Origin of the sequence: Pseudarthrobacter sp. YAF2, assembly GCF_052113345.1 — a bacterium.
In the GTDB taxonomy this organism is placed as follows: Bacteria; Actinomycetota; Actinomycetes; order Actinomycetales; family Micrococcaceae; genus Arthrobacter.
The window spans coordinates 55,602-166,248 of sequence record NZ_JBFRDA010000004.1 but is presented as its reverse complement, the minus strand read 5'-3'; the positions used below and the strand labels follow the sequence as shown (position 1 = coordinate 166,248).

The window sequence follows — 110,647 nt, the reverse complement described above, 5'->3', positions numbered from 1 at the left end:
ATCTCCCTCGGTGTCAGCAGCGTTGACCGATCGCGGGCCTTCTATGTCGACGGCCTGGGCTGGCCAGTCCACCGCGAGGTGGCCGGGGAGGTGCTGTTCATCCAGGTGAACCACGGCCTGGTGCTCTCCCTCTGGGACGCCCGGCAGATGCAGGCGGAAGCAGGCGTCAGTCCGTCGGACGGCGTTCCCTGTATCACCCTGAGCCACAACCTGGGAAGCGCGGGGGACGTGGACCGGGTCATGGAAGAGGCCGCGGCTGCGGGCGCCGTCATCATCGCCGAACCCGTCACGCAGCCCTGGGGCGGCTATACGGGGTACTTCGCGGACCCTGACGGCTTCCGCTGGGAAGTGGCGTACAACCCCACGTGGACCGTGGACGACGCCGGCACGGTCACCGTGTGATGGCCGTCCGCACCCTAGGCGGGGCTGCTAGAACAGGGCCTCCACCGGGCGGATCAAGTCCGGTCCGTTGTTGCGGACGTTGCCCACTTCCTTGCCCACGGACTCCACGTGCCAGTCGGCGGCAGCATCTTTGACCCCGGACCGCACCAGGTCCACAAGGGCAGCGGCGTCGTCAGCCTGCGGGTCCAGCCAGGCCTCCATGGTGGCTTTGTCCATGGGCAGCGGGACGCGGTCGTGCAGCTCTGTCAGCTTTCCGAAGATCGTTGATTCAGTCCCGGGCGGTGGCGTGTCAGCCGTGAGGATGGAGGTGGACAGCAGCCAGCGCCCCGGTTCCCCTTCAGGAATCGACGGGTCCTTCCACCACTCATACAGGCCGGCGAAAACCAGCCCGTGGTCCTTCCCCGGGTGCACGTAATAGGGCTGCTTGGACTTGCCGGGGCCTTGCTTCCATTCGTAGTAACCGTCGGCGGGGACGGCACAGCGCCGCGACTGCACTGCCTTCCTGAACGCCGGCTTCTCCAGCACGGATTCGCTCCGGGCATTGATCATCCGCGATCCGATTCCGGGATCCTTGGCCCAGGAAGGGACCAGGCCCCACCGGGCCACATGCAACTGGCGCACCTGCCTGGCCCCTGCAGAGTCATCATCCACCAGCCTCTCCAGGACGATGGGGACGGCGTCGGTGGGTGCAACATTCCACGACGGCGGAATGCTCACCTCATCCTCCAGCTCGGCGTCGAACTCGGCCAGGAGGTCCCCCACGGCGCGTGCCATTACGTAGCGTCCACACATGGCACCAGCATGCCACCGGCGCCACATACTGTCATCCAGGCGCCCCGCAGCCCCTCAAAGCCCGGGAATACCGGCGGCCGCGCTACCGTTGACCGTAAGGAACCTTTCAAGCGACGTTTAGGAGATCCGCGTGGACTTCACTCCCGAATCCGGCACCATCACCATGTTTTCCACCACTTGGTGCGGCTATTGCAACCGGCTGAAGAAGCAGTTGGACGCGAAGGGCATCGGCTACACGGAAATTAACATCGAAGAAGTTGACGGCACTGCCGAACTCGTGGAGCAACTGAACGGCGGCAACCGTACTGTGCCTACCGTCCTGTTTCCGGACGGCTCCGCTGCCACCAACCCGTCGGCTGCCGAGGTCCAGAGCAGGCTCGCTGCCTAAGCGGCCGGAGACCTCCGGCTTCGCGCCGAAGAACTGATGCGGGTCACGCCCCCAGGCTGCTGAAGGAAGCAGTTTCCAGGGTGGCGTGGCCCGCATACGTTTCCAGGAGGGCCCGCTCCACGGCCGCCACATCCAGCCCGGGCACCAGATCGTTGGCGGCTCCGGCCGTGGCCGGGTTCCAGTCGAGGCCGAGGGCGGCGTAGCTGTCCGTGAGTACCTTCCGGATCGGGGCGGAATCCTCCACCACAATCACTGAGCTGAAGAGCCAGCCACCGGAAACCACCCGCTGGGCAGTGCCCACCAGTTTCACCCGGCGGGAGCTGTCCGCCGCATCGGTTCCGTGCACACTGAACTCGCCGGGGCAGTATTCGCCGGGGATTTCCCCTACCGCAGCCTGGACCCCGACGTTCCGCAGGGCTTGTGCAAAGAGTTCACCGAAGTAGCCGAACCGGGCTTTGGACCCGGCAACGGCGTCGGCGTCCGGTTCGATGTGGTCCACCACCAGGGTGCCCTGGTGGTAGGCGGCGGCGCGTCCCCCTGCCCTCCGGACCAAGGGTTCGAAGCCGTTGTCCAGGCAGGCCCGCGCGGCCGCCTCGAATCCGGGCAGCCGGGTGTCACGCTGCCCGAACGCGACGGTGGGGGCGGGCCGGTACAAGCGAAGGGTGGGGCCGAGGCTGCCGGCCCTGGCCCTGGCCAGCAGCTCCAGGCCGAATTCGAGGTCCCGTTCCGCGCCGAGGGATACGTCCTGCCGCACCACGCTCAATGTGCGGGCTTGGGTACCGGTGTGGTGCATTGTTGCTGAACTCCCTGGGGTCGGTGGCGGCCGGCGGACAGGCCTCCATTAGGTTACGCCCGACGACGGCAGGGGCCTTAACGGCTCCGGCGCCCCGCCCAGAGGGCGTGCAGCAGCGGAACGGATGAGGCGATCATCAGGACGTTGCCGAAGAGCAGGTCGTCGGCGCGGACGATGGCGCCCGCGATCAGCAGCGCACCGAAGACCAGGGCCGAGCCAGAGCGCCGGGCAGCCCTTTCCAGCCGGGCTGCCTGCCGTTCGAGCCGCGGGACGGCGACCTCGAGCGACCCCTCCTCGAGCCGGCCGGCCAGGGAGTCCAGCCTGCCGGGCAGGCGGAAGGCGGTGCCGGCGGCGTCGAGGGCCTGCCGGGCAACGTCCTGGACCACATTGCCGCGCTCGGTCCGCAGCAGTTGCGCCGCGTAGGGTTCCACGGAGTCCCAGAGGTTGAAGCGTTCATCCAGGGCGCTGCACACGCCTGAGGTCAGCGACATGGCGCGGATGATCAACAGGAAATTCTCCGGCAGCTGGAATGGCAGCGAGCGGACCACGTCACCGAACTCCACTGCAAAGTCGCGGAACTCGCGGGGGTCCACCTCGCGGAGTTCGGCAAAGCCCATGCCGCCGAAGCGGGCAAAAAGCTGGGTCATCGCCCGCTCCAGTCCCGCGCTGTCCGCCGACGGCATCAGGACGCCGACGTCGTTGATCGCCGCCACAAGTCCCTTGCCATCACGGGCGGCTGCGGCGATCAGGAGCTTGCGCAGGCCGCTGCGCGTGGAGGCCGTGACCTCGCCCATCATGCCGAAATCGATGAATGTCAGCTTCCAGCCGGCTTCCCCCGCGCCTGCACGGACCGGGGTGACGAAGATGTTTCCCGGATGCGGGTCCGCATGGAAGAACCCGTTGGTGAACAGTTGGTCGAACATGACGGCCGCAAAGACCGGGGCAACCGAGGCGGGATCGATGCCGGCGGCTCGAAGCGCGCCCGCATCAGTGATTTTGATGGCCGTGACGTCCTCGAGGGTGAGCACTCGGCGGGTGGTCCGCTCCCAGACCACCTCGGGTACCGCCACCCTGTCATCGCCGGCAAAGTCTGCGGCGAAGCGTTCGGCGTTGACGGCCTCGTGCAGGTAGTCGATCTCCTGCAGGCTGATTGCCGCGAATTCCTCCACGAGGGCCGGCATGTCCGCACGGCGGGAGACAAGCCGGACATGGCTAAGCCAGCCGGCTACCTTGCGCAGGGCGGTGAGGTCGACGTCGACGATCGCCCCGATGCCCGGGCGCTGCACTTTCAGGACCACGGCGTCGAGTCCGGTATCTTCGGCGTCCATGGGGTTCAGGCGTGCGCGGTGGGCCTGGCCCAGGGAAGCGGCCGCAATCGCCGATTCGTCCACGGTGTCGAAGACCTGGCCCACGGGGGCGCCCAGTTCCTGTGCTGCCAGGGCGGCGATGCGCGGGAACGCCACCGGCGGGACCTCGTCCTGAAGCCCTTCGAGTTCCTTGGTGATTTCCGGCGGGAGGACGTCGAGCCGGGACGACAGGAACTGTCCCACCTTGATCATCAGGCCGCCGAGATCGATGGCCAGGTCGTGGAACCGCCGTGCGAAGTGCTGCATCCTGCGGGATCGCGTCCGCGCGGAGATCCGGCTCAACCCCACCCTGGGCAGGAGCAGTTCGAACCACCACGTGGTGGCGAGGTGCCAGGCGGCGAAGCGGAGGATCCGCCGGTACCGGCCGCGGTGTTCGCGAACGTGGCTTGCCGGGTCGGCCCGGTCCCGGACGGTCAACGCCACCCGCGTCAGTCCTGGGCGAGGATGGCGTAGAGCCGCCGGCGGGCCTCGGCCAGCACCGCCACTGCCTGCTGTACCTGGTCCGGTGAACCGGTGCGGCCCACCTGCGCTGCGGCCTGGGCCAGGTCGATCCCCGCCTTCGGAAGGGATGCGAAGCCGGTTCCGGAGTTGGGTGCCGCCGGGTCCCATGGCGCAGCACCGTGGTGGTCCGCCGCCTCTTCGCGGCCGGCGTCGGTCAGTGAGTAGATTTTCCGGCCGTTGGATTCCTCGGCCCTGATGGATCCTTCATCGGCCAGCAGCTGCAAGGTGGGGTAGACCGAGCCCGCGCTCGGCTTCCAACTGCCGCCGCTGCGCTCCTCAATTTCGCGGATGATCTGGTAGCCGTGCATGGGCCGCTCTGCGAGCAGGGCAATAACCGCCGCCCGGACCTCGCCTTTTCCGGCCCGGGTCCCAGCCCGTTTCTCGAACCGGGAGCGAAACTCCTCGACCATCTGCCACATTCCGTCCAGGTTGTTCCCGCCGAAACCGCCTGCAGGGTTTGAACCACGCATGATGCACTCCTTCGTCAATCGCGAACGATATACAACGATACTCAGCGATACATTGAGGCACCATAGGTGCGCGGACTGCCTTCCGGACAGGAAGGACTTCCGCGAACTCAGGTCCTGCGCAGTGTAAGGATCTGTTCTGCCCGGCCGAAAGGGCCCTGCCGGTCGTGCAGCACCGTGGACGTGAGGCCGATGCCGTCGGCGCCAAAGGAGACCGCGTTATCCAGCCCCAGCCACTCCCCCTGCGGCCGGCGGTACATGTGGATCTGCAGGTCCAGGTTGGGAAAGGCATAGCTGTCCTTGCCCGGCGGGACCCTGGCAGCGATGCCGTTGGCGGTGTCCACCATTCCCATCAACCGCGCCAGGTCCCCGCTGTCGGCGCGGTCAGTCAGGGGGTGCCCGGTGCGGAGCCACACTTTCCCGGCCCCGGGGCGGTGCCCCTCGGCCACCCGCATCTCAAGGGAACGAATGTAGCCTCCCGGCCAGACTGCGGAGCCGTCATAGGGCTTGCATTCGTCCGGACCGGGTATTGCCACATCCTCCACCGCTGCTATCGCACCGGTATCGCTGGTCAGCATGCGCCACGCCGTGGCGCGGATAGCCGTCCGGCCGCCGGCAACCAGCTCGGCCTGTACCAGTTCAATGGTCCGGCCGGCCCGCAGGGTGCTGGTGTCGATCCGGAAGTCGCCCCCGGGGATCAGCCCAAGGATCTCGTAGCTGATCCGGGCCATCCGCATGTCGTGGCGCGGCTGGTGCCGTTCCAGGAGGTCGGCCATCAGGCCCGATGCCGGGGCCATGTGCTGCTCATGGGCGTTCCAGGCGCCCTGGGCATGGATGGTTGAACGGAACCGGCCCCCGCCGAGTTCCTGGTAGTAGAAGTTGCCCTCGGCGAGTTCGGGCAGGTCTGCAGTCAAAGCGGGCCCCTTACGCAAAATTCAGTGAATTGCCACTAACTCTATCGCCCGTCACCGCGCCGCAACGCGGACGGCAACGAAATGTTGGCGGGTACGACAGCCAAGCGGACTACACTCAGGAACTGGTCCTGTCGGCAACCCTCAAAAGAGGTGTTTCATGCGCATCATCAGCTACAACCTCCGCAAGCACGCTGCAAGCGGCGAACTTCTCGCCCTGGCACGGAATCACGACGTCGATGCGCTGTGCCTCCAGGAGGTGGACTCCAGCGACCTCCCCGAAACCCTGGGCCCCCTCCATCTGGCGGATGCCACCAAGGGGAACAGGCTGGGACTGGCTATCTACTACCGGACCAGCAGGTTCACGGCGCTGGATACGCAGTCCTTCGCGTTGAAGAAGTCCATGCACGACAGGGTCCTTGCCCCGGCCCATGAGCGGCTGATCGGCACGCGGGTCATGGACAACGAAACCGGCCACGAACTGGTTATCGGTTCGTTCCACGCCGCGCCCCTGACGGCGTCGAACTCGCTGCGGCGCAAGCAGATCCACGCAGCCCACGCCGAACTGCTGAGCATGGGCAAGGGCCTGATGACGCTGATGGTGGGCGACTTCAACTATCCGTTCTTCACCAAGAACCTGGATATGCACATGAAGAACTCCGGGTACGCGCTGTCCTTGAGCAACCGGCGCACCTACACCCGGTACAAGGTGTTCAAGGGCCATTTCGACTTCGCCACGTCCCTGGGCCTGGATATCGCCGGCGTGGAAACCCTTCCGCGCGGCAATTCAGACCATCTGCCCATCCTGGTGACCGCCGAGTACGGCGAGGGCTACTAGGACCGGCGGGCCCGGCTGCCGCCTACCTGGATTCGCCGGCGTCCAACCGCGCCAGCAGGTCCGGCCACGCCGCCGCGAAACCCGGGTGCAGCTCCATGCCGTGGACTTCGGCCACCGGAATCCACAGCAGGGCAATGCTTTCCGGATCGCTGATCACCGGCTCAAAGGGTTCCCGGACACGGACCACCACGGTGGTGTAGGACCAGTAGCCATGGTCCAGCACGGAGGTAAAGAGCACTTCCACGTGCCCGCGCGGAACGGAAGCCTCCTCATAGGCCTCCCGGAGCGCGCCGTCGACCGGCTCTTCGCCCTCATGCAGGGCCCCGCCGGGCAAGCCCCATGTTCCGCCGTTGTGGCTCCACACGGCACGGTGCTGCAGGAGGACTCCCCTGGTGGGATCCCAGGCCAGGACGCCGGCAGCCCCGAACCTGCCCCAGAACCGGCCGCGGTCACCTTCCACCCAGGCATCGCCGGGATCGCGGGGGCCGGTCCGCGGCGGCGGTGTGGACGACAGGCTGGAGGGCGGGAAATGATCCATTGCCCCAGTTTGACAGGTGAAGCGGCGGGGCGTCAGGTGCCCTGCCCGTGCTCGACGGCGAAATCACCGCCAGGATACATGACCGTTTCGTGGCCGTCGTCGAACCGGACCAGGTAGGGCGGGCCGCCGCCCGGACCGCGCACCTCCAGGACCACCCCGTGCCGGTCCGCGGACCCCACGTTCCTGCCGCGCACCACGATCCGGTCCCCTTGGGCTGCCTCCATGGCAATCACCTCCACGCCCCCAGAGTACGACGCGGGGACGCGCCGGAACAGGGCCGCATGGCAGGATTCCGGTATGCCGTTGAACCTCCTCCTGCTCGCCGATACCCATATACCCAAACGCGCCGGGGACCTGCCGGAACAGGTGTGGTCCGCCGTCGAAAACGCCGACGTGGTGTTCCACGCCGGCGATTGGGTGGAGGCTGCCCTGCTGGACGAATTCGAACGCCGGAGCAAGCGGCTGCTGGCCGTCCATGGCAATAACGACGGCCCGGAACTGCGCCGGCGCCTGCCCGAAACGGCGACTGCCACCCTGGACGGAGTCCGCTTTGCGATGGTCCACGAGACCGGCCAGGCCAATGGACGCGAACTTCGGTGCGAAGCGCTGTACCCCGACGCCGATGTCCTGGTGTTCGGCCACAGCCATATCCCCTGGGACACGGTGTCTCCGGGCGGGCTTCGGCTGCTGAACCCCGGATCCCCCACGGACCGGCGGCGCCAGCCGGCCTGCACCTACATGGAGGCGGTGCTCGACCCCGGCCGCCTTGCCGAGGTCAGGCTGGTGAAAGTCCAGCGGTGACGCGCTTGGCAGGCCGGCTTCGATTGCCTAGGGTGGAACAATAAGCAAGCTTAGTTTTTGTCGAATGCCCTTCCGCAATGACAGGCTGCTTCATAGCCCGGGCAACCGAACAGCCCGCTTCCCGCGCGAACAGGAGGACCACCATGACTGACCAGTACACCTTCCGCAACCCCGTGACCGCCTACGAAAAGATCTCCCCACCCAAGCAGCACCAGCCTGAGCCGGGCCTTGACGCAGAGCTTGAGCCGAGGGCCGACCTGGGCGAGGAAACCTACCGCGGCACGGGCCGGCTGGAAGGCCGCCGGGCCATCGTCACCGGCGCCGACTCCGGCATCGGTGCCGCAACGGCCATCGCCTTTGCAAGGGAAGGCGCCGACGTCGTGCTTTCCTACCTGCCCCAGGAAGAGGAAGACGCCTCGCGCATCGCCGGGATCATTGAGGCAGCAGGCCGCAAGGCGGTCAAGGTGCCGGGCGACCTCAAGGACTCCGCAGCGTGCCGCGAACTGGTGGACACGGCGGTGGCCGTGCTGGGCGGGGTGGACCTCCTGGTCAACAACGCAGGAAAACAGGTTGCCCAAGAGGACCTGCAGGACATTTCCGACGAGCAGTTCGACCACACGCTGAAGACCAACGTCTACGCCATGTTCTGGGTGACCAAGACTGCCGTTCCACATATGCCTGCCGGGTCCACCATCATCAACACCACGTCCATCCAGGCCTACAACCCGTCGCCAACCCTGGTGGACTACGCCACCACCAAGGCCAGCATCAACAACTTCACCAAGGGGCTCGCGCAACAGCTTGCGCCCAAGGGCATCCGGGTGAATGCGGTGGCACCGGGGCCCATCTGGACCCCGCTGCAGGTGAGCAGCGGCCAGCCCAAGGAGGCGCTGCCCGAGTTCGGCCAGTCCACTCCCCTGGGCCGCGCCGGCCAGCCCGCTGAGCTGGCCCCCGCTTACGTCTTCCTGGCTTCACCCGAGTCAAGCTACGTGGTGGGCGAAACGCTGAACGTCAACGGCGGCAGCCCCACGCCCTAGCATCCTTCCACGGCCCCCGGCGGGTGGCCTGTTATTCTGCCGCGTCCTGGCCGGCCAGCAAGTCATCGGTGGCGGTGTCGGGTTCGCCATCGAAGTATTGGGCCAGGACCGTCTTGAACACTGTTTCTCCGGGCGCGGCCCGGAGAAACAGTGTCATGGACGAGCGGAGCTTTTGCGCATCGATTCCGCCAAGGATGTCCGACGCCGAACGGCCGGCATGGGTGGTCAAAGCCAGGGCGCACTCGAGCAGCCTTGGACCCAGCACGTGGTGGTCCAGGTAGACGCGGGCTTCAGCCAATGATGAGATGGCGTATTTGCGGGATGTGGCGCTCTGCCCCAGCCCGGCAATCTGGGGAAAAATGAACCACATCCAGTGGCCGGTCTTATTGCCGAGCTGCAGCTCGGCCAGCGCGTGCCCGTAGGTGCCGCCGCTTTCTTGGGCGGTGAGAAATCGTTCCAGGTCAAAAGGTTCACTCATGGGGATCTCCTTGTGGGGTGCGGTTCACGGCGTCAACTCTTTTTCCAGTTGGCCTGCTGCCGTTTGGAGCCGGGCCTCCGGGTCTTCGCGCCATCGCGCCAGGACGGCGGAGGCCCGCTGGCGCTCGCGGTGGCCCAGGCCTGCCAGCAGGGGCACCAGGACGTCAGAAACCAGGGGCTCGGCCAGGTCGGCCGCCTGGGCTGAGCGAAGGAAGCCCTCCAGCCTGGTCAGGTCCGAGTGCCGCAGCAACCGCACGTTCGTTTGCAGCAGCACGACGGCGGCCAGGCGGCGTTCGAAGACCGGCAGTGAGCCGGGTTTCGGCTGGCCCCACAGGGCGGAGGCCAGCATTACCGTGGTGTCGTGGCCCATGTCCTTGAACTTCCGGAGGGCATCGCGGACGGTGCCGCGGACTGCACCGATCGAAGACCCGTAGGAGGCCAGCACCCCGCCCAGCCGGTTGGCCACCTCGTCGGCCCGGTACCAGGCTCCCTCGTTCCGGAGGGTCCGGTCGATGAAGTCAGCGGCCGCAGCGACGTCGGTCATTTCGGTCATCGCCCCCGCCCCGCGGACGCATGCCGGATGCAAAAGGGGGTCCACGGCCGTGCTTCGAGCCTGCCGTCCGCGATGGGCTCGCCGCAGACGGCACAGATGCCGTAGGTACCGTTGGCCAGGCGGGCCAGGGCTGCCTCCACCTGGTCCAGCCCGGCTGAGCTTTGCTTCAACAGTGCCGAGGCTTGCGAGAGTTCGAAGGCGATCGTGGCGCCTTCGGGATCGTGTTCGTCGTCGACGTTGGAGTTCTGGCGCGCCGAGTTGGCCGCGTCGATATCGGCCCGCAGCGCCGGCAACAGTGCCAGCCGCCGGGCCCGCTCGTCTTCGAGCAGCATCCTGAACCGTTCGAAATCCGGCATGCGAAAAGCCTAGCGCCTCAATCAGTACCAGTTCAGGGCTACCGAATGGCTCCAGGCGCCGCACGGGGAGCCGTAGCGGTCGCTGATGTAGCCGAGCCCCCAGTCGATCTGCGTCCGGTAGCTGGTCAGCCAGTCGCTTCCGGCGCTGGCGTACTTTCCGGGCGGCAGCGCCTGGGCGATGCCGTAAGCACCGGAGGAGGCGTTGGTGGCGGTGGTCAGCCAGCCGGATTCTTTGGTCCACAGCTGGGACAGGCACTGGAACTGGTCCGGGCCCCAGCCGAAGTAACCCAGGCGCCCGGAGGCATAGGCCTTGGCACCGGCCGGATCATTGACGGCACCGCCGGGGACGGAAGGAACGACGACGGGCGGCGGGCTTGGCACGGCCGGCTGCGGCGGACTGCCGGGAACCGGGACGGCCGGCGGGGCCGGGTTTGCCGCGTTGCCGGCCGGAGCGGCGGGCGCGGGTTTGGGCTGCCGGGCTGCGGCCGCGGCTGCCTGCGCTGCGGCTTCGGCCTGCTGGCGGGCCTGTTCCGCAGCAGCGGCGCGCTTGGCTTCCTGGGCTGCTTCATAGGCAGCCAGCGCCGCCTGGCCCTGGCGGTACTCTCCTTCGAGGGCCGCCGTCGTTCCCTTCAGCGAGGCCAGCTGGGCAGTCAGCTCGCTGCTGTGTTGCTGTTCGTCACTGACCTGCCGGGCGAGTGTGTCCTGGGCGGAGCGGGCCGCGTCCAGTTTGGTTTTTGCTTCCCCGGACAGGCGTTCGCGTTCACTGCGGGCCGCCTTTTCCTGCTCCGCCAGCGAAGCGGCAACCTTGCCGGCGGCCGCCGCTTTGTCCACCAGTGCCGCCGTTTTGTCGCCCACGAGCTGGACGAGGTTGAGCCCCTGGACGCTGTTTTTCTCCAGGGCATCCAGGGCCACGAAGAACCCGGCATTGGTCCCGCCCGTCTTATACGACTGGACGGCAAGGGCGCCGATTTCCTTGCGATACTTGGCCAGTTCGTCGCTGGCGCGGGCGGCCTGGGCGGACAATGCATCCACCCGCGTTGATGCCGCCTGCAGCTCGGCGTCGGCTGCGGCATAGTCCGCGGCCGCCCGGACGGCGGCGTCACCGGCCGCCTCCGATTGGGTCTGGAGACCGCTCAGCAGCCCGTTGATGGTGGTGATCTCCGCCGCTTTCGCCGCTTCAGAAGACTGCGCCTGCTGCACGTCGGCCCAGGACGGGTATCCACCTGGCGGCGGCGGCTCGTCCGCGGAGGCAGGCAGCACCGTCGTCGCGGCCACCGCGATAGCGAGCAATCCCCCCATCAGCGGGGACTTGGGCATGGTCACGAACAGGCGCATAGTCCCGAAGCATACCGGCGACACGCCGGGGCGGAAAGGCGGCCGTGCCCGCTTTGTTACCCTGAGAGGCCGCCACCCGGTCAACCTCGGGCTAATGCCGGGCGATGCGCCATATCCAATCGTTTGCAGAATACGAGAGACAAAGCTCGTATGTTATCTAAACGTGACAATTGCGGTGTCGGCGGGTTATGGTCTTCTGGTGTCCCTCCCAAAACGGGACATTCCCATCAGTTTGCCGAGCCCTGCCGCTGATCACGGGATTCAACCGCTTTCATGCTGGCAGGGACGGGGGAACCAAGTTTCCACGACCTTTTGAGGTCTTGGGGTTAAGTCGAACAGCTCCTCCGCCCACTGCGGAGAGGTGTTCGGCCGGGTATCTCCAACCCGAACCCGACAGCTCACCCCGCAGGCATGGGAGAGGCGATCTATCGTGTCAAAAAATCTCACCACTGCCCGCCACCGCGCGACTCCGGCCCGCTCCATTGCGCTCGAGGGCCTCGCCGTGACCGCCAAGTCGCAGGCCCGTTCGCTGGGCCGTCCGGCACTCGCGGTTGCGGCCGCGTCCGGCATTGCCTTCGGGGTCGGCGCCCCGGCCCACGCGGGCGTGACTGGCGCGGACACTACTGACCAAACTACTGTCCAGGCCGCCGCAGCGCCGGCAGCTGCTCCGGCCGCCGCGGCAACAACCGTGCACACCGTCGTTTCCGGGGATACGCTCGGTGCGATTTCGGCAGCGTACGGGGTCAGCCTGAACAACGTCCTGGCTGCCAACGGCCTGGGCCTGTCGTCCATCATCTACCCCGGCGACCAGATCCAGATTCCCGGTGCAGGCTACGTGGCAGCACCTGCTCAAGCCCCTGCAGCGGCGCCAGTCCAGGCGGCAGCCGCCACCGCACCTGCGAACACCGGCATGAACATGTCCTACGCTTCCGTTACTCCGGTGGCTTCCACCACTGGCACCGGGACCGGGGCCGCCATCCTGTCCTCCGCCTACAGCCAGATCGGTGTGAGCCAGGACTGCACTGCCATGGTCGAGAAGGCCCTGCGCTCGGTTGGCAAGAGTGTCGGCGATCTGGCCCCCACCCAGTTCTTCCAGTACGGCAGCGTGGTCGGCAGCCCGGCACCCGGCGACCTGATCATCACCTCGGGCCACGTGGGCGTATACGCCGGCAACGGCCAGGTTGTGAGCGGCGGCGTCAACGGGTACACCACGCAGGTGCACTCCATCAGCTGGCTCAGCGGCTACTCAGTGGTCCGCGTAGCCTAGGCCTTCGCGCAGCGAAGCAGGCTTCTCACAGGAGGGCGGCAGCCGGGTTTTCCGGCTGCCGCCCTCCTGTCGTCCTGCTGCTGGCCTCATTCCGTGGCGGATCAGGTCCCGCAAAAGGTCATGTAGGCGCCGAAGTCCTCCGGGGCGCCTTCCGTATAGCGCTCCAGCCCGGTCCGCTCGGTAAAGGGATCGGTGACGGCCTCGAGCAGGCGGTGCAGCGGGGCCAAGTCTCCTTCCGTGCCGGCAGCGAGGGCTTCCTCTACCAGGTGGTTCCGCGGAATGTACGCCGGGTTCACACTGTCCATCAGCCCCGCATCGGGTTGCAGTGCCAGCCACCGCTCCGCCCAAGCGTCGAAGGCGGCCAAGTCCAGCACCATCCCGCGCACGGGCCGCAGGTCGCCGCGGGCGGCCCGGCCAAGGTTTCGGAAGAACAGCGTGTAATCCACCGGGCCGTCCTTGAGGATGGCGACCGCGTCATCGACAACGCCGGACGCGGCGTCGTCGCTTCCGTTGCCGCCGGCAAGGCCCAGTTTGGTTTTCATGCCGCCCGTCCACGCCTCGCTGTACTGTCCACGGAATCCGCCGAGCACCTCCACCGCGGGAGCAACGGCCTTCTCCTGGTCCTCGTCGATGAGCGGGAGCATCGCCTCGGCAAGACGGGCAAGGTTCCATTCAGCAAGGACCGGCTGGTTGGCGTAGGCGTAGCGTCCGCTGACGTCGATGGAACTGTAGACGGCCGCGGGATTGAAGGCGTCCAGGAAAGCGCACGGGCCGTAGTCGATGGTTTCCCCCGAGATGGTCATGTTGTCCGTATTCATGACCCCGTGCACGAATCCCACCAGCATCCACCGGGCCACCAGCCCGGCCTGTGCCGAGACGACGGACGAGAACAGTGCCAGGTAGGGGTTTGGGGCTTCGGCGGCGTGCGGATAGTGCCTGCTGATGGCGTGGTCCGCCAGCCGTTTCAGGAGGTCCATGTTTTCCGTGGCCCGCGCGTATTGGAAGCTGCCGACCCGCAGGTGGCTGCTTGCCACCCGCGCCAGGACAGCACCGGGGAGCATGCCCTCGCGCCGGACCTGCCGCCCCGTTGCCACCACGGCGAGCGAGCGGGTGGTGGGTATTCCCAAGGCGTGCATGGCCTCGCTGACAAGGTACTCGCGCAGCATGGGCCCGACGACGGCCCTGCCGTCCCCGGCGCGGGCGAAGGGGGTGCGCCCCGAGCCTTTGAGATGGACGTCCAGCAGGCGGCCGGTGCGGTCCGTAACCTCCCCCAGCAGGAGCGCGCGTCCGTCGCCGAGCAGTGGCGAGTACCCGCCGAACTGGTGACCGGCGTATGCCTGCGCCACCGGGGTGGCGCCGGCGGGAACGTGGTTGCCCACAAGGAGGCGCACCCCTTCAGGACTGCGAAGGTAGTGCGGGTCAAGGCCCAGGTCTTCTGCGAGCCTTTGGTTCAGGACCAGGAGTTCAGGACTGGGCGCTTCTTCGGCCTGCCAGGGAACCGCGAGTTCCGCCAGTTCACGGGCGAAGCGGCCGTCTAAGGTGACCGTGGATTCAGCTGCTGCCGTCATGGGTTAACCCTATCGCCGTGGTGCCGCCTGGCGCCCGCCGCGCGTCTTTCCGCCTGCGGGGAACGGCAATCGCCTGCAAATCCCGGGCTGCGATGACCACGGTTTCCGGGGCCCGGGCCTGCGCCTGTTCGGCGAGCAGGGAGACGTCATCGCCATACCGTGAAGAGAAGTGGGTCAGCACAAGAATCCGGGCCCTCCCGGACGCTGCCAGTTCACCGGCCTGCCCGGCGGTTAGGTGCAGGTACTGCCGGGCCAGCCCGCCGTCGTCGTCACTGAACGTTGACTCGGTGACCAGCAGGTCAGCGCCCTCCGCCAATTCTTCGGCGCCCGGACAGGGCGCAGTGTCCATGATGAACGCGAAGCGCTGCCCGGGCCTGGGAACGCTCATCGCCTCAAGCGCGGCCGAACCGACGCTGCCCTCGCGCAGCAGCCGGCCCACATCAGGCCCTTCGATTCCCGCTGCCCGCAGCCGGTCCGGCACGAAGGTGCGGCCGTCAGGTTCGGTGAGCCGGTAGCCATACGTCTCGAGGCGGTGCCTGAGGGGCCGGATTTCGAGGCCGTCCGCAATAGGCCCGGCGCCGGAGTGCGGGTGAAGCCTCAAGTCGACGCCGGGCGAACTCACGCTCACCAGCGCCCGGACCACTTGCTCACCGGACGCCGGGTAATGCAGGTGAACGGGATGCCCGACGCCGTCCAGGGCGATCCGGGACAGGACCCCGGGCAGTCCAAAACAGTGGTCCCCGTGCACGTGCGTGAGGCAGATCCGGGTGACACGGCTTGCGGCGACTCCGGCGTGGATCATCTGGCGCTGGGTGCCTTCGCCGGGATCGAACAGCAGGCCTTCGCCGTCCCACCGAAGGAAATAGCCGTTATGGTTCCGGGTCCGGGTGGGAACCTGGGACGCGGTGCCCAGCACCACGAGTTCACGCACTGCCGTCATCTGCGCCCGCGCCGTGCAGCCCCTTGGCGTAGGCGGCCTGGCCGGCGTGCTGGAGGCAATCCCCAAGGATACTGACCAGCCGCACCCCAAGGGTTACCGGCGGATCCCAGCGCTTGTCCACCACACGGTCCAGATCCGGGTCGTCCAGGCCGTCGAGGACCTTGGCAGTCTGGCGGTGGACGGCTTCGTAGTACTCCAGCAGGAGTTCACGGGGGGCCATGACGGCATCCACCTGCCCGCTGGAGTGGCCGTAGCCCGTGTCATTGTCCGCCAGTGACAGGCCAAAGCGGGATACAAAGCCTTCCGACGTCCAGACCTGCTCCAACCCCCAAGCGGCAGCGACCTGCGCATCCTCCACCCGGCCCAGGTGCCACACCAGCCAGGCAATTGAATTGCCACGACCGGAAGGACGGTGCTGGAGGTGTTCCCCATCGAGCCCGTCGAGCACCTGCCGGACCAGGCCCGGGAGGCGGCCAAAGGCCTCGAGCAGCAGTTCTTTGGATTGCATTGCTACTCCCCGGTTGAAGCTTCGTCCTGCAGCAAGGGATCCTCCTGCCAGCGGTCGGGATTGTTCTCGGCAGCTCCGGGGTAGTTATCCGGTTCTCCCTTTACCGGGTCCAACTCCAGGGACGGCCCCGCGCCGGGAGTCTGGTCGAGAAGTATGTCTTCTTCCTGCACAACTTTCAGTTCATTGTCGGGAACATTCTGTTCAGTCATGATGATGCCTTTCTCGTTGACCGCGGCGGACAATAGTAAGCGTACTGAGTAACCGTGGCGCCTGTGAACAGCCGGCACATCCAACACCCACGCCTGTTACGGCTTTCAGCGGCCGTGGGGTACAAGGTAACTAAAGGTGCACCATGTCGTGGGCCGAAGCCTGACGGCAAACAAGGAGAACCCATGGAACGCAATGTATCCCCGGACGGACACGGGGCAGAACCGTCCCGGCAGCAATCCTTCGCTGGGCGGATGTCAGGGCTGTGGATTGACAGCTTGGGCCGGGCCAGCATCCGGGCAGTCCAGACGCTGTCGCTGCTGGCGCTTGCCTGGGTGGTGGTGGTGGCCGCCACCCGGGTTCCGCTGGTCACCATCCCGGTCCTGGTGGCCTTGATCCTGGCCTCGGCAATGGCTCCTGCCGTGCGGTGGCTCGCCGCCCGGGGGTTCCCCCGGGCCCTTGCAGTGCTGTCTTCCTTCCTGGTGATCATCGCCGTGGCTGCCGGAGTGGTGGGCGGCATCATTGCGCTGGTCCGGCAGCAGGCTTCGGTGCTGGCAGCCCGGGCCGAGGCGGGGATTGGCCAGCTGCAGCAATTCATCACCACCGGACCCGTCGCGCTGACCACGGCTCAGATTGACGCGGCCCGCAGCGAATTCCAGAAGTTCCTCGCCGGGGGAACCCTGGGAGCCGATGCGCTGACCGGGCTCAGGACTGCCGGGGAGATTGCCGCCGGCACGGTCCTGACGGCTGTCATCCTGTTCTTCTTCCTCAAGGACGGCGAGAAAATCCGGATGTTCGTTATCGGGTTCCTCCCCGGGAACCACCAAGGAAAGGCACATCTGGCGGCAGAGCGCAGCCTCCTGGTGCTCGGCGGCTACGTCCGGGGCACCCTGGTCATTGCCGCGATCGACGCAGTCCTGGTCCTGGTGGGGCTGCTGATCCTCCGGGTCCCGCTGGCCGTCCCGCTGGCAGCTGTGGTCTTCCTGGGCGGGTTCATTCCGATCATCGGCGCAACCACCGCCGGCAGCCTCGCCGTGCTGGTTGCCCTCGTGGAAAACGGACCGGTTCCCGCACTCATCGTGCTGATCATCCTCGTGGCCGCCAACCAGTTCGAACACCACATCCTCCAGCCTGTCTTCATGGGCCGCGTCCTGCGGATCCACGGGCTGGTCATCATCCTGGCGCTCACGGCCGGGGCAACCTTGGCCGGGGTGGTCGGGGCCCTGCTCGCCGTCCCGCTGGCCGCCGTCGGGTGGACCATCTACCGGACCGTCGCCGAACGCGAGGCAACAGCGGGGGAACCGCCCACTCCGTCCGGGCCCGCGACTTAATGCTCCCGGCGCGCCTGCTTCGGTGACTTTCGGCCCTAGAGTGCCGATGGGGCGGGGGCCAGTCTTGAAGGGCAGGAAGACCCTTCACGACAAGCAGGAAGTGCGGCCATGTCATCCCAGAAACCCATCGCCGTGGGCACCAACGATTCAGCACAAAGCCAGGCCGCTGTCTTGTGGGCAGCCCGCCGTGCCCATCGCGCCAACCTGCCACTGGTGATCGTCCACGTGGTCGATGACCGATGGATCGCCGAACCATACCCCTGGTTCGGAACCCTCCAGCAGGCCGGCGAGGAACTCCTCAAGACCGCCGCCGGACGCCTCGAAGGGTCCGTGCCGGTCACCCCCGCCACGGAAATGCTCACCGGAAGCGTGGGCGGGTCCTTGGCCAAATACTCCAAGAAGACCTCCATGATGGTCATCGGCTCCGGAAGCGGGCACCTTGGCGGCGCCCTGGCCGACCGCGCACTCCAGGTTGCCACCGCCGCCAAAGTTCCGGTCGCCGTCATCGGTACCCAGGACCTTGAAGGCAGGACCGGTGTGGTGGTTGGCGTGGACGGATCCGCGGAATCGACCCAGGCCGTGGCATTCGCTGCGGCCGAAGCAGACCGCAACGGTGATGAACTCACGGTCGTCTACGCCGTCAATGTTCCGGACCCGGTCATCGATGCCGGCCTGACACCCGCCGCCCTCGCAGACCTCATCGTCGACGAAGAACGCATCGTCCTCTCCGAGACCGTTGCCGGGCTCAAGGAAGACTACCCGGACCTGACGGTGCACCAGCGACTTGTATCCGACCGCGGCCCGGTGGACGCCCTCGTGGACGCCGCCGCAGGTGCCCGCCTCCTGGTCGTGGGCAGCCGCGGGCGGGGCGCCTTCAAACGCCTGCTGCTGGGTTCAACCGCCCATGGCGTGCTGAAGCATCTTCCGTGCCCCACGATCATCACCCGGACCCAGGCCGTGAAGGACACCATCTAGCCGCAGAGCCCGCAGGCCGTCTTCCCAACCCGTCCATTTCCCCACCCGGAAGGTCCGGCGCCATGAAAAAACCCGCCGCAATCATCATGCTGATCCTTGGGATCCTGTTGACACTCCCGGGCCTTGCGGCGCTGGCGGGAGGCGCCGTCGCTTCCGCCGTGGGGTCGATCCAGGGAGACGGATACCTCACCTCCGGTACGTCACGCTTTTCCGTGAACTCATTCGCCCTGACCTCCCCCCGCACCGACACCATGGGCCAGGAAGTGCCCGGCCGGCTTCCCTTTGACATTGGCAGGGTGCGGCTGCGGGCTGAATCCGTGACACCCGGCAAAGCCGTCTTCATCGGCATCGGCCCGCAAGCCGACGTCGAAAAATACCTTGCCGGCGTACACCACTCCGAACTCCTCAACGTCTACCAGCGGCCTTTCCGGGCCGATTACCGCGACGTTCCCGGGAACAGTCCTGCCGCACCGCCGGCAGACCAAGGCATCTGGAGCGCCTCGGTGTCAGGCTCCGGCGAGCAGGAGCTCACGTGGAACCTGGCCCCAGGGACCTGGGAAATCGTGGTGATGAACGCTGACGCTTCATCCGGCGTGGACGTCCAGCTCCAGGCAGGCTTCCACTCAGACCTCTTCCGTCCGGCAGCCACTGGCCTGCTGGTGGCCGGGATCATCGCCCTGCTGATCGGGATACCCCTGATCATTTTCGGCGCGGCTGGACTTGGCCGGCATTCCGTACCCCCGAGGGGTGGTCCGGAAACGGGCGCTCCGGCGACTGCCGGCCCGGCGATGGCCATGGCCGGGCCCGGCTACCCGGCCGGACCGGCCCAGCCTGGAGGCCCGGCACAATCGGGGGCACTTGCCGCGCCCCAACCCGTCGCGCCGGTACCGGTTCCGCCCACAGGCTACCCGGCGAGGCTCGTCGGCGACCTTGACCCGGGACTTTCGCGCTGGTTGTGGCTGGTCAAGTGGTTCCTGGCGATTCCGCACTTCATCCTGCTTTTCTTCCTCTGGTTCGCCTTCGTGATCACCACGATCGTGGCCGGATTCGCCATCCTGTTCACCGGCCGGTACCCGCGGGCACTGTTCGACTTCAACGTCGGCGTGATGCGGTGGAACTGGCGGGTGGCCTTCTACGCCTACGCCGCCGTCGGCACCGATCTCTACCCGCCCTTCACGCTGAGGCGCACCAACTATCCTGCCGACTTCGAGGTGGACTACCCCGAGCGGCTGTCGCGCGGCCTGGTCCTGGTGAAATGGTGGCTCCTGGCCATCCCGCACCTCCTCCTGGTGGCGGCGTTCGCGGGAACCACAGGAACCGTGTGGAGGTGGCAGGCAGAAGACAACGTCATCGGCAGCACCTACGAACGCGGGTCGGGCCTGTCCCTTCTGGGTCTGCTGGTGTTGATTGCGGCGGTCATCCTGTTGTTCACCGGCCGCTACCAGCGCCCGCTGTTCGACCTCATCCTCGGCGTGGACCGCTGGATCTACCGCGTCCTGGTGTACACCTCACTGATGCGGGACGAATACCCGCCCTTCCGGCTTGACCAAGGCGCCGGCGAGCCCGCGCTGGCCCCGGCCACTCCCCCGGCAGGTCTTCCACCCGTCGGGGCCGGGCCGCCGCCGGCGGTTGGGCCGTAGGCGATGGGCCGGCGCCGGTTGGGCCGGCCCAGTGACCTTCGCCCCTACCTCCCGGTCCCGGGGAAAGACGATGATGGGCGTGACCGTACGGGTCCGATGAGGGAGCAGACATGAGCGTTGCCGGGGCACCAATAGCCAGCATTGTGGTGGGCGTCGATGGATCTGAGGCGTCCGTGGAGGCCCTCCGGCAGGCCCAACGGATGGCCGTTCCCTTGGGCGCCAAGGTCCAGGCAGTAGCTTGCTGGGACTACCCCCAGGTGTATACCGGCTACGTGATGATGGGCGTGGAGGGCTTCGAGGAAGGCGCCAAAGCAGTCCTGGACGAGGCGGTGAGGCAGGCCTTCGGCACCGAAACGCCGTCGAACATCACCTCCACCCTGGTCCGGAGCCATCCGCGGGAGGCGCTGATCGATGCCAGCCGCGACGCCGACATGATCGTGGTGGGGCGCCGCGGGCACGGCGGATTCGGCGGCTTGCTGCTGGGCTCGGTGAGCTCCGCCGTCATCGCGCATGCCCATTGCCCGGTCCTGGTGGTGCACACCCCGGAGACCGGCTCCGGCGGTTCCCAGGCCTCCTGAACTGACGGCACCAAAGAACATCAGCGTCCGGGGCAGGTGACGGGCAAGTGCCGGCGAGTGAAGTACGACGACGGGCGCTCGCCCTGGCGATCGCCGGCGCCTTGGTGGTCCTCGCCGTCGTCCTGGTCCTCTTTCGCCCGGCGCCGGCTGGCAGTCCGCCGGCGGCGCCCCCTGCGGCCCCCTCGGCAGCACCGCCCTCCGCCCAGCCCACCCAGTCCGCGTCCGCAAGCGTGGATGCTTCCCACGGCACGACGCCGCCGGCTGAAACGGACACGCCGGAAGCGGGCGAAGTCCCGGTGGAACCGCCGGTCACGGTGCCCTCGGACGCCGGGCCCGCGCCTTCCGATGTACCCGCGGAACCGGCCGCACCGGAGGAACCACCCGCTCCCCCTCCGCCGGCGCCGTTTCCCGAATCCCTTCGCGGCCAGGACCTGACTGTCGTTCCAGGGGCCGGCCGCAGCGTAGCACTCACCTTCGATGCCGGAGCCAACGCTGCCGGACTGCCAAAGATCCTGTCCACCCTCGCCGCCAAGGGCATTGCCGGCACCTTCTTCCTGACCGGCAACTGGGCCGCCAACAATCCGCAGGGAGTGGCGCAGATTGCCGCGGCCGGGCACCGGGTGGCAAACCATTCCATGACGCATCCCGGGTTTACCGGACTGACTGACGACGCGATCGTCCAACAGGTGCGTGGTGCCGAACAGACCATCCTGGCGGAAGGAGCAGACCCCAGGCCCCTGTTCCGGTTCCCTTATGGCGAACGCGACGCGCGGACCATCGCGGCCGTCAACTCCCTGGGCTATGTGGCCGTTCGCTGGACCGTGGACACACTGGGCTGGAAGGGCACCAGTGGGGGTGCCAGCGTCCAGGCGGTGGTTGATCGCGTCCAAGCGGGACAGCAGCCCGGGGAAATCGTCCTCATGCACATCGGTTCGAACCCCGACGACGGCACCACGCTCGATGCCGATGCTTTGCCACAGGTCATCGACCGGCTCAGGGCTGCAGGGTACGGTTTCATCACCCTCGATGCCGTGCTGGGGCGATAAGCGTCCGGCCGCGGTCCTGGCCAATGCCCTGATCGGTTTCATCCAGGAGGTACGGGCCGGTGCCTGCCTGGATGGCCGCCGCCGGAACAGGACCAATGGCTCTGCCTCCTGCCCCCGAGGAATCCAATACTGGAAGGGAAGGCGGCCGGCTGGCGGCGGCTTTCAGTGAATCGGAGGTCGGGGAAGTGTACGGCTGGAACGACGGCATGGGCCTGTGGGGCTATGTCCTGATGAGCATCAGCATGGTGGTGGTCTGGGGAGCGATCGTCACCGGCATTGTCCTGCTGGCCCGCTCCTTGCGGGCGCCCTCCCCGCATCATCCACAGCCTCCTGCTCCGCGGATGGCGGAGGACCTGCTCGCAGAGCGTTTCGCCCGCGGGGAGATCGATGTTGCGGAGTACCAGAACAGGCTGGCCGTCCTGCGCGGCCAGCCGGGCAGCTGAGCCAATGTCTCCGGCAGGAAACGGACATCGGGAGCCTACTGTGCCACTCTCCGAATTCGAGAAAAGGGAACTCGAACGGATCGGCCAGGGCCTGGAACAGGATGACCCCAGGCTCGCCGTCCTGCTCGACCACGACGCCTTCGCCATCTCCCGCCGGACCAGTTTCAGGCGCGCATTGATACTTTTCGCGGTGGGGGTCTGCATCCTCCTGCTTGGCTTGGTGGTCCACGCCCCCGCCCTTGGGATTGCCGGCTTCACGGTGATGAACGGCGCCGGCTACTGGGCCCTCAAAGACCTGCACTGGACCCCGCGCAAGCCCGCCCCGAACGCAACCCGGGTGGAAGGCACCACCAGCGAATAGGACGGGCGACGGCGGCAGGCCGGGTTGGGTGAGCCAAGCCGGGTCAGTACTTCAGGGCAGTGCCCCTGCATCGGTCCGGGATACTTCCGCCGCGGCCCCTGACTCCGCGGCGTGGACCACCAGGACCGGGCAGTGTGCGTGGCTGGCAAGGATTGAACTCACCGAGCCCAGGACAAAACCACCGTGACCCCGCCTTCCCACGATCAGGAGGGACGCTGTCCGGCTCGCGTCCAGGAGCACTGGACCGGGCTTCCCGCGCACTATCCGGGAGTGCACAGCGGGCGGCTGTTGCCCGAATGCGTCCTGAATCGCCTGGCCAAGGATCTGCTCGGCGGCGTACTTGAATCCTTCGATGCCGACCGCCAGGTAGACCCCATAGCCGGCAGGGACATCCCAGCACGCCCACGCCTCAACTGGAGCGCCCATGGGTTCCGCCAACGCCCGCGCCACCCGCAACGCGGCGACGGATGCTTCGGAGCCATCCACCCCCACGATGATCCTTGGGCGCCGTGCGGCGGCTGCCGCCGGCGCTTCGTTCCCTACAGTCGCCACATTCCCTCCTGTTGCCATCTGACCAAGCGTGGACCGGAACCGGGTGCCGGGAACAGGGCCAAAAGTCATGGCGGATGAAACCGCGGCACCGTCCCGACGGTGCACCGGGTGGTGGCCGGACCCGCGCGGCGGACTTTGGTCCCTTCCGGCTACGCCCTTTGCAGGTAACAATGGGGTGGGGCCGCTCCGGGGAGTGGCCCGCACAGGTCTGGTTTGGTCCTGAAAACGTTTGGGAGCGTTGGGTGCACATGCATGAAACTGCGAGCAGTGAAGCAACCGGTTCTTCCGGGCCAGTCCGCGTGTTCATCCTTGATGACCATGAACTTGTCCGGCAGGGCCTGAAGGACCTGCTTGAGGGCGAGGGTTTCGTAGTGGTTGGCGAAAGCGGGTCGGCTGCCGAAGCCACGCGCCGCATTCCGGCCCTGCACCCCGATATCGCAGTCCTGGACGGGCGGCTGCCCGACGGCACGGGAATTGAAGTGTGCAGGGATGTCAGGTCCCTCGATCCACGGCTGCGCTGCCTGATCCTCACCAGTTACGACGACGAGCAGGCCCTTCGCGGAGCCGTCCTGGCCGGCGCGTCCGGGTACATTTTGAAGCAGATCAGGAGCGATGACCTCCTGGCCGGCATCCGGAGGGCCGCGGCGGGTGAGTCACTGTTCGAACCGGGCGTGGAACAGCGCATCATCGCTGGCCTTTCCACCGCACCCACGGACCCCCGCCTGGACGGCCTGAGTACCCAGGAGAAAAAGGTCCTGGCCCTGATCGGCCAGGGGCTGACCAACAGGCAGATTGGCGATGAACTGTTCCTGGCTGAAAAGACGGTCAAGAACTATGTCTCGTCCATCCTGGCCAAGCTGGGTTTTGAGCGCCGGACGCAGGCTGCCGTCTATGTCACCCGGAATACCACGGAGAGCACCTGAGCGGGTCCGAGCAACAGGATGCAGCGCTGCCGGTGCAGCGCCGCACTCAGGACAGGGGCGCGGACCACGTCACGGACGTGCCTTCGCCCGGGACGCTGTGGATGTCACACCGGCCGCCAAGGAGCCCGGCGCGGTAGCGCATGTTGGCAAGGCCGCTCTCTTGGGCAGGATCGCTGAAGCCGTGACCGTTGTCATCGATGCACAGCTGCACCTCGTCGCCGTCCACGGTAAGGCTGACCTGGATCTCCCCGGCACCGGAATGCCGTAAGGCGTTGCTGAGCGCTTCCGAGAGCACCGGCAGCACTTGGGCAGCAACACCTTCGTTGACCAAATCCACCGGACCGTCCAGGGATACCTTGGGGATCAGGCCGTAGCTGCGTGAACTTTCCCGGACAACGCGCAGGATCCGGCCGGTGAGGGGCTCCCGGTCCACGTCCGCGGTGCGAAGCGAGTAAATGGTGTCCCGCAGCTTGCGGATGGTGTCATCGAGTTCCTTGGTTACCGCGGCGATTCGGTCATGGGCCACGGGGTCCATGGTGAAGCGCCGCAGGCTCTGAATGCTCAGGCCGGCAGCAAACAACCTCTGGATGACGAGATCGTGCAGGTCGCGGGCAATCCGTTCCCGATCCGTCAGGAGCAGGTCCTGCTCGCGCAGGGCGCTCACGCGCGCCAGGTCCAGTGCCAGGCCGATCCTGCTCCCAAAGATGGCACTGGATTCGGCTTCGGCCTGGGTAAATGCGGCAGCTCCGCGGGCACGGGCCAGCATAAGCACCCCGTTGTCACTGTTGCCATGCCCCAGCCGGCACACCAGGACAGGTCCCAGTTTCTCCGCCATCCCGTGGTCAAAGACCTGCCGCGGGTCCGCAGCCACGAAAGATTGGCCGCTTTCGACGACGGCCGACGCCGCGCTGGAGACCAGGAGTTCCTGCCCCGCCTGGAGGCCCTGCACGCCAAGGCACGTACGGCAGCGGAGCACGCCGTCTCCGGCCGGGACGCCGATCACGGCCAGCGCGGAACCGGATACCTTGAGCGCGGTTTCGGCGACAATATCCAGGCTTTCCGCAACCCCGGCACGGGGCGTCATGATCAGCCGGCTGCTCAGTTCCATGCCCGCCTCCAGCCATTTCTGCCGGCGGCCGCTGTCTTCAAAGAGGCGGGCGTTCTGGATGGCGACTCCGGCCGCTGCCGCCAGGGCAACCGCGAGGTCTTCGTCCTCTTGGGTGAAATCAACCCCGCCCTGCTTTTCGGTCAGGTACAGGTTTCCGAATACCTCGTCCCGGACGCGGACCGGCACTCCCAGGAATGTCCGCATCGGCGGATGGTTGGCTGGAAAACCCGATGCAATGGGATGCTTGCCGAGGTCATGGAGCCGCAGCGGCTTCGGTTCGCGGATCAGCAGCCCGAGGACACCATGCCCTGTGGGCAGGTCGCCGATGGAACGGATGCCGGTTTCATCAATTCCCACAGTGATGAAGTGGCTCAGCCGGCGGTCTTCTCCGATGACGCCCAGCGCTCCGTACCCGGCACCGACCAGGGCGCAGGCAGACCTCACCAGCCGGTCCAGGACGGCTTCAAGGCTCAAGTCCTCGGCGACGGCAATGACGGCAGCCAGCAGGCCGTTGATCCGCTCCCGGGTATCGAGCAGTTCGTCGCCCCGGGCCGTGAAATCCCTCAGCAGGTCTTCCATCTGGTCCCGCCGTGGAGAGCGCCCCGGCTGCTCAGTGTTCACGTCCCACCTCCGGCGGCAAAAGCCTGCCTGGCAGCGGGCCCGTAGCGCGAATCAAGTGTTCGAAGACATCCTCTGGGAGTAGTCTAGGGGTCCGCGTCAACGGCAGGCATCCGCCGTGCGCGGCAGTAGTCCGGCTCACTGTTGTCCGCCGTTCTGCACCAGCGGGACCTTTTCCCCTACCGGCAGAATGCTCACGGTCCTAGGCTACGGCCATGGATACAGCAGGGGCAGAACCGGAAATCAAGGAACTCGGCGTCCACGATTGTTGGAAACTCCTTCACTCCACGTCCGTTTGCAGGATCGCGTTCACAGACGGCGACTCAGTTGAGAACTTTCCCATGAACTTTGTCACCACCAACGGGACCCTGCTGATGCGTACGGGTGAGGCAACGAAACTTTCCTCCTTCGACGGCAAGGCGGTGGCCGTTGAAGCGGACGGCATGAACCAGTACGGAACCATCGCCTGGAGCGTCATCCTCAAGGGGCACGCCACCGTCGTTTCGGATGCGGAGGAGACCCAGGACGCCATGGATGCCGGACTCTCACCCTGGCAACCGGGCCAGAAGAACACCCTGATCCGGGTCACGCCGCAGGACATCAGCGGGCGGAGGTTCGTCATCGCGGCGCCAACGCACTGGTGGCCGCCGCGGGAGCCCGCAACGGAGTGAAGAGCGCGCTGGAAAGAACTCGCTTTTTGTTTCCCGCCCAATTCAACTGCCCCACTACACCCCGAAGGATGGCCCCCCGTGGCACCTGCCAAGCCAATCGCCGTCGGCATCACCAACACGCCGGCATCCGGCGCCGCACTGATGTGGGCCGCCGCACGGGCCGACAGGCTCAAGTCTCCCCTAGCCGTAGTCAACGTGGTGGACGACAGGTGGACGGCCTCCGAAGTGCTGCCCTACTTTGAGGTCCTGCGCGAATCAGGCCTGGGCCTGTTGAAGGAAGCCGGCGGGAAAGTCAGCGCCGCCTACCCGGGCCTGAAAGTTTCGCTCCAGCTCCTCGAAGGAGGAGTGGGTTCAGCGTTGGGAGCGTACTCAAAAGACGTTGCCATGCTTGTCCTTGGCACCAGCGGCCACGCGCGCGGCGCACTGACAGACCGTGCCCTCCAGGCCGCTGCCACGGCGGAATGCCCGGTTGCGGTCATCGGCGAAGGACAGGAGGCGGGCCGCGGCATCTTCGTTGGCGTGGACGGATCCGAGGAATCCACGCAGGCGGTGGCGTATGCGGCCGCCGAGGCTGACGTCCTTGGGGAGGAGCTGACGGTCCTCTACGCCTTCACCGGTCCCCACCGTTGGGTCGCAGCAGGGCTGCCCTCCAGCAGTTTTGCCACCCACGTGCTCGAAGAGGAACAGACTGTCCTCGCGGAAACGGAGGCCGGCCTGCGGCAGGACTACCCCGACCTGACCGTGCACACGGTGATGGAAACCGTCGTCGAGCCGGCGGATGCCCTGGCGAAGGCTGCCTCCGGGGCACGCCTGCTGGTGCTGGGCAGCCGTGGCAAGGGAGGCTTCGAGCGGTTGCTGCTGGGATCCACGGCGCACGCGGTGCTGGCGCAGCCCCCGTGCCCCACTGTGATCACGCGGACACACAAACCGCAGCACGACGATTGACGCTGCCCGCTTGGTGGAGCACGCCATGCCGGCAGCCGGGGAGGCCGGGGCATCGGGCCCCGACGTGGACGTGCGCCGCGCCCGGAACGGGCTGACCACCGCTGAGGTCCTGGAGCGGACCGCTGCCGGCAGGATCAACAGCGTGCCCACGGCCACCAGCCGAACTGTCCGGGCGATCGTCCAGGCGAACGTATTTACGCTCTTCAACGCCGTGGTGGGTGGCTGTTTCATCCTGCTGTTCGTCCTGGGCCAGTGGCGTGACGCGCTGTTTGGATTGTCGGCCATCAGCAACTCGTTGATCGGCATTGTCCAGGAGTACCGTGCAAAACGTTCCCTCGACCAGCTGGCCATTACGCAAGCCGCGACCAACACTGTGATCCGGAACGGCGCACGGGAACGGATTCCGTCGGATGGCCTGGTCCCGGACGACCTCGTGGTGCTGAGCGGCGGCGACCAGGTCACGGCTGACTTGTTACTGCTGGGCGGAACCTCACTTGAGGTGGACGAATCCTTGCTGACCGGCGAATCCGAGCCGGTTGCGAAGGCTGACGGCGCGGTGCTGCTCTCCGGGTCGCTGATCCTGGCCGGCAGTGGCCGGGCTGCCGTGCTCCGGGTTGGGCCGGACACGTTCGCCTACCGTTTGGCGGCTGAGGCGCGCCGGTTCTCGCTGGTCACGTCGGAAATCCGCAGGGGCCTGGGGAAGGTCTTCGTCGTGATCACGTGGTTGCTGCTGCCCACCGCGTTGTTGCTGATGAACGCCCAGATGCAGGACCGGGGCGGCTGGACAGGTGCCTTCAGTTCAGGACGGTGGATCCCCGCGGTGGTGGGGGCAGTGGCCGGGATCATGGCTATGATTCCGCTCGGGCTGCTCCTGATGACCAGCGTGGCCTTCGCCGTTGGCGGCCTCCGTCTGGCACGCCAGCAGGTCCTGATCCAGGAACTGGCGGCCGTGGAAGTACTGGCAAGGGTGGATGTCCTGTGCCTCGATAAGACGGGCACGCTGTCCTCGGGCTCCATGGTGTTCGACGCCGTCCATGAGCACGGCGGCCTCCCGGAGGCCCGGTGGCGGCCGGTCCTGGAATGGTTTGGGGGCCAGGCGGAGGGCGGCAGCACCGCCGCGGCGATCGGCGCGGCCTTTCCCGTGGCGGCCCCGACTCCGCAACTGGGCGCCATACCCTTTTCCTCCGCCCGAAAATGGAGTTCGGTCACCTTGGGGCCGGAGTCCGGCGCCGCCGGAACATGGATCCTCGGCGCGCCGGACGCTGTCCTCGGAGACTCCCCGGGTTGCGTGGAGGCGCACCGGGAAGCCGCGGCACTGGCCTCCACCGGCCTGCGGACGCTCGCACTGGCTTACCTGCCGGGCGCGCTGCCGCCCGACACAGCAGAGACCGGGCTGCCCCCTGCGCTGGCGCCGGTGCTGCTGATGACTTTCCGCGAGAGCATCCGTGCCGATGCGGCCGAAACACTGGACTACTTCCGCCGGCAAGGCGTGACCGTCAAGATCATCTCCGGTGACGATCCAAGGACGGTGGCGGCCCTGGCACGCGGAGTTGGCTTTGGAAACGGGGTTGCGTACGACTCCCGCCACCTTCCCGAAGATCCCGCCCTGCTGGAAGAAACGGTGGAAGCCCACAGCCTCTTTGGCAGCGTCACGCCGTCCCAGAAGCGTGACCTGGTCCGGGCTTTGAAGCGGCGGGGGCACACGGTGGCCATGACCGGAGACGGCGTGAACGACGTCCTGGCGCTGAAGGAGGCGGACCTCGGCATCGCGATGGACTCGGCCTCGCCGGCAACCAAGGCGGTGGCCCGGCTGGTTCTCCTGGACGGGCGCTTCGAAAGACTGCCCGCAGTGGTGGACGAGGGCCGCCGGGCCATCAGCAACATCGAGCGGGTTTCCTTGGTATTCCTCAGCAAGACCGTCTACGCCACTGTCATCTCCGTGGTGTGCGGCATCCTGGTGTTGGCTTTTCCCTTCCTGCCACGGCAACTGTCCGCACTGGACGGCTTGACCATCGGACTGCCGGCCTTCTTCCTCGCACTGCAACCGGGCGGCGAGCGCTATGCTCCCGGGTTCCTCCGGCGTTCCCTCTCCTTCGCCGTGCCGGCAGGCGTCTGCGCGGCCGTCTGTGTGTTGGCCGTCAGCGCCTTCGCCCAATGGTTTGGCGGGCACACCCGGGAGAACGCGCAGTCAGCATCCACGGTAACCCTGGGCATGTTGGCAGCATGGATCCTGGTGATGGCGTCGCGGCCGCTCAACGGCACAAAGATCCTGATCCTTGCGGGAATGTACGCAGGCCTGGTCCTGTTGTTCAGCGTCCCCGTGACACGTCACTTCTTTCGGGTGGATTGGCCTCCGCCGGCCCTGCTTGGACTCGCTGTTGGAGTGGGCCTGGCAGGTTGCGTGGCCATCGAAGTGGTGGGCCGGTTCACCCGGCACGGGCCGGCCCGTGCCGGGTGAACCGGGCTGGGACCTTTGACTCTGGATCCTGTTCCGCTGAAAGGGGATGGTGGAATTACCGGGCCATGCGATGATCCGGCTTCCACTTGAGCAGGAGGCAGTAATGACTGACCTGATGAAATGGTTCGATTCCCGGCGCTCACCCCTGGACGTCATCGAGCGGCTCTTTGAAGGGGACATGGGGACTTCCGCCATCCGGGTTGAGGAAATGGTGGACGGCAATACGCTCGTTGTACGGGCTGAGCTGCCCGGCATCGACCCGGAGAAGGACGTGGACGTCACCGTTGCCGATGGTGTGCTGTCCATCAAGGCGCAGCGGGAGGAAAAGAAGGAACACAAGGACAAGGACGGTTACCGGTCGGAGTTCCGGTACGGGTCCTTCGTCCGGCGTATTCCGCTCCCCGGCGGCGTCCAGCAGGCGGACGTCACCGCCGCCTACAAGGATGGCGTCCTGGAGGTCCGTGCCCCGATGCCTGACCAGGGGCTGGAAGCCGGCGCGTCGAAGATTCCCATCACCAGGGGCTGAGGAGCGCAAGGAGTACGACGCCGGTGCCTGGCCCCCGCGGGGACCAGGCACTTTTGTGTCTAGCGGGCTTAGGACGCCTTGCCGGCCGCAGCTTCCGCTGCGGAAATGACCGGAATGGTCTTGACGTAGGTGTCCGGATTCAATGAGATGGAATCGATCCCCTGCCTGACCAGGAATTCCGCGAGGTCCGGATGGTTGCTTGGCCCCTGCCCGCAGATGCCGATCTTGATGCCGGCAGCGTGGGCTTTGCTGATGGCTTCTGCGATCAGCGCCGTGACGGCGGGGTCGCGTTCGTCGAACAGGCCGGCAAGCTCCTCAGAGTCTCGGTCCACTCCGAGCACCAGTTGGGTGAGATCGTTGGAACCGATGGAGAAGCCGTCAAACCGCTTCGCGAATTCGTCTGCCAGGACCACGTTGGACGGGATCTCGCACATCATGTAAAGATGCAGGCCGTCAGCGCCGCGGACCAGGCCGTTCTCAGCCATTGCCTCGATAACCTGGTCCGCTTCCCCTACGGTGCGGCAGAAGGGGACCATGACGATGACGTTGCGGAATCCCGCCTGCTCCCGGACCCGTTTGAGGGCCTGGCACTCCAGGGCGAACCCTTCCCGGTAGTGGCTGCTGTAGTAGCGGGAGGCGCCGCGGAAGCCGATCATGGGGTTTTCCTCCGGACGTTCAAAGAACCTGCCGCCCACCAGATGGCTGTATTCGTTGCTCTTGAAATCGCTGAGCCGGACGATCACCGGTTTGGGATGGAACGGAGCGGCAATCTTGGCGATCCCCGTGGCCAGCACGTCCACAAAGTACTCTTTGGGATCGTCGTAGCCGCTGGTGAGCTGCCTGATGAGGTCCGCTTCCTGGGGGTCAGTTACCTTCTCGGGGTGGACCAATGCCATGGGGTGGACCCGGATCAGGCTGTTGATGATGAACTCCATCCGGGCCAGTCCCACCCCTGCTGCGGGCAGCCGCCACCATTTGAACGCGGCGGCCGGGCTGGCGATGTTGATCATCACAGCCGTGCGGGTGGCGGGAAGGCCCGCCATGTCCACATCCTCCACTGAGTAATCGAGCAGTCCTTCATAGACGCGCCCCTCCTCCCCTTCGGCGCAGGACAAGGTGACCGGGGCGCCGTCGGACAATATCTCCGTTGCGTTGCGCGTTCCGACGACGGCGGGCACGCCAAGCTCACGGCTGACGATCGCGGCGTGGCTGGTGGTCCCGCCGTGGTCGGTGATGATGCCGGCGGCGCGCTTCATCACCGGGACCCAGTCGGGGTCGGTCATCCGGGTGACAAGTACGGAACCGTCAACGAAGGACTCGATGTCCTTCGCGTCGCGGATCACGCACGCCGCACCCTTGGCGATGGCATCACCGATCGCGGCCCCGGTTGCCAGGACCGGGCCGGGATGCAGGAGGTGGTAGGTCCGGAAGGTGGACGTGCTTCTGCGGGCCTGGACCGTTTCCGGCCGTGCCTGCACCATGAAGAGGTCACCGGTCACCCCGTCCTTTGCCCACTCCATGTCCATCGGGCGGCCGTAATGCTTTTCGACGGCGGCGGCCCACCGGGCGAGGAGGACGATTTCCGGATCACCCAGTACCAGCGAGCGCCGCTCGCGTTCGCTGGTATCAACGGTCCGGGTCCGTGCATCGCCGCCCTGGCTGTAAACCATCTTGCGCTCCTTGGCGCCCACTGCCCGTTCGATTACCGGGCTGAACTGCGGGTCGGCCAGCAGCGGCTTGAACACCTGGTATTTGTCCGGATTGATGGTGCCCTGGACCACCGTCTCCCCAAGCCCCCAGGCGGCGCTGATGACCACAACGCCGGGAAAGCCGGACTCGGTGTCAATCGAGAACATCACTCCGGAGGCGCCAATGTCGGAACGGACCATCCTCTGGACTCCCACGGACAGGGCGACGTCCAGGTGGTCGTAGCCCTTCATTTCCCGGTAGCTAATGGCACGGTCGGTGAACAACGATGCGTAGCAGCGCCTGCAGGCGTCAAGGACGCCGCGTTCGCCTGCCACGTTCAGGAAGGTCTCCTGCTGGCCCGCGAAGCTGGCGTCCGGCAGGTCCTCGGCCGTGGCGCTGCTGCGGACGGCCACCGGCACCTGGGCCTGGCCCGTGCGGCGGCACAGATCTCGGTAATGCTCCTGGATGTCTGCGGCGATCGCGTCAGGAAAACTCGCCTGCAGGAAAAGTTCGCGGATCGCTGCCCCTGCCTGTCGAAGTGTTGCCCTCCCGGCACGATGGTCATCCATGTGCTTCCGGATCCTGGGCTCCAGGTCATTGGCCGCCACGAAGCTGCGGTAGGCCGCGGCAGTGGTGGCGAACGCCTCGGGAACCCTGACCCCTGACGATTGCAGGGAACGGCTCAGCTCTCCCAGGGATGCGTTCTTGCCGCCAACCGACGGGATGTCTGCGATCCCGGTGTCTTCGATCCACGTGACATTAACGACGCTGGCCGGGACGGCTTCTGTGGGGGCACTCATGGCTCGATTCTGGCCTCAGCCCGGCAGGGCAGGCAGAGTCTTTGGTCCCGGGCGCCTGCACCGCTTTGGGGACAGGTACTCACGCCACGGAAGGCCCCTGGGCCGGCCGCCGGCGGTTCCGGACAGCCTTGTGGATCCAGTCCGCCGCCAGGACAGCAGGGGCGGCGAGGAGTGCAAGGACAACTCCCATGGGTGTGGGTGGGGCCTGGCCCAGCACTGTCGCAACATACGGCAGGTAAAGACATGCTGCCAGGATGGCCAGTTCAGCCAGCACGGCCCACACCAGCAGCCTGTTCGTTCCCCAGCCCAGCTTCCACGGCGGCACCGTGGCGCTCCGGCAGGCAAAGGCGTTGGCGAGCTGCCCCAGGACCACTGCCATGAACGCGGCACCGGAAGCGGCCGCCAGGAGTCCCGGCGCGGGCGGCTGTCCCCGGGTCCAGCCGCCGGCCGCGAGGACAGCCGCGAATACCGCCATTTCCGTAACGGCTTCCACCGGCCCCAGGATGCAGAAGACCCGTACGATCAGCCGCCGGTCCATGAGGTGCCGGCGTTCGGGCGGACGGGCAAGGACGCGTTTGCCGGGCGCCTCCGCTCCGAGCGCGAGAGCCGGCAACAGGTCCGTTCCAATGTCCAGGGCAAGGATCTGGAGCACCCCCAATGCCAGCGGAAACTGGCCGCCGGAAAGCGCCCAGATGACGAAGGGGGTCAATTCCGCCACGTTGTCGGTCAGGTGGTAGGTGAGGAAGCGGTGGATATTGGCGTACGTGGCGCGGCCCTGCTCAATGGCCGCGACGATGGTGCCGAAGTGGTCGTCAAGGAGCACCAGGTCCGCCGCTTCGCGTGCCACATCGGTCCCGCTAAGCCCCATGGCCACGCCGATATCGGCTTCGCGGAGGGCAGGGCCGTCGTTCACGCCGTCGCCGGTCATGGCCACCACGTGCCCGCGGGACTGCAACGCCCGGGCAACGCGGAGCTTCTGCTCCGGCGATACCCTGCTGACCACCACTCCGTCCCGGTCCAGGAGTGCCCCCAGCAGTTGGTCGTCCCCGGGCAGGTCCGAGCCCTCAAGTACACATTCGGGCGATCCGATCAGGCCGATCTGGCGGGCAATCGCTGCCGCGGTTCCCGGGTGGTCACCGGTAATCATGGCGATCTTCAGGCCGGCCCGTCGCGCTGTGCCGATCACATCCGCCACATCGGGGCGGGGCGGATCCTGGAGGCCGATCAGGCCGAGGAGTTCCAGCCCGGTTTCAAGTTCTGCCGGCGTGCCGGACTGCCATGTTTCCGGCACTCCCCCGAGCCTCCGCCCCGCCACGGCAATGACGCGCAGGCCACGTGACGCCATCACCTCCACGTGTTCCTTGACCGGCGCGGGCACGGAGCGGCACACCGGGAGCACGGTTTCGGGGGCGCCCTTACAGAACAGGTCCGGTCCAAGAATGGCGGATTCCCTGCGCCGCACCGGGTCAAACGGCAACCGGCGCGCAGGGGCATCGCCGGACCCGGTTCCCGTCAGCCTGCGGGCCAGGACGTCCAGGGCAGCTTCCATCGGATCACCTTGGGCGCGCCATTGCCCGTCGTGCAGCTCCGCCCGGCCCTGTGAAGCCGTCCGTGCTGCGAGCGCAGCGGCCGCCGCTTTGTCCACTCCGCGCCCCTGCACGTCGGCGTCGGGGGCGTAGCCTTCGCCCGTCACGTGGACGGAGCCGTCCGAGGTGAAGACCTCGACGGCGTTCATCCGGTTCTGGGTCAGGGTGCCGGTTTTGTCAGTGCAAATGAATGTTGTGGACCCGAGGGTTTCGACTGCTTCGAGGTTGCGCACCAGTCCGTTGCGTGCAGCCATCCGTTGCGCGCCCATGGCAAGGGAGAGGGTCACGGTGGGCAGGAGCCCTTCCGGTACCAGTGCCACGGCAACGCCAATGGCGAACAGGAACGAATCGCGCCATTGAAAGCCGACCAGCAGAGATGCCAGGAAGAAGACGGCCGCGATTCCCAGCGCCATCGCCGCGGTGACCCGGACGATCCGGCGCAGTTCCAGGGACAGAGGCGTCGGGGGCGAAACCGCTTTGCTGGTGAGGTCGGCGATTCCGGCCAGCCTGGTGTCGGCGCCCGTCGCGGTCACAGTGGCCTCCCCGTAGCCGTTGACCAGGAAGGTACCGCCCCACACCTGGTCGCTCACCGCTTTTGGGACCGGTTCGCTTTCGCCGGTCAACATCGATTCATCCACCGCACACGCCGAGGCCGTCACGAGGACCATGTCGGCGGGGAGCCGGTCTCCGGCAGCGAGCAGCACCACGTCTTCGACCACCAGCGCGCTGGCGTGGACCTTCCGCACCTTCCCGTCGCGGCGGACCATGACGTCGGCCGGCAGCAGGGCGCGCAGCTTCTCTGCAGCGTGCTGGGCGCGTTCCTGCTGGATATGCGCGAACACGCCGTTGACGATGACGACGACGACGATCGCCACCGCCAATTGCGGCATGTCCGCGATGAAGGCCAGCCCGGCGGCGCACCACAGCATGAGGGCGAAGAAGTGCGTCATCTCGCCCCAGAGCTTCCGCCACTGTGGCACGGGTTTTTCCGTGGGAAGCTGGTTGGGGCCGGCCGCTTTCAGGAGTTGCGCGGCCCTTTCAGACGTCAGGCCCTCCGCGGTCCTCACACGGCGTCCGCCTCCTGGCCCACCAGGAGCACCGGGCAGGCGGAATGGGCTGCGCATGCTTTGGTGACGGAGCCCATGGAAGACTTAAGGAGGCCACCCTCTCCATGCCTTCCCACCACCAGCATCTGCGCCCGCCGGCTTTCCTCCACCAGCACCTTCGCCGGAGGCCCGAACTTGACGGTCACATCGACGTTTTCCGGCCGCTCCCCCGAAAAAGCACGGCCCAGGGCGTCCTCCACCAGGCGCTCGGCGGCATCCTGAAGCCTCGCGGTGAACTGCCGGTCCGCCCCTTCAAGCCGCGACGTCACCAGGTAGTCCGGCATCCCGACGCATGTGATGACCTCAAGCCGGGTCCCCAGGCGGGCTGCCAGCTTCCCGGCAAACCGCAGCGCGGCGGAGGAAAATTCGGAACCGTCCACGCCCACGATGACGGGCTTGGCAACTGTTTCTGCGTTCATACCACCACGTTCCCGGCCGGTGCTTTCGGTGGGAAGGGCCAAAAGTCATGCAGGCGGGTGGACCCCATCGCCGGCAGGCGAACGGCGCCTGGAGCCTGCCGTGCGCGTCGGGTCAGCACCATGGAGGGCGCGCAGGCCGTTCAGGATGGTGGCCAGGTCCACCAACTCCTGCAACAGGGCACCGGCCACGGCGGGAATGTATCCCGTCATGGCGATGGCCATCAGCACGAGGCTGAGCCCGATGCCCGTCCAGATGCTCACCAGGGCCACAGCCACCGTCCGTTTGCCGATGGCGACAGCCTGGGCCACCTTGGACAGGTCATCGAGCATGATCACCACGTCCGCGGATTCACTGGCCGCCGTGGCGCCCTTGGCGCCCATGGCTATGCCTACCTCGGCGGCGGCCAGGACGGGGGCATCGTTGACGCCATCTCCGACCATGATGACCGGGCGTTCCCGGATGGCGGCCACCGTGTTGACTTTGTCCTCCGGAAGGCATTCGGCCTGCACGCGGCCGATTCCCGCTTCCTCGGCAATGTGCGCAGCGGTAGCCTGGGCGTCCCCGGTCAACAGCATGGTGTTCCGAACTCCCAGGGAGTTCAGCTGTGCCAGGGTATACAGGGCGTTGCGGCGCAACGGATCCTTCATGATCAGCGCACCGGCGTACTCGCCGTCCACGGCCACGTGAATGGCCAGCTGGCCGCTGTGGATCGGTGTTTCACGGAATCCGGTTGACACACTGCTGACCAGGCCTGCTTTGCCCACCACCACGCGCCGGCCACCGCAGACAGCTTCCACCCCGTGGGTGGCGGTCTCGGCCGCCTGTTGTACCGGCAGGAGCACCAGGTTGGCGGACCGTGCCGCCTCGATCACCGAGCCTGCCAGGACATGCGAGGAGTACTGCTCAGCCGAGGCAGCCAGCTGCAGGATCCTTTGGCTGCCCAGGGCCCCACCCTTGCCCGCCGCCACCCGTACCTCGTCAAGGACGGGACGCCCGGAGGTGAGGGTTCCGGTCTTGTCGAAAACCGCTGTCTGCGCCTTCGCGAGTTGCTCGAGCGTCCGGGTGTTCTTGATAATGATGCCCTTGTGCGCGGCCTGGCTGGTACCGGCCAGGAAGGCCACCGGCGCCGCGATCAGGAGCGGGCAGGGCGTGGCCACCACCAGGACCTGTGCGAATCGGAGAGCCTCACCTGACAGGAGCCAGGCCGTGGCGGCCATGGCCAGGGCCAGGAGGGTGAAGGGAACGGCGTACCGGTCGGCGAGCCTGACCACCGGGGCCCGGCTGTTCGAGGCCTCTTCGACCAAGGCGATGATGCGGCTGTACTGGGAGTCGGCCGCGGTGGCCGATGCCCGCATGCGGATGGCTGCCACACCGTTCACCGAGCCGCTGAGCAGCACCTGCCCCCGGGCGTGCTCCACGGGCAGGCTCTCGCCCGTCAGCGACGATTCGTCAAGGCTTGCCGTTTCGGACAGAAGCGTGCCGTCCACCGGCACCAGCTCGGAGGGGCGGACCATCAGCACGTCCCCTGGCACCACCTCGCCGATCGGGGTATCTGCGAGCACGGCACCGGCTCCCTCGCGATGCGCGAAGCGGGGTGCCCGGTCCAGCAGGGACCGCAGTTCCCGGGCGGCACGTCCCTGGGCAAAGTTCTCAAGCGCCTCCCCGCCGGTAAGCATGAGGATGACCACCAGGGCAGCCACGTATTCGCCCACCGCCACGGTGCTGGCGATGGCCATCAACGCCAGGAGGTCGATCCCCCAGCGCCCCTCCCGCAGGGCACGGACCATCCCGCCGGAACGCAACACCACGATCACGGCAGCGTAGGCGGAAGCGATGATGCGGACCTGCATTTCCAAGCCGGATTGCAGCAGCACCAGCGTGGCCACCAGCACCAGGCATGTCAGCGCGACGACGGGGTACCGCTTGGTGAAGCGCCACGCCTTCTCCACGCGGGACGTGGCAGGCCCCTCGGCGTCAACGCCCTCGAGGCGCCCGCCGGATGCCACCGGCGGGGCGGCCTGCTTCCTCATTCAGGACACTTCGGTGCTTTGTGCCCGTGGTGATCACGCATAGAGCCGAAACTACCGGGCCGACACCGCCAGGGCTAGGGCATTTGTACCCCGGGCCATGGCTTGCACAGCGTTTAGAGTCCTATGGCCCTGTCACGCCGCCAGGTTCGCGGCAAGGCTGTTGGCATGAACGGAACTGGGCAGGAGCCACGAAAGATCCACGTCACCGAGCAAGCTGTCGCCGTGGTCCGCGAACGCGTCCCAATGGACGCCCTGACAGGCTTTTTTGGCCGTGCCTTCGGTGCCGTGATGGCGGCGGTCCAGATGCAGGGCGCCAGCCCGGCAGGCCCGCCGTTCGCGCTTTACCACGGCATGCCTGGTGAATCCGTCGACGTCGAAGCGGGTTTTCCCATCGCAGGAAACTTTCACGGAACAGGCGAGGTGGCCAACGGGACGCTTCCGGACACTGATGCCTTCGAGGCCATTCACAGCGGCCCGTATGACACCCTGGGCGCCACCTACGACGCCATCCGGCAGCGTATGGAGGAAGACGGCGCCACTCCTGCCGGGATGATGTGGGAGTACTACCTGAGCGATCCGGAGAAGCAGCCGGATCCGGCCACGTGGCAGACCAAGGTGGTCTGGCCCGTTGCCTAACCGCCCGTGCCTAGCCCGGGCGGGTGCCGGCCATCAACCCCGGGCGCGGCTGAAGGTCAGGTCCCAGGGCTGCGTGCCGTGACCGGTTTCGGACCATCCGTCGCGGGCGATATCCCGGCGCAGTTGGCTGAGGCTGGCCTGCAGGCCCGGAGCCCACTCTTCTTCGGGAGGCGTCCGGTTCAGCGGCGGCCCGGGGAACGTGTCGCTGACGTACAGCCGGCGGCCGTCACCGGACTTGCCCACGAACCGGAACTGCGTGCTCCCATACTGTGAGCCGAGCGTGTAGAGGATGCGGGCCCACCACGTGCGGGATGCCGCGTCCTCCAACTCGACCCGGAGCTCTTCGGTATGTACGGGGTCCTCACCCATGCTGTCCTCCTCCATGCCGTCCATCGGTATTTTTGTGTTGTCAGGCCTGCAGTCTTCCAAGGACCGCCGCCGCGGAACAGGGCATTTGGTACCTGGATGCGGCAACCCACGGAATGTCAGGCGGCCGGGCCGAATGGCACTGTCCCTGCCGGCGTCCCGAGGGCAGAGTCCGGGTATGAACAGGCCCCTGACATGACAGGTCCGCAGCCAGGCTCACGGCAAGTTGCCGCAGCACGTGGCGCCATGGCGGACCCCGGCAACCGGCACGGCTGGCAGCGCCTCTACGTTTTGGCGGGCGCGTCGTCGATCTTGTTCGTGCTCCTGCTTATTATTGCCCTGGTGCTCGATTTCCTGGCTCCTCCGCCGGTCCACGGCGGAGCCGCCACCCTTGAGTTCATCGCAGCCAACAAGGCCAACTACGTGGCCGAGCAGATTCTGTGGATCCTGCCAAATATCCTGCCGGTGCTTGTTTTTGCTGCCCTCTTCGCAGCCCTGTCGGTCTTCGACAAGAGCCTGGCCCTGGTGGCCCTGATATTCGGCGCCCTGCCGTGGGCACTGTTGCTGGCGGTACCGGTCACCAGCCGGGGCTCCCTGAACCTGGTCTACCTCAGCGACCGTTTCGTGGCCGCCGGATCGGACGAAGAACGCAGGGCCTATTCGATTGCCGCAGAGGCGATCATCGCCGAGAACAACACCCCCGCCATCGCCGGTGTCCTGTCCGCCTTCGGAATCTTCTTGATGGGATTGGCCATGCTCAAGGGAACAGCCGTATTTCCGCGGTACCTGCCCTGGCTTGGCATTGCCACGGGCGGACTGGGGGTGGCCAGCGAAATTCTCCGCCACGCCGCGCCGGGATTCTACTGGGGTTACGGGGTCTTGCTGTGGGCCTGGTTCATCGCCGCGGGGATCGCACTGATCCGGTTGCCGCACCGTGCTGCCAGGCAACCGGAACCGGTGATCAAGGACCTTGGGCCCTAAACTCCGGCGAGGTCCTCTGGGATGGTGGTCTGGGCCGGAAGCACCACGCTGGGGTTGTGCATCCGCGGCGGATGGGCCGGATACCGGCCATCGCAGCCCGACCGAGGCAGGATTCCTGAGGAGCACAAGGCCTATGGCAGGTACGTTCGAACTGTTTGCAGATGAAGATTCCCGGATCCGGTTCCGGCTTGTGATGCCGGATGGGCACGTCCTGGCCGTCTCCGGACCATTCACCGACAAGCATGCGGCGGCCGCGGCCATCGAAGAGGTCAGGGAATGTGCAGGGACGGGACTGATCCGCGATGTGGTTCCGCCACCGGCCGGAATGGTTCTTGCTTCCGTACCGCACCCCCGGCACGCAATCCGGCGCGGAATTGGCCGGCTCGGTTCCGTCGGCGTCGCGTAGGACCTGCCGTCCGTCACCCCGGGCGCTAGAAGCTTGATGAACTGCCCGACCCGGAGAAACTCCCGCCGCTGCTGCCGTACCCGGTGGTGCTGCCGCCGCCTCTTGCCGAGTTGACGCTGCCGACCCCGGTGGTGAAACCGGAGTTGAAGGTGGCGACGGAAAAGAATTGGTAAGTGGGATAGCACGTGCCCAGGATGCTCGGTTCGTACTTACGCTCGCCGCGGCGGGTGAGGCCTTCATGGGCCGCGTCCATCTGCTCCCCCATCAAACGCGCCTCGTGATCGTTCCGGGCAAACCCCTGGATGACCGTTTCGGCGTGCTTCTCCAACAGCTCCGAGAGCCGGGAACGCGCCGCGTAGAGCCGGTCCAGGGCCTCTTCCGGCGTGATCGCCTTGTCCGCAAGATCGGCGGTCCAGCGTTCGATCTCACGCAGGCTTTCGTCCCGGAAGGACCGCAGGGCCGCCGCGCTGGCGGAATCGCCCTGCCCGTGGCGCTTGGCCAGGAGCTGCTCCAGCCCGGCCAGGTCCGTGCGGAACGGTGCAAGCTGCCGGTCCCAGGCCGTGGGCCAGGTGGCGGCACGGTTCAGCAGGGCGTTGCTGTCCGCAATGACGTCATCCAAGGCATCCAGCCGGGCCGCATTGTCGGCGAACTCGCGGGCAAGGTTGAGACTCTTCCGCCGGCTCAGCGCCCGCCGCGGGAGCGCATGCACCTGGTTGGACAACTCTGTGGTGGCTGCATAGCGGCTCAGGAAGCTGCGGTGCTTCTCCAGGACCTGGCTGCCATAGCGCGACGAGTCGGGAATGGTGCCCGCGTTCAGTTCCGTGACCTCCAGGTCCATGCTGACGTTGGAGTAGCTGCGGTCCCCCCGTTCAATCTGTTTGCGGCACCTGGCCCGGGTCACGCCGCGGACTGTCAGCCACGCGGCTGCGCCCAACGCCGCCAGCCCGCCCGTTACCCATGCTGTGATCAGGAACCCGGCGGACCGGTACCAGGGCTGGTTGATGAGCTCGGCGGCACGGCGGATGCCGGCCACGGTTCCGTCGGTCCATTGAGCGTCCCGGAACAGGTCCTTCGACGCGTCCTGGATGTCGCTGCGCTGCTCCAACGACACTTTCCGGTCCTCCCCCATGTACGTGCCCACGTGGCGGCCCACCGGATCGAGCGCGAAAATGAATAACCCGTCCGCCCATTTCTGCCCGTCAGGACTGATCCATTCAGGGTGCCTGGACCGGGCGAACGAAAGGACCGTTTCGTTGAGGTTGTCCGCAGCGGTTCCGTTGTAGGTGAAAACTGCCACGCGGGTGGGTTCGTAGAACTGGATGCGTTCGACGGCGGGCACCAGTGTGTTCCGGTCGAGCACCCCGGCGGTGTCCTCCACCACGACGGCCACGGGCGCAACGGCGGCGCTCGCGGCCGGAAGCCCCATCAGGGCGGCACCCAGCGCGAACATGATCACACCAATCCGGTTGGCCAGAGTGCCCATATCCCTCTCCTCACTGCCTGGAATCAGGATGGAACCAAGGCGGAGCCGGCCAAAGGGCCAAAGGTCCCGCCGGCGGAGGCCGGCCGCCCGGAAGGAGCGTCCTCCCGGCCGCCGGCCGGACCGCCGCCTAAGCTGGTCTGGTGACCCCTGTACCCTCTCCCGGCCCGCTGGACGTCGTCGTTCATTCAGGGCCGGCGGACTGGTGGGTCATCCTTGCCGGCCTCGGGCCCTTGGCCGTCCTCATCGCGGCCCTCCTGGCCTTCTACATAAACTGGCGAACGTTGAAGCAGCGAACCGCCGCGGACAAGACATCCCTGGAACAAAAACGTGAAGCGGACGCCAACGCCTTGCAGCAAAAGACCGAGGCGGACAGCCGGGCCGAATGGTGGCGCCGGACCCAGTGGGCCCTGGACAGGGCCTTGGATCCGGATGAAGGAACAAAGGCGCTGGGGCTGGCGACCTTGGAAGTGCTGGCCCGGAGCGACCTCGCGCGCACCGAGGAGCTCGAATTGTTCGATATTGCCTGGAAGAGTGTGTCCGGGGACGAAAATGGGGACGACGTTGAGACCGACACGGACTCCGGGCAGGAGATGGCCGTCGTGGACGGCCACGCCATCTTGGGCGAGAATAGAACGACGGATCAAGACAGTACCAAGGAGGTTGGACCATGAGCGCAGCGTCGCCTGAACACCGTTACGTCCACACCCCACGGAGCACCGCTGCTGCATCCGGCAAGAAGAAAGTAACCCCTGCCGAGCACCGCGTCCAGGTCGCGGCGGCCAGGCTCCGGGTCACTCTCGATGAACGGCTTGGGCGCGAAACACCCGCCAAAACCAAGGCGCTGGCCAAGGAACCGATCTAAATCCCGCTGGACGGTTGGGGCCGGCGACGAGCGCCCGGGTCAGGTGAACGGTGGCTGCAGTAATACTCGCCGTGGACGCGGACGCCCTGCACCGCCGGGACTACCGTGCCGCCGTCGAGCATGTTGCGGAGTCCGGCAGGTTCGTGGACCGCTGGCGCCTCGATTCCCGGCCGGGCACGGGCCCGGGAACGGAAGCCTGGCTGGTGCTGCGCGGCAGCAGCACCCAGGGCAATGGCCTGCTGGGCCACGGGCTGGTGCTGTCCGAGCCGTACCAGGTCCCCGCAGCCGGCGATGTCGCTGACACCGGCTGGTTCATCACCGTGGTTTTCGACTCCCTGCTGCCCGTTGGCGAACAGACGGGCCCCGGCGTCTTTGAGTCAGCCATTCCGGGCGGACTCCCCGACGGCGCGGCCGGAGGGTCCCTGATGGCGGTGCCGCCGTCGTCCGAGCCCGTTCTTCGCAGGCTGTGGCGTGACCACGGTCCGGCGACGACGGATCCGGACGAGCTGCCCGGCGGGACCTTTCCGCCGGATGCCGTGCGCCAGGTCCAGGTGAACCGTTACGAGCGGGACCCGGACGCGCGACGGAGCTGCGTGGCCTTCCATGGCACCTCCTGCGCGGCGTGCGGCTTTTCTTTTGAGGCAACCTACGGCGGGGCCGGCACCGCAATGATCGCCGTGCACCATCTGGTTCCGCCGGAGCTGCTCGGCAACGGATATCAGCTTGACCCCGTTGCCGATCTCGTTCCGCTGTGCCGGAACTGCCACGCCATGGCGCACAGTGAGAACCCGCCGCTGACTGTTGCTGAACTGCGCACCATGGTCTCCGCCTCCGGCCACATGTTGGGCCACGTGGTCAGTACTTCCGAGCTCCAAGCGCAGGCGGATGCGCGGCGGATCCTCGAGGGCGGCCCGGCGTAGGGTTCGCAGGACTATGTTGGGACCATGGCGGTGCCTGGCCGGAGTTTCAGGGGCGTGAGCGGTATTGGCCGGTTCAGCACATGGGTGAACGGACGGGCGGGCGCTGCCCTGCTGATTTGGGGGATCCGCAGTGGCCGGATGGTTCGTGTACCGCCGGGACGGCAGCGGTTCGTCAATTACCGTTTCCGCTTCACGCGCCGGGAGTCAGCCCGCGACATCTACGGGCTGATGCAGAATGTTCCCCAGGCAATCAGGCCCGCATCGGGGTGTACCGGGGTGGCCACAGCCCCTGCGAAACGTCACCGCACGAGTTCAGCCGCGATCTGCTGGCACTTTATGCCAAGTCGGAAGAGGGGTAATTCCACGGTTTTCGGCGGAGGATGCCATGAAGGCCTTGACCAACGCAAAACGTTTTGCATATAGTGATGCAGGCAACATACAAAACGTTTTGCAAAGGAATGAAGTCAATGGTGACCAAGGTAAACATCCGGGACGTGGCAAAAGCCGCCGGCGTCTCCGTGACCACCGTGTCCCATGCCCTGAGCGAAACACACAGCTCACGGGTCAACGCCCGCACTGTGGAGCACATCAAAGCGGTCGCCGGTGACCTCGGCTACGCCCCCAACCGGCTGGCCAGCGGACTGCGCAACCAGCGCTCCCAGATCCTCGGCCTGGTCAGCGATGAGATCACCACCACGCCCTTTGCCGGTGCCATGATCCAGGGTGCCCAGGATGCCGCCTCCGAGCACGGGCACCTGCTGATGGTGGTCAACTCCGGCCTGGACAATGAACTCGAACGCCAGGAAATCCGGGCCCTGCGGCAGCATCAGGTGGATGGGGTCATCTACGCCAGGATGTTCCACCAGTTGGTACCCGTACCCGGGGAGCTCAACGGCTTGCCTACCGTCGTGTTGGATGCTGCTACGGACGATCCCCGGTTGTCCTCCGTGGTGCCGGACGAATTCGGCGCCGGCCAGTCTGCCGCTCAACTCCTGGTGGCGGCAGGCCACCGCAGGGTCGCCATGATCAACAACGAGGACGACATTCCGGCGGCCCACGGGCGGCTTGCAGGCTTCCGCGCAGGCCTGGTCCGTTCAGGACTGGAATTGCCGGAAGAAAGCCTCGTAGCCGCATATCCGAGCGCAGCCGGAGGGCGGGAGGCCGCACTGCAGCTGTTATCCCGCAAGGAACGGCCCACCGCGCTGTTCTGCTTCAGTGACCAGATGGCCATGGGCGCCTACCAGGCGGCCGGCCACCTGGGCCTCAAAGTACCGCAGGAGCTCTCAATCGTCGGGGTGGACAACCTCGAACTCATCGCGGATGCCCTCTGGCCGGGGCTGTCCACCGTGGCACTCCCGCACTACGAAATGGGCCGGTGGGCCGTCCTCAAACTTCTCAGTGAACTCGAGGACCCGGACGCCGCCCGCATCCAGCAGAAGATCACCTGCCCACTCGTTGAGCGGGAATCTGTGGCTCCCCCACAGGCGTAAGCCAACCGGAGACTGAGCCAGGTCCGTGACTACGGATCTGGTCCCTCAGTAAACCCACTAAAAAGGGGAACGCAGCCGTTGCAGCGGCCGCGTTCCCGGCAGGACCCCACCAATCCCTCCACTGTGTCCCAGCAGAAAGACTGACCCATGAACAAGACGCTCACCAAGGTCCTCGCGACCAGCATAGCCGCCGCCGCACTCACTGCCACCCTCGCCGGCTGCGGCAAGGGCAGTTCTTCGTCCACAACCGAAGGCCCCAAAGAGATCACCATGTGGACCCACGCCGCCGGAAACCCGGCGGAACTGGCGGCGACGCAGTCGATCGTGGACTCCTATAACAAAAGCAGCGGGGCGAAGGCACATATCAAGGTGCAGGCTTTCCCGCAGGAGTCCTACAACGATTCCGTTGTTGGAGCCGCATCGGCCGGAAACCTTCCTTGCATTGTGGACATCGACGGTCCCAACGTCCCCAACTGGGCCTGGGCCGGCTACCTGAAGCCGCTCCAACTGACCGCGGACCTTTCCAAGAACCTCCCCAGCACCGTTGCCAAATGGCAGGGCGAGACCTACGCGGTTGGGTACGGCGACGTCGCTTTGTCCATGTTTGCCCGCAAATCCGATCTCGCTGCGGCGGGCGTCCGCGTCGCCACCATTGAAAAGCCGTGGACGAAGGACGAGTTCCAGGACGCACTGACCAAACTCAAGGCGCTGGGTAAATGGGATTACCCCTTGGACATGGGTACTGCCGGAACGGGCGAGTGGCTGCCCTATGCGTACTCGCCGTTCCTGCAGTCCTTCGGCGGAGACTTGATCAACCGCAAGGATTATCAGTCGGCGGATGGAGCCCTGAATGGTGACAAGGCTGTCGAATGGGCCAAGTGGTTCCGCGGGCTGGCGGATCAGGGCTTCATGGCAACGAAGAGCGGGAAAGATTCCACGCAGGACTTCCTGAACAACAAGAGCGGCATCCTTTACACCGGTTCCTGGGCAGGGGACAAGACCCGGGAGGCCCTGGGAGATGATCTGGCGGTCATGCCCAGCGTGGACCTGGGCAACGGTCCCAAGATCGGCGGCGCTTCCTGGCAGTGGGGCGTCACCAGCGGCTGCAGCAATACCGATGCCGCGATGGACTACCTGTCCTATTCCCTCAAGCCGGAAAACGTGGCTTCCGTCATCAAGGCAACGGGAGGCATCCCTGCCACAAATGAAGCTGCTGCTCTGATTCCCGCGTTCGCCGAAGGTGGCCCCAACCGGGTCTTCATGGAATTCTCCCGCAACTACGCCGTAATGCGGCCGGAGACCCCCGCGTACCCCTTCATCGCCACCGAATTCGGCAAGGCAACCCAGGACATCCTTGCAGGAGCGGACGCGCAGGGTGCGCTGGACAAGGCAGCCAAAGCGATTGACGCCAACATCAAGTCCAACGGCGGCTACCAGAAATAGCCAGAGATCCGGGGGGTCGACGACGCCGGCACGTGCCGCCGTCGTCGAACCCCCGGTCCTGTCAAGGAGACTCCCATGACCCTCAGCCCGCTTCCCACCCGTCCGCCCGCGGCCTATCCGGCTGCAGCAAAGCAAAGCAACGCTGCCACCCGGAACCGCCCCCGCCCCGGTTTCCTCCGCGAACAGCTCAGCGGCTGGGGCATGATCGCCCCGGCAGCAATACTGCTGCTGTTGTTCGTGTTCCTGCCGGCGATCCTGGGCTTCGGCTTGGCCTTCACCAACGCCCGCCTGATCTCCCCCCGGCCTGTGGAGTTTGTAGGGACAGACAACTTTGTCCGGCTCTTCACCGACCCCACGTTCTGGCGTGCCCTGCTGAACGTGACCTACTTCGCGGTGGTCGTGGTGCCGGTGCAGTCCGCCCTTGCCCTGGCAATGGCACTGCTGATCAACAAGAAATTCCGCGGCGTGAACTTCTTCCGAACCATCTACTTCCTGCCTGTGGTCACTTCAATGGTGGTGGTGTCACTGCTCTGGATGTTCATGTACCGCCGTGAAGGCCTGATCAACGATCTGCTCGCCACGTTCAGCTTCGGGCTCATCCAGGGTGCCGACTGGCTCAACGACCCCGCTACCGCCATGCCCGCCATCATCGCCCTGTCCATCTGGCAGGCAGCGGGGTTCCACATGATCATATGGCTGGCCGGACTTCAGAGCATTTCCGGTGAACTGTACGAAGCAGCGCAGCTGGACGGTGCCAGCCGCTGGCACCAGTTCCGCTATGTGACCTGGCCGGGCCTGAAGCACACCCGCAGCCTGGTCCTGGTCACCATCACCATCCAGGCGCTGGGACTCTTTGACCAGGTCAGCGTTATGACCCAGGGCGGCCCGCTGGACTCCACCACCACCATCATCTACGAGGCAGTCCGGTCCGGATTCAAGCAGCAGGAAACCTCCTACGCCTCGGCCATCTCGCTCGTATTCTTCGTCCTGGTGCTGCTGATTTCCGCAGTGCAGCGCTACCTGACCCGAGAGAAGGACTGACATGTTGCCGACCCTCACTCCCGCGAAGCTGGGGAGCTTCGGAACCATGGCTGTGCGCATCCTGTTCGCCGCCGTTGCAGTCTTCCCCATCGTGTTCATGCTGGTGTCCTCCCTCAAGCCGGACCAGCAGATTTTCGGTGACATGTCCTCGGTGGCGGCCTTCCTGCCAATCGGGAACATTTCACTGGACAACTACGCCGCAGTCTTCGACCGTGTCCCCGCCGCCCGGTTCCTGATCAACTCCATCGGGGTTTCCGCCGTGACGGTGGTGCTGGGCATCTTCATCAACAGCCTGTGCGCATTCGCGCTCTCCCGCATGGAGGTCCGTGGCAAACGGATCGTCTTCACCGCGATCCTGGCCACCCTGATTGTTCCGTTCCAGACCCTGGCCCTGCCCCTGGTGTGGTGGGTCAACCAGCTTCCCTACTTCGAGCTGAACGGCTTCAGCCTCGAGATCTCCAAGGGCTGGCTGGACACCTACCAGGTCCAGATCATCCCCTTCATCGCCAACGCCTTCTCCATCTACCTGTTCCACCAGTACTTCGAGTCCATTCCCAAGGAGCTGGACGAGGCGGCCCGCATCGACGGCGCCGGCTGGTTCAAGATCTACCGCCAGGTGGTGATGCCGCTGGCCGGTCCGGCGACGGCCACGGTGGCGATCCTGACCTTCCTGCCGGCCTGGAACTCCTACCTTTGGCCGCTCATGGTGGTCCAGTCAGAGGAGCTCCGTCCGGTGATGATCGGCATCCAGTACTTCTTCCAGCTGAATGTCTCGTGGGGCGAGGTGATGGCCTACGCGTCACTCATCACCGTTCCGGTGGTGGTGCTCTTCATCGCCTTCCAGCGTTCGTTCGTCAACAGCATCGCCTCCAGCGGGGTGAAGGGCTGAGCATGAAGACATTGACGACGGCGGCAGGAACCACACCCGCTGCGATCAGCGATCCTTACCGCCCCGCCTTCCACTACACGTCCGAACGGAACTGGCTCAACGACCCCAACGGGCTGGTCTACCTTAACGGCACCTACCACCTCTTCTACCAGCACAATCCTTTCGGCCCGGACTGGGGCAACATGTCCTGGGGCCACGCCACCTCAGAGGACCTGCTGAACTGGGACGAGCAACCGGTGGCAATTGCGTGCGACGAGCACGAGGCGATCTTTTCCGGGTCGGCCGTGTTCGACGAATTCAACACCAGCGGCTTCGGCACGGCCATCAATCCCCCGCTCGTGGCCATCTACACCAGCGCCTATTCGGATGCCAGCCCGCTGGCCGGCCGCCAGGCGCAGTCCCTCGCCTACAGCCTGGACGAGGGCATGACATGGACCAAGTACCAGGGGAATCCCGTACTGGACCGCGCCTCGGCGGACTTCCGGGACCCCAAAGTCTTCTGGTACGACGGCGGCGCCGGCAGATACTGGGTGATGGTCGCCGTCGAGGCGGTGCACCGCCAGGTTGTCCTCTATAAGTCAGCAGATCTCAGATCCTGGGATTTTCTGAGCACCTTCGGGCCCGCCAACGCCACCGGCGGGGTCTGGGAGTGCCCGGACCTGTTCGAGCTCACGGTGGACGGCGATCCGGAGGACAGCCACTGGGTCCTCATCGTGAACATCAGCCCCGGCGGCATCGCGGGCGGCTCAGCCGGGCAGTACTTCCTCGGAACGTTCGACGGCGTGGCGTTCCGGTCGAAATCGACCGTCACCGAGGGCCTCCAGGCCGATGCGTCGCGCATGCGCGAGTACGGCTGGCTGGACTGGGGCCGCGACTACTACGCCGCCGTTTCCTTCAACAATGTGCCGGACGGCCGCCGGATCATGATCGGCTGGATGAACAACTGGGACTACGCCGGCTCTACTCCCACCGGCGGCTGGCGCAGTTCGATGTCACTGCCTCGGGAAGTCCGGCTCACCCGCGTGGACGGGCAGGTTCTGCTGCGGCAGAAGGCCATTGATCCGTTCGCCGGGCCGGAAGACGGGGGCTTCCGGCTCGGGGCACGGGCCCTGGCCCCGGGCGTCACGGATCTCCCCGTGACGGCAGCTGTGGCCCGGATCGACCTTGAGTTTTCGCCGGGCCCGGCAGCCGGCGTGGGGCTGGTGCTGCGGGCCGGAGAGGCTGAACGGATGCTCATCCGCTACGACACGACGGACGGAATGCTGAGGCTGGACCGGAGGGAGTCGGGGCACGTCGGTTTCCACGAGGCTTTCCCGTCGGTGGAATCCGTAGCCGTGCCGTTGCAGGACGGACGACTCCGCCTGCGCATCTACCTGGACCGGTGTTCTGTGGAGGTCTTCGCCCAGGACGGACTGGCCACCATCACGGACCTGGTGTTTGCCGCCGAGGCGAGCACGGCCATGGCGATCTTCGCTGACGGCGCGGGCGCGCACCTCGTGGCGCTCGACGTCGTTGGATACTGATCCTGCCGGGCCCCGGGCAGTCCTACCGGATGCCGGCGGCACGCAGGGTGCGGGCCAGTTCGCCCGCCGCTGAGTGCAGGGTCTCTACGGTCTTTTCGATGACGTCGTCGGTGGCAAGTTCAACCGGCATGGAGCAGCTGATCGCATCGGTACCTGGGATGCGGTAAGGGACCACCACGCTGACGCAGCACAGCCCTACGGTGTTCTGCTCCCACTCCACGGAGTGCCCGGTCTTCCTGAACTCGGCCAGCTCTGCCTGCAGCGCCGCAAAGTCGGCAACGGTGTTGGGCGTCAGCGGGGCGTAAGGTCCCGTACCTATCCGTTGCCGAACCTCTTCGTCGGTATATTCGGAGAGGATGGCCTTGCCCAGGGCTGTCACCTGGGCCGGCAGCTTGCGGCCCACCCGGGAGGAAAGCCGGCGGCGGTCCACCGCCTGCCGGGTGGCCAGGTAGATGACATCGGAACGGTCCAGGCGGGCGTAGTGGGTGGTGAAGGTCGTCGCGTTGCGGACTTTTTCCAGGACGCCGGGGACGTGTCCCATCACAGGATCCCGGTCCAGGTAGGCGGTGCCGCACAGCAATGCATGCGTGCCGATCCGGTAAGCGCCCTCGGGGGTCTGCTCGATCCAGTTGAGCTCCAGAAGCGTCAACAGGAGCCAGTGCAGGCTGGAGCGGGGATATCCCGTCAATTTGAAGATTTCGGCTGTGGTCAGGGGTTGTGGAGCTGCGGCGACGAGTTCGAGGATCGCGATGGTCCGTTCCGCGGACTTCACGAGCTTTACGTCGCCGCCGGGTGCTTCCCCGCGAGCACTCTCCTGTACCTCGAGTGATGCCATTAGTACTCCCCCGTTCGCCACAATCCCAGCGCACCGCCTGTCATTTGGCGGCCAGGTGCGGGTAGTTGTCTATTCCCAGCTTATGGTCACTCCCGGCCCAGGCACCGCCAAGAAGCGCGGCCCATTCGTCCGCGGTCGCGGTGTCAACCTCGCCGGCAAATGCCTCTGCGTTGTCGCGTGGCTCGAATCCGATCGCGCGCCCGGCTTCAAGGTTCGCCCAGCCACGGGTGTTGGCTGATACCGCCCACACCACGTGGTGACCCGGCGCGCCTGCATCGCTGAGGGCCGCCTGGACCAGGCGGAAGGAATCCGCCGGGGAGAGCCAGGAGCCAAGGGTCCGCAGGTTTCCCGGCCGTTCACCCCCGGTCCCGATCCGTGCGCTCACCACCTTCATGCCGAACTTGTCCGCGTACAGGCTGCCCAGTGCTTCCACGGCGGCTTTGCTGACGCCGTAGTAGGTATCAGGGCGTGGCGGCAGCACAGCATCCGCAGCCGCGGCACCCGTAGGGTGGAATCCCACAGCGTGCGTGGAGCTGGCCAGGAGGACGCGTTCGACGCCGTTGCGGCGGGCCGCTTCGAGCGTCACCTGGGTGCCCGTGATGTTGGTGGACACAAGGTCCTCCCACGCTTTCTCGCGGTGCAGGCCGCCCAGGTGCACAACGCCGGCGACGCCGGCCAGGGCGGCGTTCATGAAGTCAGGGTCCGTTACCGAACCCACGTGCAACGACTCGTTCGCACGGAGTTCCGGAGCTTCCGTCAGGTCCAGCAACCGCACCGTGTAGCCGGCGTCCGCCAGGTAAGGCCGCAGCAGCGTGGCCATCATGCCTGCCCCTCCGGTAACGGCGATGAGGGGGTTCGGTGGTGCGGCCAAGTTTCCTCCAGTGGTTGACAGCCTGTGACCGTAATCATACTCTCGTGAAGTACGTTTCACATAGTAACAGTCATTTATATATGTAAAAAGGGAGAATCAAAGTGGATTCGAAGTTCAAGTCCCGCTCTCGGGCGGCACTGGCGCTGTCCATGGCTTCGGCCGCCTTGCTGACCGGCTGCGGCAGCGGCTCTTCGGCACCGGCGGCGAAAGATGATGGACAGCCCATCGAGGTGTGGGCGCGCGCCGGAACCGATGCCGCCACCACGTACTCCGCGCTGTTCAAGGAGTTCACAGCCAAGACTGGTGTGCAGGTCAACTTCCAGGGCGTCCCGGACCTGGACCAGCAGCTCCAAACCAGGGCAGCGTCCAAGAAACTGCCGGATCTGGTCATCAATGACTCAGCAGCCCTGGGCAATTACACCTCACAGGGGTACCTGCAGAAGATCGATAAGTCCTCCGTGGCGGGCAACGACGCGATACCGGACTCCCTGTGGAAGGAGACCCAGGGCCTGGACGGATCCACGTACGGCGTTCCGTTCTCCCGCCAGACCATGGTGACCATGATCCGCAAGGACTGGCGCGAAAAGCTGGGCCTGCCCGTTCCCAAAACGCAGGAGGACCTGGCGAAACTCGCCACCGCATTCGCCACGCAGGATCCGGACGGCAACGGCCAGGCCGACACCTACGGCATGACCGTTCCCGGATCCACGGAACGCGGCTACTTCGGCTGGTGGGCCTCCTCCTACCTCTGGCAGGACGGCGGGACGTACCTCAAGGACGACGGCAACGGGAAATATTCAGCCTCCGCATCCGACGCCCAGGCGGGCGTCACCTGGATCAAGCAGCAGTTCTGCACCCCCGGCAACACCCAGCCCGGTGCCCTCACAGCAGCCACCAGCGCCGCAACCCCCTTCTTCCAGACCGGTAAAACAGGCATCATCCTGACCGGTCCCTACAACTTCTCCTCTTTCGACGCTTCGCTCGGCAAGGACAAGTACGAAGTGATCGAGACCCCCAAGGGCAGCAAGGACAACACCGTCCTGGCGGAAGGCGAAAACATCTACGTCACGGCCACCAACGGCAAGAAGGACCAGACCAAGCAGGTCATTGACTTCCTCGTTTCAGCAGAGGGGCAGAAGGCAGGAATGACCGCCGGCAAGCAGCCGATCGTCCGGGTGCCGGTGAACTCCGGCGTCGACGCCGCCGCCGTCTACAACGACCCGCGCTGGGCCGTGGTCCAGGACGCTTTGAAGAACTCTTCGAAGTCGTTCCCGTCCGCCATCAACTTCGTTCCGATCAAGCAGGCCGCGGCGGAAGCGCTGAACAAGATCGCCTCCGATTGCGCGGCGGACAATGTGGCATCCGGGCTCAAGGACCTTGACACCGCCATTAACAACGAACTGACAAGCCAGAACGCAAAGTCATGACCACTGCCCCAACCAAACCAGCGCGGTCGTTGACCCGGGGTCCGGATACTGGTCAGGAGCCGGCGCGCAGGAAGCGCCGCAACGGCAAGCAACTCCTCGCAATCTGGCTCTTTCTGGTGCCGGCGGCCGTCCTGGGCCTGTACTTCAAGTTCATCCCCATGCTCGAGGGCATCCGGCTGAGCTTCTTCAAGGTCCAGCCGTTCCTGGGCGACGTGTTTGTCGGCCTGGACAACTACATCAGCGTGCTGACGGATGCCCGGTTCATGGAAGCCCTGGGCCACACGGTGGTTCTCGGTGTGACCCAGACGCTGGGGGCACTGGTGGTGGGGTTCGCTTTGGCCCTGCTGCTGGAAGGCCAGGCACGGTCGCTGTGGATCCTGCGCACCACCATCTTCCTTCCCGTCGTCACGGCCCTGGCCGTCGTCGGCGAAATCTGGCGGATCCTCTACTTCCCCACCGCTGACGGACCGCTGAACAGCATCCTGGGCTGGCTGGGACTCGGTCCCCTGCAATTCCTCAACGGCACGGACACGGCACTGTGGTCCATCGCCGTCGTCGGCATCTGGAGCGGAGCGCCCTACAACATGGTGATCATCCTGGCCGGCCTCACCGGCGTGGACCGTTCCCTCTACGAATCGGCGGGGGTGGATGGAGCCACCATCTGGCAGCGGCTGCGGTACATCACCCTGCCCGCCCTGCGCCCGTCGCTGGTGATTGTCCTGACCCTGGCCGCCATCCGCAGCCTTCGCAGCTTCACGGAGGTGTACGTGCTCACCGGCGGCGGTCCCGCCGGATCCACCGAAGTCTGGATGACCCGCATGTACTCACTCGGGTTCCAGCGCAATGACATCGGTGTGGCATCGGCAGCCGCCGTCCTCCTGCTGGTGGTCACCCTCCTGCTGACCCTCGGTACCCAGCTTCTTGGCAAAAGGAAGGCCGCACGATGACCGACACCGCTTCCCGCCCGCAGGCACGCACAGCGAAACCATCCGCGGGCGCGCGATTCGACACCGCCCTTGGCTGGTCTCCCCGGGTCGGCCCGAACATGATCCTCCGCATCCTGCTCTGCGTGCTCGTCTTCTGCATTTTTGCGCTGCCCTTCGTGGCCATCATTTCCGGAGCGTTCGACCGGAATTCGAGCCCCACGGACATATCGCTGCTGCCCAAGAGCTTCACGCTCCGGAACTTTGAAGCCGCCACGCAGCAGGGGCTGTGGGGCTACCTGCTGAACTCCCTGGTGGTGGCCGGCGGCGGCCTCCTGCTCCAGATGATGGTGTCGGTGTTCGCCGCCTACAGCCTGAGCCGGAAGAAGTTCCGGGGACAGGCGCTGGTCCTGCTGCTGGTCCTGATGACCATGATGCTGCCGGAAGAGATCATCGGCATTCCGCTGTCCTTGGTCCTTGGAGATTTGCCGCTGCTGGGAATCAGCCTGCGCGGCTCCGTCCTGGCCGTCATCCTCCCGGTCGGCATCTGGGGTTTCTCCATCTTCATCATGAGTGAATTCATGAAGGAGATCCCCGGCGAGATCGAGGAAGCCGCCCGGCTGGACGGGGTGGGCGAATTCCGGATGCTGTTCACCATCATCCTCCCGCTCTGCAAACCCGCCCTCGGCGTCATCGGGATCTTCGGCTTCATGATGGTCTGGGACCAGTACCTGCTGCCACTCATCGCAGCAAACGACCCCAGCGACTACACCCTGACCGTTGCCCTCTCGGTGCTCCGCAATGACACCACGGTGGGACCAGGAGTGCTGCTGGCCGGCGCCCTGATGGCCATGATTCCGAGCCTCCTGGTGTACCTCTTCCTGCAACGCTCTATGATCCGCGGCATCACCTCGGGCGCCACCAAGGGGTAGGGCGACCCCTCTCCCCCGCCCATTCCACGAAAGAAGTTCAATGAAAACCAGCACCACCATCCATGCCGCGTCCATGCCCACTTCGGCAGACCTCATCATCACGGACATCACCATCACCCCCATCGCGTTCCCGGACCCGCCGCTGCTGAACGCCGTCGGAGTCCACGAACCCCTGGTCCACCGGGTGGTCATCGAGGTCCGGACAGCCAACGGCCTGCTGGGACTGGGCGAATGCGCCGGCGGCCGCAGCAGGCTCGACAACCTGGCAGCGGGGGCCAACGCCATCAAAGGTGTGAATGTCTTCGAGACCACCCGGATGGAACAGTTGATCAACCAGGCCCTCGACCCGTCTCTGTCAGCGTTCGAACGCGCCGCCGTCTTCTCCGCCTTCGAGGTTGCCGCACTGGACATCCAAGGGCACGCTACCGGGCGGACTGTCAGTGAACTGCTGGGCGGCACCGTCCGCAGCGAAGTTCCTTTCAGCGCCTACCTGTTCTATAAGTGGGCCGAGCATCCGGCAATGGACGGCAAGCCCGCCATCACAGATGAGTGGGGCGAGGCGCTCGACCCTGCGGGCATTGTCCGGCAGGCGCAAAAAATGATCGGCGAGTACGGGTTCAAGTCCATCAAGCTCAAGGGCGGAGTCTTCCCGCCGGCGGAGGAAATCAAGGCCATCAGGGCGCTCCGCGAAGCATTCCCGGACATGCCGCTCCGGCTCGACCCCAACACCGCATGGACCGTGGAAACCTCCCAATGGGTGGCCCGGGAAACCGAAGGCCTGCTGGAGTACCTGGAGGATCCGACGCCGGGCCTTGAGGGGATGGGCCAGGTGGCCGCTGTGGCCACCATGCCCCTGGCCACGAACATGTGCGTTGTTGCTTTCGAGCACATCAGGCGCAGCGTGGAACTGGATTCGGTCCAGGTCATCCTCGGTGATCACCACTATTGGGGCGGCCTGCGCCACACCCGGGAACTGGGGGCCATTTGTGAAACCTTCGGAATAGGATTGTCCATGCACTCCAACTCCCACCTGGGCATCAGCCTTGCCGCCATGGTGCACGTGGCCGCAGCCACCCCGGCCCTCACTTACGCCTGCGACACCCACTATCCCTGGAACGGGCACAATGATGTGGTTAAGCCCGGCACCCTGCGCTTTGTGGACGGCAGCGTCCGCGTCCCCACAGGCACGGGATTGGGGGTGGAGCTGGACCGGGAAAAACTCGCCGAACTGCACCAGCAATACCTCGATGCCCGGATGACGGCCCGGGATGACACCGGCTACATGCAGCGCTTCGTCCCCGGGTTCACTGCGGACCTCCCCCGGTGGTAGGGCCGCAGGTCACCGGGTACCTCTATCCCTGGGATGTGCTCGGTGACCGCGAGGCCGTTGAGTGGATAAAGGACAGCGGGGTGGACCGCGTGGCGCTTGCGGCGGCCTACCATTCGGTGCGCGCCGGCACGCCGCGGCACCCCGACCGCCGCGTGGTTGATGCCGGATCCGCGGCGCTCTACGTGCCCGCCGGTGATGCTTTCACCGGCCAGCCCCTCGTTCCCGGCAGTGCGTGGGACTGGACGGGGACGGAGAACGCGTTCGGTGAGGCCGCCGCGGCGCTACAGGCAGCCAACCTCCCGGTGGACGCATGGGCCGTCCTGACCCACTCGAGCGCGGCCGGCGGCAACAACCCCGGCATGTGCGTACGCAACGCGTTCGGCGAGGTGTACAGCTACGCGTTGTGCCCCTCGCACCCCGCGGTCCGCGGGTACGCCGCCGGGATCGTGGCGCGGGTCCTCGCGGCCGGGCAACCCGACGGGCTCATCCTGGAAGCCGTAGGCCCGCTGGGCTTCAGCCATCAGAACCGGCACGAAAAGACGGAGGGCGCCGAGTACTCACCGTGGGTGCAGGCGCTGCTATCGCTGTGTTTCTGCGCGGCGTGCAAGGCTGCCTACGAGGCGCGCGGGCTGCCGGCCGCCGCACAGCAGGACCGGGTGCGCGCCGAGGTGGTGCAATCAGGGGATCCGGAACTCACCGTGGCCACGGCGTCAAACGCAGGGGATTTCCTTCCCCTGCTGGAGGTTCGCTGGGACGCCACAGCGGCGCTGCTGGATCAGTGCCTGGCAGCCGTCGAAGCTTCCGGCTCCAGTCCCCGCGTATCCCTGCACGCGTCGCCGGATCCCTGGAACGCGGGACCGTTCGTGCCGGTGGAGTCGCTGCGCAGGAGCCGGTTGTGGAGGCAGCTTGGTGACGTCACCGCCGTCGTACCGTGCTGGGGCAGCCCGAGCGACGGCGCGCTGACGCTCCAAGCCATGTCAGCCGCCGGTGTGCGCGCAGGTGCGTACGTTTTGGCGTTGCCGCCAAAGCCGTCCGACGGCGGCGGGCTGGCAAGCGAGTGGGGCGCGCTTCACGCGGCGGGCGCCGACGAGCTGCATGTCTATCATTTGGGACTTGCCTCCAGCAGGCGGCTTTCGGCGATTTCGCAGGCACTTACAATTTTGCGTTAAGGGGCCGTTCAGCGCGGGGCACCAGGCCCGGGCGCGGGCTTAGTTCGCCGGCCCGGCGGGGCTGTGACCGGCTTGGGCCTGGTCAAGGGCCGTGAGCAGGCCGTCACCGTCTTCGACGTCGTAGAAGGCCACCGTTTGCCCGAGCCCAAGGCTGAAGAAATCCAGCCCGGTGTTCTGGTACATGCCAAACAGCCCCGAGAGGCCTTGGGAACCGAAAGTCACGCTGACATGCCGTCCATCCCGGGACCGGTCGACTTTGGTGGGCACGCCGACCGGAGAATCGGCGACGGACCTCTCACCCGTGCAGACGATTGCCCGGCGGGTAGTGAGCGCGTATACGGTAGCGAGTTTCCGCCGCTTCTTGAAGATGAACCGGCCGAAGATGAAATAGAGGCCCACCAGGACGAACGGAATGCCCCAGAGAACAAAGAAAGGCTGCCTCACCGTCGAGACCGCCATGATCTCCCAAAAGACCGCGAAGCCGCCCCACATAATGCTGAACGGCACAAGCAATGCATCGGCACCGGTAAAACGCACACGGGGATTCGGCTGACCAACCCACAGCAACTGTTCGCCGTGCCGGAGGAGGGGCAGAATCCTGGACCGTGGATCATTCATGCACCGAAGTCTCGCACCGGCATGTATGGAAGCGATGTCCTGAGTCGGTTCTTGAGCTAAATTTGCGTGGAACGTGGGCGGTCGTTTGGGTTTCGCTCCTACCGTAGAGACCAAGATCCTGCCGACGCGGCAGGGCCTTGGCACCAGGGACAGGACCGGCGGCCAGTGCAACCAGGAGACCATGGGTGCCGCCCCCCAAACGCCGCCGGTCCATCCACCTCCACCTTGCGTGCTGGTTGCTTTCACCGGTGGCCGCGATCACCATGGAAGCGTGCGAACGAAAGGCTTCTGGCGCCGGCCGGCTTTGCCCCTCTGCCTGCTGGCCTCTCTGGCCGGAACGGCCGGGTGTTCCTATGACTACCCGGATACGGCACATACCCCGGGCACCGGAGCTGACGGCACGGCCACAGCCCTGCCCGCGAAATCCGCGGCGCCACCCGCTGACCCCCTGGTCCTTGAGCGTGAGGTCAGAAACTACCAGGATTTGGACGGGCTCCTAAAAGCTGTCCCGGGAGACGTCCTCCTGTTTCAAGAGGGGCCGTTGGACGGGCCTGCCAGGGGTTTTGGCACCACGGAACAGGTAGACGCAGCCGGCGAGTACACCGTCACTGCGGCCTGCATCGGTGCTCCCAACGCCAGGATCTTCATCCGCCAGGAGAATCCCACGGTCACGCTCTGGCCTGTCGAGCTCACGGTGGACTGCCCAGGGTCCGCGTCACAGGTCATCACACTTCAACAAGGCTATGTTTCCGCGCACCTGTCATTGCCTGCACCCGCAGATGCGCCCTGGACCGGGGCGGTGGGCGGAGTGCGGGTGACCGGCTGAGGCTGCCTGCCTGCTGCCGGCGTGCGCTCACCGGACTGCCACGTCCCGCCAGACAGCCATCCGGCCCAAGGCTGCGGCGAGGCCTACCGTTGCCCAGAGACCAAGGGCACCGATTGTCCAGCCGAAGCCGAGCATGGATCCCAGCGCCCAGAAGCCCAGTGTCGGCACGATGAAGAACGCGGCAACATGGATCCATTGGTTGCGGATGGGTCTGAGTAAATACCCAAGGATCCAGGCCAGCGGGACGCCTGTGACCAGGGCGATGCCGTACCCGTACATCAGGACCATGAGGGCGAGGTCGAGCAGGAACCCCTGCGAGGTCGCCGCCAATACGATATACAGGCCGACCAGCCACAGCGTCGTCGCAATGGCCCAGCCCTTGAAGAGCGCCCGGCCGGTAAGGATCACGCCCCGCCGGATCAGAATGTCGCCGTCCGGAGTACCCTCGCCCAGGGCGCCGTGCGTCATGGCACGTGCCCATCAGCGTGATGCCCGGTCATTTGGCGGCGAGTTCGTTGCGGCGGAAGGTGCCGGCGATGGAGAGCTTGCGCCCGTATTCGATGGACCCGTATCTGAACAGGTGGACGGCCAACCGAAGGATCAGAGTCCCGACGACGAATAGTTCGACGACGACGATGGTCGCCTCAACAGGGTTGAGAGTGCCGAAGCCGTTGCGAAGCAGTGCGGTAACCGGAGCGGTCAGCGGGAAGTAGGTGAAGATCTGCACGATCAGCGCCCCCGGGTTGGAGATGATCAGGCTGATCGTATAGAAGGGGATGAACATCATTGCCACGAGCGGGCCGAAGACGGTTCCAGCTTCCTTGGCGGTCGGCATGATCGCCCCGATCGCCACCAGGACTCCGGTGAAGACGGTGAATCCGCCCAGCGTGAGAAGTGCCCCGGCGATTATGGGGCCGGGTTCGAAGACCAGGGAGGACAGATCAACCTGGGGCAAGGCAAGGCGGTCCCGGAAGAACAAGTAAGCGAGTCCGACCGGCGCCAGGAACACGAGGATCTGGACGAGCCCCACGGCGAACAGCGAGATGATCTTGCCTGTTATCAGGGTGGTTGGATTCAGGGTGGTCAGGATCATTTCGGTGACGCGGTTTTCCTTCTCCTCCAGGGTGGAGTTCAGCATCTGGTTTGAAAGAAGGATCATCGAAATGTAGAAGATGACCAGGAACAACAGCGGCGGGATGATTCCGCCGACGCCGGCGGCGGCGCTGCCGCCCTTGAAGGTTTCGGAGTCGACCTTGACGGCTCCAGTCAGTGCCGCCGTCAGCTGGGGAGAGCCGACCTGGCTCTGGGCTGAGACGGTAAGGAGCTGCCTGGCCACGGCCTGGTATTTGTCGTTCTCGAACATGCCTTTGTCGGCGCCGTAGACCTTCACCGACTCCTTGGCGGGATCGGCCGGGTAGGCGAAGTACGCCTCAGAGGTGCCGGCCTTCACGGCGGCGATCGCCGCCGCCGGATCGCTGGTTATCGTCCCGCCGGCCAGCTTGGCGGCGGAAGGGGCGATGATTCCGGAGGCGTCGGTGTAGGTGAACGCGAACCTGGCGCTCTTCTGCGCGGCCGCAGTGTCCTTTGTACTGGCGTTGGACGCGTACACGAGGGCGAAGATGAGCACGAGGATGACCGGAAGCGCCAGGGTTGCGATCACGAAGCCCCGTTTCTTGATGGTCCGGAAGAACTCGAACGAGATGACAGTGCCGAGGTTGTGCTGTCCCATTGCCATGTCAGCCTTCCGTCAGTTCATGCTGTTCGCCGTAGACCTGGATGAAGATTTCATCCAGGGAAATCCTCGCCGGGGTAAAGGAACGGACGCCGGCGCCTGCTTCCACGAGTGCGCGCAGGACTTTCTCCTCCGTCGCCCCGGGCCGCGGCGAGAGCTCCGCCCGGCCGTCCTCATCCGATACGACGTCGAAAAGCCCCGACGCGGGCAGGGAACCGTCGTGGGTGACCCGGTAGACGGTGCCACCGAACTCCTCCTGGACCTCTTCCACCGTCCCGTAGGCGCGGGAGACCCCGTCCTTGAGCAGGATGACGCGGTCGCAGAGCCGCTCGACTTCCTCCATCTGGTGGGTGACCATGATGACGGTTGCCCCGGCCCGCTTGTGTTCTTCGATAATGTCCATCAGGAGGCGCCGGTTGACAGGGTCAAAGCCCTTGGTGGGCTCGTCAAGGATCAGCAGCCCCGGGTTGTTCATGATGGTTACCCCGAGCTGGACTTTCTGCTGCTGGCCGCTGGAGAGTTTGTCCAGGCGGGTCCTGGCTTTGCCGGCAAGACCGACCCGTTCCAGGTAGTCCTCGGACCAGGACCGGGCTGCGGTCTTGGACAATCCTTTGAGCCGGCCGAAGTAAACCATCACATCCAGGACATGTTCTTTCTTGTACAGCCCGCGTTCCTCGGGCAGGTATCCGAGGCTGGCCCCGTCCCGGGGCTCGAAGACCTTACCGCCGATGTGCAACGTCCCGGCCGTGGGCCGGTAGATACCCAGGAGCGCCCGCAGCGTGGTGGTTTTCCCGGACCCGTTGCTCCCAAGGAATCCGAATGTCTCTCCGGCGTGGACATCAAAGGACAGGTCACGGATAACCGTGGTGTCCCCGAAGTCCATTCGGAAATCCTGAATGTGTACCAGCGGCTCCTGCGCCCTGTCCCCCGATGTCATGATCTCAGCGTATCCGTTGGCGATCCCGTCGTACCGGGTAACCATGTCACGATCCATTGCCTGAGGAGTCAAAGAGACGGACGGGTCGGAAATCGGGTACTACAGTGGATGCATGGCTCCCAGCCGCCACCCGCTCGACGACCTGCGCGAAACAATCGGCCACCTGGCCGATCAGCTCAAGCTGCCCGGTTCGGAGCGCGTCGACGACCTCGTCGGCGATCTCATCGGCGCGAGGCCCGGGCCGGCCCGGCCGCTGTACGAAGTGCAGGCCGAGCTCGACGCGCTGGTGGGACTGGAGACCGTGAAGGAACAGGTGCGGGCACTCGTCGCACTGCTCCAGGTCCAGGCCCGCCGCAAGGCGCACGGCCTGCCGGAGGTGGCCACATCACAACATCTTGTGTTCCTCGGAAACCCGGGCACGGGCAAGACCACCGTGGCCCGGCTCCTGGCCGAGATGTACCGCGCGGTCGGCCTACTCCAGAAAGGCCACCTGGTCGAGGTTGACCGTTCGGGTCTTGTGGGACAGTACGTTGGCCAGACCGCCATCAAGACGGACCGGGTGATCCGGCGCGCCTTGGATGGCGTCCTGTTCATCGACGAGGCCTACGCGCTGGCCCCGGAGGACGGTCGGATGGACTTCGGCTCCGAGGCGATCGAAGTCCTGCTCAAGCGGATGGAGGACCACCGCCACCGCCTGGTGGTGATCGTGGCCGGGTACCCGCGGCTGATGGAGTCCTTCCTGCTTTCGAATCCTGGACTGCGCTCCCGGTTCGCCCGCGAGATCACGTTCCCCGACTACTCCGTGGACGCACTCCAGACGATCTTCAACCAGATGCTGGCGCAACACGAGTACACCCTGGAGCCGGGTGCTGACCAGATGCTGCGCCGCATCCTCACGGGGCTCCACGCGGGCGAGGACTCCGGCAACGCACGATTCGTCCGCACGCTGTTCGAGCAGGCACTCAACCGCCAGGCGCTTCGGCTGTCGCTCGACGAGGAACAAAGCCTCGACGCGCTCGACCGCGAGGCCGTCATGACTCTCACTGTGGACGACATCGCCGGGGCCGCGCGGGCCTTGGGCGAGGAGCCGGAACCAGAACCGGCGCCGGAGCCAGAGCCGGAGCAGCCACGCTGGTGGCGCTGGCTGGCCTGACGGGGTCTTGCTCGCTACCGCTCGCAGCCGACATTCGAGCGCTGACAGGCGCTCCAGGGGATGGGGTCCAAGATCTTCACGGCCACTGCGGTCTGGGACTGCCCGCTCGACAAAGGCTGCGGGCACCACACGCGGCTACACTAGGCGAGGTAAGGACGGATTGGGGGATCCGCGGCGGGCTCGCGCCCGCTGGCCCGCTGGTCGGTCGCAGCCAGCGAAACCAAGGGAACGACCCGTGACCTTCTTCCAGGACTACGCAATACCAGCGCCCCCTCCCCGCCCACGAACTCCGCAGTTCACGCCCCCTCCATGGATTGCGCCGCCTCGGTACGAGCTGCCAGCCGTCGTTCCAATGAGCCGGTTCATATTTAAATCGCCGGCCTTGGTAATGGCCCTTGAAACCGCCAAGGTCTTCTCCACCGGATGCGTCTTTGAAATCTCCTGGATGCTCCGCCGCTCTGACCAGGATGACCGGCGATGGTCAGAGTTGAACCTTGCCTTCCACCGCCCGGCGCCTCACATGCATGAAGGGGACATCTCGGCCGGTTCCGTGCTCCTATTTGGAATGCAGTTCGCGGACGGCACCAAAGCCAGCACGTCATCCCTCGCGATGTACGGGAGGTCCACGCCAATCGACCACGAACCTGAAGGGCCGGTCTTTGACTTCCGTCCGATGGGAGGCAATGGCGGGGAAGACGATATGTCGGCAACCGGAAGGCTGTGGCTATGGCCGCTGCCGCCGGCCGGTGACCTGCGACTGGTCGCCCAATGGACGGACATGGGCATGAGCGAAAGCAGCATCGTCCTCGACGGCTCCCGGCTGCGGGAAGCTGCCGCGGGCGCCCAGAAGTACTGGGAACAGGAGGGATGATGGCACTCGACAGCCTGGTCCTGACCGTCGTCTTCGCGGCGGTGTTCTTCTACGTCCTCTACGGCGTCATCCGCGCCGCCGTCCGTGACGGCATCCTCCAAGCCGACGAACGACGGCAGAAGGCCCGTGGAACGGTGGGCAGCGGCGGAAGCGGCACGTAAACGCCCGGGGCAACACGCTTTCGCTGCAGGCGTTGCCCTTGGCTGCACAAACACATGACCCCGCACGCCTCAGCATGCGGGGTCATTCGTACTAGTCCAAAGGCTTGGTCAGCCCTTCGGAAGACAGACCTAGAAGTCCCAGTCCTCGTCTTCCGTGTTGACGGCCTTGCCGATCACATACGACGAACCCGAGCCCGAGAAGAAATCGTGGTTCTCGTCAGCGTTCGGAGACAGCGCCGAGAGGATGGCCGGGTTCACATCGGTCACGGATGCCGGGAACATCGCCTCGTAGCCCAGGTTCATCAGGGCCTTGTTGGCGTTGTAGTGCAGGAACTTCTTGACGTCCTCGGCCAGGCCGACACCGTCGTACAGGTCGTGCGTGTACTGGACCTCGTTCTCGTACAGCTCGAACAGCAGCTCGAACGTGTAGTCCTTGATCTCCTGGCGCTTCTCCTCGGAAACCTTCTCCAGGCCCTTCTGGAACTTGTAGCCGATGTAGTAGCCGTGCACGGCCTCATCGCGGATGATCAGGCGGATCAGGTCAGCTGTGTTCGTCAGCTTGGCCCGGGAAGACCAGTACATGGGCAGGTAAAAGCCCGAGTAGAACAGGAAGCTCTCCAGCAGCGTGGAGGCCACCTTCCGCTTCAGGGGATCGTCGCCCTGGTAGTAGTCCATGACGATCTGGGCCTTCTTCTGCAGGTTCTCATTCTCAGTGGACCAGCGGAACGCCTCGTCGATCTCCTTGGTGGAGGCCAGCGTGGAGAAGATGGAGGAGTAGCTCTTGGCGTGCACGGACTCCATGAACGCGATGTTCGTGTACACGGCTTCCTCGTGCGGGGTCAGCGCATCCGGGATCAGTGAAACCGCGCCCACAGTGCCCTGGATGGTGTCCAGCAGGGTCAGGCCGGTAAACACGCGCATGGTCAGCTGCTGCTCAGCCGGCGTCAGCGTGTTCCACGACTGGACGTCGTTGGACAGCGGCACCTTCTCCGGCAGCCAGAAGTTGTTGACCAGGCGGTTCCAGACGTCGACGTCCTTGTCGTCCTGGATGCGGTTCCAGTTGATGGCCTCGACGTGGCTCAACAGCTTGACCTTCTCGGTCATGTCATCCCCTATGCGTTGGGTGGGTTTTCTCTAAGTTAAAGCGTACGACGGCGGGCGGGCACCCGCCGTCGTACTTCACAGGTTAGTTGAAGATTCAACTACAGCATGCAGGAGACGCAACCCTCAACCTCGGTCCCTTCCAGCGCGAGCTGGCGGAGACGGATGTAGTAGATGGTCTTGATGCCCTTCTTCCAGGCGTAGATCTGGGCCTTGTTGATGTCGCGGGTGGTGGCGGTGTCCTTGAAGAACAGCGTCAGCGACAGCCCCTGGTCCACGTGCTGGGTGGCGGCGGCGTACGTGTCGATGACCTTTTCGTAGCCAATCTCGTACGCGTCCTGGTAGTACTCCAGGTTGTCGTTGGTCAGGTAAGGCGCCGGGTAGTACACGCGGCCCAGCTTGCCTTCCTTGCGGATCTCGATCTTGGACGCCACCGGGTGGATCGAGGAGGTGGAGTTGTTGATGTAGGAGATCGAGCCGGTGGGCGGCACAGCCTGCAGGTTCTGGTTGTAGATGCCGTGCTCCATAACCGAAGCCTTCAGCGCCTGCCAGTCAGCCTGCGTGGGGATGTGCACGTTCTTGAACAGCTCGCGGACCTTCTCGGTCTGCGGCACCCACTCCTGCTCCGTGTACTTGTCGAAGAATTCACCGGACGCGTAATTGGACTTCTCGAAGCCGCCGAACGTCTGGCCGGTTTCGATGGCCAGCAGGTTGGAGGCGCGGACGGCGTGGTACACCACCGAGTAGAAGTAGATGTTGGTGAAGTCCAGGCCCTCTTCGGACCCGTAGTGGACCCGTTCCCGCGCCAGGTAACCGTGCAGGTTCATCTGGCCCAGGCCGATGGCGTGGCTCTGGTCGTTGCCCTTGGCGATGGACGGCACCGAGGTGATGTTGGACATGTCAGAGACGGCGGACAGCGAGCGGATGGCGGTCTCGATGGTGAGGCCGAAGTCCGGCGAATCCATGGTCTTGGCGATGTTCAGCGAGCCCAGGTTGCAGGAGATGTCCTTGCCGGTGTCCGCGTAGGACAGGTCATCGTTGTACGTGGTGGGCTGGGAAACCTGGAGGATCTCCGAGCACAGGTTGGACATGATGATCTTGCCGTCGATCGGGTTGGCCCGGTTCACAGTGTCCTCGAACATGATGTACGGGTAGCCGGATTCGAACTGGATCTCGGCGAGGGTCTGGAAGAACTCGCGCGCCTTGATCTTGGTCTTCTTGATGCGGGAGTCGTCCACCATCTCGTAGTACTTCTCGGTGACCGAGACGTCGGAGAACGGCATGCCGTAGACGCGTTCGACGTCGTACGGCGAGAACAGGTACATGTCCTCGTCCTTCTTGGCCAGCTCGAACGTGATGTCCGGGATGACGACGCCCAGCGAGAGGGTCTTGATGCGGATCTTCTCGTCCGCGTTCTCGCGCTTGGTGTCCAGGAAGCGGTAAATGTCCGGGTGGTGCGCGTGCAGGTACACGGCACCGGCACCCTGGCGGGCACCGAGCTGGTTGGCGTAGGAGAAGCTGTCTTCGAGGAGCTTCATCACGGGGATGACACCGGAGGATTGGTTCTCGATCTGCTTGATGGGCGCGCCCACTTCGCGGATGTTGGTCAGGGCAAAGGCCACGCCGCCGCCGCGCTTGGACAGCTGCAGAGCGGAGTTGATGCTGCGCCCGATCGACTCCATGTTGTCTTCGATGCGCAGCAGGAAGCAGGACACCAGCTCGCCGCGCTGCTTCTTGCCGGCGTTCAGGAAGGTGGGGGTGGCCGGCTGGAAGCGGCCCTCGATGATCTCGTCCACCATCTGGAGGGCAAGCTGTTCGTTGCCGCGGGCCAGGTGCAGGGCAACCATGCACACTCGGTCTTCGTAGCGCTCCAGGAAACGCTTGCCGTCGAACGTCTTCAGCGTGTAGGAGGTGTAGAACTTGAAAGCACCCAGGAAGGTTTCGAAGCGGAACTTCTTCTTGTAGGCACGGTTGAACAGTTCACGGATGAAGTTCATCGTGTACTGGTCCAGCGTTTCGCGCTCGTAGTACTGGTTTTTCACCAGGTAGTCGAGCTTCTCCTCCAGGTCATGGAAGAACACGGTGTTGTTGTTCACGTGCTGCAGGAAATACTGGTGCGCGGCCTCACGGTCCGCCTCAAACTGGATTTCACCGCTGGGACCATAGAGGTTCAGCATGGCGTTCAGTTCGTGGTATCCCAGGCCTTTGTAGGCAGCCGGCATCTCAGGCTTCCCGGCCCTGGTTACTTCTGTGTCTGCGACAGTCGTGTCCAAAACGTGTCCAATCCTTGGTTGACCCGGGTGACGTCTTCCGGCGTTCCCATAAGTTCGAATCGATAGAGGTGGGGTACTTTGCACTTGGCGGCGATGATGTCCCCCGCCATGCAGTAGTTGTCCCCGAAGTTCGTGTTGCCGGCACCAATCACGCCGCGGAGCAGTTGCCTGTTCTGCGGGTTGTTGAGGAACCGGATGACCTGCTTGGGAACGGACCCCTCTCCCCCGGTGCCGCCGTAAGTGGGCACCACCAGCACGAACGGCCGGGTGGCGAGGAGGGGTGCGTCCTTCGCGTAGAGCGGGATCCGGGCCACCTCACGGCCTAGCTTCCTGACGAAGCGGCTGGTGTTCTCGGATGCAGAGGAAAAGTAGATGAGCTGGCTGCCGGTAGTAACCGGCTCCGCATCAGCCTGTGCACTGGCCGGCGCGGACGCCTCCACGCGCTGAGCCGCGTGGTCACGCTGTGCTGTGGGTGCCACCATGGACGTCACCTCAGCTGGTTGCTGTCGGGAAAAGCGGAAACCTTAAGCCACGGAGGAAACGGCGGACAGCGCCAGTTCCTCGATCTTGTCCGGGCGGAAGCCTGACCAGTGGCCCTGGTCGGTGACCACAACGGGAGCCTGCATGTAGCCCAGTGCCTTCAGGCGCTCGAGAGCCTCGGCGTCCTGGGAAATGTCGACGCTCTGGTAGGTGATGCCCTTTTTGTCGAGCGCACGGTAGGTGGCGTTGCACTGAACACAAGCAGGCTTCGTGTAAACCGTTACGGTCATTGTCCCTGTCCCCTTAGTTGAAATCTATTGCTGGTGCGGTGTCCCCGTCCAAGCCGTATGTAGATACTACATGTAGTGCAGGCGCCTCTTTTGGACCCCAAGATGATGTATTACAAGTATGTCATTTAATGCACCGTTAATCCACAGGCCCGGGCCGTAAAAATGGCCGGGATCCCGGGATTTTTGGCAGCCCGGTCCACACCCTGTGGACTACTTAGCCACAATTAACGGCCAGCGTGTCGCGAAAACGACGGCGTGTCGCTGCGTTGTCCACAGGGCTTCCGGACACGAAAAAGGGGCCCCGAAGTGACCTTCGGGACCCCTTGGGGTGACCAATCGCACCCGCCGCCTGGCCACGGCTGCCGCGGCGGGAACTGCTACAGCGGAACGGGCCTGCTGCAGAGGATCTGCTCCACGCCCATCCGGCCTTCGGCGAAGCTGCGGAGCGCCCCCACGAGGTACAGCCGCCAGACACGGACCACTTCCTGCCCCATCATTTCCTCGGCCCGGTCCTGGTTTTGCTCAAATGTCGCATACCAGGCTTCAAGGGTGCGGACGTAGTGCCGGCGCATGCCCTCCACCCCCTCCACCTCGAACCCGGCACCCTCGAGGAAGTTCAACGTCTCCCCCACCGGGCGCATGTGCATGTCAGGGGCGATGAAGGATTCGATGAAGGGACCGCCGCCCGGATGCCGGCCGCGCCGGGACATCTGCTGGACCAGGACCTTCCCGCCCGGTGCCAGGTTGTCGAACAGCGCTTGGGCGTACACGGGATAGTTCTTCTGCCCCACATGTTCGCCCATTTCCAGGGAGGCGACGGCGTCGAACGGCCCGTCCGGGATCTCGCGGTAATCCTGTACCCGGATCTCCACCTGGTCCGCCAGGCCGTACTCCATGATCCGCGCGTCGATAAATGCTTTCTGTTCCACGGAGAGGGTGACTCCAACCACCGTGGCTCCGTAGTGCCGCGCGGCGTGCAGGCTTAAGGACCCCCACCCGCAGCCCACATCCAGCAGGCGCATCCCCGACTGCAGCCCGATCTTGCGGCACACCAGGTCCAGCTTGTCGCGCTGGGCATCCTCGACCCCGTAGCCCGCCCCGGGATCTTCAGTCCAGTAGCCGCTGGAGTAGGCCATCTGCGGATCCAGGATCAGGCCGTAGAAATCGTTGCTGAGATCGTAGTGGTGGCTGATCGCGGCGCGGTCGCGGATCAGGCTGTGCAGCCGTCCCCGGACCTTGGCCTGCGTTGCCGGAGGTGCCGGGGGTGTCCCCAGCGCGCCGGCCGAGCGGGCAATCCTGCCTATCCCGGCGATGATTCCGGGCGTCAGGCGGATGCCGGACAACCGGCGCTGCCGGACCACTTCCCACAACTGCTGCAGCGCAGAATTGAGGTCTCCGTCAATGTCCAGTTCACCCGTGACATAGGCCTGTGCGGCGCCCAGCTCCCCCGGATTCCACAGCAGCCGACGGATGGCGTCCGGGCTGTTGAGCCGGACCACGGGCGCGTCCGCCGGACCCGCTTCCGAGCCGTCCCAGGCTTTCAGGCGGACGGGCAGCTCCCCGCCCACCACGGGCCGCAGGACCTCCGCAATCGTTTCGGCAAGTACAGCCGTCATCAGCGGCCTCCGTTGGCCGGGACGTTCTTCCTCCGGTCCAGCACGATCTGCTGGACGTTGAGGTAGCCCGAGGCGAAGCCGGCCCTCGAGTAGCACAGGTAGAACAGCCACATCCGCTGGAAGACGGCGTCGAACCCCAGTTCGGCCACTTCGTCCTTCCGCGCCATGAAGCGTTCCTCCCAGAGCCGCAGCGTTTCGGCGTAGTGTTCGCCGAAGGCAAGGCGTTCACGGACCTGCAGCCCGGTCCGCTTTTCCGTGACTTCCTCGATGGCACGCACCGACGGAATCACGCCGCCCGGGAAGATGTACTTGTGCACCCAGGTGTAGCCGGTCCGGGTCGCCAGGAGTCGGTCGTGGGCGATGGTGATGGCTTGGATGGCCACCTTGCCGCCGGGGGCCAGGACGCGCTCGATGGTCTGGAAGTACGTGGCCCAGTATTCGTAGCCCACTGCCTCGATCATCTCGACCGAAACCACGGCGTCATACTCGCCCTCGACAGCCCGGTAGTCCTTGAGCTCAATGGTCACCTGGCCGGCATGGCCTGCGTCTGCCACCCGTTTCCGGGCCAGCTCCTGCTGCTCGCTGGACAGGGTGACCGAGTAGACGGTGGCGCCGCGGGCAGCTGCGCGCAATGCCAGTTCGCCCCACCCCGTGCCAATCTCGAGCACCCGGGTTCCGGGTCCGACGGCGGCCTTGTCCAGCAGCCGGTCGATCTTCGCTTGTTGGGCGGCGGCGAAGCCCTCCCACGGCATGTCCTTCACGGCACTTCCGGACGCCGGGAACAGCGCGCTGGAGTAGGACATGGTCCCGTCAAGGAACGTGGCGAACAGCTCGTTGGAGAGGTCGTAGTGACGGGAGATATTGGAGCGGGTGTTCTTCAGGGAGTTGCGTTCCGTCCGCGGCTGGCGCGGCAGGAAGATGGAACGCAGTTTCTGCAGCGGAACCGGTATCAGGGTCCCGGCCCGGGCCGCGAAGACCTCCAGCACCGCTGTCAGGTTGTCTGCATCCCAATCGCCCGCCATGTAGGACTCGCCCAGGCCGATCAGGCCGCCGTCACCCAGCCGCAAGGCAAAGTGCTCGGGCCGGTGGATGGTCATGACGGGACCACGGGAGCCGGCGGGTACTGAGCCCAGAACTTGCCCGTCCGGGTAGCGCACCTCCAGGGGAAGGCGCCTCACCGCGGCCTTGAAGATCCCGTCCGCGATCCGCGCTGCACCGTTCGCCTTGAAACCGGAGGGTACGGCGGCAATTCCCGGCCAGATGCCCGCATCGATGGACGCGGGAGGCCGCGGCACGTTGTACGGTGCGGCGGAACCGTTGTGGTTCGCCGGCCGCTCAGCCGAGGCGGTGCCGTTGTCGTCCGTCATTGTCATTGAACTGCCTCCTGTGAAGGGTGATGTGGTCTGGCGACGACGGGCAGGCGTCTTGCCCAGAGCTTAAGGCCCTGTAGCCGGATAAGTGCGGATACCAGCATCGGCGCGGCAGGCACCGCAACGGCTGCTGCCAGGATGTTCCGGATGGTGGCCGGTTTCCGCCTGCCGTCCATGGTGGCCACGAAGGGCCGGTGCCCTTCCCGCTCCAGGACGATTGACACCGCCAGCCGCTCGCCGGGGGCGGGCAGCTTCATCCGGTATTCGCCGTCGACGTCGTTGAAGGGTGAAACGTAGAAGGCCTTCGGCACTGACGCACGCCCGGTGGGGTCCGTCCGGAGCAGGTAGCAGTGCCGTTCGCCGTAGGTGTTGTGGACCTCGGCCACCACGCACCGGAGTTCTCCGTTGATGCCGTAGCACCAGAAAAGCGTCAGCGGGTTGAAGACGTAGCCGAAAACCCTGGCACTGGTCAGCATGTGGATGGGACCGGCGTCGGGTTCTATTCCCTTCGTCCGCAGGTAACGCTCCACGTTGGCCCGGATACTGGCCGCCGGGTCGCCCAGGTGGTCTGCCGCGCGGAACACGGCCAGCGGCCTGAGCAGGGCCGGCAGGCGGGGAAGGTGATCCACGTCCACGAACCAGCTGTAGCTGCGGTACGTGAATGCATTCTTCAGCGGGGTCTGCCGCACGTGGGAGATGGCGGTGCGGTAGATGGAGGCGCCCATGGTCATGCCGGTTCCGCGGCCAGCAGTTCCCGCTCCCCCTCACCGGAGGAGTCTCCGGCGTCAGCGGCCCTGACTACCGGCCAGGTGCGGCCAAGGGCCTCCGCGGCGCGGACCCCGGCGAGGGCACCGTCCTCGTGGAAGCCCCAGCCAAGGTACGCTCCGGCGTAGGCGATACGGTTATTGCTGAGTGCCTTGATGGCCTGCTGGGCCTGCAGGGACTCGGGCGTGTACTGCGGGTGCTCATAGACCATCCTGTCCAGCACGGCGTCGTCGGCAATCAGCTCCGACTCGCCAAGGCTCACCAGATACGGCCGGCCGTCGGCGGGTTCGAGCTGCTGCAACCGCGTCAGGTCGTAGCTGACCAGGACGTTGTCGGGGCGTGCGTCGCAGCCGGGAAGCCGGTAGTTCCATGAAGCCCTGGCGTTGTCCGCCGCGGGCAGGACCGCGGGGTCGCGGTGGAAGACTGTGTGGTTTACCGAGTACGGCATGCCGCCGAGCGCTTCCTTTTCCTCGGGCGTCGCGTCGGCCAGGAACCCCAGTGCCTGCGCCGGGTGGGTGGCGATGACGACGGCGTCGAAGGCTTCCAGCCCGCCGGCAGTTGCGATCTCCACGCCGTCGGGCAGGCGCCGGATGGCGGTCGCCGGCGTTTCCAGCCGGACGTCCGGGAGGGTCGCGGCGAGCTTTTCGACGTACCGGGCCGAGCCGCCGGTGACGGTGCGCCACTGGGGTGAACCTTTGATGCCCAGCAGGCCGTGGTGGCCCAGGAACGTGAAGAGGTACCGCGCCGGGTAGGACAGCGCGGTGGTGGGGTCGCAGGACCAGACGGCGCTGACTACCGGGGTCATGAAGTGGGAGATGAAGTAGGGACTGAACTTCTCCCGCTCCAGGAAGGCGCCGAGCGTCAGTTCGGGAACGTCAACCGCGCCGCTGACGGCCGACGGCGGCGCGGTCCTGAGCAGTTCGCGCGCCTTCCGGTAGAACCGGGTGACCTCCAAAAGCATCAGCAGGTACCGGCCGCGCAGCAGGCTCGACGGTTTGGCGATGATGCCGCGTGCGCCGTCCCGGGCGCCGGCGTATTCCAGTCCGCAGCCGTCACAGCGGATGGACATGCTCATCTCCGAATCCTGGGTTTCCACGCCGAGTTCGGCGAACAGGCGCAGCAGCGTGGGATAGGTCCGTTCGTTGTGAACGATAAAACCGGTATCGACTCCGATGACGCTGCCGTCCGGTTGCGGCATGCCGTGGGTGTGGGCGTGGCCGCCCAGCCGTGAATCTGCCTCGAACAAGGTGACGTTGTCCTGCCGGTTCAGCACGTAGGCGGCCGTCAGTCCGGCCACGCCGCTGCCGATGACGGCGACGCGCCGCCGCCCGCCTGCATCTACTGCTGGATTAGGTGACAATTCGTGCTCCTCTGTTGGACATCTGCCGCTGGGCCGGGTGTACAGAGGGCAATTCGGTACCGTGGCGGCGGCGGATGGGTGCAGTATTGTGGGCTGGTGGTAAACCCCGTGCACTTGAAGACCTTATTGGAGGTCACGCGGCTGGGCTCGTTCGCCGCGGCCGCCGCCACGCTCGGCTACACAGCCTCCGCCGTCTCGCAGCAGATGTCCGCACTGGAACGGGACACCGGCGTAACCCTCTTCCAGCGTTCGGCGCGCGCCGTGGTCCCCACGGAAGCCGCCGTCGTCATGACCCGGCACGCCGCGAAAGTGCTCACGGACATCGAAGCGCTGATGGCCGCCGCTTCCAGGGCGCAGGACACCGGAAGCCAGGAGCTGCGGCTGGGGATCTTTCCCAGCCTCGCCACCTATGTCCTGCCCCGGATCCTGAAAAACCCGGCCTGGAAGAAGCTCGGCATCGACCTGCGGGTATCCGTGGCGGAACCAGGCCAAACCATCCAGGGGCTGCGGACCGGCGGCGACCTGGACCTGGCGGTGGTGTTCCAGGTGGGACAGACCGGCTTCGCCTGGCCCAACACGATCAACCGGCAATGGATTGGCGACGACGATTTCCGGGTAGTGCTGCCTGCCGGCTGGGGCTTCCGGGCCGACGCGAAGGTGGCAGCGGACCATCTCTCGGAAATGCCGTGGATCATGCACCACCCCGGTACCAGTGATGCGATGGTGATCGAACGGCTGTTCGCCGGGTGCAACCTGCACCCGCGCGTGGTGGCGCACAGTGATGACTTCCACGCGAGCCTGGAAATGGCCGCCGCCGGGCTGGGCGCCGCCCTTGTCCCGGAGCTCGCGCTGCGGAACAAACCTGCAGGGGTGGTGGTGTTGGACGTCCCCGAGATCCGGCTGGCACGCAACGTGTTCGCGCTCCTGATCAATGACCGGAAGACGGCACGGGTGCAGCTGTTCGTTGACTTGTTGGCTGAAACCCTCGCCGGGATGCGCACCGCAGTGAATTAGTGCCGAACGCTGGAATGGGCTGGCCTTCGGGTCTATGTTGAGAATATGAACAAGGTAGCGAGCCAGCACTTTGGAGAGATCGATCTGAACCACGGCATGGATCACCTCTTCGCCGCCCGGCATGAACTGCGCGGCCACCCGCTGGAACTCGACCTGAACATCAACGCCCACGACCATTTCGATGAAGCCGCGCTCCGCAAAGTCGAATACCGTCTGCGTTTCCTGCCCGAACTGGTGGACGAGGTCCGCGAGATGATCGCCGAGGAGCTTGAGCAGGAGGGCACCAGCCCGCAGGAATACCTGCACTTCCACTGCAACGCCCTCAAGGAAGAGCAGTTGCACAAGGTGTTCGGTGTCCAGGACCGCAGCCAGCTCACCAACGAGGTCTTCCTCAAAGCCCTGAAGCTTGGCCACGTGGGCATCTACCCCGGCCAGCCCGAACGGTACTTTGTCCTGGACTTCACCCTCGGCGAGCACTTCACCGATGAGGTCCTGGTGGCCTGCGCCGACCAGGATGGCGTGGTTGACGACGAGATCGTCTGGGAGTCGTGAGGCTGACTGCTTAAAGTACGACGCCGGCCAGGTCACCTGAGGTGACCTGGCCGGCGTCGTACCCGGTTTCGACAGGCTCAACCACCGGTGGTCGAGCCTGTCGAAACCCCTCTACTTCGCACCCTCCAGCAGGCCGGCGCGGACCGTCTGGGTTGCCTTGACCAGGTTGCGCAGGGACTCTTCGGTCTCGGCGTAGCCACGGGTCTTCAGGCCGCAGTCCGGGTTGACCCAGAGCTGGCGGGACGGGACGTGCTTGACGGCGGTGGACAGCAGTTCGGTGACCTCGGCTTCGCCCGGAACGCGCGGCGAGTGGATGTCGTAGACACCCGGGCCAACGCCGCGGCCAAAGCCGTGGGATTCAAGGTCGTGGACAACCTCCATGCGGGAGCGGGCGGCCTCGATGGAGGTCACGTCAGCGTCCAGGCCGTCGATGGCGTCGATGATCACGCCAAACTCCGAGTAGCAGAGGTGGGTGTGGATCTGGGTTGAATCCGCGGCCCCGGCGGTGGCCAGGCGGAACGAGTCAACGGACCACTTCAGGTAGCCGGCCTGGTCCGCCTTGCGCAGCGGGAGAAGTTCCCGCAGTGCGGGCTCGTCCACCTGGATAACCTTGATGCCGGCGGCTTCGAGGTCGGCGATCTCGTCGCGCAGCGCCAGACCGACCTGGTTGGCCGTCTCGCCCAGCGGCTGGTCGTCGCGGACGAAGGACCAGGCCAGGATGGTGACGGGGCCGGTGAGCATCCCCTTCATGGGCTTGGCGGTCAGGGACTGGGCGTATTCTGCCCACTTGACCGTGATGGCTGCGCTGCGGGTGACATCGCCCCACAGGATGGAAGGACGGGTGCAGCGGGAGCCGTACGACTGGACCCAGCCATGGACCGTGACGTCGAAGCCTTCGAGGTTCTCGGCGAAGTACTGGACCATGTCGTTGCGCTCGGGCTCGCCGTGCACCAGGACGTCGTAGCCCAGCTCTTCCTGCAGGTCCACGACGCGCTTGATCTCGTCCTTCAAGAGCTGCTCGTACTGCTCGTCGCTCAGCTCGCCCTTGGTGTTGCGGGCACGAGCGGAACGGATCTCCGAGGTCTGCGGGAAGGAACCGATGGTGGTGGTGGGCAGCGGCGGCAGCTGCAGTGCCTCTTCCTGGGCTGCTTCGCGGACCGCGTACTCGGAACGGCTGAAGTCGGCGGCGGTCAGCGCTTCGGTGCGGGCGCGCACATCCTGGCGGCGGACACCGTCGGCGGTGGCGCGCGAGGCGATCACGGCGGTGGCCTCATCGATGGCTGCCTTGGCGGCGGCGGGGTCGGCCAGGTACGACGCCAGGATCTTGACCTCCACGGCTTTCTGGTCGGAGAACGCCAGCCAGCTGCGGAGCTGCGCCGTCAGCTGGGTTTCTTCCTCGACGTCGTGGGGAACATGCTGGGTGGAGGTGGACGTGGAAACGGCGACCTTGGCGCCGGCGGCCTTCAGCTCGTCCAGCTTCGCTGCCGAGGCGGCGAGGTCGTTGCGCCAGATGTTGTGGCCGTCAACGACGCCGGCAACAAGGGTCTTGTTGCCCAGTCCGGCCAGTGCCGCGGCGGATGGAACGGCGCCCTTGAAGACGTCGACGTGCAGGGCGTCGATGTTGGTGGCAGCCAGGGTGCCGAGCTGGCCGTCAAGCGAACCGTACGGGGTGGAGACGAGGATCTGCGGGCGGTTGGCCGCAGCGGTCAGCACTGCGTAGGCCCGGGCAACGGCTGCTTGGATCTCTGCGGCAGGGGTGTCCTGGTCAACCACCAGGGCGGGCTCGTCGAGCTGGACCCAGCTGGCGCCGGCGGCGGCGAGCTTTTCGAGCAGCCGGACGTAGACGGGCAGGATGTTCGCCAGGCGGGACAGCGGGGCAAAGTCGGCGGGTGCGTCGTCGGATGCCTTGGACAGCAGCAGGTAGGTCACCGGGCCCACGATGTAGGGGCGGGTCTCGATGCCGTTTTCCAAGGCGAAGGCGAACTCGTCAACCTTGGCGGTGGAGGCGAGGGTGAACTCGGTCTCCGGCCCGATCTCCGGGACCAGGTAGTGGTAGTTGGTGTCGAACCACTTGGTCATTTCAAGCGGCTGCTGTTCCGTGTTGCCGCGGGCCAAGGTGAAGTAGGCGTCGATGTCCAGCCGGCCCTCGGCGTTCAGGAGCTTGCCGAAGCGGGCTGGTACGGCGCCCAGGTGGGCGGTGGTGTCCAGGACCTGGTCGTAGTAGGAGAACGTACCCGGCACGGCCGCGGCTTCGGTGAGGCCAAGGTCCTGCAGGCGCCGGGCGATGGCAAGCTGGATGTCCTTGGCGGCGGCGTCGAGGGCGGCAGCGTCGATTTTGCCTGCCCAATAGGCTTCAACGGCCTTCTTGAGCTCGCGGCGGCGGCCGATGCGCGGGTAGCCAAGCAGGGATGCGGACGGGAACGGGGTGTTTTTGGGCGCGGTCAGTTCAGGCATGGAAATCTCCTAGGAAGTTGGAGCGTGTGAGGTGGTCTGTTGGGCTTCGCGGGGAAGTGCTCAGCTGGCGAGCTGGGGCCTGGCGGCTGTGTCCCGCCGCGTGCCCAGGCGGTTGTGGCGCGGCAGCGCCAGCTTGTCCAGCACTTCCAACGCACTTTGGTGCTCGTTGAACGTGTAGAGGTGGATGCCGGGAGCACCGGCGTCCAGGGCGGCGTTGGCCAGGTCCACGGTGGCGTCGACGCCGATGTGGAGGCGTTCCAGATCGCTGTCGGCCGCGGCAAGGCGTTCCATCAGAACAGGTGCCGGTTCGACGCCGGCCAGTTCGCCGAGCCGGGTGAGCCGGCGGAGGCTGGTGAGCGGCATGACACCGGGGATGATCGGGATGGTGACTCCGGCGCGGCGTGCCCTGGTGAGGAGGTTCGCATACTCCTCGGTCTCGAAGAACACCTGGGTGATGGCGAAGTCTGCGCCGGAACGCTGCTTGGCCAGCAACACCTCGACGTCGTGTTCCTCGCTGGGCGACTCCGGATGCCGGGAGGGGTACGCCGCCACGCCAACTGCGATCTTTCCGGCGCAGAGCAGGGCTGAACGGCGCTGCTCCACCCGCCTGATCAGCTCGATCAGGTCCTGGGCGTACCGCAGTGCACCGTCTGACGGCAGGCCGCCGTCCTTGGGCAGATCGCCGCGCAGGGCAAGGATGCCCCGAACCCCGATGTCCAGCAGTTCGCCGATGATTCCGGCCAGTTCCTGCGGCGTGTTTCCAACGCACGTCAAGTGCGCCAGCGGCCGGAGGGTGGTCTCGAGCAGGAGACGGTTGATGAGTTCGAGGGCGGTGTCCCGGTTGGATCCGCTGGCGCCGTACGTCACGGAGACGTAGTCCGGCTCTGTGGTCTCGAGTTCACGGATGGTGGTCCAGAGGGTCTCGGCAGCAGCCGGTGAACGCGGCGGGAACAGCTCGTAGGAGAGCGCTACCGGAGCAGTGTCGGAGAGGTTTGGGTGTGCTTCAATGAGGCTTGGTGGTGACATTTGCGTCCTTGGCTTTGGGCCATTGAGGTTGCCTGCCGGTGAAGGTGCAGGAAACCGTCAATGAATTGAGTTTGGGGAACACGGAGGGACTCCACCGAGGACGCAGCCGCGACTGTTACGCCTGGAATGAAGTAGTCCGTGAGCAAATGTCAGGCCCACATGGGGGCACCCACACCCTCCGGAGCGGAGGATCGCTGACACGTTACCGCGGTAACTTGTCTACGACTCTATGAGGGTCCGGAGGGTGCATTCAAGTCGGCAACCGAATAAGACGCAGTTTTACGGCGTGTTTCGCGGCCGCGGCAGAATTTCCTTCGCCGCTGGAACGGCACTTACCAGGGCCGTTCCGGAGCGGTTCCACTGGTGTCATCAAGGTACTGCTCCCGTTCGCGGCCGCTGTTCCGTTCCCGCTCGGCCTGCCGCGCACTGTCCTGTAGTTGGTCCAATTGGCTTTGGCGGGCATCAGCTGAGGGGCCAGGGGCAGGCTCCTTCGACGGTGCCGGTGTTGGGCTCGGCGCCTGCGCGGCCGAGCTGAGCTTCCCCTCCAGCCGTTCAGCGGCCTCTGCCAACCGGCCACCGGCCCCCGCAGCCGCGTCCGGGGACAGGCAACCCTGCGGTGCCTGCCGTGCCGCGGCCAGCGCGTCCCGGTAGAGGACAGCGGCCGACGCCGGGTCCCCGGCCTGCACCCGTTCGTCACCAAGGCGCTCGATCACCAGGGCCAGGTTGACCCGGATCAGGCATTCGTCCCCGGAGCCTGCCGGGACTGTACTGAGCGCCAGTTCGAATTCCGTCCGGGCGGCACCGAAATCTCCGCGCAGGACCGCACCGCCGCCCGCGGCGAACGGCGCCTTGTGCGGTTCCACCACGTTGGCCACGCCGAGGCCGCGGGCAGCAGCGTCCACGCCGGAGGCATCCGCGGCCGTGTACCGGGCGGCGGCGTCATTGGCGAGGACGCCGAGGCTTAGGAGCTTTGCCGCGACGCACAGCGCCACAAGCACGGGCAGCAGCGACCAGAGCAGCAGGTGCCGGCGGCGGAATGGAGGCCTCATCGGGTGGTCTCCGGCCGGACCGCACGCGGGAGTCCGCGGAGCCGGCGAAGGACAGCCACCGCTTCCGGCAGGGCGAGCATGAACGCGCCGGCGGCGAAGAGCCAATAGAGCTCGGTCCGGGCCGTGACGGAACCATCGCTGTCCGAGTGGGCCGCCCTGTCTGGGTGAGCCTGCTGCATCATGTCCGCCACGGCGGCGCCCGCGTCGCGGTGCACGTACGGTACGCCGAGCTGACCCGCAATGGTCCGGAGCCGCCCCTCGTCGATGACGGAGAGTGCGTCCTGCCCGCCGCTGTCCCGCACATACCCGTCGCTCCGGCTGGCGCCCGCGCCACCGCCGGTACCGTCGCCGGAGTCCAGGCCGGTATTTTCCTTCATCCGGCCGCCTTCCGGAGTGCCGTAGCCGAGGACCGCTCCCCCGCCCACCAGCCCGGCGTCGAGCGTCATTGCCGCCGGTTCCTTGCCGCTGGTTTGTTCGCCGTCTCCCAGGTAAAACACCAGCCGGGGCCGGCCGGGATGGCTATCCCGTGCGGCGGCCAGCCGCTCGGCGAGAACCTGCCTGGAGGCGGTGATGCTGCTGCCCTTGGCATAGGCGGTCACCTGGGGTTCCAGGACGTCGGTGATGGTCTCAAGCGCCAGCGTATCGGTACTCAGCGGCATGCGGACGTGGGCGGTGGTGTCGAACGTGATCACGGAAAAACGCGCGCCCGGCAGCTTTTCGGCGATGGCCTTGATGTCCTTGCGGACGCCGTCCAGGCGCGGGGCTGCGCCGCCGTAGTCCTCGGCCACCATGCTGGTGGTGGTGTCCACCACGAAGAACACGTTGAGCTCCGCCGAGGCGGCCTGCACCGTTCCGCCCGGCAAGCCGGGGCGCAGGACAGCTCCCCCAACGAGCAGGACGATGGCCGTCCGCCTGAGCCACGCACGGCGCCCCCGCTGTCCGGGGCGGGCTGATGCACCTTGCCGGCCGCGCCTGCGCGGAGGCCGCGACTGCCACAACGCGGCGCAAAGCACGAGCGCCGACAACAGCGCCGCGGCCAGCGGCACGCCGGGCACCTCCGTCAGGACCGCCCGCGGCGCGCCCTGGATGGCAGCGGTTTCGGTCCTTTCGACGGCGGCGACGATCCCGGACACCGCATCCGGGTTGTCCAACGCGTAGTACGAGCCGCCGGTGGACTCGGCCGCAGCCCGCAGCTGGGCTCCCGGCTGGTCAGGCCCGGTGCCATAGTCCACGTCCCCCGGGTTCAGCGCGTAGACATGCACCGACCGGTCCTTGGCCAGTTTCGCCGCCTGGTCCAGGGTCATGATCGGTGCGCCGGAGAGGAAGTTGTCCGTGGCCAGCACCACTGACCGCGAGCGCTGCGGCACGGTGCTTCCCGTGCCTGCGGCGCCCTGGAAGCTGTTCAGGCAGGACGCCAGGCCGTCACCGATCAGCGAGGAACCACGGCCGCTCCAGGTGCCGTCGAGGAATCCGGAGCTGCCGGGCTTGCCGTCGAAAGCGTCTTTGGCGAGCTGGAGCTGCTCTTGGGCGTAGGCGTAGTCGTCCGTCAGCGGGAACACCTGGATGGCGCTGCTGTCGAAGATGGTCAGGCCGATCCGCTCGCCGTTGAACTTCCTGGCCAGGCCGGAAAAGACGTCCACCACCGCTGCGTCGGCGCTGCTCATGGAGCCGGACGCGTCCAGGCACAGCATGATGTCGCGGTTGTGCTGCTCCGGCCTGGTGGTTGCCACGTCCACGGGGCGGGCCGCGGCAACGGCAGTGGAGGCCAGCAGCACGGCACACGCCGTCCCCGCCAGGAGCAGCCGTCTCCGGTGCCGCCGGAGGGCTGCCTGGTATTCCGGCAGGGTGGTGAGCCGGTCTGCGTGGGCCACCGGCCGGCGTCGTACGTTGGGCTGTCCGTTCCGCCGCAGCCCGGCCCACACGGCCCACGCCACGGCAGCGGACGCCGGCAGGAGCACCCACCACAACATCAGTTCCATGCGCGCACCGCCGCCGAAGCCCGTGCCGCGGAGATGGCCACGGAGGGCAGCGGACCGGGACCGAATTCGGCCGGGTATAGGGCCTTAACGGCGTCTGCGGCCGCCGGAAGCGGGTGCCGCAGCAGGTCCTGGTGCGTCATCCTTGTGGCGTCCACCCCGGTGGCATCCCGGACGAAACCGCGCAGGAGCATACTGATCTGCTGGTGCGCGGCCCGTGCCTCGAGGCTTCCGGCCGCGGCTTCCCGGTCCACGTCCTGGATGCGCTGCAGGTAGGCCGCCTTGAGCGCCGGGAGGTCGGTAAGGGCGGGGCGCACCGGCGCGGGACTGGATGCGGGAGAAGTGCGGGTGCTCAACAACACAAAGGCATACCACCCGGCCACCAGGGCCAGGACGGCCACTCCCCACCACATCCAGGCAGGGCTGTAGGACAACGGTCCGTAGAATGCGGGGTCAGCCTGCACGCCGGTGCCTTTCCAGCAGGGCGAACAGGCCGGTGATGACGTCGTCGCTGGCCGCCACTTCCCCCTCCGTGATCCCGGCAGCCCGCAGCATGGCCTTGCGGTCCGCATCGCGTTGGGCAACGGCCGTGGCATAGGCGGCTGCCACGGCCGCGGACGCCGCAGGCTGCCAGGCCAGGAGCGCGGAATCGGCCACGCTGTAGGAATCCGCGGTTTCCGGGCCGGACGGGGCCAGGTCCGCGTCCCGGACTGTCAGCCAGAGGATTTCGTGCTGTGCGCGCAGCCTGCGGAGCAGTTGGCCGGTGGCGGCATCCGCCGGCAGTTCATCCGCGACGACGAACAGCAAATGGCGGCCCTTGACGTTGCGGGCCACGTGTTGCAGCTGGTCCTGGATCCTGCTGGGTGCCCCGTCCAGCGTGGTGTTGTCATCGACGTGCCTCAGCAGCCGCTCCAGGTGCTGCTCGCCGCCCTTTGCGGGCAGGGACCGGGTAATGGAAGAGTCACCGCAGACCAGGCCCACCACGTCCCCGTGGCGGTGGGCGAGGTACCCGAGTACTCCCAGCGTGAGGACGGCAATGTCCTTCTTTGCCTCCCCGGACTTCGCCACCGCGGCCATGTTGCGCCCCGTGTCGGTGACCAGGAGGACTGTCTGCCGGCGGACGGCCACGTAGCGCCGGATCAGGGGCGAACCGTCGCGCGCCGACGCCTTCCAGTCGATGTCGCGGACCTCGTCACCGGGAACGTAGGCGCGCAGGTCATCGAAGTCGAGGCTGCGGCCCCGGAAAACGGAACCGTATTCGCCGTCGAGCATTCCGCGGGCTTTGCGGTGCGCGTAGATGGCCATCTTCGACTTCACGCGCTGGAGGAGGGTTGCCATGCGGGGTCAGGGGGTTTGGACGGCTGCGACGACGGCGTCGATCACCGATTCGACCGGTACCTGCTCAGCCACTGCGTCGAAGTTCAGGATCAGCCTGTGGCGCAGCACCCGGTGGGCCAGCGACCTGACGTCCTCGGGGATGACGTGGTCACGCCCGTTCAGCAGGGCCACCGCGCGGGCCGCCTGGCTGAAGGCGATGCTGGCACGGGGGCTGGCACCGAACTCGATGAATCCGGCCAGCCGGGCATCGATGTATTGGGCAGCGTTGCGGGTCACGTACACCAGCCCCACGATGTAGTTGATGACCGCCGGATCAATGTAGATGCGCCTGACAAGGGCCTGGATTTCGGTGACGGCGTCCAGGGAGGCGGCGGCCGCGGGCTTCTGTTCCGGGGTGAAGATGCCGGCGTCGATCCTGCGGATAATCTCGGCTTCCTCCGCCGGCGAGGGGTAGTCCAGTACATCCTTGAGCATGAAGCGGTCCATTTGGGCTTCGGGGAGCTGGTAGGTTCCCTCCTGCTCGATCGGGTTCTGGGTGGCCAGGACCAGGAACGGTGCGGGCAGCCGGTAGTCCTGGCCGCCGATGGACGTCTGGCGTTCCTGCATGGCCTCCAGCATGGCGCTCTGGGTCTTGGCGCTGGAGCGGTTGATTTCGTCCAGCAGCACGATGTTGGCGTGCACCGGCCCCAGTTGCGTGACGAATGTTCCCTTGGCGGCGTCGTAGATCTGGGTTCCCACAATGTCGCTGGGCAGCAGGTCCGGCGTGCACTGGATCCGGCGGAACTCGGCGCTGACGGCCTCGGCCACCGTTTGTGCGGCGGTGGTCTTTGCCAACCCCGGCACGCTCTCCAGCAGGATGTGGCCGCCGGTCAGCAGGCCCACCAGGAGCGATTCGCGCAGCCGTGACTGACCCACCACCTTCGCGTCGAAGCTGCGTGAAATGTTCGCGACCACCTGCTGCGCCCTGGCCAGCTCCGCCGGTTGGATTCCTTCGGGCACGCTGGTCGAAAGCACTGGTATTTCCCCCTGATGACGGTGATGGACTCGCGGGCCGGGCCGGCCATGTCCCGCCCGCCATCCTATCCAAGACGGCGGCGCCGGGTCCGGCAATGGGCACCCCTCCCCATGCGGGGCTTGCGGGTCTATTCTTTTGCCATGATCGAGCTTCCAGCCAGTTACAAGGAATATCTCGCCGACAAGAGCCAGATGTTCGTGGACACGGTCAGGCCTGTCCTGATGCAGTCGGCGGCGGAAAAGCTGCACGGCGTCCGGGTGGTGTACAACCCCGGATCTACCGGGCACCAGGCCCACCTCGACGACACCCTGCCCTTCGGTGTGGTGCTGGAGGATATCGATTAGCCCCTGACCGCGCCCGCAAGGGCAAGGGCGTTACCTGAGCCGCGCGCCACGATGACGTAGAGGGCCAGGACCGGAATCGAATAGAGGATGGAAAACGCGGCCAACTGGCCGTAAGCCACTGCCCCATGCTGGCCGAAGAAGCTGAAGATCGATACCGCCGCGGGCTGGTTGGCCTCAGAGAGCAGGAGCACGAACGGGACGAAGAAGTTACCCCAGGCCTGGATGAACACGAAGATGAACACTACGCCCAGGCCCGGGCGCATGAGCGGGAGCACGATTGAACGCAAGGCAGCCAGCCGTGAGGCCCCGTCCACCCAGGCTGCTTCCTCCAGCGCCAGCGGCACCGCGTCCATGAAGTTCCTGGTCATCCAGATGGCCATGGGCAGGCTGGTGGCGGACAGGAACAGGACCGTGGCGGGCAGGGAATCCAGCAGCTGAAGCTGCACGAACAATCCATAGACGGGAACCATGATGGCCGTGACCGGCAGGGAGGTACCGAACAGAATGCCGTACATGAACGGAGTGTTGAAGCGCGACCGGTAACGTGAGAGCGGGTAGGCCGCCAATACGGCCGCTGCAAGCGTCACCGCGCCGGTCCCCACGGACAGCAACAAGCTGTTCCATAGCGGCCGGAACAACAACTCCGGGGTCAGGACGGCTGCGAAGTTGTCCAGGGCAGGCTGTTGCGGAACTTTGGTGCCGTGCCCGGCGGCCGGGTCCAGGGAACCGAGGACCAGCCACAGCAGCGGCAGCAGGAAGCAGGCGCCCATCAACAGGAGGGCGGCGTCCGCCCTCGCACTCCCCCGTGGATGGCGCCGCTGCCCTGGCCGGAGGGCGGTCCGTTCGGCCGTCACGGCTTCTGCTCCCGAAGGAGGCGCAGGTAGGCTGCCCCGAACACCGCCCCGATCAGGATCAGGACGCAAGCGACGGCGGTGCCATAGCCGATGTCGCCGAACTTGAAGGCCTCCTGGTAGGCCATGACCGGCAAGGTGGAGCTGCCGTTGGCCGGCCCGCCTGCGGTCATGACCCAGATCAAGGTGAAGACGGCCAGGGTCTGCAGCGTGACCAGCATCAGGTTGGTGGCGATGCTGCCCCGGATCACCGGCAGGGTGATGAACACCAGGCGTTGCCAGGCGCCGGCACCGTCCATGTGCGCGGCCTCGGTGAGTTCGGCCGGGACGCCGCCCAGCGCCGCACGGTACACCAGCATGGAAAAGGCGGTGCCGCGCCACATGTTCGCCAGGATCACGGCCACCATGGGCACGGCGTAGAGCCAGTCGATTTCCGCGAGTCCCAGCCCGCCGATCAACTGGTTGAGGGTCCCGTCACGGCTGAAGAAGGCGTAGGCGGCGAATGCGGCCACGATTTCGGGCAGGACCCAGGCGGCCACGACGGCGGTGCCCACCGCCGCCGAGACGGCCGGGCGGGCACGGCGCATGAGGACCGCCAGGGCCAGGCCCAGGATGTTCTGGCCCAGGACGGCGGATCCGGCCACGAACAGCACCGTCAGGGCCAGCGAGAGCGGGAACACCGGGTCCTGCAGCAGCCGCTGGTAGTTTTCAAGTCCCACCCATTCCGGCTTCCTGGCGTGCCTGCCGGTGAGGCCCGCGTTGGTCAGCGAGGCCTGGAAGGCCCACAGCACCGGGCCGGCAAGGAAGACGGCCAGCAGCAGGACGGCCGGCAGGACCGGCAGGTAGCGGGCGAACTGCCGCCTCTGGTGGTGGCGCGCCACCGCTACTTCCGGATGGTCTTGTCGCCGCCCACGATCCCGGCCACTGCTGTGTCGTAATCGGCGGCCGCCTGCTCCGGGGTTTTCGTGCCGGTGATGACGGCCTCGGTGGCTTCCTGGACGGCGGCGGATATCCGGGGGTAGTCCGATGTCGCGGGGCGGTACCGGGTCACCGCCACCAGGCCGGACACGTCTTTCACGAAGGGGTTGGCGGACTGGTAGCCGGGATCAGCGGCGACGTCGGTGCGGACGGCGATCTGGGAGCTGGCGACGGTGAAGGACAAGGAATTCTTTTCGTTCAGCGCCGTGGTCAGGAACTTGAAGGCCAGGTCCGGCTGCTTGGTTTCCGAGCCCACGGCCAGGGTCCAGCCGCCGGACATGCTCACGGCCCCCGGTGCCCCGCCGTTCTGCGTGGGGAACGGTGCCACACCCATGTCCTGCGCGTACGCCGGCCATTCGTAGCTTCCGCCTTTTTGCCAGAACGACGGCGCGTAGGAGCCTTCCACGGTGGCTCCCAGTTTTGCCTGCGGGAACCAGTCACCGAACACCTTCTTCCAGACGTTCGGGTCCAGCGCATCGGCGGGCGCGACGGCGAGGTTTTCACGGTAGAGCGTTTGGAGGAAGGTGAGCGAATCCTTGAAGCCTGCGGACCCGACAACCCACTTCTTCGAATCCTGGTCATAGAGGCCGGCGCCGGTGCCGTACAGCAGTTCGTAGAACCCTTGCATCACCGTTCCCTCACCGGTGCCCTTGCCGGCGTACATGTTGAACGGGATCACGGCGGGGTTGGAGGCTTTGATCTTCCTGGCGGTGTCCAGGATGTCCTGCCAGTTGGCCGGGCGCCAGGGCAGTCCGATGCCCGCGGCCTGGAAAACCTTTTTGTTGTACCAAATGGTCCGTGTGTCGGTACCCAGCGGCACCGCGTAAGTGCCGCCGTCGTCCGCTTTCCCCGCTTCTTTGGCGCCGGCGTCGAACTTGCCCCAGTCTTCCCATGCCTTGAGCCGGCTGTCCAGGTTCAGCAGGTACCCGGCGTCCACGTCCGAGCGGACCTTGAACGTGTCCTCGTAGAAGACGTCCGGGGCAGTGGACGGCGACCTGAGGGCCAGGGCCAGTTTGGTGCCGTAGTCGTCGTCGTTGGCCTGGATGGGCTGGAGTTCAACGGTGACGCCCTGGTTCGCGGCTTCGAATTCCTTTTTGGCGTCCTGGAACACGGTGTCCAGCGCGGTGAACGAGTCTGTCTTCTGGTAGGCCACCTTGATGGTCTTGGCGCCTGCAGGTTCGGCGGGAGTACAGCCTGCCAGGGCAAGTACTGCGGCGGCCACCAGGGACACGGCCGTGGATACCCGGCGAAGCATGGCCCGGTCAGCTTTCCAGCAGCAGCCGCTGGGCGCGGGGCGCGAGGGTATGTTCCAGGACCAGCGACGCCGCGCCGATGGCTCCCACGTCCTCCCCTACGCCGGTGCCCACAACCTCGATGGGATGGATGAGGCGGGCAGCGCTGTTGATGTCCAGGAGGGACGGGATCAGTTCCAGGTAGCGTTGCGACAAGCATGTCCAGAAGGGGCCGCCGAAGACAACCCGTTCAACATCCAGGGTGTTGGTGACCACTGAAACTGCGCGCGCCACCAGGACTGCGGACTTGTCCAGGATGGCGGCTGCCCGTTCATCTCCGGCGTAGGCACGTGCGCACAGGTCGGCGAAGCTCTGCTGGATTTCGGCGGCACTGCTGGCGTGGGACCCCTTAAGGATGCCTGCCGCCTCCGCCTCCGCCACCAGCACCTGCGGGATGCATGAGGATTTCACGCAGCCGCGCTGACCACAGTCGCATGGAGGGCCGTCCGGATCCACAACGATGTGGCCGATCTCGCCGGCATTGCCCGACGTTCCGCGAATTACCTCGTCATTGAGGACGATGCCGCAGCCGATGCCGGTGCCCATGTACATGAAGACGAAGCTCCCGGCGCCGCTGGGCCCGCCCGCCCAGGTTTCCGCCACGGCGGCGCTGGTGACATCCTTGTCCACCAGCACCGAGTAGCCGGTTGCCCTGGCCAGCGCCTCACGCAGTTCCACCCGGTCCCAGCCCGGCAGCAGCGGCGGGTCCACCACGGTGCCGTTGTCCAGGTCGATGGGACCCGGTGCGGCCACGCCCAGGCCCGCGATGCGGCTGCGGTCCACGCCGGAGTCGGTCACGAGCTGCGCCAATTCCGCGGCGATGGTGGTGATGACGGCGGAGGGATCGTTGCCGCCGGGGGTCTTGATCCGTGAATGCCGCACCACCGCGCCCACGAGGTCCAGCACCACGAACGTGGTCACCGCCGGGTCCAGGTGGACCCCGAGTGCGTACATGCCGGCCGGGTTCAGGCGCAGGATGGTGCGCGGCTTCCCGGGTCCGCTGCCCTCTTTACCGGCCTCCACGATGAGGTTCTGATCCAGCAGGCGGCGGGAGATATTGGAGATGGTCTGCGGGGACAGGCCCACGATCTGCGCGAGTTCAACCCGGCTCAAGCCCCCGGTGGTCCTGCGGATCGCATCGAGGATGACAGTGAGGTTGAAATCACCCATCCTGGGCAAGTTGGTTCCGCGCCTCGGAGAAGATTGGCGGATCTCAGACACGGTGTCCCCTAAACGTCTTCGGCTACCTGCATATGGTGATGCTTTGAATCGTACGTTAAGGGCGGGCGCGCGCCCACATGGCCCGGCGGCGGCGCGGCGCGGGCGATGATCCACGTCAGCGGCGGGTTGGCGGTTTGGTGCCGGCCCGCGGGTTAACAACCGCGCAGCAGGTTCAGCAGGTTCAGCGGGAGCGGCGGGTGCTTCGGGTGACGGTGAACTTGGGGTTCATGCCCTCCACCGCAGTGTGCCCCACGTGCCTTTCCAGCGCCGGCAGGTAAGCGAGGTGCCGGTTGAAGACCGTCCACAACTCTCCGCCGGAGGCCAGGACGCGCCCAGCAGCCTCGATCATCTTCAGCCCGGCGCCTGCGTGGACGCCGGCGCCGACATGAAAGGGCGGGTTCAGCAGGACGGCATCGGCAGCGCCATCGGGGAAGGTGCTGAGCGCATCGTCCTGCAGGATGGTGATACGGTCCGCCAGGCCGTTCGCCCGTGCGGTGGCCAGGGCCGACTGCACCGCGGCCGCCGACTGGTCCGTGGCCGTCACGGCCGCGCCGGGGAACTGGCGGGCGTACATCGCGGCAAGGATTCCGGTGCCGCAGCCAAGGTCCACGACGTGCCGTGCCGGTTTCATGGCGGGCAGGAACGAGAGCAGGAATCGGGTGCCAATGTCCAGCTTGGCACCGGCGAAGACAGCGCCGTGGGCGGCCACTTGCAGGTCCAGCTCGGCGAGGTACTCAACCACCGGAAAGCGCGGCGGTCCGGAAGGTTTTGGTCCGGCGGCCAGGACGAGCCGTGATTTTTGCCGTGCGAGCTGCGGTTGGACGGTGGTGAATAACCGTTCCAGGACCGCGTTCATGCCCAGGGACATGTGTTTCACCCGGCCGCCGGCAAGCAGCAGGACGCCAGGGGACGCATGCCGGGCCACCGCGGCCGCAATCTCCTCCAGCTCCGCCAGGGTTTTGGGCAGTTGCAGCAGGACGGTGTCCGCGCCGGCCAGGAGTTCAGGCCCGAGGGGCAGCTGGACGAATCCCGTCCCGTCACCCGCTGCGGCAACAAGGCCCGGCATTTGGGTGTCGCATTCGGTGGCGTTCAACCGCAGCGCCCGCTCCCCCGTCACCAGATCCTGGTGCACGCGCAGGGAGGCCGGAGCGAGTGTGGCGGATGCGCCCAGCGTCAGGGCGCCGTAACGGTCACCAATCACGGCAACAGCGCTGCCGGACCGGCCAAGCTGGGCTGCGGTCTCCAGCAGCAGCCGGTCCGTGGCGTCCCAGGCATGCAGGTTGGGTGCTTCCACATCGGGCCGCCGCCGCAGGACATCGAAAACGTCCGCCAGGGTGTTTGCTGCCACCGGTGTCCTGCCGCCTTCTGTCGTTCGTGCCGGCCCCGGGTGCCCGGGGTCACCCCCACGTTACCGTTTCCGCGGCCGCAACCATTCCGGGCAGGGCCGCGATGGCGGCCACTGCCGCGCGTCCGGCGCGGTTGGCGCCGATGGTGGACGACGACGGCCCGTAGCCGACCAGATGGACGCGCGGCTCAGCTGCCACCTGGGTTCCCTCCATCGCGATCCCGCCGCCTGCTCCGCGGAGGTGAAGCGGTGCGAGGTGTTCCAGTTCGGCCCTGAAGCCGGTGGCCCAGAGGATGACGTCCGCCTTCAGGAAGCTGCCATCGGCACGGCGGACACCGTCCGGTTCGATGGACGTGAACATGGGCTGCCGGTCAAGGACACCACGCTCCCTGGCGGCGCGGAGGGCTGGAGTCCAGATGAGTCCGGTCACCGAGACGACGCTTTGCGGTGGGAGGCCTTGACGCACACGGTCCTCCACCAGCGCCACGGCGTCGTGCCCGGCCCGGGCGTCGAAGGGAGCATCCCGCCAGACCGGTTCCCGGCGGGTGAACCAGCTGGTGGACGTGACACGGGAAATCTCGTCCAGCAGGCCCACGGCGGAGATGCCGCCGCCCACCACGATCACGTGCTTGCCCGTGAATTCTTCGGCGGAGACGTAGTCGGCAACGTGCAGTTGCCGGCCGCGGAACGAGGACCGGCCCGGGTAGATCGGCCAGAACGGGCGCGTCCACGTACCGGTGGCGTTGATGACCGCCCTGGCGCTCCAGCCGCCGTCGGACGTCTCCACCCTCAGCCGGCCGGCCGGGTCGTCGTCTTCCCGCCTGACTGCCCGCACTTTGACGGGCCGGTGCACTGAAAGGCCCAGTGCCGCCTCGTAGCGGCCAAAGTAGCGGGACAGGAACTCGGAACTGGGCTCGGCGGGATCCACCTCCGGTTTGGGAATTCCGGGCAGGTCGCTGATTCCGTTGACCGTTGCCATCCGCAGGCTCTTCCACCGGTGCCGCCAGGCGCCGCCCGGACCTTCCTCGGCGTCGAGCAGGGCATAGTCGAATCCCCGGCGCTGCAGGTGGTAGGCGGCGGACAGGCCCGCCTGGCCCGCACCGATGACCACCACATCGGTTGGGTCAGGAATCACTCCCCCATGATAGTCGCGGAGGGGGCAGCGCAGCCTTAGGGTAGGCCCATGGACACTGCAGGAGCCGCAAGGACCACAGGACATGCTGACCGGCTGGCAAAGGCGTTGGGGGTGGTGCTCGGCACGGAGACGATCCCCTTGCGCCTGCGGGCCTGGGATGGCTCGGAGGCCGGACCCGCAGATGCGCCGGTCCTGGAGTTCAGGTCCCGGAAGGCCCTGCGGCGCATGCTCTGGTCGCCGGGGCAGCTGGGGTTGAGCCGGGCCTACGTGGCGGGCGAGATCGACGCGCCGGGTGACGTCTTCGCCGCCTTCGGGGCACTGAGCTCGGCCGGGAAGTTCGCCGAGCCGGGCCCGTTCCGGCCGCCCACTGCCCGCGAACTGTGGCTGCTGGCAAGGACGGCGGTCAGGCTGGGGGCGGTGGGTTCCAACCCGGTTCCGCCGCCAGAGGAAGCCCGCATCGCAAGGAAGGGCAGGATGCATTCACGCGGCAGGGATTCGGCTGCCATCTCCCATCATTACGACGTCGGCAATGACTTCTACGCCCTGGTGCTCGGACCCTCCATGGTCTATTCCTGCGCGGTATGGCCGGCCGGCGGAGCGCCGGATCCGGATGTCCCGGACAGGGGACTCGACGCGGCGCAGGAGGCCAAGCTGGACCTTGTCTGCCGCAAACTGGGCCTCCAGCCCGGGATGCGGGTCCTGGACGTAGGGTGCGGTTGGGGCAGCTTCGCCATCCACGCGGCGGCCAGGTACGGGGTCAGCGTGGTGGGCGTGACGCTGTCGACCGAACAGGCCACCCTGGCCCGCAAGCGGGCTGCGGACGCCGGCCTGACCGGCAGCGTGGAGATCCGGGTCCAGGACTACCGGGACGTTCAGGACGGACCGTTCGACGCCATCAGTTCCATCGGGATGTCCGAGCACGTGGGCCGGGCCCAGACCCCTGCCTACGCCGCAGCGCTTTTCGGGCTGCTCCGGCCCGGGGGCCGGCTGCTGAACCACGCCATCTCCTGGAACGCCGGGCCCACCAGCCCCGACCCTGACTCGTTCATTCCCCGGTACGTGTTCCCCGACGGTGAAATGATCAGCCTGGGCGAGATGGTGGCCGCCCTGGAAACGGCCCGCTTCGAAGTTCTCGACGTCGAAGCCCTCCGCCGCCACTATGCCCTCACCCTCCGGGCCTGGGTCAGGCGGCTGGAACAGAACTGGGAGGAAGCGGTGGCCTTGGCGGGTGCGGGGCGCGCCCGGGTATGGCGGCTGTACATGGCGGCCAGCGCCTTGGGCTTCGAAGACGGGCTGACCGGGGTCAACCAGGTCCTGGCCCGCCGGCCGGGCGGGGCGGAGCCACCACTGCGCCGCAATGACTGGCTGTGACCCAGAGCCCGGCCGTGACGCTACGCGACCGGCGAAGGGCCGCCCGGCTGGGTGTAATGCTGGGTCTGCTCGATCTGCACCACTTTCGGGTCCGTCTCGTCGGCGGCGTAGTCCGTCGGCCGGGTCAGGTCCTCCCCCGTCCGGACCTTCAGTGCCCGCAGCACCACGGTCAGGACGACGGCGACCACCAGGTTGAGCGCGAACGCCGACACTGCGATGTACACGCTGAAGTCCGTGCCCGGGAAGGCTGCCACCGAGCCGCCGAAATGGGCCTTGGTGACCGGATTGACCACGTTGTAGGCGGACACGGTTCCGAAGACGATCCCCACCGCCCAGCCGGCCAGCAGGGCCCACCGGTCAAACCAGCGGGTGTACAGGCCGGCCACCACGGCCGGGAACGTCTGCAGGATCCAGATGCCGCCCAGCAGCTGCATGTTGATGGCGGCGGACTGGTCCATCGCGATGACGAACACGAGCGCGCCCACCTTCACCACCAGCGAGACGATCTTGGATACTTTCGCCTCGGTCCTTGCATCGACGTCGGGCCGGATGAAGTCGCGGTAGATGTTGCGGGTGAACATGTTCGCGGCGGCGATGGACATGATCGCTGCCGGCACCAGGGCGCCGATGGCGATGGCGGCCAGCGCGATTCCCGCGAACCAGGCCGGGAAGTGGTCAAGGAAGAGCTGCGGCACCACGAGTTGCGGATTGACCGACCCATCCAGGTCGATGGGCTTGGTGCCGGCCTGGATCGCAACGAATCCCAGTAGGGCCAGGAAGCCGAGCATCAACGAGTACAGCGGCAGGATCGCGGCGTTGCGGCGGATGGTGTTCCGCGCCTTCGAGGCCAGCACGGCTGTCACCGAGTGGGGGTACATGAACAGTGCCATGGCCGAACCAAGCGCCAGTGACCAGTATGCGGAGTAGTTGGCGGCGGCCGGAATGAAGACGCCCGCCGGCTTGCCCGTGGCCTGGCTGACAGTGCCCAGCTTGGCCTGCGCGGAGTTGAAGATCGTGTCCCAGCCGCCGAACTTGATGGGCAGGTAGATCACGGCCACGATAACAGCGAGGTAGATCAGCAGGTCCTTGACGACGGCGATCATCGCCGGTGCCCGCAGGCCGGAGGTGTAGGTGTACGCGGCGAGGACCACGAAGGCCAGGATCAGCGGCAGGTCCGTCAGCAGCACGTTGCCGGAGCTTCCCAGGCCCAGGACAGTGAGCACCGCCTTGATACCGACCAGCTGCAGCGCGATGTACGGCATCGTGGCAACGATTCCAGTGACGGCCACGGCCAGGGATAGCCACCGGCTCCCGTACCGGCCGCCCACGAAGTCCGCCGAGGTGACGTAGCCGTGGCGGTGGGACACCGACCACAGCCGGCTCATGATGATGAAGATGATCGGGTAGAGGACGATGGTGTACGGGACGGCGAAGAAGCCGCTGACCGCGCCCGTGGCCCACATCGCCGCCGGGACCGCCACGAAGGTGTACGCGGTGTAGAGGTCACCGCCCAGCAGGAACCAGGTGATCCAGGTTCCGAACCCGCGGCCGCCCAGCCCCCACTCGTCGAGGCTGTGCAGGCCCTCCACGTCGGGTCCGCGCCGCCACTTGGCGGCCAGGAACCCCATGACGGCCACGACGACGAACAACAGCACCACGATGACCAGGGCGGTCCAGTTAATTTCGCGTCCGTTCATGGCCGGTCCCCTCCCAGCCCGGTCCCGGCGGAGGTGCCGGCCGCCCTCGGCGGGCCGCCGGCACGTGCCTCGGCCCGCCGTCGTCGGTCTTCCCTGTTGACCAGCCAATAGGCTGTGCCGGTCAACACAGCCGAAACTGGCACCCAGACCAGCTGGTACCAGTAAAAGAACGGCATGCCGCCCAGCCGGGGCGCGTCAAAGGAGTACAGCTGCGGCATCAGCGGTAGGAGAATGGCGGCAGCCAGCAGAACGCCTGCACCAATGTAGGGGGCCGGCCTGGCCGGTCCGCGGATCGCCGTATCACGGGAAAGCGGTGTTCCGTTCGGAAACGCTTCGCCGTTCGCACCGTAGGCGGAATCATCTGCATGGGACATCTGCGACCTCCTCGTCAGCGACGTCCCTAGGCTGCGCTCCGGGTGAATCCGGCCCAGCGGCGGGACGCTGTGCCCTCCAACATCAGTTGTACCCCCGTTTGACCTGCGCGGGAAGAGTTTTCCACCGGGGCTGATCCCGTTCCGGGCAGCAACCAAAAAAGGGAACCATCACCAAGTGATGGTTCCCTTTTTCGTGCTTCTTACGGTGGAGCTGAGGGGACTCGAACCCCTGACCCCCTGCATGCCATGCAGGTGCGCTACCAGCTGCGCCACAGCCCCGTAAAAACCTGTCCCTTCCGGTCGAATTCCCCGGAGCAACCTGACCAGAGTAATGCACTTTTGCGCTGTACGCCAATCGGGCGTTTCCCATCTGCTTGGCGTCCGCCGGCTGCCCCCGGAACTTGCACCATGCGGCTGCCGCGAACGCGGCTTAACCAAAAATCCGCCGGAACCGTGAAGGTTCCGGCGGATTTACCGGTGGAGCTGAGGGGACTCGAACCCCTGACCCCCTGCATGCCATGCAGGTGCGCTACCAGCTGCGCCACAGCCCCGGAATGTTGCCGCTCCGAGAAGCTTTCTTCCGGGTCTCCCCCGAAGCAACTCAAATATCTTAGAACAGCAATTCCGAAAATTCCAAATCGGGAATATTCACCGATCTGGCGCCGTGCCTACTCGCCGTCGGACACCGCGGCGGCCTGGGCAGGGACGTCGTCGACGAGCTGCAGGTCCACCACTGGGCAGTCCTTCCAAAGCCGTTCGAGCGCGTAGAAAACGCGGTCTTCCTCGTGCTGGACGTGAATGACGATGTCCGAGTAGTCCAGGAGCACCCATCGGCCGCCGGACCGGCCCTCACGGCGCACCGGGCGGAGGTCCTGCTTGGCAAGTTCTTCCTCGATGCCGTCCACGATGGCGTTAACCTGGCGTTCGCTGGGTGCTGAGGCGATGAGGAAGACGTCCGCGAGGGCCAGCCGCTCGCTCACGTCCAGGGCCACAATGTCGTGGGCTATCTTGTCGGCGGCAGCCTTGGCGGCCGTACGGGCCATGGCGATGGACGTTTCTGTTGCAGTCACGGGACTCCTTGTTTGGGTTAAGTGTTTGATGCCGCTGGTCGGGTCAGCGGGACATGCCGGTGACGATCAGGATGATGCCGGCAACCAGGGCCAGGATCCCGAACGCGAGGATACAGAATTGCAGGACCCGGTTACGCCGGGCCCTGGTGAGGCCTGCCGTTGCGGCATCCAGCGGATCGAGGCCGTAGGCGGACCTGGCCGGCACCCGGGGAAGGTCCTCGAACAGGTCCTCAGACTGGCCCTCCGTACGCGCTGCCGGTTTGGGCCGGCTGGCCGCCTTGGCCGCAGCTTCGGCACGGGCGATCACCTGGGAGCGGCCGGTGCCGGAATCGGCAGGTGCTGTCTTGGTACGGGCGCCGGGCCGGCGTTTTCCGCCACCCTGGACCTTCGTGCCGGGGCGGGTCGTGACCGGAACATGGGAGGTTGCCGGCGGTTTCATCACCGGGCGCTCAACGCCGGGCACCTGGACGAACTCGAGCGGCGTGACCATGGCAAGGTTGCTGGCAGTGGACGGCCCTGCCTTGTCCTGGGAGGCGGCATCCGATGCCGGGTTCGCCGCGGGGTTGGCGGCGCCTCCCGCCTGTTCGGCGAGTTTCTGCCGGGCCATAGCCCGACGGTTCAAGACCGCAGCCCTTTCGGCCAGCGCGATCTGTTCGGCGAGGATCTCCGGATCCACCGCTTCGGGGTCGTGGGAGGCGATGTGCTCCATTTTGGCGATCTGGTTCCGGGCCTGTGCTGCGATGAGCGCGCGCGCTTCCAAGGCCTGCTCCACCGTCATGCCGTCCGGCGCGGTGGCAGGGGCCGGGTCGAGGCCGCCTCTTGTGGCCGCGGGGTTGAGCGTGTCCTCTGCCCCGCGCTCCCCAGCGGCGGGCTTTGCCGCGGGCGCCGGAGTCCCGGTGGCCGGCGGCGCCGGTGGGCCTGCTGCGGGGGGAACCACCGGGTTGGCGGCCGTCAGCGCCTGCTCCTTGAGCTGCTGCAGCCGTAATTGGCGCCGGGTGGGCGGGCCGCCGGCGGACAGCTGGCCCTCTTTCTCTTCGAGCTCCTTGATGGTGCGCAAGGCGGCGCGGTCGCGGGCCCGGATCTGGGATGAGCGCTGGGGGGCGCCCTGGCCTGGAACAGCTTGCGGACGGCCGGCGGGCTCGGCGCTTGCGGACGAGGCAGGACGGACGGCAGGTTCCTGCCGGGCAGCTCCGGGCGTGCCGGGGGCCGGCCGATTCGCGGCAGGCGGGCGTTGCTCCGTGGCGGCCGGGGTTGCCTGTTGGGCGTCCCTGGCCTTCCGGAGTTCCCGGCGGCTGCGGATGGGGGGCTGTTCCTGACTCATTGAGAACTCATTCAGTACTGGCTGGTTCGCGGGCTTCGGAAGTTGGTTCATCCGCGCCTGACGGCGGATCGGCGTAGAGGGCGTAGAGATCGTACTTGGCGATGTACTGCACCACCCCGTCCGGGACCAGGTACCACACCGGATGGTTGGCTGCCACGCGGGCCCGGCAATCCGTGGATGAGATGGCCATCGCCGGGACTTCCAGGAGGCTGACATCCTCACGGCCCATCCCGTCGAGGACGTGTCCCGGGCGGGTGACTCCCACGAAGTGCGCCAGCGACCAGAGCTCGTCAATATCCTTCCAGGACAGGATCTGCGCCAGGGCGTCAGCACCCGTGATGAAGAACAGATCGGCGTCCGGCCGCTGGGCCCGAAGGTCGCGCAGGGTGTCGATGGTGTAGGTGGGACCTGGCCGGTCCACGTCAACCCTGCTGACGGTGAAGCGCGGATTGGAGGCCGTGGCGATGACGGTCATCAGGTAGCGGTGCTCAGGCTCGCTGACCTGTTTATGGGACTTTTGCCATGGCTGCCCGGTGGGGACGAAGACCACCTCGTCGAGGTCGAATTCGGCCGCGACTTCGCTGGCTGCCACCAAGTGGCCATGATGGATGGGATCGAATGTCCCACCCATCACACCCAGCCGCAGCCGTCCCCGGGCACCATTGCGGTGCAGGTTGTGCGAAATGTTAGTGGCCCTGCCCGCGATCGTGCTTGTTGGGGTGCTGGCGGTGCGGATCCGCGTGCTCGTCGGTGGCTGCGTGCCGGTTGCCCAGGTTGTTGTAGGACCAGGCGATGAACATCAGGACCATCAGGATGGCGAACATTGACACGCCGAAAACCCACGGCTCGGCCAGCAGCGGGGCAGGCTCCTCGTGGGCTGCGTCGCCTGCGGCGGCGATGGACGTGACGATCTGCTGGAGCAGCATTTTCTCCCCTATGTTCAAGGATTTTCGGGCAGCGGAACCTTCCGCCGCTTTCTAAGGTTCTGGTCTATGTTACCGCGTTGCTACCCGCGGACCTGGCCTTCGCCTTGGACAATCCACTTCGTGGTGGTGAGCTCGGTCAGGCCCATCGGGCCGCGGGCGTGCAGCTTCTGGGTGGAGATCCCCACCTCTGCGCCAAGGCCCAGCTCGCCGCCGTCCGTAAACCGCGTTGAGGCGTTGACGATCACCGCCGCGGAATCCACCTCCGCGATGAACCGTTCAGCGTTGGCGAGGTTGTTGGTGAGGATCGCTTCGGTGTGCCCCGTGGACCAGGTGCGGATGTGTTGGACGGCCTCATCGAGGCTGTCCACCATGGCCACCGCAAGGTCCAGGTCCATGTATTCCGTTGCCCAATCCGCGTCGGTGGCCGGCTCCGACTCGATCCCGGCAGGCAGGGCGGCGCTGATCCGCTCGTCAACGTGCAGGCGGACCCCCGCGTTTCGGAGGGCAGCCGCGACGGCGGGCAGCACGGTCGCGCCGGAGTGGACCAGCAGGGTTTCCACGGTGTTGCAGACGCTGGGCCGCTGGGTCTTGGCGTTGAGCAGGATCTCCACTGCCATGGTCTCGTCCGCGGACTCGTCCAGGAAGATATGGACGTTTCCCTCCCCTGTCTCGATGACCGGCACGGCCGAATTGGTAACGACCGTCTGGATGAGGTCGCGGCCGCCGCGCGGAATCAGGACATCCACCCGGCCGCGGGCCTTCATCAGGACGTTGGCGCCGGCGCGGCCGAACTGGTCCACCGTCTGCACGGCGTCGGCCGGCAGGCCAACCGACTCGAGGGCTTCACGCAGTACCCGCACCAGAACCTGGTTGGTGGCTTCGGCTGCGCTGCCGCCGCGCAGGATCACGGCGTTGCCGCTCTTGAGCGCCAGCCCTGCGATGTCCACGGTGACGTTGGGGCGGGCCTCGTAGATGGCTGCCACCACGCCCATGGGTACGTTGACCTGCCGAAGGCGCAGTCCGTTGGGGAGGGTTTGGCCGCGGACAACGTTGCCCACGGGGTCCGGGAGGTTCGCCAGGTTCTCAAGGGCCGCCACCAGGGCCTCAACACGGGTTTCGGTGAGGGTGAGCCGGTCCAGGAGCGCCTTGGACGTGCCGTTGTCCTTGCCGCGCTGAACGTCCATGGCGTTGGCGGCGAGGATGGCCTGTACGTTCTCCCGGAGGGCGGCTCCCACGGCGCGGAGGCCGCGGTCTTTCCATGCCCGGTTGGCGGTGGCCATGCTGCGGGCGGCGTGGCGGGAGCGGTCCGCGATGGCGTGGACTGCCGCTTCGACGTCTGCTGCGGGGACCGGCATCCCGGCTGCTGCCTGTCCTGCCACGGGACCCGGCTGCGCGTGGGCGGCAGTGGTTCCGGTATTAACAGCTGCGTGGATCAGGGCTTCAGTCATGGTCCAAGTTTAGGCGAGCCGGCAGCTTAGACCAGCACCAGGTCATCAACATGAACAACTTCGCGGTCATAGCCGCTGCCCAGTTCCTCGCCCAGTTCCCGGGTGGAGCGTCCCAGCATGTGCGGCAGTTCCTGGGATGAGTAGTTCACCAGTCCCCTGGCAACTACGACGCCGTCCGCGCCGGCCAGTTCAACGGCGTCGCCCGCTTCGAAGTCGCCGTGCACTGCAGAGATGCCCGCAGGCAGCAGGGACGTGTGATGGTGGCGTACGGCCCGCACCGCGCCGTCGTCCAGGATGAGCCGGCCCTGCACGGAAGCGACATGGGCCAGCCACAGGAGGCGTACCGGCTTGCGCGAGCCGTTCACGGAGAACCATGTGCCGACGTCCTCGCCGTTCAGGGCCGCGGCCGCGTTGGGCGTGGACGTTACCAGGGCGTGGATTCCCGAACCTGCCGCCATGCTGGCCGCTTCCACCTTGGTCATCATTCCGCCGGTGCCCACCCCGGCCTTCCCTGCTTTGCCAATGGACACGCCTTCGAGGTCGTGGGCACCGGTGACCAGCGGGATGCGCTTGGCACCGTGCGCGGGCGGACCGTCGTAGAGGGCGTCGACGTCGGACAGCAGCACGAGCGCGTCGGCGCGCACCAGGTGCGCCACCAGGGCGGCGAGCCGGTCATTGTCGCCGAAGCGGATTTCGTGGGTGGCCACGGTGTCGTTCTCGTTGACGACGGGTACCACCCCGAGGTTCAGCAGCCGGTCCATGGCGCGGAGGGCGTTGGTGTGCTGGCTGCGGCGCATGAGGTCCTCGGCCGTGAGCAGGACCTGGCTGACGGTGACGCCATGCGCACCGAAGGCTTGGGTGTACCGGGCCATCAGCAGGCCCTGGCCCACGCTGGCCGCGGCCTGCTGGGTGGCCAGATCCCGGGGGCGCTTTGCAAGCCCCAGCGGGGCCAGCCCGGCGGCGATGGCGCCCGAGGACACCAGGATGATTTCGGCACCGGCGTTGCGTTTGGCGGCCAGGGCGTCGGCCAAAGCCGTGAGCGACTCCTCGGAAATGCCGCCCTTGATACTGGTGAGCGAGGAAGACCCCACTTTCACCACGATGCGGCGGGCCCCTGCCAGCAGGCTTCTGTCCACGGAGCCCGCAACGGGCGCCGTGTCCGGGACCCTAGAGGTCATCGTCCGCTTCCATTCCGCCGTCCTTGACGGGCCGGGCAGCACGGCGCCCGCTGACGGACTCGGTCCAAATGCCGGCCTTGCGTTCAGCCTCGAGTTCGGCGCGCGCGGCAGCCTTGGCGTCCTTGCGCTCCTGCTGTTCCTCGCGCTTCTGGCCGCGCGTGGGGCGGTCGCCGATATCGGCGAAGCGCACGTCCGTGCCACGGGGTGAGGCCAGGAGTTCGGCGCCCGCCATCATGGTGGGCTCCCAGTCGAAGACCACGCCGTCATCCTCACCGATGACCACAGTGTCCCCCGGCTTGGCGCCCTGCTTGAACAGTTCGGTCTCCACGCCGAGCTTGGCCAGCCGGTCTGCCAGGTAGCCGATGGCTTCCTCGTTGGTGAAGTCGGTCTGCTTGACCCAGCGCTCGGGCTTCTCGCCGAGGACGCGGAACAGCGGCTCCAGGTTCTTCTCCTCGCGGCGGATCTTGAACCCGGCTTCATTGACGGCACGGGGCCGCAGCACGACGGGCTTGACCTTGGGCGGCTCGGCGGCAACGGCGTCGCGGGCGGCTTTGACGATCTCGGCCATGGCGAACCCAAGTTGGCGCAGGCCCTCGTGGCTGGTGGCGGAGACCTCAAAGACGCGGTATCCGCGCGATTCCAGTTCCGGGCGCACGAATTCGGCCATGTCCTTGCCGTCAGGCAGGTCCACTTTGTTCAAAGCGACCAGGCGGGGGCGGTGGTTGAGGGGAACCACCTGGCCGTCGGAGCCCGCGTAGCTCATGTCGACCGCGTACTTTTCGAGCTCAGCCTCGATGATGGCGAGGTCCGAGAGCGGATCGCGGTCGGATTCGAGGGCGCCGCAGTCAAGCACGTGGACCAAGGCAGCGCAGCGCTCGACGTGGCGCAGGAAGTTGTGTCCCAGGCCCTTGCCCTCGCTGGCGCCTTCGATCAGGCCGGGGACGTCGGCGATGGTAAACCGGACCTCGCCCGCCTGCACGACGCCAAGGTTGGGAATCAGGGTGGTGAAGGGGTAGTCGGCGATCTTGGGCCGGGCGGCGGACATTGCAGCGATCAAGCTGGACTTTCCGGCAGACGGGAAGCCCACCAGGGCGATGTCTGCGATGGACTTCAGTTCCAGGACCACATCGCGGGAGTCGCCTTCGATTCCCAGCAGCGCGAAACCGGGTGCGCGCCGCTTCTGCGAGGACAAGGCGGCGTTGCCCAGGCCGCCCACGCCGCCGGCTGCGGCGACGTACTCGGTGCCCTCACCCACAAGGTCCGCCAGTACGGTGCCGTCCTTTGACTTGACCACTGTGCCGTCCGGAACGGGAAGGATCAGGGTCTCGCCGTTCTTGCCGCCGCGCCAGTCGCCCATGCCGGGACCGCCGTTGCTGGCGTGCCGGTGCGGTGCGTGGTGGTAATCGAGGAGGGTGGTGGTCTGGTGGTCCACACGGAGGATCACGTCGCCGCCATCGCCACCGTTGCCGCCGTCGGGCCCGCCCAGCGGCTTGAACTTCTCACGGTGGACGGAAACGCATCCGTGGCCGCCGGATCCGCCGGATACGTGAAGTACTACCCGGTCTACAAAGCTGGCCACGTGGATCTCCTCAGAATGCTGTTTACGCGGCGCCCGGGGACGCCACAACGATTGTAGTGCGGTTAAAAGAACAGTGGAGCGGGCCCTCAGGCCCGCTCCACCGCTTCAAAACTGGTTGTTACTCTGCGGCTGCAGCAGCAACGATGTTGACTACGCGACGTCCGCGGCGGGTGCCGAATTCAACGGCGCCCGGGGTCAATGCGAACAAGGTGTCGTCACCGCCGCGGCCAACGCCGGCGCCCGGGTGGAAGTGGGTGCCACGCTGGCGGACGATGATCTCGCCTGCGGAAACGACCTGGCCGCCGAAGCGCTTGACGCCGAGGTACTGAGCGTTGGAATCGCGACCGTTGCGAGTGGAGCTCGCGCCCTTTTTATGTGCCATCTGAAATGCCTGCCTCTAAATTCTGGGGAATCTGTTGAAATGCCTGAACAGTAACCGGTGGTTACTTGATGCCGGTGATCTTGACCTTGGTCAATTCCTGGCGGTGACCCTGGCGCTTCTTGTAGCCGGTCTTGTTCTTGAACTTCTGGATGACAATCTTAGGACCACGCAGGTCCTGGAGGATTTCAGCCGTAACAGTTACCTTGGCCAGGTCTTTGGCTGCGGAGGTGACCTTGTCACCGTCAACCAGGAGCAGCGCGGGCAGCTCAATGGTGCTGCCGGCTCCACCGGCGACGCGGTTCAGGGTAACGAAGTCTCCAACGGAAACCTTCTCTTGGCGGCCGCCTGCGCGGACAATCGCGTACACCACTTGGGAACTCACTTCTCTCGACGTTTATAACAAAATTTGCGTGCGGAACCGACTCACTAAAAGCCTGGTTTCTCGCTGTGCCTCAACGCCGTGGGGTCATAACCCAAGTGTTGGCGTAAGCACCGAAGATCCAGAATACGCTAAATCCGTCTCCAGCCGCAAATGAGGCTGGTTCCGGCGGGCCGGCTGTGATAGTAACCACAACTTGGCATGCAGCGCCGCAACTGTGCGTATCCATCATAGCCGCGTCGCCGCCGTCGGACGTCAGGAGTGCAGGCGCGGCGCGTCGAAGAACTCCACTTCAAGCCGGCAGGACTGCTTGAACGCCGTCACCATGGCAGCCTGTTCCTGGTCAGAGACCTTCCGTCCCGCCGCATCCACGATCGCGATGGCCTGCCGGGTGGCCTCCGCGAAGCCTTCGTCGGCGTACGTGCGGAGCCATGCGGCGTAGGCGTGCCCGTCAGGTTCGCCCGCGGCGAGGAACTGGCCGTGCAATGTCCTGCCCACCTCGGCGTAGAGCCAGAAGCAGGGTAGGACAGCGGCGGCAAGGACGGCATAGCTGCCCGACGCCGACACTGCGGTGAGGTGGTCAACGTAAGCCTTGGTGACGGGTCCAAGACCGGTTAGCCCGGGCCGGGTGCTGAGCCATGAGCGGTGGAGTTCCGATTCCACTTCAAGGCACTGCCGGGCTGAGCCTGCCCAGAACAGCTGCTCCGCTTCGGAGGGGGCCAGGGCGCTGGCCCGGGCCAGGACCCGGGAGTATCCGTTCAGGTACAAGGCGTCCTGGGCGAGATAGTAGGCGAAGTCCTTCTCAGCCAGTTCGCCTGAGGCCAGGCCGTGGATGAACTCCAGGGCGTAGATGTCCGCCAGGTCCTCCCGGGCTTCGGCCCAGAGCCGGGCAGCGAAGCCGCCTTCCTGGAGATGTGGCCGCACATGGTGGAAGTGGTGCACGGGTCCGTTCCCCCGGCCGACCTCGAGCTGGCCCGAATTCTCAAGCGCCCCGGCAAGCCAGGGCTTGACCGTCCGCAGCGACGCCTCCCAGTCGCCCAGGCGGGCCTGGACCGTTGCCATGGCAGAGGACAGCGAACAGCCCGTGCCATGGCTGTTCCGGGTATCGATGCGGGTACCGGGCACTTCCACGACATCATGCGCCAGCACGCCGGCGGTGTTCACCAGCGCGTCCGGGCAGCTTTCGCCTGACAGGTGTCCGCCCTTGACCAGAACGGTGGCGCCGGTGGCATCAGCCAGGCGCCTGCCCTGGTCCAAGGCTGCTTCCCAGTCCCCTGCCGGCTCCTCACCCACCAGCATGGCGAGTTCCGGCAGGTTGGGGGTGATGAGGTGGGCAAGGGGCAGCAATTCCCGGAGGGCGGCTTCGGCGGATTCCTTCAACAGTCGGTCGCCGCTGGTGGCCACCATCACCGGGTCCAGGACCACGACGGCGGGACGCACCTTTTCGAGCCATTGGCGGACCGTGCGGATCACCGCTTCGTCACCGAGCATGCCGATCTTGACGGCGTCGATGGTGATGTCGTCGCTGACGGCATCGAGTTGCTGGGCCAGGAAGGGCGCCGGTGGAACGTGGACGGCCACAACGCCGCGGGTGTTCTGTGCGGTGAGTGCGGTGATGGCAGCCATGCCGTATCCGCCGTGGGCTGCAATGCTCTTGAGGTCCGCCTGGATTCCTGCGCCACCGGATGGATCGGAGCCCGCGATGGAGAGGACACGTGGCACCTCCCGGCCCACCGGACTCCCGGAGGGAGCCGTGGAGGCAGTTGGCAGGGGCATGGAAAGGGTCGAAGACAACAGACATCCCTTCGCCGGTACTAGCCGGACAGGTTCAACGGGTGTGGATCTCAGCCGGCCTTCTGCGCGGCACCCCGTGTCGGTTTCCCAGCCTAGCCGGTAGCCCCGGGCCGCGGTAAAGGTGACGGCCCCCGGATGCGGGAAGTCCCCGCCTGGTGGACTGTTCCCCCCGAAATAACGGGGGGAACGGTCCACGGGACGGGGACTTCATAGGCAACCTTTGACGCGCGGCCTAGAGTTCCGAGGCTGGAACGCCGACGCCGAGGATGATGGGTTCCTCTGACGGCTTGCCCGTATCAGCAGGCTTTGCCGTCTGCTGCTTCGCGGGTTCCGGGGCCTTGGCTGCGTGCGAGTGGCCGGTATTGGCGGCCTGCACGTTCTCATGGTGCTGGACAGCGGTTTCGTTGGCAGCACCCTGGGCCCGGCTGGCTGCCCGGTGGCGGCGCGGCCTGCGTTCGCGGGTCTGCTCCAGCGTGTGGTCGGAGTAGTCCTTCTCAGCCGGCGCTTGCCCGACGCGCGCCTGGGCTTCCCCGCCCTGCGGCAGGTGCTCCGGCGCGGTCTGTTCCGTTGCCGGCTCAGCGGCTCCGGCGTTCCCCGATGCGGCCTCAACGGGCGACGCCGGCTGGCCGAGGTGGGCGAATGCTTCCGCAAGCCGGTCCAGCGTCAGGGCAGGCCTGGGGTGCTGCTCCTCCGCATGCTCCACGAACGGAAGCGGGACTTTCTCGCCGCCAAAGGTCAGGACCGCCGCGGGACGCCCGTGGGCGTCGGCGTCGTGCGTTTCCCCGTCGGCTGCCGGAGCAGGCTGCACCGGCGTTTGCGGGGCGGGAGCCTGCTGTGCCGGCACCTGCCGGGCCGCGGCCAGCTCGTCGTCGTGCACGTGGGCCGCGTGGGCGGCGGCGGCGATGTTCGCCAGGGCAAGCCGGGTGGCCTCCGCCTTGGCGTGCCGCTCGGCGTCGGCGGGATCAGGCTGCACGGTGTGGACGTGCACCGCAGGTGCCGGTACCGACTCGGCCTGCTGGCCGCCGCGTCCGCGCCGGCGTTTGCGCTCGGTCCGGGGACCGGGCTGGCCGGCGTCGATCCGCTGCCCCTCGGGGCGGTGGGCTTCCCCACGGGCGTCGGGACGGTTGTCGGCGCGCTGGACGTGGTGTTCGGCCGCCACGATATTGGCCCGCCGGTGCTCCACGGGATCGTCGTGGGTCACCACGCCGCGTCCGGCGCACGCCTCACACTGCTCGCCGAAGACTTCCAGCAGGCCGGTGCCCATGCGCTTGCGGGTCATCTGGACCAGGCCAAGGGACGTGACCTCGGCGACCTGGTGCTTGGTCCGGTCGCGGCCCAGGCATTCCACCATGCGGCGCAGGACCAGGTCGCGGTTGGATTCGAGCACCATGTCGATGAAGTCGATCACGATGATGCCGCCGATGTCGCGCAGCCGCAGCTGGCGCACCACTTCCTCGGCAGCTTCGAGGTTGTTCTTGGTGACGGTTTCCTCGAGGTTGCCGCCGCTGCCGGTGAACTTGCCGGTGTTGACGTCCACCACGGTCATGGCTTCGGTGCGGTCGATGACCAGGGAACCACCGGAGGGCAGGAATACCTTCCGCTCAAGTGCCTTGTGGATCTGCTCGTCGATGCGCCAGGCGGAGAAGATGTCCTGGTCCTTGGTCCACTTCTCGAGGCGTCCCACCAGGTCCGGGGCCACGTACGTGACGTAGGCCTCGATGGTGTCCCAGGCCTCCTCGCCGGAGACGATGAGCTTGGAAAAGTCCTCGTTGAAGACGTCGCGGACCACCTTGATGGTCAGGTCCGGTTCGCCGTACAGCAGTTCGGGAGCAAGGATCTTGGTGGAGGTGGACTGGCTCTCGATGCCTTCCCATTGCGCGCGGAGGCGGTTGATGTCGTGCGTCAGTTCTTCCTCGGACGCGCCCTCGGCCGCGGTGCGGACAATGACGCCGGCGTGTTCGGGGAGACGGTCCTTGAGGATGCGCTTGAGGCGGTTGCGTTCGACGTCGGGCAGCTTGCGGGAGATGCCGGTCATGGAGCCGCCTGGCACGTACACCAGGTAGCGTCCGGGGAGGGAGATCTGGCTGGTGAGCCGGGCGCCCTTGTGGCCCACCGGGTCCTTGGTCACCTGGACCAGGACGGTGTCGCCGGACTTGAGCGCGTTTTCGATCCGGCGCTGCTTGCCTTCGAGGTTGACGGCTTCCCAGTTGACCTCGCCGGCGTAGAGCACGGCGTTGCGGCCGCGGCCAATGTCAACGAACGCCGCTTCCATGGACGGCAGCACGTTCTGGACCTTGCCCAGGTACACGTTGCCGATCAGCGAGTCCTGCTGGGTCTTGGACACGAAGTGCTCGGCCAGGACGCCGTCTTCGAGGACGGCGATCTGGATTCTGTCGTCACGCTGGCGGACGATCATCTGCCGGTCGACGGACTCGCGGCGGGCCAGGAACTCGGCTTCGGTGATCACCGTGCGGCGGCGGCCGGTGTCGCGGGATTCGCGGCGGCGCTGCTTCTTGGCCTCGAGGCGGGTGGAGCCTTTGACGCTGGTGACGCGGTTATTCACGGGCGCTTCGGTGACCGGGCGCGGCGCGCGGACGCGTGTCACCGTGTTGGGCGGGTCGTCATCCCCGCCGCCGGTCAGCTCAAGGTCCTGGTCACCGCGGCGGCGGCGACGACGACGACGCGAGGTCACGCCGTCTTCCAGCTGCACGTTGGCGTCCTCGTCGCCTTCGTCGTCGGCGTCAGCCTCTGCAGTGGCGCCGTCGGTGTCTTCGTCCGTCTTGTCATCAATGCGGCTGCGGCCGCGGCGGCCACGGCTGCGGCGCCGGCGCCGGCCGGCCGAGTCGTCGGCATCTTCGGCTTCGTCCTCGTCAGTCTCCTCAGCCGCGGGCACCGCGGGGCGTACCACAGTGCTCAGGTCCGGGGCCTGGAAGAGGACCGACGTCGCGGAACCCGGTTCGAGGAACAGGGAACCAAAGGGGCTCGCCGCCGCAGCGGACGCGGCTTCGCTTCCGGCTTCAGGAGCGTCGGTGGCGGCGGCAGGCTCCGGTGACTGCGCAGCGTCCCGGGGGGCCTCCTGCACGGTGCCTGGTCCACCGGCGATTTCCTGGGCCGCGGGAGCCTGCTCGGGGGTTTCTTCCGCTGCCGCTTCTTCCACGGCTTCCGGTGCTGCCGGGGCCTCGGCAGCGACATCCACGGCCGGTGATGCGGCCTCCGGGGCCGGGGACGCGACCTTGCGGGTGGCTACCCGACGACGGCGGACGGGCTTCGTTTCGACGTCCGCTTCGGCATCCGTGGCGGGGATGGCGGCCGGGCCCTCTTCGGCCCGTGCCGCTGCGGAAACCTCAGCCGAATGGGCGGCGGCAGCGGCAAGGGACTCGGCGTCATCCGCGAATGCCGGAAGGGGTTCAGCAGCGTCGGGCTTCTTCCGGGCACGGGTGCGGCGGGCCGGGGCCTTCTTCTCCGCGACGGGTTCTTCCACCGGCGTATCGCCGGCGGTTTCCGGTGCCGTGGCCTCCGCAGGGGTCACGGCGTCTGCCTTGGGCACCGCCTTGCGCCGGGTGCGCGGTGCTTTCTTGGGTGCAGCAGCAGCTTCCGCTGCTTCGTCGTTAACTGCCAGATCTCGATCATTGTCCATATGTGGCAACACTCCTGCCCCTGACGTACCGCCACATCCGGCACCCATTGGGGCACATATTGTCAAAACCCGCAGGCGTTGACAGAAGTCAATTGGATGCTCCCAGGTTCGCACCGGCATTGGGGTGCGGCAGCCCACGGGAGCCGGCGGCTGTTCTGAAAACCCGTTGTTCTGCGTGCCACAACCAGGTGCCGCTCAATGGAGTCGCGGGAGTGCCGGAGAATTCCGAAGCCTGCCCTGCTCATCATTGGCGGTCTTGGGAACAAACCACCGGACCGGAGTCCGAATGTGGATCGGCTTCCAGCCACTGTCATTCTCTCATACCCGGGCAGGATCGCCGCGGAGGCCTGCGTTTCCGTTGCCTTTCCTGAGTGGAAGCATCAGCCACCGGCGCTACAATCAGGCACAGGAGCACCGGATGAAAAGGACGCCACACCCATGCCCAGCATCTCCCCCGTCAGCGCCCACGAAAGCGACCGCGCCGTCCAGCCGCGCACCAGTGCTGCCGAAAGCCTTCCCCCGATGACCCGGAACCGGCCGTTCGGCTGGCTGCTGGTCATCACCGGAATCGTGGGGTGGCTTGCCTCCGGAACGCTGGTCCTGGAGAAGCTCGAAGTACTCAAGGACCCCAACCACACCACCGTGTGCGACGTGAATCCCTGGATCTCGTGCGGCCAGGTCATGCAGACCTGGCAGAGCTCCGTGTTCGGCTTCCCCAACATGTTCATCGGCATCGTGGCGTTCGCCATCATCATCACGGTCGGCATGGCCCTGCTTTCCGGCGCCACCTTCGCCCGCTGGTACTGGGTTGGCCTGCAGGCAGGCGTCACGCTCGGCTTCGCGTTCGTGGTCTGGCTGTGGTCCCAGGCCCTTTACTCCATCCACATCCTCTGCCCGTTCTGCATGATCGTGTGGTCGGCCATGATCCCGCTTTTCGTGTGGACCACCATCCGGAACATCACGGCCGGCGTCATCCCCATGCCCGCCCGCGCAACACGCATCCTCGGTGACTCCGGCTGGATCATCACGGCACTGCTATACGTGGCCGTCATCGCCACCATCTTCTTCGCGTTCATCCAGGTGTTCGCGGGAACATCCGGCTTCTGAACCGCAGACAAAAGAAGCCCTTGGTTCCGAAGAACCAAGGGCTTCTTGCTGTTCCGGGACCTGTCAGGCCTGGAACCAGATCTTGATCTCGCGCTCGGCGGAGTCGGTGGAGTCCGAGCCGTGCACCAGGTTCTGCTGCACCTTCAGGCCCCAGTCACGGCCGAAGTCGCCGCGGATGGTGCCCGGTGCCGCCGTCGTGGGGTCGGTGGTGCCGGCCAATGAACGGAAGCCTTCGATGACGCGGTGACCTTCGAAGATGGCTGCCACGACCGGGCCGCTGAGCATGAACTCCACCAGCGGCTCGTAGAACGGCTTGCCCACGTGCTCTTCGTAGTGCTGCTCCAGCAGTTCCCGGGTGGCGTCAACCTTCTTCAGCTCAACGAGGCTGTAGCCCTTGGCTTCGATCCGGGCCAGGATGGCACCGGTCAGGTTACGGGCGACGCCGTCGGGCTTGATCAGGACGAGGGTGCGCTCTGTAGTCACAACTGCTCCAATGGTTTGGGTGGGGTTTCGGGTCAAGTCTACGGGGACTAAGGCTGGGCCGGGCCGGCCGCCTGGTCCGGGTGGGAGGCTTCCCATTCAGCTTGCTCGCGTGCGCGCTGCGCCGCTTCACGGTCCAGCCGGATGCCGGTGCGGATCCCGTACCACCAGGCGATGGCGAACAGGGCGCCCACCAGGAACATGGCAGGCTCAAAGATCCCCGTCAGGATCAGGATGACCTGCAGGATCCACCCCAGTGCCACTCCCCAGGGTTTGTTGAGGACCGCGCAGGCCACCACCATGACGGCACTCAGGGCAAGGCCTACGCCCAGGATCAGGGCGGGCGGGAACTCCCCGCGGCGCAGGCCGAACACAGCCAGGGTGGCGAAGAACATGACGAACGCTTCCAGCAGCAGCACCGTGGAGGCGAACATGACCTTGGTGGAGCGGCGCTTCTTCGGCATCCCGGGCCGCCATTCGCGCTGTGCCTTTGTGAGTCTGGCCACGGATTACGCCTCAGTCTTCCCGAGCAGGATCCGGGCTTCGGCCACCAAGGTGATGGAGCCCGTGACCAGTACTGCGCCGGAGAGGTCGTCGTTGGCTTCTGCCCGCTGCACGGCCCATTCCAGGGCGTCATCCAGTTTCTCTGCGATGTGCACGTTGTTCTCGCCGAAGCCCAGGTCAACCGCGAGTTCTGCGAGTTCGGCTGCCGGAACCGCCCGCGGGGAGTTGGACTGGGTGAAGCAGTACTCGTCCGCCAGGCCGCCCAGGGATTCCTTGAGTTCGCGCAGGATCTCCTCGGCGTCCTTCTCCTTGAGCACCCCCACCACCGGAACCAGCTTGGTGAACGTGAATGCTTCCTGCAAGGCCGCGGCGGAGGCCTTGATGCCATCGGGGTTGTGTGCGGCGTCCACGATGATGGTGGGCGCCGTGCGCACCACTTCCAGGCGGCCCGGCGAGGTCGCTGCCGCGAAGCCTTCCTGCAGGACCTCGAAGTCGAGTTCCTTCTCGCCGCCGAAGAACGCCTCCAGGGCTGCTACCGCCACGGCGGCGTTCTGGGCCTGGTGGGACCCGTGCAGCGGCACCAGCAGGTCCGGGTAGCGGCCAGCGATGCCCTGGATGGTGACCATCTGGCCGCCGACTGCCACGGTGCGTGACTCGACACCAAACTCCACGCCCTCGAAGCGGAAAGGCACGCCCACTTCCTTGGCCTTCTCCAGCAGCACCTGGGCCGCGTCGATGGGCTGGGCGGCGCTGATCAGGTACCCGCCGGGCTTGATGATGCCGGCCTTTTCACGGGCGATGTCCTCCGTGGTGTCACCGAGCAGGTCGGTGTGGTCCAGGGAGATCGGGGTAACCACCGAGACCAGGCCGTCCCCGAC

109 protein-coding genes, 2 tRNA genes and 2 riboswitches (2 of these 113 only partly in view) are annotated in these 110,647 nt (G+C 66.3%); of the genes, 43 read left to right on the top strand and 68 right to left on the bottom strand.

The features are described 5' to 3' along the window. Positions 1 to 402, top strand: the 3' portion of a protein-coding gene (locus tag AB4Y79_RS06285) for a VOC family protein (RefSeq protein WP_441859767.1). Its footprint begins 21 nt before the window's first position; the window shows 402 of its 423 coding nt (coding positions 22-423); its start codon lies beyond the left edge, outside the window; its stop codon occupies positions 400 to 402. Between the two features lie 27 nt (positions 403 to 429). Here AB4Y79_RS06285 and AB4Y79_RS06280 read toward each other — a convergent pair whose 3' ends face one another. Further along, on the bottom strand, positions 430 to 1,194 hold the full coding sequence (locus AB4Y79_RS06280) for an SOS response-associated peptidase (protein WP_308930830.1): 765 nt from the start codon (positions 1,192 to 1,194) through the stop codon (positions 430 to 432). Positions 1,195 to 1,324: 130 nt separating this feature from the next. Here AB4Y79_RS06280 and AB4Y79_RS06275 point away from each other — a divergent pair, with 130 nt between their 5' ends. Further along, positions 1,325 to 1,582 carry a mycoredoxin gene (locus tag AB4Y79_RS06275; RefSeq protein WP_308930829.1) on the top strand — a complete coding sequence of 86 codons (258 nt, stop codon included), beginning with the start codon at positions 1,325 to 1,327 and terminating at the stop codon, positions 1,580 to 1,582. A gap of 43 nt (positions 1,583 to 1,625) precedes the next feature. On the opposite strand, the gene AB4Y79_RS06270 is transcribed toward AB4Y79_RS06275, so the two are convergent. The 4 genes from AB4Y79_RS06270 to AB4Y79_RS06255 form a co-directional block, all read right to left on the bottom strand. Beyond that, positions 1,626 to 2,375, bottom strand: coding sequence for a lipoate--protein ligase family protein (locus tag AB4Y79_RS06270; protein WP_441859764.1), 750 nt, complete (start codon positions 2,373 to 2,375; stop codon positions 1,626 to 1,628). A gap of 77 nt (positions 2,376 to 2,452) precedes the next feature. Next, the gene (locus AB4Y79_RS06265; protein ID WP_441859762.1) at positions 2,453 to 4,165 is read right to left on the bottom strand and encodes an ABC1 kinase family protein; all 1,713 of its coding nucleotides are present in this window, start codon (positions 4,163 to 4,165) and stop codon (positions 2,453 to 2,455) included. Between the two features lie 5 nt (positions 4,166 to 4,170). After that, positions 4,171 to 4,713, bottom strand: a complete 543-nt coding sequence (locus AB4Y79_RS06260) for a PadR family transcriptional regulator (RefSeq protein WP_441859760.1) — start codon at positions 4,711 to 4,713, stop codon at positions 4,171 to 4,173. A gap of 107 nt (positions 4,714 to 4,820) precedes the next feature. Beyond that, positions 4,821 to 5,624: a thioesterase family protein gene (locus tag AB4Y79_RS06255; RefSeq protein WP_441859758.1), complete on the bottom strand. Its 804-nt coding sequence runs from the start codon at positions 5,622 to 5,624 to the stop codon at positions 4,821 to 4,823. Between the two features lie 157 nt (positions 5,625 to 5,781). Between AB4Y79_RS06255 and AB4Y79_RS06250 the strand changes: the two genes are divergently transcribed. Beyond that, positions 5,782 to 6,459: an endonuclease/exonuclease/phosphatase family protein gene (locus tag AB4Y79_RS06250; protein WP_441859756.1), complete on the top strand. Its 678-nt coding sequence runs from the start codon at positions 5,782 to 5,784 to the stop codon at positions 6,457 to 6,459. Between the two features lie 22 nt (positions 6,460 to 6,481). Here AB4Y79_RS06250 and AB4Y79_RS06245 read toward each other — a convergent pair whose 3' ends face one another. Both AB4Y79_RS06245 and AB4Y79_RS06240 read right to left on the bottom strand, forming a co-directional pair. Beyond that, a complete protein-coding gene (locus AB4Y79_RS06245; RefSeq protein WP_441859754.1) occupies positions 6,482 to 6,997 on the bottom strand; it encodes an NUDIX domain-containing protein in 516 nt (171 codons plus the stop codon). 32 nt (positions 6,998 to 7,029) lie between these two features. Further along, positions 7,030 to 7,221 carry a DUF1918 domain-containing protein gene (locus AB4Y79_RS06240; protein WP_308932170.1) on the bottom strand — a complete coding sequence of 64 codons (192 nt, stop codon included), beginning with the start codon at positions 7,219 to 7,221 and terminating at the stop codon, positions 7,030 to 7,032. 73 nt (positions 7,222 to 7,294) lie between these two features. On the opposite strand from AB4Y79_RS06240, the gene AB4Y79_RS06235 reads away from it, so the two are divergent. Both AB4Y79_RS06235 and AB4Y79_RS06230 read left to right on the top strand, forming a co-directional pair. Continuing rightward, positions 7,295 to 7,798, top strand: coding sequence for a metallophosphoesterase family protein (locus AB4Y79_RS06235; RefSeq protein ID WP_441859752.1), 504 nt, complete (start codon positions 7,295 to 7,297; stop codon positions 7,796 to 7,798). Between the two features lie 143 nt (positions 7,799 to 7,941). Further along, positions 7,942 to 8,835, top strand: a complete 894-nt coding sequence (locus AB4Y79_RS06230; protein ID WP_441859751.1) for a glucose 1-dehydrogenase — start codon at positions 7,942 to 7,944, stop codon at positions 8,833 to 8,835. A 31-nt stretch (positions 8,836 to 8,866) separates the two neighbouring features. Here the strand turns inward: AB4Y79_RS06230 and AB4Y79_RS06225 are convergent, their stop codons facing one another. From AB4Y79_RS06225 to AB4Y79_RS06210, 4 genes are read right to left on the bottom strand one after another with little or no spacing between them, the layout of a single operon-like run. Then, positions 8,867 to 9,313 (bottom strand): DUF1810 domain-containing protein, encoded by a 447-nt coding sequence (locus AB4Y79_RS06225; protein WP_441859749.1) that lies wholly within the window; start codon positions 9,311 to 9,313, stop codon positions 8,867 to 8,869. Between the two features lie 24 nt (positions 9,314 to 9,337). Beyond that, on the bottom strand, positions 9,338 to 9,865 hold the full coding sequence (locus AB4Y79_RS06220) for a DNA alkylation repair protein (protein ID WP_441859747.1): 528 nt from the start codon (positions 9,863 to 9,865) through the stop codon (positions 9,338 to 9,340). Next, positions 9,862 to 10,221, bottom strand: coding sequence for a TraR/DksA family transcriptional regulator (locus AB4Y79_RS06215; RefSeq protein ID WP_441859745.1), 360 nt, complete (start codon positions 10,219 to 10,221; stop codon positions 9,862 to 9,864). Before AB4Y79_RS06215 ends, AB4Y79_RS06220 begins: the two co-directional genes overlap by 4 nt. Positions 10,222 to 10,242: 21 nt before the next feature. Beyond that, positions 10,243 to 11,556: a coiled-coil domain-containing protein gene (locus tag AB4Y79_RS06210; protein WP_441859744.1), complete on the bottom strand. Its 1,314-nt coding sequence runs from the start codon at positions 11,554 to 11,556 to the stop codon at positions 10,243 to 10,245. A gap of 256 nt (positions 11,557 to 11,812) precedes the next feature. After that, a riboswitch (cyclic di-AMP (ydaO/yuaA leader) is annotated at positions 11,813 to 11,983 on the top strand. Positions 11,984 to 11,986: 3 nt separating this feature from the next. Between AB4Y79_RS06210 and AB4Y79_RS06205 the strand changes: the two genes are divergently transcribed. Then, entirely contained in the window at positions 11,987 to 12,823 is an 837-nt protein-coding gene (locus tag AB4Y79_RS06205; protein ID WP_441859742.1) for a LysM peptidoglycan-binding domain-containing protein, read from the top strand. A gap of 101 nt (positions 12,824 to 12,924) precedes the next feature. Here the strand turns inward: AB4Y79_RS06205 and AB4Y79_RS06200 are convergent, their stop codons facing one another. From AB4Y79_RS06200 to AB4Y79_RS06185, 4 genes are read right to left on the bottom strand one after another with little or no spacing between them, the layout of a single operon-like run. Next, on the bottom strand, positions 12,925 to 14,391 hold the full coding sequence (locus AB4Y79_RS06200) for a protein adenylyltransferase SelO (RefSeq protein WP_441859740.1): 1,467 nt from the start codon (positions 14,389 to 14,391) through the stop codon (positions 12,925 to 12,927). After that, on the bottom strand, positions 14,375 to 15,322 hold the full coding sequence (locus tag AB4Y79_RS06195) for a ribonuclease Z (protein WP_441859879.1): 948 nt from the start codon (positions 15,320 to 15,322) through the stop codon (positions 14,375 to 14,377). The genes AB4Y79_RS06200 and AB4Y79_RS06195 overlap by 17 nt, the downstream gene beginning before the upstream one ends. Beyond that, entirely contained in the window at positions 15,315 to 15,839 is a 525-nt protein-coding gene (locus AB4Y79_RS06190) for a mycothiol transferase (RefSeq protein WP_441859739.1), read from the bottom strand. Before AB4Y79_RS06190 ends, AB4Y79_RS06195 begins: the two co-directional genes overlap by 8 nt. A gap of 2 nt (positions 15,840 to 15,841) precedes the next feature. Then, positions 15,842 to 16,048, bottom strand: coding sequence for a hypothetical protein (locus AB4Y79_RS06185; RefSeq protein WP_441859737.1), 207 nt, complete (start codon positions 16,046 to 16,048; stop codon positions 15,842 to 15,844). Between the two features lie 183 nt (positions 16,049 to 16,231). On the opposite strand from AB4Y79_RS06185, the gene AB4Y79_RS06180 reads away from it, so the two are divergent. From AB4Y79_RS06180 to AB4Y79_RS06150, 7 genes are all read left to right on the top strand, one after another. Then, positions 16,232 to 17,377, top strand: coding sequence for an AI-2E family transporter (locus tag AB4Y79_RS06180; RefSeq protein WP_441859735.1), 1,146 nt, complete (start codon positions 16,232 to 16,234; stop codon positions 17,375 to 17,377). 108 nt (positions 17,378 to 17,485) lie between these two features. Continuing rightward, positions 17,486 to 18,352, top strand: coding sequence for a universal stress protein (locus AB4Y79_RS06175; RefSeq protein WP_441859733.1), 867 nt, complete (start codon positions 17,486 to 17,488; stop codon positions 18,350 to 18,352). 62 nt (positions 18,353 to 18,414) lie between these two features. Further along, positions 18,415 to 19,992, top strand: coding sequence for a DUF4389 domain-containing protein (locus tag AB4Y79_RS06170; protein WP_441859732.1), 1,578 nt, complete (start codon positions 18,415 to 18,417; stop codon positions 19,990 to 19,992). A 110-nt stretch (positions 19,993 to 20,102) separates the two neighbouring features. Beyond that, positions 20,103 to 20,570 carry a universal stress protein gene (locus AB4Y79_RS06165; RefSeq protein WP_441859730.1) on the top strand — a complete coding sequence of 156 codons (468 nt, stop codon included), beginning with the start codon at positions 20,103 to 20,105 and terminating at the stop codon, positions 20,568 to 20,570. Between the two features lie 47 nt (positions 20,571 to 20,617). Beyond that, the gene (locus AB4Y79_RS06160) at positions 20,618 to 21,616 is read left to right on the top strand and encodes a polysaccharide deacetylase family protein (protein ID WP_441859728.1); all 999 of its coding nucleotides are present in this window, start codon (positions 20,618 to 20,620) and stop codon (positions 21,614 to 21,616) included. 95 nt (positions 21,617 to 21,711) lie between these two features. Beyond that, a complete protein-coding gene (locus AB4Y79_RS06155) occupies positions 21,712 to 22,059 on the top strand; it encodes an SHOCT domain-containing protein (RefSeq protein WP_441859726.1) in 348 nt (115 codons plus the stop codon). Between the two features lie 40 nt (positions 22,060 to 22,099). Beyond that, positions 22,100 to 22,420, top strand: coding sequence for a DUF3040 domain-containing protein (locus AB4Y79_RS06150; RefSeq protein WP_441859724.1), 321 nt, complete (start codon positions 22,100 to 22,102; stop codon positions 22,418 to 22,420). A gap of 51 nt (positions 22,421 to 22,471) precedes the next feature. Here the strand turns inward: AB4Y79_RS06150 and AB4Y79_RS06145 are convergent, their stop codons facing one another. Beyond that, positions 22,472 to 22,972, bottom strand: a complete 501-nt coding sequence (locus tag AB4Y79_RS06145; RefSeq protein ID WP_441859722.1) for a universal stress protein — start codon at positions 22,970 to 22,972, stop codon at positions 22,472 to 22,474. Between the two features lie 248 nt (positions 22,973 to 23,220). Between AB4Y79_RS06145 and AB4Y79_RS06140 the strand changes: the two genes are divergently transcribed. After that, the gene (locus AB4Y79_RS06140; protein ID WP_308930803.1) at positions 23,221 to 23,895 is read left to right on the top strand and encodes a response regulator transcription factor; all 675 of its coding nucleotides are present in this window, start codon (positions 23,221 to 23,223) and stop codon (positions 23,893 to 23,895) included. 46 nt (positions 23,896 to 23,941) lie between these two features. On the opposite strand, the gene AB4Y79_RS06135 is transcribed toward AB4Y79_RS06140, so the two are convergent. Continuing rightward, on the bottom strand, positions 23,942 to 25,582 hold the full coding sequence (locus tag AB4Y79_RS06135; protein ID WP_441859877.1) for a GAF domain-containing protein: 1,641 nt from the start codon (positions 25,580 to 25,582) through the stop codon (positions 23,942 to 23,944). 254 nt (positions 25,583 to 25,836) lie between these two features. Here AB4Y79_RS06135 and AB4Y79_RS06130 point away from each other — a divergent pair, with 254 nt between their 5' ends. The 4 genes from AB4Y79_RS06130 (at position 25,837) to AB4Y79_RS06115 (ending at position 30,221) form a co-directional block, all read left to right on the top strand. Continuing rightward, positions 25,837 to 26,292, top strand: a complete 456-nt coding sequence (locus AB4Y79_RS06130; RefSeq protein WP_441859720.1) for a pyridoxamine 5'-phosphate oxidase family protein — start codon at positions 25,837 to 25,839, stop codon at positions 26,290 to 26,292. 78 nt (positions 26,293 to 26,370) lie between these two features. Further along, positions 26,371 to 27,237: a universal stress protein gene (locus AB4Y79_RS06125; protein WP_441859718.1), complete on the top strand. Its 867-nt coding sequence runs from the start codon at positions 26,371 to 26,373 to the stop codon at positions 27,235 to 27,237. A gap of 25 nt (positions 27,238 to 27,262) precedes the next feature. Next, positions 27,263 to 29,695, top strand: a complete 2,433-nt coding sequence (locus tag AB4Y79_RS06120; protein ID WP_441859717.1) for an HAD-IC family P-type ATPase — start codon at positions 27,263 to 27,265, stop codon at positions 29,693 to 29,695. 103 nt (positions 29,696 to 29,798) lie between these two features. Then, positions 29,799 to 30,221: an Hsp20/alpha crystallin family protein gene (locus AB4Y79_RS06115; RefSeq protein ID WP_308930799.1), complete on the top strand. Its 423-nt coding sequence runs from the start codon at positions 29,799 to 29,801 to the stop codon at positions 30,219 to 30,221. A 68-nt stretch (positions 30,222 to 30,289) separates the two neighbouring features. Here AB4Y79_RS06115 and ppsA read toward each other — a convergent pair whose 3' ends face one another. The 4 genes from ppsA to AB4Y79_RS06095 form a co-directional block, all read right to left on the bottom strand. Next, positions 30,290 to 32,710: a phosphoenolpyruvate synthase gene (gene ppsA, locus AB4Y79_RS06110; RefSeq protein ID WP_441859714.1), complete on the bottom strand. Its 2,421-nt coding sequence runs from the start codon at positions 32,708 to 32,710 to the stop codon at positions 30,290 to 30,292. A gap of 79 nt (positions 32,711 to 32,789) precedes the next feature. Then, positions 32,790 to 35,363, bottom strand: coding sequence for a cation-translocating P-type ATPase (locus AB4Y79_RS06105; RefSeq protein WP_441859712.1), 2,574 nt, complete (start codon positions 35,361 to 35,363; stop codon positions 32,790 to 32,792). Next, positions 35,360 to 35,821 carry a universal stress protein gene (locus tag AB4Y79_RS06100; protein ID WP_441859710.1) on the bottom strand — a complete coding sequence of 154 codons (462 nt, stop codon included), beginning with the start codon at positions 35,819 to 35,821 and terminating at the stop codon, positions 35,360 to 35,362. Before AB4Y79_RS06100 ends, AB4Y79_RS06105 begins: the two co-directional genes overlap by 4 nt. A gap of 45 nt (positions 35,822 to 35,866) precedes the next feature. Then, positions 35,867 to 37,852: a heavy metal translocating P-type ATPase gene (locus AB4Y79_RS06095; RefSeq protein ID WP_441859708.1), complete on the bottom strand. Its 1,986-nt coding sequence runs from the start codon at positions 37,850 to 37,852 to the stop codon at positions 35,867 to 35,869. 165 nt (positions 37,853 to 38,017) lie between these two features. Here AB4Y79_RS06095 and AB4Y79_RS06090 point away from each other — a divergent pair, with 165 nt between their 5' ends. Further along, complete coding sequence (locus AB4Y79_RS06090; protein WP_441859706.1) at positions 38,018 to 38,488, top strand: GyrI-like domain-containing protein; 471 nt, start codon at positions 38,018 to 38,020, stop codon at positions 38,486 to 38,488. Between the two features lie 33 nt (positions 38,489 to 38,521). On the opposite strand, the gene AB4Y79_RS06085 is transcribed toward AB4Y79_RS06090, so the two are convergent. Beyond that, the gene (locus AB4Y79_RS06085; protein ID WP_441859704.1) at positions 38,522 to 38,857 is read right to left on the bottom strand and encodes a hypothetical protein; all 336 of its coding nucleotides are present in this window, start codon (positions 38,855 to 38,857) and stop codon (positions 38,522 to 38,524) included. A 192-nt stretch (positions 38,858 to 39,049) separates the two neighbouring features. Between AB4Y79_RS06085 and AB4Y79_RS06080 the strand changes: the two genes are divergently transcribed. Together AB4Y79_RS06080 and AB4Y79_RS06075 are read left to right on the top strand one after the other, a co-directional pair. After that, a complete protein-coding gene (locus tag AB4Y79_RS06080) occupies positions 39,050 to 39,835 on the top strand; it encodes a DUF4386 family protein (RefSeq protein WP_441859702.1) in 786 nt (261 codons plus the stop codon). A 133-nt stretch (positions 39,836 to 39,968) separates the two neighbouring features. Continuing rightward, positions 39,969 to 40,241 (top strand): YegP family protein, encoded by a 273-nt coding sequence (locus AB4Y79_RS06075; RefSeq protein WP_441859700.1) that lies wholly within the window; start codon positions 39,969 to 39,971, stop codon positions 40,239 to 40,241. A gap of 25 nt (positions 40,242 to 40,266) precedes the next feature. Here the strand turns inward: AB4Y79_RS06075 and AB4Y79_RS06070 are convergent, their stop codons facing one another. Next, on the bottom strand, positions 40,267 to 41,724 hold the full coding sequence (locus AB4Y79_RS06070) for a DUF5129 domain-containing protein (RefSeq protein WP_441859699.1): 1,458 nt from the start codon (positions 41,722 to 41,724) through the stop codon (positions 40,267 to 40,269). A gap of 140 nt (positions 41,725 to 41,864) precedes the next feature. On the opposite strand from AB4Y79_RS06070, the gene AB4Y79_RS06065 reads away from it, so the two are divergent. From AB4Y79_RS06065 to AB4Y79_RS06030, 8 genes are all read left to right on the top strand, one after another. After that, positions 41,865 to 42,395 (top strand): hypothetical protein, encoded by a 531-nt coding sequence (locus AB4Y79_RS06065; RefSeq protein WP_441859697.1) that lies wholly within the window; start codon positions 41,865 to 41,867, stop codon positions 42,393 to 42,395. Next, on the top strand, positions 42,392 to 42,586 hold the full coding sequence (locus tag AB4Y79_RS06060; RefSeq protein ID WP_441859695.1) for a hypothetical protein: 195 nt from the start codon (positions 42,392 to 42,394) through the stop codon (positions 42,584 to 42,586). Before AB4Y79_RS06065 ends, AB4Y79_RS06060 begins: the two co-directional genes overlap by 4 nt. A gap of 50 nt (positions 42,587 to 42,636) precedes the next feature. After that, on the top strand, positions 42,637 to 43,506 hold the full coding sequence (locus AB4Y79_RS06055; protein WP_441859693.1) for an HNH endonuclease: 870 nt from the start codon (positions 42,637 to 42,639) through the stop codon (positions 43,504 to 43,506). A 467-nt stretch (positions 43,507 to 43,973) separates the two neighbouring features. Next, a complete protein-coding gene (locus tag AB4Y79_RS06050; RefSeq protein WP_441859692.1) occupies positions 43,974 to 44,996 on the top strand; it encodes a LacI family DNA-binding transcriptional regulator in 1,023 nt (340 codons plus the stop codon). A gap of 147 nt (positions 44,997 to 45,143) precedes the next feature. After that, entirely contained in the window at positions 45,144 to 46,439 is a 1,296-nt protein-coding gene (locus tag AB4Y79_RS06045) for a sugar ABC transporter substrate-binding protein (RefSeq protein WP_441859690.1), read from the top strand. A 75-nt stretch (positions 46,440 to 46,514) separates the two neighbouring features. After that, positions 46,515 to 47,480, top strand: coding sequence for a carbohydrate ABC transporter permease (locus tag AB4Y79_RS06040; protein ID WP_441859688.1), 966 nt, complete (start codon positions 46,515 to 46,517; stop codon positions 47,478 to 47,480). Position 47,481: 1 nt separating this feature from the next. After that, complete coding sequence (locus AB4Y79_RS06035) at positions 47,482 to 48,369, top strand: carbohydrate ABC transporter permease (protein ID WP_441859686.1); 888 nt, start codon at positions 47,482 to 47,484, stop codon at positions 48,367 to 48,369. A gap of 2 nt (positions 48,370 to 48,371) precedes the next feature. Beyond that, entirely contained in the window at positions 48,372 to 49,892 is a 1,521-nt protein-coding gene (locus tag AB4Y79_RS06030) for a glycoside hydrolase family 32 protein (RefSeq protein WP_441859684.1), read from the top strand. A 22-nt stretch (positions 49,893 to 49,914) separates the two neighbouring features. On the opposite strand, the gene AB4Y79_RS06025 is transcribed toward AB4Y79_RS06030, so the two are convergent. Continuing rightward, entirely contained in the window at positions 49,915 to 50,727 is an 813-nt protein-coding gene (locus tag AB4Y79_RS06025) for an IclR family transcriptional regulator (protein ID WP_441859682.1), read from the bottom strand. Positions 50,728 to 50,767: 40 nt separating this feature from the next. Further along, positions 50,768 to 51,598, bottom strand: coding sequence for an NAD-dependent epimerase/dehydratase family protein (locus AB4Y79_RS06020; RefSeq protein WP_441859680.1), 831 nt, complete (start codon positions 51,596 to 51,598; stop codon positions 50,768 to 50,770). Between the two features lie 101 nt (positions 51,599 to 51,699). Here AB4Y79_RS06020 and AB4Y79_RS06015 point away from each other — a divergent pair, with 101 nt between their 5' ends. From AB4Y79_RS06015 to AB4Y79_RS05995, 5 genes are read left to right on the top strand one after another with little or no spacing between them, the layout of a single operon-like run. Further along, positions 51,700 to 53,025, top strand: a complete 1,326-nt coding sequence (locus AB4Y79_RS06015) for an ABC transporter substrate-binding protein (RefSeq protein ID WP_441859678.1) — start codon at positions 51,700 to 51,702, stop codon at positions 53,023 to 53,025. Further along, complete coding sequence (locus AB4Y79_RS06010; protein ID WP_441859676.1) at positions 53,022 to 53,972, top strand: carbohydrate ABC transporter permease; 951 nt, start codon at positions 53,022 to 53,024, stop codon at positions 53,970 to 53,972. Before AB4Y79_RS06015 ends, AB4Y79_RS06010 begins: the two co-directional genes overlap by 4 nt. Further along, positions 53,969 to 54,880, top strand: coding sequence for a carbohydrate ABC transporter permease (locus tag AB4Y79_RS06005; RefSeq protein WP_441859674.1), 912 nt, complete (start codon positions 53,969 to 53,971; stop codon positions 54,878 to 54,880). The genes AB4Y79_RS06010 and AB4Y79_RS06005 overlap by 4 nt, the downstream gene beginning before the upstream one ends. 40 nt (positions 54,881 to 54,920) lie before the next feature. Continuing rightward, entirely contained in the window at positions 54,921 to 56,210 is a 1,290-nt protein-coding gene (locus AB4Y79_RS06000) for a glucarate dehydratase family protein (RefSeq protein ID WP_441859672.1), read from the top strand. Then, positions 56,204 to 57,379, top strand: coding sequence for a hypothetical protein (locus tag AB4Y79_RS05995; RefSeq protein WP_441859670.1), 1,176 nt, complete (start codon positions 56,204 to 56,206; stop codon positions 57,377 to 57,379). Before AB4Y79_RS06000 ends, AB4Y79_RS05995 begins: the two co-directional genes overlap by 7 nt. A 39-nt stretch (positions 57,380 to 57,418) precedes the next feature. Here AB4Y79_RS05995 and AB4Y79_RS05990 read toward each other — a convergent pair whose 3' ends face one another. After that, positions 57,419 to 57,997, bottom strand: coding sequence for a hypothetical protein (locus AB4Y79_RS05990; protein WP_441859668.1), 579 nt, complete (start codon positions 57,995 to 57,997; stop codon positions 57,419 to 57,421). 271 nt (positions 57,998 to 58,268) lie between these two features. On the opposite strand from AB4Y79_RS05990, the gene AB4Y79_RS05985 reads away from it, so the two are divergent. Next, positions 58,269 to 58,823, top strand: coding sequence for a hypothetical protein (locus AB4Y79_RS05985; RefSeq protein WP_441859667.1), 555 nt, complete (start codon positions 58,269 to 58,271; stop codon positions 58,821 to 58,823). Positions 58,824 to 58,850: 27 nt separating this feature from the next. On the opposite strand, the gene AB4Y79_RS05980 is transcribed toward AB4Y79_RS05985, so the two are convergent. The 3 genes from AB4Y79_RS05980 to AB4Y79_RS05970 are packed head-to-tail and all read right to left on the bottom strand — an operon-like array spanning position 58,851 to position 61,438. Beyond that, complete coding sequence (locus tag AB4Y79_RS05980) at positions 58,851 to 59,291, bottom strand: hypothetical protein (RefSeq protein WP_441859665.1); 441 nt, start codon at positions 59,289 to 59,291, stop codon at positions 58,851 to 58,853. Positions 59,292 to 59,319: 28 nt separating this feature from the next. Beyond that, on the bottom strand, positions 59,320 to 60,552 hold the full coding sequence (locus AB4Y79_RS05975) for an ABC transporter permease (RefSeq protein ID WP_441859875.1): 1,233 nt from the start codon (positions 60,550 to 60,552) through the stop codon (positions 59,320 to 59,322). Between the two features lie 7 nt (positions 60,553 to 60,559). Further along, on the bottom strand, positions 60,560 to 61,438 hold the full coding sequence (locus tag AB4Y79_RS05970) for an ABC transporter ATP-binding protein (RefSeq protein WP_441859873.1): 879 nt from the start codon (positions 61,436 to 61,438) through the stop codon (positions 60,560 to 60,562). A gap of 166 nt (positions 61,439 to 61,604) precedes the next feature. On the opposite strand from AB4Y79_RS05970, the gene AB4Y79_RS05965 reads away from it, so the two are divergent. From AB4Y79_RS05965 to AB4Y79_RS05955, 3 genes are all read left to right on the top strand, one after another. Beyond that, positions 61,605 to 62,645: an AAA family ATPase gene (locus AB4Y79_RS05965; protein WP_441859663.1), complete on the top strand. Its 1,041-nt coding sequence runs from the start codon at positions 61,605 to 61,607 to the stop codon at positions 62,643 to 62,645. 388 nt (positions 62,646 to 63,033) lie between these two features. After that, positions 63,034 to 63,516 carry a hypothetical protein gene (locus AB4Y79_RS05960; RefSeq protein ID WP_441859661.1) on the top strand — a complete coding sequence of 161 codons (483 nt, stop codon included), beginning with the start codon at positions 63,034 to 63,036 and terminating at the stop codon, positions 63,514 to 63,516. Beyond that, entirely contained in the window at positions 63,516 to 63,677 is a 162-nt protein-coding gene (locus AB4Y79_RS05955) for a hypothetical protein (RefSeq protein WP_441859659.1), read from the top strand. Before AB4Y79_RS05960 ends, AB4Y79_RS05955 begins: the two co-directional genes overlap by 1 nt. 129 nt (positions 63,678 to 63,806) lie before the next feature. Here the strand turns inward: AB4Y79_RS05955 and nrdF are convergent, their stop codons facing one another. From nrdF to AB4Y79_RS05915, 8 genes are all read right to left on the bottom strand, one after another. Beyond that, positions 63,807 to 64,781, bottom strand: coding sequence for a class 1b ribonucleoside-diphosphate reductase subunit beta (gene nrdF, locus AB4Y79_RS05950; RefSeq protein WP_018761532.1), 975 nt, complete (start codon positions 64,779 to 64,781; stop codon positions 63,807 to 63,809). Between the two features lie 98 nt (positions 64,782 to 64,879). Continuing rightward, positions 64,880 to 67,000 carry a class 1b ribonucleoside-diphosphate reductase subunit alpha gene (gene nrdE / locus AB4Y79_RS05945; RefSeq protein WP_441859657.1) on the bottom strand — a complete coding sequence of 707 codons (2,121 nt, stop codon included), beginning with the start codon at positions 66,998 to 67,000 and terminating at the stop codon, positions 64,880 to 64,882. Positions 67,001 to 67,020: 20 nt separating this feature from the next. Then, entirely contained in the window at positions 67,021 to 67,491 is a 471-nt protein-coding gene (nrdI, locus tag AB4Y79_RS05940) for a class Ib ribonucleoside-diphosphate reductase assembly flavoprotein NrdI (protein WP_441859871.1), read from the bottom strand. A gap of 84 nt (positions 67,492 to 67,575) precedes the next feature. Beyond that, entirely contained in the window at positions 67,576 to 67,821 is a 246-nt protein-coding gene (gene nrdH / locus AB4Y79_RS05935) for a glutaredoxin-like protein NrdH (protein ID WP_441859656.1), read from the bottom strand. 377 nt (positions 67,822 to 68,198) lie between these two features. Continuing rightward, positions 68,199 to 69,437 (bottom strand): class I SAM-dependent methyltransferase, encoded by a 1,239-nt coding sequence (locus AB4Y79_RS05930; protein WP_441859654.1) that lies wholly within the window; start codon positions 69,435 to 69,437, stop codon positions 68,199 to 68,201. After that, entirely contained in the window at positions 69,437 to 70,810 is a 1,374-nt protein-coding gene (locus tag AB4Y79_RS05925; RefSeq protein ID WP_441859652.1) for a class I SAM-dependent methyltransferase, read from the bottom strand. The genes AB4Y79_RS05930 and AB4Y79_RS05925 overlap by 1 nt, the downstream gene beginning before the upstream one ends. Next, entirely contained in the window at positions 70,807 to 71,538 is a 732-nt protein-coding gene (locus tag AB4Y79_RS05920; RefSeq protein WP_441859650.1) for a DUF1365 domain-containing protein, read from the bottom strand. The genes AB4Y79_RS05925 and AB4Y79_RS05920 overlap by 4 nt, the downstream gene beginning before the upstream one ends. Beyond that, entirely contained in the window at positions 71,535 to 72,932 is a 1,398-nt protein-coding gene (locus tag AB4Y79_RS05915) for an NAD(P)/FAD-dependent oxidoreductase (protein WP_441859648.1), read from the bottom strand. The genes AB4Y79_RS05920 and AB4Y79_RS05915 overlap by 4 nt, the downstream gene beginning before the upstream one ends. Positions 72,933 to 73,028: 96 nt before the next feature. Here AB4Y79_RS05915 and AB4Y79_RS05910 point away from each other — a divergent pair, with 96 nt between their 5' ends. Next, complete coding sequence (locus tag AB4Y79_RS05910) at positions 73,029 to 73,946, top strand: LysR family transcriptional regulator (RefSeq protein ID WP_387447857.1); 918 nt, start codon at positions 73,029 to 73,031, stop codon at positions 73,944 to 73,946. Between the two features lie 45 nt (positions 73,947 to 73,991). Further along, entirely contained in the window at positions 73,992 to 74,498 is a 507-nt protein-coding gene (locus AB4Y79_RS05905; protein ID WP_441859646.1) for a DUF2004 domain-containing protein, read from the top strand. Between the two features lie 111 nt (positions 74,499 to 74,609). On the opposite strand, the gene metE is transcribed toward AB4Y79_RS05905, so the two are convergent. From metE to AB4Y79_RS05870, 7 genes are all read right to left on the bottom strand, one after another. Next, positions 74,610 to 76,952 (bottom strand): 5-methyltetrahydropteroyltriglutamate--homocysteine S-methyltransferase, encoded by a 2,343-nt coding sequence (gene metE, locus AB4Y79_RS05900; RefSeq protein WP_441859645.1) that lies wholly within the window; start codon positions 76,950 to 76,952, stop codon positions 74,610 to 74,612. Positions 76,953 to 77,012: 60 nt separating this feature from the next. Continuing rightward, entirely contained in the window at positions 77,013 to 77,978 is a 966-nt protein-coding gene (locus AB4Y79_RS05895; RefSeq protein ID WP_441859643.1) for a methylenetetrahydrofolate reductase, read from the bottom strand. Positions 77,979 to 78,310: 332 nt separating this feature from the next. After that, positions 78,311 to 79,027, bottom strand: coding sequence for a hypothetical protein (locus AB4Y79_RS05890; protein WP_441859642.1), 717 nt, complete (start codon positions 79,025 to 79,027; stop codon positions 78,311 to 78,313). Beyond that, entirely contained in the window at positions 79,024 to 81,006 is a 1,983-nt protein-coding gene (locus AB4Y79_RS05885; protein ID WP_441859640.1) for a VWA domain-containing protein, read from the bottom strand. Before AB4Y79_RS05885 ends, AB4Y79_RS05890 begins: the two co-directional genes overlap by 4 nt. Beyond that, on the bottom strand, positions 80,997 to 81,467 hold the full coding sequence (locus tag AB4Y79_RS05880; RefSeq protein WP_441859638.1) for a hypothetical protein: 471 nt from the start codon (positions 81,465 to 81,467) through the stop codon (positions 80,997 to 80,999). The genes AB4Y79_RS05885 and AB4Y79_RS05880 overlap by 10 nt, the downstream gene beginning before the upstream one ends. Then, positions 81,457 to 82,341, bottom strand: coding sequence for a DUF58 domain-containing protein (locus tag AB4Y79_RS05875; protein WP_441859637.1), 885 nt, complete (start codon positions 82,339 to 82,341; stop codon positions 81,457 to 81,459). The genes AB4Y79_RS05880 and AB4Y79_RS05875 overlap by 11 nt, the downstream gene beginning before the upstream one ends. Positions 82,342 to 82,347: 6 nt before the next feature. Further along, positions 82,348 to 83,355, bottom strand: a complete 1,008-nt coding sequence (locus AB4Y79_RS05870) for an AAA family ATPase (RefSeq protein WP_441859635.1) — start codon at positions 83,353 to 83,355, stop codon at positions 82,348 to 82,350. Positions 83,356 to 83,496: 141 nt separating this feature from the next. On the opposite strand from AB4Y79_RS05870, the gene AB4Y79_RS05865 reads away from it, so the two are divergent. Further along, positions 83,497 to 83,700 carry a hypothetical protein gene (locus AB4Y79_RS05865; RefSeq protein ID WP_441859633.1) on the top strand — a complete coding sequence of 68 codons (204 nt, stop codon included), beginning with the start codon at positions 83,497 to 83,499 and terminating at the stop codon, positions 83,698 to 83,700. Here the strand turns inward: AB4Y79_RS05865 and AB4Y79_RS05860 are convergent. From AB4Y79_RS05860 to AB4Y79_RS05835, 6 genes are all read right to left on the bottom strand, one after another. Beyond that, a complete protein-coding gene (locus AB4Y79_RS05860) occupies positions 83,697 to 84,470 on the bottom strand; it encodes a carbohydrate ABC transporter permease (RefSeq protein ID WP_441859869.1) in 774 nt (257 codons plus the stop codon). The two genes, AB4Y79_RS05865 and AB4Y79_RS05860, sit on opposite strands and share 4 nt — an antisense overlap. A gap of 80 nt (positions 84,471 to 84,550) precedes the next feature. After that, positions 84,551 to 85,432 carry a carbohydrate ABC transporter permease gene (locus AB4Y79_RS05855; protein WP_441859631.1) on the bottom strand — a complete coding sequence of 294 codons (882 nt, stop codon included), beginning with the start codon at positions 85,430 to 85,432 and terminating at the stop codon, positions 84,551 to 84,553. Between the two features lie 2 nt (positions 85,433 to 85,434). Next, a complete protein-coding gene (locus tag AB4Y79_RS05850; RefSeq protein ID WP_441859629.1) occupies positions 85,435 to 86,784 on the bottom strand; it encodes an extracellular solute-binding protein in 1,350 nt (449 codons plus the stop codon). 7 nt (positions 86,785 to 86,791) lie between these two features. Next, positions 86,792 to 87,991 carry an ROK family transcriptional regulator gene (locus AB4Y79_RS05845; RefSeq protein ID WP_441859627.1) on the bottom strand — a complete coding sequence of 400 codons (1,200 nt, stop codon included), beginning with the start codon at positions 87,989 to 87,991 and terminating at the stop codon, positions 86,792 to 86,794. Between the two features lie 232 nt (positions 87,992 to 88,223). Further along, positions 88,224 to 89,390: a class I SAM-dependent methyltransferase gene (locus tag AB4Y79_RS05840; RefSeq protein WP_441859625.1), complete on the bottom strand. Its 1,167-nt coding sequence runs from the start codon at positions 89,388 to 89,390 to the stop codon at positions 88,224 to 88,226. A gap of 49 nt (positions 89,391 to 89,439) precedes the next feature. Beyond that, positions 89,440 to 90,522 carry an FAD-dependent oxidoreductase gene (locus AB4Y79_RS05835; RefSeq protein ID WP_441859623.1) on the bottom strand — a complete coding sequence of 361 codons (1,083 nt, stop codon included), beginning with the start codon at positions 90,520 to 90,522 and terminating at the stop codon, positions 89,440 to 89,442. A 48-nt stretch (positions 90,523 to 90,570) separates the two neighbouring features. On the opposite strand from AB4Y79_RS05835, the gene AB4Y79_RS05830 reads away from it, so the two are divergent. Next, on the top strand, positions 90,571 to 91,893 hold the full coding sequence (locus tag AB4Y79_RS05830; RefSeq protein WP_441859621.1) for a class I SAM-dependent methyltransferase: 1,323 nt from the start codon (positions 90,571 to 90,573) through the stop codon (positions 91,891 to 91,893). 20 nt (positions 91,894 to 91,913) lie between these two features. Here the strand turns inward: AB4Y79_RS05830 and mctP are convergent, their stop codons facing one another. From mctP to AB4Y79_RS05755, 15 genes are all read right to left on the bottom strand, one after another. Next, the gene (mctP, locus tag AB4Y79_RS05825) at positions 91,914 to 93,590 is read right to left on the bottom strand and encodes a monocarboxylate uptake permease MctP (RefSeq protein ID WP_441859619.1); all 1,677 of its coding nucleotides are present in this window, start codon (positions 93,588 to 93,590) and stop codon (positions 91,914 to 91,916) included. Next, positions 93,587 to 93,964, bottom strand: a complete 378-nt coding sequence (locus AB4Y79_RS05820) for a DUF3311 domain-containing protein (protein WP_441859617.1) — start codon at positions 93,962 to 93,964, stop codon at positions 93,587 to 93,589. Before AB4Y79_RS05820 ends, mctP begins: the two co-directional genes overlap by 4 nt. A gap of 206 nt (positions 93,965 to 94,170) precedes the next feature. Continuing rightward, positions 94,171 to 94,243: transfer RNA gene (locus tag AB4Y79_RS05815), tRNA-Ala, on the bottom strand. Positions 94,244 to 94,442: 199 nt separating this feature from the next. After that, a tRNA-Ala gene (locus tag AB4Y79_RS05810) sits at positions 94,443 to 94,515 on the bottom strand. 117 nt (positions 94,516 to 94,632) lie between these two features. Next, positions 94,633 to 95,034, bottom strand: a complete 402-nt coding sequence (gene rsfS / locus AB4Y79_RS05805; protein ID WP_441859615.1) for a ribosome silencing factor — start codon at positions 95,032 to 95,034, stop codon at positions 94,633 to 94,635. A 43-nt stretch (positions 95,035 to 95,077) separates the two neighbouring features. Beyond that, positions 95,078 to 96,355, bottom strand: coding sequence for a hypothetical protein (locus AB4Y79_RS05800; protein ID WP_441859613.1), 1,278 nt, complete (start codon positions 96,353 to 96,355; stop codon positions 95,078 to 95,080). 7 nt (positions 96,356 to 96,362) lie between these two features. Next, positions 96,363 to 97,040, bottom strand: a complete 678-nt coding sequence (gene nadD, locus AB4Y79_RS05795; protein ID WP_441859867.1) for a nicotinate-nucleotide adenylyltransferase — start codon at positions 97,038 to 97,040, stop codon at positions 96,363 to 96,365. A gap of 1 nt (position 97,041) precedes the next feature. Next, positions 97,042 to 97,281: a hypothetical protein gene (locus AB4Y79_RS05790; RefSeq protein ID WP_441859611.1), complete on the bottom strand. Its 240-nt coding sequence runs from the start codon at positions 97,279 to 97,281 to the stop codon at positions 97,042 to 97,044. A gap of 80 nt (positions 97,282 to 97,361) precedes the next feature. Then, the gene (locus AB4Y79_RS05785; protein WP_441859609.1) at positions 97,362 to 98,729 is read right to left on the bottom strand and encodes a glutamate-5-semialdehyde dehydrogenase; all 1,368 of its coding nucleotides are present in this window, start codon (positions 98,727 to 98,729) and stop codon (positions 97,362 to 97,364) included. A gap of 26 nt (positions 98,730 to 98,755) precedes the next feature. After that, the gene (proB, locus tag AB4Y79_RS05780) at positions 98,756 to 99,907 is read right to left on the bottom strand and encodes a glutamate 5-kinase (protein WP_441859607.1); all 1,152 of its coding nucleotides are present in this window, start codon (positions 99,905 to 99,907) and stop codon (positions 98,756 to 98,758) included. Next, complete coding sequence (gene obgE, locus AB4Y79_RS05775; RefSeq protein WP_441859605.1) at positions 99,897 to 101,486, bottom strand: GTPase ObgE; 1,590 nt, start codon at positions 101,484 to 101,486, stop codon at positions 99,897 to 99,899. The genes proB and obgE overlap by 11 nt, the downstream gene beginning before the upstream one ends. Before the next feature lie 118 nt (positions 101,487 to 101,604). After that, a complete protein-coding gene (rpmA, locus tag AB4Y79_RS05770) occupies positions 101,605 to 101,868 on the bottom strand; it encodes a 50S ribosomal protein L27 (RefSeq protein ID WP_009372867.1) in 264 nt (87 codons plus the stop codon). A gap of 61 nt (positions 101,869 to 101,929) precedes the next feature. Next, positions 101,930 to 102,238 (bottom strand): 50S ribosomal protein L21, encoded by a 309-nt coding sequence (rplU, locus tag AB4Y79_RS05765; protein ID WP_018761567.1) that lies wholly within the window; start codon positions 102,236 to 102,238, stop codon positions 101,930 to 101,932. Positions 102,239 to 102,502: 264 nt separating this feature from the next. After that, on the bottom strand, positions 102,503 to 104,023 hold the full coding sequence (gene thiD, locus AB4Y79_RS05760; RefSeq protein ID WP_441859865.1) for a bifunctional hydroxymethylpyrimidine kinase/phosphomethylpyrimidine kinase: 1,521 nt from the start codon (positions 104,021 to 104,023) through the stop codon (positions 102,503 to 102,505). 7 nt (positions 104,024 to 104,030) lie between these two features. Beyond that, positions 104,031 to 104,128: riboswitch (TPP riboswitch) on the bottom strand. 145 nt (positions 104,129 to 104,273) lie between these two features. Beyond that, on the bottom strand, positions 104,274 to 107,678 hold the full coding sequence (locus AB4Y79_RS05755; protein ID WP_441859602.1) for an Rne/Rng family ribonuclease: 3,405 nt from the start codon (positions 107,676 to 107,678) through the stop codon (positions 104,274 to 104,276). A 438-nt stretch (positions 107,679 to 108,116) separates the two neighbouring features. Here AB4Y79_RS05755 and AB4Y79_RS05750 point away from each other — a divergent pair, with 438 nt between their 5' ends. Next, a complete protein-coding gene (locus AB4Y79_RS05750; protein ID WP_441859600.1) occupies positions 108,117 to 108,785 on the top strand; it encodes a vitamin K epoxide reductase family protein in 669 nt (222 codons plus the stop codon). 63 nt (positions 108,786 to 108,848) lie between these two features. Here AB4Y79_RS05750 and ndk read toward each other — a convergent pair whose 3' ends face one another. The 3 genes in view from ndk to AB4Y79_RS05735 are tightly spaced (at most 47 nt apart) and all read right to left on the bottom strand, a layout consistent with a single transcriptional unit that may run on beyond the window. Then, complete coding sequence (gene ndk, locus AB4Y79_RS05745) at positions 108,849 to 109,268, bottom strand: nucleoside-diphosphate kinase (protein WP_441859598.1); 420 nt, start codon at positions 109,266 to 109,268, stop codon at positions 108,849 to 108,851. A 47-nt stretch (positions 109,269 to 109,315) separates the two neighbouring features. Next, positions 109,316 to 109,771, bottom strand: coding sequence for a DUF4233 domain-containing protein (locus AB4Y79_RS05740; protein ID WP_441859597.1), 456 nt, complete (start codon positions 109,769 to 109,771; stop codon positions 109,316 to 109,318). Positions 109,772 to 109,774: 3 nt separating this feature from the next. Further along, a protein-coding gene (locus AB4Y79_RS05735; protein ID WP_441859596.1) for a bifunctional folylpolyglutamate synthase/dihydrofolate synthase crosses the window boundary here: on the bottom strand, positions 109,775 to 110,647 show its 3' portion. It continues 486 nt past the right edge of the window; the window shows 873 of its 1,359 coding nt (coding positions 487-1,359); the start codon falls outside the window, past its right edge; it ends in the stop codon at positions 109,775 to 109,777.

What these genes read in the sequence shown, in the direction of transcription:
- AB4Y79_RS06280 (WP_308930830.1), bottom strand. Translation starts at nt 1,194, where the DNA reads ATGTGTGGACGCTACGTAATGGCACGCGCCGTGGGGGACCTCCTGGCC.
- AB4Y79_RS06270 (WP_441859764.1), bottom strand. Translation starts at nt 2,375, where the DNA reads ATGCACCACACCGGTACCCAAGCCCGCACATTGAGCGTGGTGCGGCAG.
- AB4Y79_RS06260 (WP_441859760.1), bottom strand. Translation starts at nt 4,713, where the DNA reads ATGCGTGGTTCAAACCCTGCAGGCGGTTTCGGCGGGAACAACCTGGAC.
- AB4Y79_RS06250 (WP_441859756.1), top strand. Translation starts at nt 5,782, where the DNA reads ATGCGCATCATCAGCTACAACCTCCGCAAGCACGCTGCAAGCGGCGAA.
- AB4Y79_RS06245 (WP_441859754.1), bottom strand. Translation starts at nt 6,997, where the DNA reads ATGGATCATTTCCCGCCCTCCAGCCTGTCGTCCACACCGCCGCCGCGG.
- AB4Y79_RS06240 (WP_308932170.1), bottom strand. Translation starts at nt 7,221, where the DNA reads ATGGAGGCAGCCCAAGGGGACCGGATCGTGGTGCGCGGCAGGAACGTG.
- AB4Y79_RS06235 (WP_441859752.1), top strand. Translation starts at nt 7,295, where the DNA reads ATGCCGTTGAACCTCCTCCTGCTCGCCGATACCCATATACCCAAACGC.
- AB4Y79_RS06230 (WP_441859751.1), top strand. Translation starts at nt 7,942, where the DNA reads ATGACTGACCAGTACACCTTCCGCAACCCCGTGACCGCCTACGAAAAG.
- AB4Y79_RS06225 (WP_441859749.1), bottom strand. Translation starts at nt 9,313, where the DNA reads ATGAGTGAACCTTTTGACCTGGAACGATTTCTCACCGCCCAAGAAAGC.
- AB4Y79_RS06220 (WP_441859747.1), bottom strand. Translation starts at nt 9,865, where the DNA reads ATGACCGAAATGACCGACGTCGCTGCGGCCGCTGACTTCATCGACCGG.
- AB4Y79_RS06215 (WP_441859745.1), bottom strand. Translation starts at nt 10,221, where the DNA reads ATGCCGGATTTCGAACGGTTCAGGATGCTGCTCGAAGACGAGCGGGCC.
- AB4Y79_RS06210 (WP_441859744.1), bottom strand. Translation starts at nt 11,556, where the DNA reads ATGCGCCTGTTCGTGACCATGCCCAAGTCCCCGCTGATGGGGGGATTG.
- AB4Y79_RS06200 (WP_441859740.1), bottom strand. Translation starts at nt 14,391, where the DNA reads ATGACGGCAGCAGCTGAATCCACGGTCACCTTAGACGGCCGCTTCGCC.
- AB4Y79_RS06190 (WP_441859739.1), bottom strand. Translation starts at nt 15,839, where the DNA reads ATGCAATCCAAAGAACTGCTGCTCGAGGCCTTTGGCCGCCTCCCGGGC.
- AB4Y79_RS06185 (WP_441859737.1), bottom strand. Translation starts at nt 16,048, where the DNA reads ATGACTGAACAGAATGTTCCCGACAATGAACTGAAAGTTGTGCAGGAA.
- AB4Y79_RS06180 (WP_441859735.1), top strand. Translation starts at nt 16,232, where the DNA reads ATGGAACGCAATGTATCCCCGGACGGACACGGGGCAGAACCGTCCCGG.
- AB4Y79_RS06175 (WP_441859733.1), top strand. Translation starts at nt 17,486, where the DNA reads ATGTCATCCCAGAAACCCATCGCCGTGGGCACCAACGATTCAGCACAA.
- AB4Y79_RS06170 (WP_441859732.1), top strand. Translation starts at nt 18,415, where the DNA reads ATGAAAAAACCCGCCGCAATCATCATGCTGATCCTTGGGATCCTGTTG.
- AB4Y79_RS06165 (WP_441859730.1), top strand. Translation starts at nt 20,103, where the DNA reads ATGAGCGTTGCCGGGGCACCAATAGCCAGCATTGTGGTGGGCGTCGAT.
- AB4Y79_RS06155 (WP_441859726.1), top strand. Translation starts at nt 21,712, where the DNA reads ATGGCTCTGCCTCCTGCCCCCGAGGAATCCAATACTGGAAGGGAAGGC.
- AB4Y79_RS06140 (WP_308930803.1), top strand. Translation starts at nt 23,221, where the DNA reads ATGCATGAAACTGCGAGCAGTGAAGCAACCGGTTCTTCCGGGCCAGTC.
- AB4Y79_RS06135 (WP_441859877.1), bottom strand. Translation starts at nt 25,582, where the DNA reads ATGGAAGACCTGCTGAGGGATTTCACGGCCCGGGGCGACGAACTGCTC.
- AB4Y79_RS06130 (WP_441859720.1), top strand. Translation starts at nt 25,837, where the DNA reads ATGGATACAGCAGGGGCAGAACCGGAAATCAAGGAACTCGGCGTCCAC.
- AB4Y79_RS06120 (WP_441859717.1), top strand. Translation starts at nt 27,263, where the DNA reads ATGCCGGCAGCCGGGGAGGCCGGGGCATCGGGCCCCGACGTGGACGTG.
- AB4Y79_RS06115 (WP_308930799.1), top strand. Translation starts at nt 29,799, where the DNA reads ATGACTGACCTGATGAAATGGTTCGATTCCCGGCGCTCACCCCTGGAC.
- ppsA (WP_441859714.1), bottom strand. Translation starts at nt 32,710, where the DNA reads ATGAGTGCCCCCACAGAAGCCGTCCCGGCCAGCGTCGTTAATGTCACG.
- AB4Y79_RS06100 (WP_441859710.1), bottom strand. Translation starts at nt 35,821, where the DNA reads ATGAACGCAGAAACAGTTGCCAAGCCCGTCATCGTGGGCGTGGACGGT.
- AB4Y79_RS06095 (WP_441859708.1), bottom strand. Translation starts at nt 37,852, where the DNA reads ATGAGGAAGCAGGCCGCCCCGCCGGTGGCATCCGGCGGGCGCCTCGAG.
- AB4Y79_RS06090 (WP_441859706.1), top strand. Translation starts at nt 38,018, where the DNA reads ATGAACGGAACTGGGCAGGAGCCACGAAAGATCCACGTCACCGAGCAA.
- AB4Y79_RS06085 (WP_441859704.1), bottom strand. Translation starts at nt 38,857, where the DNA reads ATGGGTGAGGACCCCGTACATACCGAAGAGCTCCGGGTCGAGTTGGAG.
- AB4Y79_RS06080 (WP_441859702.1), top strand. Translation starts at nt 39,050, where the DNA reads ATGACAGGTCCGCAGCCAGGCTCACGGCAAGTTGCCGCAGCACGTGGC.
- AB4Y79_RS06075 (WP_441859700.1), top strand. Translation starts at nt 39,969, where the DNA reads ATGGCAGGTACGTTCGAACTGTTTGCAGATGAAGATTCCCGGATCCGG.
- AB4Y79_RS06070 (WP_441859699.1), bottom strand. Translation starts at nt 41,724, where the DNA reads ATGGGCACTCTGGCCAACCGGATTGGTGTGATCATGTTCGCGCTGGGT.
- AB4Y79_RS06060 (WP_441859695.1), top strand. Translation starts at nt 42,392, where the DNA reads ATGAGCGCAGCGTCGCCTGAACACCGTTACGTCCACACCCCACGGAGC.
- AB4Y79_RS06050 (WP_441859692.1), top strand. Translation starts at nt 43,974, where the DNA reads ATGGTGACCAAGGTAAACATCCGGGACGTGGCAAAAGCCGCCGGCGTC.
- AB4Y79_RS06045 (WP_441859690.1), top strand. Translation starts at nt 45,144, where the DNA reads ATGAACAAGACGCTCACCAAGGTCCTCGCGACCAGCATAGCCGCCGCC.
- AB4Y79_RS06040 (WP_441859688.1), top strand. Translation starts at nt 46,515, where the DNA reads ATGACCCTCAGCCCGCTTCCCACCCGTCCGCCCGCGGCCTATCCGGCT.
- AB4Y79_RS06035 (WP_441859686.1), top strand. Translation starts at nt 47,482, where the DNA reads ATGTTGCCGACCCTCACTCCCGCGAAGCTGGGGAGCTTCGGAACCATG.
- AB4Y79_RS06030 (WP_441859684.1), top strand. Translation starts at nt 48,372, where the DNA reads ATGAAGACATTGACGACGGCGGCAGGAACCACACCCGCTGCGATCAGC.
- AB4Y79_RS06025 (WP_441859682.1), bottom strand. Translation starts at nt 50,727, where the DNA reads ATGGCATCACTCGAGGTACAGGAGAGTGCTCGCGGGGAAGCACCCGGC.
- AB4Y79_RS06010 (WP_441859676.1), top strand. Translation starts at nt 53,022, where the DNA reads ATGACCACTGCCCCAACCAAACCAGCGCGGTCGTTGACCCGGGGTCCG.
- AB4Y79_RS06005 (WP_441859674.1), top strand. Translation starts at nt 53,969, where the DNA reads ATGACCGACACCGCTTCCCGCCCGCAGGCACGCACAGCGAAACCATCC.
- AB4Y79_RS06000 (WP_441859672.1), top strand. Translation starts at nt 54,921, where the DNA reads ATGAAAACCAGCACCACCATCCATGCCGCGTCCATGCCCACTTCGGCA.
- AB4Y79_RS05990 (WP_441859668.1), bottom strand. Translation starts at nt 57,997, where the DNA reads ATGAATGATCCACGGTCCAGGATTCTGCCCCTCCTCCGGCACGGCGAA.
- AB4Y79_RS05980 (WP_441859665.1), bottom strand. Translation starts at nt 59,291, where the DNA reads ATGACGCACGGCGCCCTGGGCGAGGGTACTCCGGACGGCGACATTCTG.
- AB4Y79_RS05975 (WP_441859875.1), bottom strand. Translation starts at nt 60,552, where the DNA reads ATGGGACAGCACAACCTCGGCACTGTCATCTCGTTCGAGTTCTTCCGG.
- AB4Y79_RS05970 (WP_441859873.1), bottom strand. Translation starts at nt 61,438, where the DNA reads ATGGACTTCGGGGACACCACGGTTATCCGTGACCTGTCCTTTGATGTC.
- AB4Y79_RS05965 (WP_441859663.1), top strand. Translation starts at nt 61,605, where the DNA reads ATGGCTCCCAGCCGCCACCCGCTCGACGACCTGCGCGAAACAATCGGC.
- AB4Y79_RS05960 (WP_441859661.1), top strand. Translation starts at nt 63,034, where the DNA reads ATGGCCCTTGAAACCGCCAAGGTCTTCTCCACCGGATGCGTCTTTGAA.
- AB4Y79_RS05955 (WP_441859659.1), top strand. Translation starts at nt 63,516, where the DNA reads ATGGCACTCGACAGCCTGGTCCTGACCGTCGTCTTCGCGGCGGTGTTC.
- nrdF (WP_018761532.1), bottom strand. Translation starts at nt 64,781, where the DNA reads ATGACCGAGAAGGTCAAGCTGTTGAGCCACGTCGAGGCCATCAACTGG.
- nrdE (WP_441859657.1), bottom strand. Translation starts at nt 67,000, where the DNA reads ATGCCGGCTGCCTACAAAGGCCTGGGATACCACGAACTGAACGCCATG.
- nrdH (WP_441859656.1), bottom strand. Translation starts at nt 67,821, where the DNA reads ATGACCGTAACGGTTTACACGAAGCCTGCTTGTGTTCAGTGCAACGCC.
- AB4Y79_RS05930 (WP_441859654.1), bottom strand. Translation starts at nt 69,437, where the DNA reads ATGACGGCTGTACTTGCCGAAACGATTGCGGAGGTCCTGCGGCCCGTG.
- AB4Y79_RS05925 (WP_441859652.1), bottom strand. Translation starts at nt 70,810, where the DNA reads ATGACAATGACGGACGACAACGGCACCGCCTCGGCTGAGCGGCCGGCG.
- AB4Y79_RS05920 (WP_441859650.1), bottom strand. Translation starts at nt 71,538, where the DNA reads ATGACCATGGGCGCCTCCATCTACCGCACCGCCATCTCCCACGTGCGG.
- AB4Y79_RS05905 (WP_441859646.1), top strand. Translation starts at nt 73,992, where the DNA reads ATGAACAAGGTAGCGAGCCAGCACTTTGGAGAGATCGATCTGAACCAC.
- metE (WP_441859645.1), bottom strand. Translation starts at nt 76,952, where the DNA reads ATGCCTGAACTGACCGCGCCCAAAAACACCCCGTTCCCGTCCGCATCC.
- AB4Y79_RS05895 (WP_441859643.1), bottom strand. Translation starts at nt 77,978, where the DNA reads ATGTCACCACCAAGCCTCATTGAAGCACACCCAAACCTCTCCGACACT.
- AB4Y79_RS05890 (WP_441859642.1), bottom strand. Translation starts at nt 79,027, where the DNA reads ATGAGGCCTCCATTCCGCCGCCGGCACCTGCTGCTCTGGTCGCTGCTG.
- AB4Y79_RS05885 (WP_441859640.1), bottom strand. Translation starts at nt 81,006, where the DNA reads ATGGAACTGATGTTGTGGTGGGTGCTCCTGCCGGCGTCCGCTGCCGTG.
- AB4Y79_RS05875 (WP_441859637.1), bottom strand. Translation starts at nt 82,341, where the DNA reads ATGGCAACCCTCCTCCAGCGCGTGAAGTCGAAGATGGCCATCTACGCG.
- AB4Y79_RS05865 (WP_441859633.1), top strand. Translation starts at nt 83,497, where the DNA reads ATGATCGAGCTTCCAGCCAGTTACAAGGAATATCTCGCCGACAAGAGC.
- AB4Y79_RS05860 (WP_441859869.1), bottom strand. Translation starts at nt 84,470, where the DNA reads ATGGGCGCCTGCTTCCTGCTGCCGCTGCTGTGGCTGGTCCTCGGTTCC.
- AB4Y79_RS05850 (WP_441859629.1), bottom strand. Translation starts at nt 86,784, where the DNA reads ATGCTTCGCCGGGTATCCACGGCCGTGTCCCTGGTGGCCGCCGCAGTA.
- AB4Y79_RS05845 (WP_441859627.1), bottom strand. Translation starts at nt 87,991, where the DNA reads ATGGGTGATTTCAACCTCACTGTCATCCTCGATGCGATCCGCAGGACC.
- AB4Y79_RS05830 (WP_441859621.1), top strand. Translation starts at nt 90,571, where the DNA reads ATGGACACTGCAGGAGCCGCAAGGACCACAGGACATGCTGACCGGCTG.
- mctP (WP_441859619.1), bottom strand. Translation starts at nt 93,590, where the DNA reads ATGAACGGACGCGAAATTAACTGGACCGCCCTGGTCATCGTGGTGCTG.
- AB4Y79_RS05820 (WP_441859617.1), bottom strand. Translation starts at nt 93,964, where the DNA reads ATGTCCCATGCAGATGATTCCGCCTACGGTGCGAACGGCGAAGCGTTT.
- AB4Y79_RS05800 (WP_441859613.1), bottom strand. Translation starts at nt 96,355, where the DNA reads ATGAGTCAGGAACAGCCCCCCATCCGCAGCCGCCGGGAACTCCGGAAG.
- AB4Y79_RS05790 (WP_441859611.1), bottom strand. Translation starts at nt 97,281, where the DNA reads ATGCTGCTCCAGCAGATCGTCACGTCCATCGCCGCCGCAGGCGACGCA.
- AB4Y79_RS05785 (WP_441859609.1), bottom strand. Translation starts at nt 98,729, where the DNA reads ATGACTGAAGCCCTGATCCACGCAGCTGTTAATACCGGAACCACTGCC.
- proB (WP_441859607.1), bottom strand. Translation starts at nt 99,907, where the DNA reads ATGACCTCTAGGGTCCCGGACACGGCGCCCGTTGCGGGCTCCGTGGAC.
- rpmA (WP_009372867.1), bottom strand. Translation starts at nt 101,868, where the DNA reads ATGGCACATAAAAAGGGCGCGAGCTCCACTCGCAACGGTCGCGATTCC.
- thiD (WP_441859865.1), bottom strand. Translation starts at nt 104,023, where the DNA reads ATGCCCCTGCCAACTGCCTCCACGGCTCCCTCCGGGAGTCCGGTGGGC.
- AB4Y79_RS05755 (WP_441859602.1), bottom strand. Translation starts at nt 107,678, where the DNA reads ATGGACAATGATCGAGATCTGGCAGTTAACGACGAAGCAGCGGAAGCT.
- AB4Y79_RS05750 (WP_441859600.1), top strand. Translation starts at nt 108,117, where the DNA reads ATGCCCAGCATCTCCCCCGTCAGCGCCCACGAAAGCGACCGCGCCGTC.